Source organism: Pseudoalteromonas sp. MMG033 (genome assembly GCF_057197785.1).
Genome location: NZ_CM170070.1, coordinates 3,013,090 through 3,128,432, shown reverse-complemented (window position 1 = coordinate 3,128,432; position 115,343 = coordinate 3,013,090). Strand labels below are relative to the sequence as shown.

The window sequence follows — 115,343 nt, the reverse complement described above, 5'->3', positions numbered from 1 at the left end:
CAGTACCACATTTACGCGATAGCAATATTGCCCAGGCGTTATTACCTGTTCATCAAAGTGAAAGTCTGGAAATTCAGGTTGATGATGTACCGTGCTCACAGTGTGATATTGACCACCAAAATCTGCGCGCTGAAGCTGATATTGCTGTGCTTCTGTTACTGCATTCCAAGATACCCGAAATCCCTCATCCGCAGGGACATATTGAGGTAAATAGATAAATAAAGCGTTTGTCCCAACACCGCTGACTTGCGCACTAAGTTCATTACCGTAGTCGTCGCATTGTGTGGCCGTTTGACAACCCACCACCTTAAACGATGTCGGTTGCTCCACCAGCGTACTTAAGTCAAAGGAGTTACTCTGTACGTGTGTTTCAATCCACTCCCCTGACGCCAATTGATAGGCCACTTTATACTGAGACATGCCAACCTGTGCATGCCAGCGTAGCTGTATGGTACCTTGCGCACTTTGTGATAGCGTGAGGTTGTAATCATCCCACGCCGCGCGGCTATTTTGCGCGCGTGCGGGTAAATCAGGCTCTGGATCTAGCAAATCAAAACTGGTCAGCCCCAATATCGATGCACTTGCACTGGCGCACATCAACAAAGCGGCACTTACAATCGCTGAGCTAGATATTAAAAAATTAGTTAACTTCATTATTGATAACGCGCTCATAAACTATGAGCACGTGCGCTCCCTATTCAGTATAATAAAAATTCCGCTTTTACTGTTATTGATATATCAGCTCAATTGATTTAGGTGTGGCAATATTAAAAACTGCACTACACTGCGAGGTAGCTGCTACTTTAATTAATGCGTGTTGATTTTGTGCCACTAATAAGGCGCGATATAAATGGGCACCATCAGGGCTTGTTAATGAAAATGCCCATTTATTGATATTGTCGGCAGTCACGCAACTCGGCGCTTCCCCAGTTATCGGCGCATTAAAATAAACGATGCCTTCTGATATTTTTACCGCTAGCGTCTGCGCTGTGGCCACCACAGGCGCTATAAACAAAAAAAACAAGCTAAATAGTGTTAAACGTGCCATTTTAATCTACTCTCACTTGGCATAAACCAACACCGCATTGAGGATGAGTCAACTGATAATCATAAGACACTTCAGGGTAGACTCTTTCATTGCCAGACATCTGATAACAAATGCCCATCTCAGATTTTTGCGAACGAGGCCAAATCTGGCTTGCTGTATCTAATTTTAAAAACTTACCATTTTTATACCAAGGAGAGGCCATAAAGCCGGATGGATTATTAGCATAAAAACCCACTCTGCCTGTACAATCTGTACCCTCGTAATAAAGAGTACTAATAATAGATGGGTAGGGGTATGCCGACCAATTTCGAATAAGGTTTACACCATCGACGTCGACCAATAATTGATAACTAAATTTTCCCGGTTCATACTCAGTAGCCGTCAAGATTTCGCCTATTTTGGTTACTCCATCTCCTTGATATAAAGCCGCTCTTGCATTAGCACGCACGGGTGGCTGTGTAATTACATCACCCAACTCAACGCTGATTGCACGCTCATACCCTGATGCATCCAAACAATCGCCTGCGGATTTAACCGCTATTTGTCGCTTTTCACTTACCGCGGTCACCAGTAACGAATAACTGGCTTTGCCCGACGCAGTATTTAATGACAACGTCCAATAAGGATTATTATTTGCGCTAACGCAACTCGGTATACTGTGTGCTTTATCAATGTGTGTTTGAAAATAAACCACATCGTTTTCAATGCGAATAGATTTAACGCCTGCATTTTCTGCAGAAAATATTGAGGTTGAAAACCCTCCTACCGACATTAAAGCCAAAATTAATGAGTACTTCATAAAATCATTACCTACCTGTAAATCGCTATTTGAACCTATTTTGGGTATTTTCTACTTTATTGTGAAAAACTACAATGTATAATTTAAAAAAACCAAACGGAATGACTGATCTTTAAATACCTATACTTAATATTGATATTACTATCTTCACCCCCTTTAACTGCTTATGGTTATTCAAACGACATAAAAACCCTAAAAATACAACAAGACCTAATTTATATTACTTTAGATAATCACAATGAAGTCCCAAAACCTAATTGCGTATTACCAAATAATATGAATACATGGACATTGTCTCTGTCATCAGCAACAGGTAAGGCAAGCTATGCACTGCTGGTTAACGCATTTGAAGATAAAAAACCAATTTCAATTGAAGGGGCAAGTGACTGCTTAGATGCACCAGGATATGAGCGAGTGAAGGCGATCAGTGTAGAGCAGTCACATAAAGACGATGCGACTTTATATTTGTATAAAGGAGACGGACAGACCCGAATTGGCCGTATTTACGATATTCAAGGTCATAGTGATAATTCAAAGGTATACTATTTAAGTAATGAATATGGCAGAAGTATGCGTTATATGATGCCTAATTACTACAATCACTTAGGGGATATCGAGATTGGATATACAGATTTCAACTGTACCGGCCAGGTTGCATATCGCAAAGAGCCTAATAAATTTTACACTCATCTACAATTTAATGAAGGTAAAGTATTTCAACTTACTTCAACAAGAAGCAATGTACGTTTATATTCGCAAAAGAAGTTTAATACTGGAGAATGTGTAGACTTAAGGAATTACCATATTTATGGGCACATGGGGACAATTAACACTTATAATCACCCTGATTGCGGCGAAAAGCCGTGCCAAATAAAACCATAAAAGATAAAACAGAGAGCGTGTTACACACACTCTCTGGCTACTTCAAATAAGATTGTACTCACCGCAGTTTTTAAATCACTCGCGCTCAACAAGGTTTCAGGAAGCAGCTTGGCAGAAATAGACTCTGTGTAGGATTGCAATACAGGGCTAAGTTTACATGGGCTAATGCGGCCTTCTTTGATTCCACCAAAGGTATTCATCAGGACTTGCCGGTTTTTTTGCAGCTCCAAAATGACCGCACTGCGGATCGGGCTATTTTGGCAAAGGTGCTTTTTGCATGCACGAATTGCTATTTCCATAAACGCAGAAATTTCTTCATTACTGTGAGTTGGCTTATTTAAGCTTGTGCGCTTACCCTGTTCACTCGAGATAGGGGTAATGCTGTTTTTAAAACCAAGGGCTCTTTCACCAATTAGTTCCATTTCATCACTCGTCAACATCAGCTCGCCAAATCGCGCAAAGTACATCGCTTTATCCGTTTCGTTTTTTAGGATAATTATGCGGGTAATTTTTCCGGTGTACATTACACTTTATTACACGCCCTGTTATAAAATTTAAATTTGTTGCGCCATATACAAAGCGATACAATACGGCTTTTAATCCACAGAGCCTGCTATCGTGCAATTTGAAGTTGAAGCCATTGGCCATATAGAATCTCCTTATAAGCAAAAATTTGCCATTCCAAGACAACCAAGACTGGTACCAGAGGCCACCGCAAAGCTGATATTCAGCGATGCATTTAACCGTAAAGAATTTGTGCGAGGCATTGAAGAGTTCACCCACCTTTGGCTGCTATTTAGATTCCACGAAACCGCTGACAAAGGCTATTCGGCGCTAGTTCGCCCACCAAGACTGGGCGGTAATGAACGCAAAGGCGTATTTGCCACCCGCGCAACCTTTAGACCAAATGGCATTGGCATGAGCGCAGTCAAGTTAGAAGGTGTTGAATATAAAAATGGCCAATTGGCACTGCTACTTTCTGGCATAGATTTACTCGACGGCACGCCAATTGTGGATATCAAACCTTACCTGCCCTATTCAGATGCACTGCAAGGTGCCTCGGCGGGGTTTGCCGATACGCGCCCAGAAACCGAGATGACGGTGTCATTTAGTGAGCAAGCCCAAGACTTTATCGAAAAGCAGCGTCAATACCCCGAGCTAATGAGTTTTATCAGCAACGTCTTAAAGCAAGATCCAAGGCCTGCCTATAAAAAGAAAAAACAACAAACACAAAGCTATGGCATGAGTCTGTACGAATTCAATATTCGCTGGCAAGTTGAAGATGAGCATAACCATGTCATCGAAGTGAGCACTGAGAAACCGCAAACAACCAAAAAACCACAAGATTAAATATCTTTACAGCGAAAATAACTCTTTTTTAGCACCTTAGGCACTGTTAAACTACGTGCCTAATTAAAAACACATAACATTGAACGGAACAAGCATGCGTACCAGTCAATATATTTTAGCGACTCTTAAAGAGACGCCTTCTGATGCCGAGGTGGTCAGCCACCAGCTAATGCTACGTGCGGGTATGATCCGCAAACTCGCTTCAGGTTTATACACTTGGTTGCCGTCAGGTTTAAAAGTACTTCGTAACGTAGAAACTATTGTACGCGAGGAAATGGAAAAAGCTGGCGCAATCGAAATGTTGATGCCTGTCATTCAGCCTGCTGATCTGTGGGAAGAATCTGGCCGCTGGGAACAGTTTGGTCCTGAACTACTAAGAATTACCGATCGCCACAATCGTCCATTTGCACTTGGCCCAACGCACGAAGAAGTGATCACTGACTTTGTACGTAAAGAAGTAAGCAGCTACAAGCAATTGCCTTTAACACTTTATCAAGTACAAACTAAAGTACGTGATGAAGTTCGTCCGCGTTTTGGTGTAATGCGTGCACGTGAATTCACCATGAAAGATGCTTACTCTTTCCACCTAGATGACGCTTGTCTTGAAAAGACATATCAAGTGATGCACCAAGCATACTGCAATATTTTTGAGCGCCTAGGTCTAGATTACCGTCCAGTTATTGCTGACACTGGATCAATTGGTGGTAGCGTATCACACGAATTCCACGTACTTGCTGAGTCTGGTGAAGATGCGATTGCATTTAGCACTGAAAGTGATTACGCAGCAAACATCGAAAAAGCTGAAGCACTGGCGCCAGCAACTGAGCGCGCAGAGCCAAGCAAAGAGCTGAATACATTCGATACACCAAACGCAAAAACCATCGCAGAGCTTGCTGAGCAACACGGTGTTAAAGCCCACAAAGGCGTTAAAACACTGATTGTATACGGCGCTGAAAACGAAGACGGTGAGCGTGGTCTGGTTGCATTAATTGTTCGTGGCGATCACGAATTAAACGAGCTAAAAGCTGAAAAGCTACCGCTTGTTGACTCTCCGCTTGAAATGGCAAAAGAAGAAGACATCGTTGCTGCAATTGGTGCAAAGCCTGGTTCACTTGGTCCAGTTGGCCTTGATATGCCAGTGATTGTTGACCACAGCGCTGCTGTTATGTCTGACTTTGTTGCCGGTGCAAACAAAGACGGTGTGCACTACAGTGGTATTAACTGGGGCCGCGATGTCGCTGAGTTCACAACTGCTGACATTCGTAACGTGGTTGAAGGCGATCCAAGCCCGTGTGGTCAAGGTACTTTACAAATCAAACGCGGTATTGAAGTAGGCCATATCTTCCAGCTTGGTAGCAAGTATTCAGAAGCAATGAATGCAGGCGTACTAGGCGAAAGTGGTAAAAACCAAGTCATGACCATGGGTTGTTACGGTATTGGTGTATCACGTATCGTGGCTGCGGCGATTGAACAAAACCACGATAAGTTTGGTATTAAGTGGCCTCAAGCCCTTGCACCATTCGACATCGCAATCGTTCCGATGAACATGCACAAGTCTCACCGTATTCCTGATATCGCAGAAAAGTTCTATGCGGACTTAAAAGCAGCAGGTCTTGAAGTATTGTTTGACGATCGTAAAGAGCGCCCAGGTGTCATGTTCAACGATATGGAGCTAGTGGGTGTACCATTCACCTTAGTCATTGGTGAGCGTAACCTTGATAACAATCAGGTAGAGCTGAAAAACCGCCGTACTGGTGAAAAAGTCATGTTAGACATTGATTCAGCAGTTGCTGAAATCACTAAGCTAATGGCTTAACTCTCCCCTACTTTTAAAAACGCGCCTAAATGGCGCGTTTTTTGTTTCTACCTGCTGCCTTTGCAGAAAATGTCATCTTAGCGTCTCAATACTGATAAAAGTTTGTCATCTCGTGCCTTTACCGTAGACATTATTACGCTTGAGAGTAAACAAGATGGAGCAAACTTACTACCCCAGCATATGGATTTCAGATGTGCACCTTGGCTACAAAGACTGTAAGGCTGAATTCTTATTAGACTTCTTAAATTGCACGCGCTGCGATACCCTGTATTTAGTGGGTGATATCGTGGATCTTTGGTCTTTAAAAAGGCAGTTTTACTGGCACCCGAGCCACTATCAAGTTTTAGAATGTATTCAGAAAAAAGCAGAGTCCGGTACGCGTGTTATTTATATTCCAGGTAACCACGACGAGACGTTTCGCAATTATGTGGATATGACACTGTTTAATGTTGAAGTGCACCATACTTATGTCCATACCACCTCAGCAGGTAAGCGTTTTTTATTGCTACACGGCGATGACTTTGATTCAGCCACCCGCTACAACAAATTAATCAGTATTATTGGCGATCAAGCCTATGACTTTTTGCTGTTTTTAAATCGTTGGACCAACCGTGTGCGTAAGCTCTATGGCGGACACTATTGGTCGCTGGCCTCTTGGCTTAAAAACCGAGTGCATAAAGCGCGCGCAGCGATTGCGGCATTTGAGCAAGCCGCTGTGCACGAAGCAAAAAAACAAGGCATGGATGGCATTATCTGTGGCCACATTCACCAACCCAGAATTAATGTCACCGACGGCATTGTGTATTGCAATGATGGCGACTGGATAGAAAACTGCACGGCACTTGTTGAAAACGAGCAAGGCCGCATTGAGTTACTGCACTGGTCTGATATACAAAAAGTATTGAACGTCGTTGAGTTAGACACGCAAAATATAGACGGCGTTAAAGCCGCCTAATTGCTATCTGAATAACACGGACTCTTTACTAAACCAGCGTATACAAAACATCAGCAATGCCCCAGCCAGCAGTGCTGAGGCAACAAAAATCATCACCACGGCACTGTAGTCAACAGTGCCTTTGATGATCTCTTTAATCGCTAAGGATACATTGGTAATGGGGATCCAAGCCGTAGTGGTATTAAGCGACATATTCGGCATCACCGATACAACAATGGGCACGAACACCAGCATGCTTAGCGGCCCCATATAGTTTTGTGCCTCTTTAAACGAGCGCGCATAGATTGAGATTGCCAACACCAAGGATGAGAGCATCACAGCCACAGGCAGTAACAGCGCAAAGATCAGCATAAAGTCCGCAATGCTCACGCTAGAAAATGCGTCTTTAATGGTGTCTAACACCCCTATTCCGCTCGCAATACTTATCCAAATAGCCATGCTAGAGACGGTCACTAAGGCACAGGCAATGGAGCTGGCCAATATTGTTAAAAACTTGCCCAGTACCAGTTGCGTACGCGTCACAGGGGTCAACAGCAAGGTTTCAAGAGTACCCCGCTCTTTTTCCCCGGCACCCAAATCAATCGCTGGGTAACTTGCGCCCATTAAAACAAGCGGGATCAACATATAAGGAATTAATGCTCCGAGCTTTTCACCGTAATTTTCACGTTTATCTGCGGTATCGACTTTGGTAATGGTGATCGGTTTTAGAATTGCACTATGATGCGCTTTAGGCGACCCTAAAGCTTCTAACGTCGCAGCGCGAATACCTGCGGCGTATTTATTAATCAGTTTTTCCAGTCGCTTATATACAAAGTTAATCGATTGGGCATCATTAAATACCACATGCCAAGTAGCTTGCTCTGGTGTGACACTCACTTGTTTATCTTGCGACTTAGGGATCTCAATACCCACGTCTATTTCCCCCGCCTTTACAGCGGCTTTTAATGCCTCGATGCTGTCAAACTGTTCATCCCCTTCATACGGTTTAAAGCTTTTATGATAAAACAGCATTTGGGCAAACTCTGGAGAAAGATCTGCATTAGCAAGGTAGTAAGTATGCACCTTTTGCTCTGCTTCAAAGGTGGTCTTTGACGCTAAAAACCCAAGTAAAGCAAATAAAATAGGAAAGATAACGATGGGCAGGGCAATGACAAAAAACAGGGTTTTTCTATCACGCAGTAGCTCTTTTACTTCCTTTAAAAACACTTCAAACATCTGCACATCCGTGATTAACAATATTCAAAAATGCATCGTTTAGCTCAGTACTCTGCCCTGCTGTTTTAAACGCCTCTATGCTGCCAGAAAAACGACTTTGCCCCTTATCTATCAAGCACACGCTATCACATAATAAAGCGATTTCATCAAGGTGATGCGTAGAAAACACCACTGGGGTATGCGCAGATTTGAGTTCACGAATAAACTGAATAATGGTTTGCTTGGTCATAATATCTAAGCCTGTGGTTGGCTCATCCAACACAACGACATCAGGTTGGTGTACCACTGCTCGGGCAATATTGGTTTTTTGTTTCATGCCCGTTGATAAATGCTCAGCGCGTTTATCTAAAAAGTCGTCCATCGCTAATTGGCTAAACAATTCATCGCAGCGCACTTTAAGGGCTTTGCCTTTTAAACCATGCAATTTGGCAAAGTACTCGACATTCTCTTTTGCCGTTAAACGACCATATAACCCCGTTGTACCAGACAAAAAGCCAATGGCTTTTCGACCTTTCAAGGGATGCTTGACAATGTTATACCCCGATATTTCAATGCTGCCTGCATCAGGCTTGAGCGCGGTTGATAACATGCGTAACGTGGTGGTTTTCCCCGCGCCATTGGGGCCTAGCAGCCCCAATACTTCACCTCTATCACAGCGAAAAGACACATCTTCCACAGAATGAAAGAAACCATCACGCTGCCTTGTGTCGCCACGACTGGTGGTATTTTCTAACTCTTTGGCGAGTTTAAAGCGTTTTTTCAGTCCGTTTACTACTATCACTTATCTTCCTTCTCTTAGGCCTAAAGTAGCCTTCATCCGCATAAAATGCTTCACCTTGCGTGTCATAGTGCCAATCAGGTATGCCCAGTAGAGGGATGGGTGACATCTGTTTATTGTCATCCAGCACCTTACCCGTTGTGATCAACTCAACCAAGCGGCTATCCAAGTGCGCGTATTGCTCAAGTAGAGGGAGTGCGGTAAAAGACTCGTCAACTTGAATACATAGTAACTTGCCCGTTAGGCCGATGAACGGGTTAGTCAGCATTTCGTAATTGGCATGACCAAAAACGAAAGGCAGGGCTTCTGTATGCCACTTATCCTTTTGCACAAAAAACGTGTCATGCCATAAATGCGAACGCAAATCTTCTTGCCATTGCATATGAGGCACCGCGAGTACTAATCCGCATTCATCAAACAAAGTTAACGCATTGCGTTTGCGACTGCGCTCTTTTAAGCCGTGCAGTGCTATTTCTTCAATGTGGAGTTTATTAAGTAGACTTTTCGTTTTTGGAAATAAGCACCAGATCATCGCCCCAAAAAAGTCATGCCAGTTATGCTCTCGTGTCGGCACCTGACCGGTTTGCGCAATGATCTCCTCATAGTAACGTGTTTCTTCTTCCAGCTTACTGTTTTCAGTAAAAACAATGTGTTTACCCTGTGCGTTTTGCTGGTTGGTCTGCTCATTTAACCACTCAAAGCTTGGCCAGGTATCAAAGGCTTGTAAATTAAATATCGCCTGCAAATGCGCAAAAGGAGCTTGCGCAAACAATTGATTTTGCCAATTTTCAGGGGGAGTAAACTTTTTCATGCTATCTATGCGTGCTCATTTCGCAAATTGTACTATTGCGCGCATTTTACCAAATACACGCGACGGCGCAAAAAGATAAATAACGTCTGCGTACTTTTCCATCTACCTAGCACCATACATCGGCTAAAGTCGAATTTACTTTGCAATTATGGTATTAATTAGCCCGGAAGTAATCTCATAAAAAAGAAAGGTCATGAAACTAAAATTAACACTGAGTGCTCTGTCGCTTGCCATTTTAGCAGGCTGTGCAACGACAAAAAGCAACACACCTGAAGATATTGTCACGGCATATAATAGTATTAATGCCGAGCAACTAGGTGAACACATCAAAACGCTTGCCTCTGACGAATTTGAAGGCCGCGCGCCATCAAGCAAAGGCGAAGAACTAACGCTTGCTTATTTAACTAAACATTTCAAAGCATTGGGTTATGAGCCGGGCAACGGTAATAGCTTTTTGCAAGAAGTACCGCTGGTATCAATCGAAGCCGATCCAAACATGACGCTAAAAATCGGTGAGCGCAGCTACCCGTACAAAAAAGGCATGGTCATGGGCACAAGCCGCATCAGCCCAGCACAGTCTCTAAACAACTCAGAGTTAGTTTTCGTCGGTTATGGCGTCAATGCGCCAGAATATGGCTGGAATGACTACGAAGGTCTGGATGTAAAAGGCAAAACGGTTGTTATGCTGGTAAACGATCCGGGCTACGCAACAAAAGACCCTAAAGTGTTTAACGGTAATACCATGACTTACTATGGACGTTGGACATACAAATATGAAGAAGCCAGCCGTCAAGGTGCAGCTGGTGCGATCATCATTCATGAAACAGCGCCTGCATCATATCCATGGGAAGTAGTTGAAAATTCTTGGAGCGGTGAGCAGTTTGGCTTCCAAAAAGAAAACAACAACATGGACCGCGTTGCAGTGGAAGGTTGGATCAGTGTTGATGTTGCAAAAGAGCTTTTTGCAGATGCTGGCCTAAACTTTGAAGATGCCAAAAAGAAAGCTGCTGAAGGTGCATATCATGTGGACATGGGCGACTTAACTGCGTCTGTCGATGTGAAAAGTACTATCAAAAAGTCAGTATCATATAACTTCATCGCCACGTTACCGGGCGCTAAAAAGTCAGATGAGCACATCATTTACTCTGCGCACTGGGATCACCTAGGTGTCGATCCTAACCGTAAAGGCGATAAAATTTATAACGGTGCACACGATAACGCGACAGGCACAGGCGGCATCATTGAAGTGGCTGAAGCATTTGCTAAATTACCACAGCGCCCAGATCGTTCGATCACCTTCTTAGCGGTCACCGCTGAAGAGCAAGGTTTATTAGGCTCTAAATTCTACGCTGAAACACCGGTCATTCCAGCAAACCAGACTGTTGCAAATATCAACCTAGATGCCCTAAACTTACTTGGTAAAGTAAAAGACATCAGCGTTGTTGGCCTTGGTAAATCATCACTTGATGGCGTACTTAAAGAAGTGGCTGATGAGCAAAACCGTTCAATCTCAAATGAGTCAAACCCATCAGCGGGTATTTACTACCGTTCAGATCACTTCGCTTTTGCTAACATGGGGATCCCAGCTATGTATGCGGGTGGTGGTCATGAACCATTCGACGATGCCACAGCCAAATACCGTAAGCGTATGAGCCTTGTGCTACGTGGTTGTTACCATCAGCCATGCGATCGCTACAGAAAAGAGTGGGATCTCAGTGGCGCAGTTCAAGATCTTCAACTATTTTTCAAAGCTGGTTACTTAATTTCTCAAGAAGAAGCGTGGCCTACTTGGAGTGCAACATCTGAGTTCCAAAGAAAATAAATGGAAATGATATTGATTTTCATTTAATTTAACACTAAAGTGCAACTGTTATTAGGTTACCGGTTGCACTATATGCTCTCATATTCTCGTTCTTATCCGTTCAAGGCGGCTTCTCAATTTGCCTATCTGGCAGCAAATAAGCGGTTGATACTCCCGTTATTATTGATAGCAACTCTATTTTATGCACCTATCCGTGACATCGCGTTAGGCACGTTAGCAGACGCGTTTTTCCAAGTCAGTGTATTTGTTGCAGGTACCTTGGCAATTTACTACTATCTCGTTGAAAAACTTCCCCAATTAGAACTCAGTTACTTAAATAAAAAATCTCCTGCGCTTGAAGTCACCATGGCAGCCGTGCTTGGGGCATTACCCGGCTGTGGCGGCGCCATCATCGTTGTAACCCAATTTACCAAAGGACAAGCCAGTTTTGCCTCCGTTGTTGCCGTATTGACAGCAACCATGGGCGATGCTGCATTTTTACTTTTAGCAAAAAAACCGCTTGAAGGCATGGCCATCATCTTACTAGGCATCGCAGTCGGTACCATCAGCGGCCTAGCCGTAAACCTGTTTCACAAAGCCGATTATTGCAGGCCAAAAGCCAATGACACACAAGTAGAAGACTGCGACCCACCCACTTTTGCAGTACGCATGAGTGAACCTGTATGGAAAATAGTCCTGTTCCCGTGTATCGCGATTTCACTTGTTATGGCTTTTAACATGGACTTAGGACAGTTTGAGCAACCTATCGAATTACTCGGTGCGGGCATGGCTATTTTCGCGGTTGTTATTTGGGCTTTGTCCTCTAAGGGAAAAACCTATAAGCAAATTACGGCAGAAGAAGAAGAAGTCAAACCCCCTTCTCGATTAGCAAAAATCCTTCAAGACACGCATTTTGTCACCGCTTGGGTAGTAGCAAGCTTTATGATTTACGAACTGTCGGTTGCTTTATTTGGCTTAGACTTAGCAGCTTGGTTCACAGAGTATGCGATTTACGCACCGCTTATTGCGATCATGATTGGATTACTGCCAGGCTGTGGCCCGCAAATCGTGGTGACCAGCTTATATATTCAGGGCGTATTACCATTTAGTGCATTAGCTGCAAACGCTGTCGCAAATGATGGCGATGCGTTGTTTCCAGCGATTGCCCTTGCGCCAAAAGCAGCACTGTTAGCAACAGCCTATTCAGCAATACCCGCCTTGTTTGTCGGGTACAGTATTTACTACTGGAACCTACCCTAACCTATTTCAATTCGCATATTCACAACCAGAACAAAAAAGCGACCTCATGGTCGCTTTTTCATATCTGTTATTTATCGAACTGGTCTGGTTATTTTTCTATCCACGGTTTAACACTGACCAAGTTAGCAAGTACGTTAAATCGAGTATTATCATTTTCCCAGCTGTCATTGACATGAAATCGACAGCGATTCAATTCACAGCTAATGCCCTCACCACTCAAGACGATATTGTTTGCAAACTCCACCGTAACACCTTTTTGGTCAGGTAACATGAAAGATAATAGCTTACCCACAAAGACACCTGACAGATCGCTCAATAGCGTCTCAAACTCAGTGTGTAACTGGTATAACTTGTGTTTAGTAAGGTGTTGATTAGAGAAGTATGCAGATTCAATTTGGATCTTAATCTCACAATAAGCCGCTGTTTCAGGTTTTACCACTACCACTGCTTTGTCTTTATCAAGCTTTTCGTCAATGGGTAACATTAACTGTGCATGTTCAGTGTAATGCAGCGGCATTGAAGTTTGCTCAGTAACTATGTTTCCCTCTGCAATGGTGCATGGCTTTTTACTTTCACCTTCAACCAAATAGAAATTCACTCGAGCAAACTCGAAATCACCTTTTTTGACCACCTTAAGACGGTCATAAAAGCCTTCATAAGAGGCCACAAACTCTTCTGCGAAACAACCAAAGCTGCTAGACAACAGCAGCAGTGGTAAGATCCTATTCTTCATCAAAATAAGCCTTATTATGTCTGATCATATCATTGAGTTCTTCAATGTAATCTTGTCCACGTTCAGAGTATGACATTAAACCCGGCGTCAGAGCCGTCGCGGTGATCTCTTTTTTATCCGCTCTAAGCTGCGCACGAACTGTGCGAAGTTCACGATAAGCATCATGGGTATTTATATTTCTAAAATACGAGGTAACCGATGCCCTAACCGACTTAAATGCCGCCACTTCATGTGCGGCCTCATCAGCACGACGCTTCGGGATCATCCCACACCCTGTACGGTAACACCACTGACCGAAAAAGTTTAAACCGATCCGTGCAAATCGAGACGTCCCCCAAGCGGACTCATTGGCCGCCTGCATTAATGCTAACTCTTTCGGGATAATATCAACTCTATCAAGGGCCAATTTTAAACTCTGAACAGTGATCTCTTCTTGATCTATCTTATAAAGTTGAAAGATAGTCTCTACACGTTCAATCTGCACATCACTGAGCGACTCATCAAACTGCAACATCATCAAGGCAATTTCAATACTCGCTCTTTGTTGCAAAATGACCTTATTTTCAGCCTCTACATGAGGTTTAATGAAATCAAAAAAAGTCTTTTTCTTAGTCGCAATGTCTTTAATAGACGCAAAGTCAGGTAGCTGCACATCATGTAACGGCTGCTCAGGTAATTCGACTTCAGGGATCTCAACGATAACTTCTGGTACTTCTATGGGCTCTGGCTTTTCCGGTGGTTCGGTTATAAATGGATAAATAATTGCGTACAAAGAAACTGCAATTAATAAAATCTTGATCAAATTAGAACGCATGATTCTCCTCTCACTAGTACCTACCAAACGAGCTATCTGAACTTCCTTTGTCAGAGAAAGACTCGTTGTACTTAGTTCATCTCATAAAACGGCGACCGATTATAGCAACAATCGCAGTTAAACGCGAATTTACGCCAATCCGTCGCTAAAATAAGCTTTTTTCCAGTCACACCAAGTAATTACATTTTTAACTTTGCATCGCTATACTTAGCTTACAAAGATGGAATAAAACAATAACCAGCCACGTAGAGTACCTTATGACCCAGCCCGTATGGCAACAAAGATTGCTAGATCAAGTAAAGAATCGCCCCAATGATAATCGCTCCGCATGGCAAGTAGACCGCTCTCGGATCATCCATGCAGCTGCTTTTAGGCGCCTGCAATCAAAGACGCAAATCATGAGCATTGGCGTAAATGACTTTTACAGGACACGGCTAACACATTCACTGGAAGTATCTCAGATAGGCACTGGCCTATTGCGTCACCTTAAGCTGCAAAACCCTGACTTTGAGCACTTCCCTTCTGCAAGCCTCATTGAAACCATCTGTCTCGCTCACGATATTGGTCATCCGCCTTTTGGTCACGGCGGAGAGATCGCGCTCAATTATTTGATGCGTGATTACGGAGGCTTTGAAGGCAATGCGCAAACACTGCGGATCGTCACAAAGCTAGAGCCCTATTCAAATGGCTATGGTATGAACTTGACCAGGCGTACGCTGCTCGGCTTTATAAAATATCCAGCGCACATCTCGGCATTACAGCTTAAACCACAAAGTATTAACCCGCATCAGCGCTTTATCTACACGCAAAAGTGGTTCCCCGCTAAGGGCATTTACGATTGTGATAAAGACGTTTTTGATTGGATATTGTCGCCTTTGTCCGACAAAGATAAAGCCCTTTTCACGACACACAATCCCATTGATGAATTTAAATCTAAGACTATCTACAAATCTCTTGATGCGGCCATCATGGAATATGCAGACGATATTGCTTATGCAGTGCATGATTTAGAAGATGCGATTGCCACTGGCACACTCAGTGAGCGCGATTGGTATAACTATGCGATGCCTGAATTTAAAAAAATTAACTCCCCCTGGCTTGAGCAAAACCTGTCGAGTTTAACCCATCGCCTTTTCTCTGATGATGAACCGCTTCGAAAAGACGCCATTGGTGAACTCGTCAACATCTTCATCGTTCACTGTGCTTTAGTACAACATGATGCAGAGTTTGACGACCCCTTGCTCAAAAATACAGTTAAGCTCGGCGATGAATTTGAAGCTATCCTAAAGGTTCTTAAACAATTTGTTTATCAACGGCTCATTCGTGAACCGACTATGCAGCAAATTGAGTTTAGTGGTCAGAATATGTTGATTGATTTATTCGATGCATTTTCCAGCGATCCAATGCGTTTACTACCATATACAGCTCAATCTCAGTACCAGCATGCTGAAAGTGACACGGCAAAAATGCGAGTGCTTGCAGATTATTTATCTGGCATGACTGATGAATACGCAAGACGCTGTCATGCACGTTTGTTTGGCAATAGCATGGCGAGATTATAGGGTGCGTTCTGTGATATTTTCATGCCTACAAATGGAGATAAAAGATAAGTGTTTTGAGCGAGCTGCATTAAACACTGCCAAGTAGTATTGTCACTAATTTATAGTTTGTTTTTCATACAGTCGTGTTAGTTTATTTTTGGTGTTAACAAAATCAAAAAAGGAATAACAATGAAATTAAAACTACAAAAAGGCAATTTAAAGAACTTGTCGAATGATAATGTAACTTTAAACAAGCAAGCAACTAAGCAGATCAATGGTGGTATTAGATGGTACGCAACATGGGAATGTACAACTGGCTGGCACCGTTGTGAGCCATAAATCATCATATAAACATGGGGTCAGCTAACCTCATGTTTTTCATATCCTTTCTAAGCTCATTTCCCACCTCCCCTTTCAACAAATAACATCAATCCAAATTTTCATAAAAAATCATTTGAGTAAATACAAAATGCGAGCTCTGAATAATCAGAAAGATAACAGCATAGCTTTGCCGTTTTTTGGGGCGAGATCAAAAATAGTGAGTGTGAAGGTAAATGGGTGGTAGCGTCTACCACCCATCAAAAAGGTTGGTTATTTTAGTTTGTCACTGACGATTGGGTAATGATCCCAGACATTTTTATCTGCAAGTGAACGGACCAATTTAACGTACTCTGCATGCGTCCAAGCCAGCGGTGTTGCCGAATTTGTACCTTCTCCCAGCTGATAACCAAACGGGTTAACACCGACGCCATCCCAAACTTGCTCTGGTAGCATCAAACCTTCGTTGGCAAAGTGCTCCATGCCACGTACATAGGTATGCTTAATACGCGTCACAGCCTCTTTGTTTAAGCCCTTAGTCGCAGCGGCAGCTGCTATTTCATAATGGCCTTTTTCACCTGTAAAGAATGGCCATACACGACCACGCTGCCCCGGTGTATTTTGACCGCCCTCAGCATAATTAGTCCCTTTTACTTCATCTTCGCCATAGCCATCGTTACCGTAACGACGGTAGCCTGGGTAAGTATTTGGGTCACCTGCAAAGGTAAAGCTGTATTTTACACGCAAGTTTTCAGGTAACGTTTCATCTTCGTACTCTGGCAGTGTTTTCAAAATGCTTGGTGCATCTGCATCTCTGACACCATAACGTACCAACTCTAAGAAACCACCATCAATGATCTGACGCTTATCAAGTCCTGCACGGCCATTGTTATCACCTAATTTTGTGGCGATGTTTGGGTTCTCGTCTCGTGCGATACGGAAGAAGTACTCACCATCTGTGTTTTGGCCTTTCAAGTTACCTTCGGTGGTAAACATCAGCTTTTCAACAGTATCGTTATACTGTTTAGCAGTATCTAGATACCTTTGTTCACCGGCTTTATCACCTGCTATCTTGGCGATGTCACTTGCCGTCACTAAGCCCGCAATCACCGCCGCGGTTGTCGAAGGAGAATACCCGTCTTGCTCTTCCCAGCGCTCTTGCTGGGTCGCAGGTGGTGTAATTTGCGTGTCATTCCACAAAATCTTTGCCAAACCGCCGTCTACTAGGAACTCTGCCGCAGGCTTGAGCATGCGCTCATACCAGTAAACTAGCTTTTCATCACTTAACACACCCGCTTGCCACAATTTCCAAGCAAGCATGATCGGCATTGCTGTTTGGTCAAGTTGAACGCCTACCCACTCTAACTCACCATCAACATGTGTTTTTTGTAAAAACCAGCCAGTATCACCTTGGTTACCCGGCGTGCCATCCATCACTTGAACCTTTTCAAGGTATTCAAATGAGGTTAGCGCTGTATCTGGGTCGCCCATCGCCATGAACGCCATAGCGACTTGATAGAAGTCACGCACCCAAACCGCTTTATACCCTGTGTGACCTTGCTCAGCAGCAACTGTATCACCCCATGGGTTAGACAGTGATGCAATGAGCGCACCGGCGTGCGTTTTATCTTCTTGTGCTTTTAAGACTAATGCACTGACATTTAATAATTTACCGCTGTCAGTGGTGTAGTTAGCAAGACGTTGCATAGGCTCAAGGCTGGCTAAATAATCTTCCCACCCTATGTGCTCGCCTTGGCCATTGTAGTGTGCAAGAACTTTGTCATAGCCTTTATTTAGCGCAGCGGCACCTTGAGCAAAGCTTTCTGCTTGTGACTTGCCAAAGCTCAACGCAAGGTCAAAGGTCGCAGACCCATTAACTTCACCTAGTTCTGCAAGCCAGTTTACATTGCCTTTTGTATCACCTGTGCTTTGGTAAGTACGCGTCAATGCATGATTTTTCTTAAGTTCATTCAGATTGTCACTACTACCTGTAAAACCGACCGATGCTTGCTCAAACCCTGTACTACTTTGCAAGGTTAAAAAGTTATCCGCTTCCCAAGCAACCAAACCTTTGTCTGTCACGGTTGCTGAGTCATTGAGGCCGTTGTTATTCACATATGGGTTGACGTTTACAAACGCTTTTACACCGCTCAGCTGCGTATCCACTTTTGCTCTGACAAATAAAGTCTGGCCATCAGGGTCCGTGAAAATGTGTTTTTCTAGTGTAAAGCGACCTTGCTTGTCTTTGCTGACAACTTTATAAGCCAGTGATAAAGGGCGACCTTGTGCATCTTTATAAAGATAATCAATCGACACATCTAACTCATCGCGCTCAGTCACAGTAAAGTCTTTACCTGTCACCACAAACTGCATATCACGAATTTGCGCTTGGTGAATAAGACCGAACATGGTCTCAGTGATCATGCCTTTGGCAATTGAAAACCAAACTTTAGATACTTCACCTGTTTGTGCATCATTTGCATACTGGCCATTTTTATAGGCTTCATAAGACGTGCCAATGCCCGTTTTATCTGAATAAGTCCAAAACGGCTTATCGCCCGGCGCACCGGGTGCGGTCTCAATCTGCTGCGAATTCGTTGCACTACCACATCCAATAAGGCCTGCAGCAATCAGTGCCAACGACAAACATGACAATTTTTTCATTTTTACTCCTCAGTGGCTGTTTTATTGCGCGCTTGTTTTTACACGTGCAACAGACAGCGCCGCTAAAATAAACGACACACCACCAATAACTAATGCATAAATAGGTTGATTCTCGAAAACGTTTCTTAAGATAAGGCCAAGTACACTGGCTGCCAGCAATTGAGGGATAACAATAAAGAAGTTAAAAATCCCCATAAACACGCCCATTTTGTGCGCTGGCACAGCATCGCTTAACATGGCATAAGGCAGAGATAAAATAGATGCCCACGCAAAGCCGATACCTATCATTGGTACCCACAGTAAACTTGGATCTGAAATAAACAAAAAGCTCAAAAGCGCACCGGCACCTAAAAGCAGATTTAAACTATGCGCCCACTTGAGGCCAACACGTTTAACCACAAATGGGATACATACGGCTGCAAGCGCTGCAAAACCATTGTATGCAGCGAATAGAATACCGACCCAATCAGCGCCATCGTTATAAGCTTTAGAAGTCACATCCGTCGCGCCATAGTGAAAACTGGTTACCGCCGATGTGGTATAGATCCACATTGCAAATAACGAGAACCAGCTGAAAAATTGCACCACTGCCAGTTGCTTCATGGTTTCTGGCATAGTGAATACGTCGTAAATGACTTCGTAAAAACCACCGCTTGTACGTTGCTTGTTTTGCAGATAGCCCGCAATAAGAATGATCGCTGAGAATGACAGTAATAGCGCACTTAACAAGTAAAGCTCTTTTTCTAGCTTCAACACAGTGACACCCGCCAAAATAAGCCCACCAATCACACCACTCACAAGTGCAAACTTGGCAAACTGAATACGTTGTTTTGGCTGTGATGATGCTTGTTTCAGCTCCGGTGATTCAAATTCGGCTAACTGCTCAGGTGTGTATTCTCTGGTTTTAAGAATGGTCCAGCCAACCGCCAAAAATAAAATCACACCACCAAAATAAAAGGCATATTTAACAGACTCAGGAATTTCCCCAGGCGCTGCCGTGTTGCTGATCCCAAACCAGTTGGTCATCATCCAAGGCAATGCAGAGGCGATAATGGCACCAATACCAATGAAAAAGCTTTGCATTGCATAGCCTGTTGCGCGCTGCTTTTTATTAAGATTATCACCCACTAATGCACGAAACGGTTCCATCGTGACATTGATTGACGCATCCATGATCCACAGCATACCGGCTGCAATCCAAAGTGTTGGCGAGTTTGGCATGATAAAGAGTGACAGGGTCGTCAATATCGCACCATACAAAAAGAAAGGACGACGACGGCCAAGGCCCGTCCAAGTTCTATCACTCCAGTAGCCAATTATCGGCTGTACAATCAATCCTGTGAGTGGCGCTGCCACCCACAAAATTGGAATATCATCAACTGATGCGCCTAGCGTTTGGAAAATTCGGCTCACATTACCGTTTTGTAACGCAAAGCCAAATTGAATGCCCATAAAACCAAAGCACATATTCCAAATTTGCCAGAAACTCAGTTGTGGTTTTTGTTTTTGCATAATTAGTTCTCTAGCTCATACACAACACTGGCAAGCGGTGCCAAGGTGATGTTGAGTTGATTATTTTTAATGACAAGTGTTGGGTAAGACTCCAACTTATCGACGACTTTGCCTTGCCACCCCTCAGGTAATTCAATCGTAACCTGCTGCGCGTTATCAGCATCAAAGTTACTTGCCACAATGACTTGCTGAGCGCCATTATCACGTGCAAATGCCATCACTTTTTCAGCTGGCTTGTTAGCACTATCTAATGTGTTCAGTTGCACCAGTGCGCCATGTTGAATAGCAGGCATTGAGCTTAAGTTCATGAGTTTTTTATAATATTGGCGTAATGCCTTTTGCTCATCACTTAGCTGACCACCGTCAAATTTGCCCTTATTCATCCAAGCCTGATGTGCAGGTACACCGATGTAATCAAAAATGCTGGTGCGGCTCGGTTTACCAAAGCCAGCCATCTCTGAGCCGTCTTCACCGACTGATTGACCGAAATACAACATAGTTGGTGCTTTACTGATTAAATGGCTCACTACCATAGCTGGCTTGCCTTTTTCAGCACTGCCTGCAAATTCAGGACTGGCGATACGTTGCTCGTCATGGTTTTCTAAAAAGTGCAGCATGTGTGGTGCTATATCTGACACGCTTAAGTGTGCATCCATTACACTTTGTGCATTGCCAGTGCCTTGCATCAACAGCTTCAAGCTGTCATAAAAGCCCACTTTGTCGTATAAGAAGTCCATTTTTCCTTGGTGAATATAAGGGCGGTAAAGGGTTGGGTTGTAAACCTCAGCCAACAAAAAGGCGTCAGGGTTTTGCATCTTGATGGAAGAGTTTAAAAAGCTCCAAAATTCAACTGGCACCATTTCAGCCATATCATAACGGAAACCATCTACCCCTTTATCGAGCCAATATAAGGTGATGTCTCTAAACTTATACCAACTATCCGGTAGGTCTTTATCTTGCCAAAATGCATAGTGTGCACGGTAGTCTTGCTTTGCCATCTCAGCAGGCAGCGTTGGGAAATCATAGCTGCCGTCAGGGCGCACACCGTAATTCACTTTAACAGTTTCATACCAATCATGAATATGCGGCTGTGCAGCTCGTGCGCCATTTCCCGTCCATTTCGCAGGTGATTCTGTAAATTGACCATCCGCAAGTGGATGAGGCTTACCGCCTAGTACTTGGTAATCCGCAGATGTGGGAACTTTAAAGTCCTGACCTGTCACATAATAAAAGTTATTATCACGGGCATAAGTCAGCGATGTATTGTCTTGCGCGCCAAAATTTTTAATCCCTTGCGGCGCACTCAAAGATTGGTAATTTCTTGCAACATGGTTGGGTACAATGTCTATCACTACTTTCATGTCTGCATCATGAGTACGTTCAATCAGCGCTTCAAACTCTGCCAGTCGCTTTGCAGGATCTTTTGCTAAGTCAGGGTTAACATTGTAATAGTCTTTAATTGCATAAGGTGAACCTGCACGGCCTTTCACCACATCGGGATCGTCTATACCAATGCCATACGCACTGTAATCGGCAACCAAAGCATGATGTAGCACACCCGTATACCATACATGGGTCACGCCCATGGCTTTAATTTCCGATAACGCCTTTGGCGTGAAGTCTTCGAATTTGCCCACGCCATTTTGTGCCAACGTACCCCAAGGCACATTGTTAGTGTTTGTATTGCCAAATAGTCGCGTGAATACTTGGTAAACGACAGGCTTTTGCTCTTGTTGTTCGGCTTGCTTACTTTGCTCAGCTTGTTGAGAAGACTGACATGCTGTCAGCAAAACACTGCCTGATATTAAGCTCAGTGCAAGCACCAAAGGTTTTATTGTCATTATCTTGTTGTCATATTGGTATTTTAATTGAGTCTACTGACTTGCAGCCCAGTGTTGAACCACTTGCATACGTATTCAAAGTCGCGATTAATTTGTTATTCATATAAAAAAACGCGAAGTATGGTAGATACTTCGCGCCATGGCAATATTGCTAAAATACACCGCATTATTTTGTCATTTTATCGATAAATGCTTGGTGGCTTGGCAGCTTATTTACTGTGCTCTGCAATAACACTTTTAAGCTATCCAATAAGCTTTTTAAATGCTCGTCATCAAACTGCTCAGCCAGTGGATGATAAGTCTTTGGCATCAGCCCCTGCCCAACCATCACTTGTTGCCATGCTACGTTTTGAAATAAATCATCGGTTTTCGCTGCAAAGTGGCCTGTTTCCTCAAAGAGCGCCATTTTTCTTTGAAGACTTCGGGGGATAGACATATTTTTACACCACTGCCAAAATCGCGAATCGTCTCTTTCAGTCAGTTTATAATGAAGGATTATGAAGTCTCTCACTTGTTCCATTTCATTTGCAAACTCCATATTGACGTTTTCAATGGCACTGTCCTTTATCGCATCAAATGGAAAGTGTCTGATCAAACGTAAAATAGATGTTTGGATTAAATGAATACTGGTTGACTCTAGCGGCTCTAAAAACCCACTCGCCAAGCCTACCGCAAAAACATTACCTTGCCATTGCTTACGACGCATGCCCGTTTTGAACTTAATCAATTTAGGCTCAGCCAAAGGGCGGCTTGGCAAACTTTGCAATAACGCTTCTTTGGCATCTTGCTCTGATATAAATTTGCTTGAAAACACGTAACCATTGCCAACTCTATGTTGCAACGGTATTTGCCATTGCCAGCCAGCTTGCTTTGCAATCGCGCGAGTATATGGCTTAATCTCATCATCAAGTTGTTCACTGGGCAATGCCCACGCGCTATCACAAGGCAACCAATGAGACCAATCTTCAAATCCAACATTCATCGTTTGGTCAATTAACAGGCCTTTTAATCCGCTGCAATCTAAATATAAATCAGCGCTATATTGCTCACCATTTGCTAAAAGGACAGCTGCGATATGCCCTGTGTTAGGATCAGTCTTTACCTCAGTGATTTTCCCTTCAACTCGCCTAACACCTTGAGTTTGAGACTTTATGCTCAGTAACTTAGCATAAAGTCCTGCATCAAAATGATAAGCATAGGTAAGGCCTTGCAATTGTGTATTGGGGATATGCTGCAAGTGCGCAAATCGGTTTGCTTTTGCCGCTTGAGTATTTAAAGAATACTCAGCCAAACTGTCCGTTAACCCCTGTTGCTTTGCCTTGAGCCAAACTTGAAAAAAGTCACAAAAAGGAAAGCTTTTACCCACTTCACCAAACGCATGCATATAGCGGCTACCCTGGTGACCCCACCCTTCAAACTCAATGCCTAGCTTATACGTCGCTTGCGTTTGCTCAATGAATGTGCGCTCATCGAGCCCAAGTGCGGCATTAAAATTAACCATCGGCGGAATGCTGGCTTCGCCAACGCCGACTGTGCCAATGTCATCTGACTCAATCAAGGTGATGTTAACCTGATCTTTTAGTACTCGCTTTAGCAATGACGCACTTAACCAGCCCGCTGTTCCACCACCGACAATTAAGACACTTTGAATTCGTTCAGTCATGCTCACCTCTTTAGCAATAAAAAAGCCTTATCGCAGTACGATAAGGCTTTTTCTATATTCTCAAGTAGAAATGCTCTACTTAAAACTTGTAGCTTGCGCCTAACAAGAATACGCGTCCATAATCTTGATAATCTCTAACTTGCAAGTGATTGTCACCAGATAAAGACGTAAATGGCTCTTCAGTGATATTCTGTGCCTGTAACGTCACAGCTAACCCTTCAAGGGATTTAATACCTGCTTCACCAAAGTCATAACCAATCTGAGCATCCCAAATTGTTTCACCCAGGATATCCACTTGCTCTGTTTTAAAGCCTGTACCGTATACATCACCTTTAAAGTCAGAACGTTTACGCATGCTGGTTCTGAACTGGAAGCCGTTATTTTCATAGAAGAAAGTTAAGCTTTGCACTTTTTCTGACAAACCTGGTAACTTGTATTCTTCACCGTTGTGATCTTCAACATCTTGATGAATACGCGTATGGCTCGCAATTAAACCAAAGCCTTCTAAGCTGCTGTGGATCAAAGTGAACGGGAATGTGACTGCCGCTTCGTAGCCCCATAGGTTACCACCGCCACCATTGACTTTCAGTTTACGTGTTGCAGTTGGATTTGCTGGAACCAGACCCGTCTTAGGGTTAATAACACCCGTTAAATCTTCTTCTGTGTTTGAATCAAAGATCCAGTTTTTAAGGTCTTTGTAGAAAGCCCCAACAGAGAAGTATCCTTCTGAGTGGTAATAGTTTTCATAAGTTAAATCAAAGCCATCAGCTTCTTTTGGCTCAAGCTGCGGGTTACCGCCAGTGATTTCCCAAAAGTTTCCACTGTCATCCGGCACATCTCTGTACGACCTGATAATAGACGAGTTCATCTCAGACATTTTTGGACGTGAAATCGTTTTAGCGTAACCAAAACGTAGCATTTGCTCGTCATCAATAGATAAAGACAAGTTCAAACTTGGTAGCACATGGCTGTAATCATGGTTTTCTCGGCTGTCTTCTAGTACAACTTGACCACTGCCATCAATCCCCGCTTTTGCACCTTTAGTATCGACTTCAGTTTTGACATAACGCAGACCTGCATTACCTTTTAGCGGCATGTCAGCCACTTCCATATCAATATTTGCTTGTACAAATGCAGCGGTGACTTCTTCACTCACTGACCAAGTTCTTGCTGCGTGGCTCGCATCCGTCAGGCTTTCCGCAAGTAGCGAGAAATAACCATCCGCGACCATCGCACGCGAGTCATAGGCAATCATATCGCCCATACCAATAAAGTCTAAATTCGCCGTACCCAAGCGATATTGATCAGGTACTGTCAATAAGTCGGTATTATTAGGGTAAGAGAAATCTTTTAAAGTCATAAAGTAACCTTCAGATACTTTTGACTTTTCACGCTCTTTATATGACAAACCCGCTTCCACTGAGCTGATATAATCATTATCTAGTGCATGCTTTGCAGCCAACTTGAGTGCGTTAATTTCGTCTTCTAAGACTGGCGCATTAATAAAGCCATCTTGCAACGTATTTTGGAATGGGTGATCCTCAACGTTTGTGCCGTACTTTTCATTAAGCGCTGTGCTGCTGCCCCAAGACAACGGACCGCCCACCTTGATTAAGTCATAATCACTATAATCCAGCTCATGAGTAAATTGTGCCCCAGTGTTGCCATCATTAAAGGTATAACCGATATTGTCAGCCGCACCACGCAAATCACCACGGCCAGTGCCTGAGTAGCTCTCTAAGCTCCAGATTTTGTTCTCAACGCTCGAGTGACTTAAATCAACCTCAATGGTTGTCGCATCAGTTAGCTCATAAGTAGCATTGAAGCCAAATGCCTGCATTTGCGCATCTTTAGACTCATAGTCATTACGTACAACGACTCTTTGGCCTTCTGTTACTGCACTAGTAATAAAACCAGACGCTTCGTCTATCGACACACTTTGCGGGTTCAGTTGACCTTGGCCCCAACCAAATGGAATTTCGATACCACGTAAGATTTTGTCTTCAGTAAAATCAATATAAAGCGCATCAAAGACCATAGATAGCTTGTCATTTGGTGCAGCTTCAAAGACAAACATCACGGAATCACGCTCAAGCGTTGTAGAGCGTACAAATGGTTTAGCTCCACCTAGAATTGAGTACTGCTTACCATTTTCTTCAAACTCTGGGTAACCCCAAGTGTTCCAACGCTTTTCTTGGTTAGGTGATGAGCTTGTTGTTAAAGCCAGTGCAACACCATATTTGTCATCTGCAAACTGATCAATGTATGAAAAAGTGCCACGTAAACCAGCATCATCAGCATCTGGGTTTAGCTTACCGATATCTGACTTTTCATAAAGTGCATTAACCTGTAAAACACGCTCATCCATACTTAAAGGACGTACAGTCTGCATATCAATAACACCCGCGATCCCTTCAGCTTCTAGGTTCGCGCTTGGCGTTTTATATACAGTAACACCACTCATAATCTCTGAAGGGTATAAATCAAACTCTACACCGCGGTTATCATTAATTGATACTTGTTCACGGCCATTGAGCGTCGTTGCCCCTTCATTTTCACTAAATCCACGTACCGTTACTTTATTTGAACGACCGTCTAATCGTTGCGATGTAAGACCTGGTAGGCGTGCGATTGACTCTGCAATTGAAGAATCTGGCAATTTACCAATATCTTCTGCGGAAATAGACTCTACAACCTCAGATGAAAAGCGTTTAGTATTGATTGACTTTACAACACTTGCACGGAAGCCGCGTACTTCTACAACTTCCACTTTCTTTTGATCATTTTTTACAGACTCTTCATTTTGCGCTGCAATTGCGTGATTGCTTAAGCCCGCAGTAACGAGTGCCAAGGTCAACATACTTGGTTTGAACGTAGACATAATGTTTTATCCCAATTAGCTTTTTGTACGTCGCTTTGTTGTTATTTACTTAATGCAGAGATTGATAGCAAAACTGCAAAAATAAATTCATTTGACGTTAATTTTGTTGTCACCCGCCATATTAGCGCTGTGACTTGGCTAGTCACAACTTTATGCATACGTATTCAAAGAAAGGTGAGCAGGCATGAACTTCAAAAAAGTCGTCTTTAAATACTTGTAACTTCATGCTTTTATTAACTTTATTTAATTTGCAAGCAAAATTAACAATTTAAGCAATGCATTTAAGTATATTTTACAAGCAAGTAACTCAATCGCTTAACAAGCAGATTATTACATAAAAATCGGCATATAGATGTGTGTTGAATATGTTTCCATGAAATTGGTATTACCAATTTAAATATTCCAAGCGCTTATAAAACCTGAGCGATGATCTATTTCACTATAAATTGGTAAAGATGATTTAGTAAACCTCCAATAGGCAGAGAACTGTCAAAATTTCATAATATTTTAAATGCATACGTATGCAGTTTTTTTACTCAAATGCATGCATGCCGTATGCTTTTCGACAATATTAACGACCAGAACCACTTTATACTTTTAGCTGGCTTAGTTCGCTTTAAGAAGTGGCTTCACTGCACAAAGCTGGAGAATCGTGCATGGCGCAAAATGAATGGTGGAAAGGTGCGGTAATCTATCAGGTTTACCCACGCAGTTTTAAAGACACCAAAGGTGATGGTATTGGTGACCTTAATGGCATCATTGAACGTCTTGACTACATAAAGTCATTAGGCGTTGATGCGATTTGGATATCCCCATTTTTTAAATCGCCGATGAAAGACTTTGGATACGATATCAGTGACTATCGAGATATTGATCCCATGTTTGGTAATATTGAAGACTTTGATAACTTGATTGCTCAAGCACATCAGCGTGATATCAAAATTATTATTGATCAGGTTCTCAGTCACACTTCCAATGAGCACCCATGGTTTGTAGAAAGCCGTCAAGATAAAAACAACGAAAAATCTGACTGGTACGTGTGGGCTGATGCTAAACCTGATGGCAGTCCTCCAAATAACTGGTTATCTATTTTTGGCGGCGTTGCGTGGCAATGGGAACCGAGAAGATGTCAGTACTATTTACACAACTTCTTAACTGAACAACCTGATTTAAACTTCCACAACCCGCAAGTTCGTCAAGCGGTATTAGACAACGTCAAATTCTGGCTAGACAAAGGTGTGGACGGTTTCCGCTTGGATGCGATTAACTTCTGCTTCCATGATAGTGAACTGAAGGACAACCCTGCTAAGCCAAAAGAGTTGAGACAAGGTCGAGGGTTTAGCGAAGACAACCCTTACGCGTTCCAGTACCACTATTACAATAACACGCAACCGGAAAACTTGGATTTTATGGCTGAGATCCGTGCCCTGCTTAACGAGTACCCGGGTACGGTCAGTTTAGGGGAAATTTCATCAGAAGACTCTCTTAAAACCATGGCAGAGTACACATCCGGTGGTGACAAACTGCATATGGGATACAGCTTTGAGCTACTAACCAATGATTACAGCGCTGAATATATTCGCGAAACGGTATCACGCCTAGAGGCTGTGATGACCGAAGGCTGGCCATGTTGGGCATTTAGCAATCATGACGTTGAACGCGTAGCCAGTCGCTGGTCTAAAGACGGCCAAACTGTGAATCCTCAGCAAGTGAAAATGCTCACCGCCTTACTTGGCTCACTGCGTGGCAGTGTTTGTATGTATCAAGGCGAAGAGCTTGGATTAGGTGAAGCACAGGTTGCATTTGAAGATCTTCAAGACCCTTACGGCATAACATTCTGGCCAAACTTTAAAGGCAGAGATGGCTGTCGTACACCCATGCCTTGGTCTATGGAACAAGCACATGCTGGCTTTACACAAGGTAAACCTTGGTTGCCTGTTGCTGATGCACACGCTCAAACTGCGGTAGATATTCAAGAGCAAGATGATGGCTCTATCTTGGCACAATATCGCGCATTTTTAGCTTGGCGAAAAACGCGCCCAGAGCTTGTCACAGGAGATATTGAATTTATAACGACCAAAGAGCCGATTTTAGCCTTTTATAGAACATTAGAAGACAAAAAATTGCTTTGTTTGTTTAATCTGACGGAACAAACTTCTGAATTTGTGGTCGAACAAGACATAAAGGTTTCCATGGATGAACTGGCCCACCATACCGGTGAGCTTAAAGCAGGCACAGTAACCCTGCCCGGTTACGGCTGCTATTTCGCATCTATCTAACACAGATGACCTCAAAAGCCCCATTTATGGGGCTTTTTCATTCCTGTATTAAATTTTTAAACGCGCTGATTTTCAATGCTTTACTGTAATACCAACCTTGGTGTACCACCACACCTCGTGCGCTGAGATAATCAGCCTGTAATTGTGTTTCAACCCCTTCGGCTATCAGCTTTTTCTCTAATTTATCAGCCATTTCAATCACTGCATTCAATACTGGGGATTGCAAGTTATCGAGTCCAATGGACGCCACAAAGCTTTGATCTATTTTCAACAAATCAATTGGGAAGCTCTGTAAATATTGTAATCCACAGTAACCCGTTCCAAAATCATCAATGGCAATCTCAACCCCTAACTCCACTAGCTGATAAAGTACCGACTTAATTTTAGCTTGGGATAACACATCTCGTTCAGTAAGCTCAATGGTCAAGTTATTAAACACACTCTTCGCTTCACACAGCTTTTTAATATAGCTTGGACAACTCAAGAGGTAGCCATTGACATTAAAAGAGACTTTAAAATCTGGCTTAACTGCTATTACTGGCGCCAGATCAGATATCGCTTTATCTATTTGGTAAAGAGACATCTCCAAAACGGTGCCGTCTCGCTCGGCCTCAGGTACAAAATAAGTCGGTCCAAGCTCTCCCTCCACAGGATGCATCCATCTTATCAATACTTCGGCACCAAGAATATTTTGCGTCTTTGCATCAATTAAGGGCTGATATACATTGAATAATTCTTGTCGGTTTAGTGCCCCTAGCAACAAGGCTCGGCTACTTAACACGCGTTTATCATAATGGTTGAGCAATATCACCAGACCTAGCCAAGATAATACGTACATCAAGCAAAGTGCAGTTAACCATACTGGACTTGGCAGACCTAAATAACGCGCATTTTTACTGACCACGACCGATAATTGCGGCACATTTTTAAATGGTCTTATATGTATAAACTTACGAGTTTGATCATCAAATACTTTTTCAAGCTCAATGTTTTGCACTATGGGGAAAATCGAGTGCCCTAGCGGTAAGCTGTAGTCGCCTTGTAAAAAGACCGGCACCCCGGTTTCACTATCCACAATGGCGATGTAATCAAGTTCACTGTATTTACTCAAGTGCAGCATATCCTTTATCCACTCGGTAGGCAGCAAGGCATTGACCTCGTAGCCGTCATGCCGAGTGCGTGCCAATACAAATGCGGACACTTGCAAAAACTCAGAAATAATGGGGCCATGATATCTAAGCCCTCGTTTCTTAGGTGGCTCGCTAATGAACATAGGGGTAGGAAGTAAGCCAAAAGAATTGCATACGAGCTCGCCACTGGGGTTAACAATGCCAATTTCGCTCACAGCAGGGTGTTTAAAGACAAATTGCCTCATCTGCTGAATGGTTGCAGCAGAGCATTGCACATCAATGCTATCGGATTGATGTAAAAAAGTATCAACATTATTTAGCTGAGACCCAAAATCGAGTATGACGCGCTCAGCCATCGCCCTAACATCAGCTCGATTAGATTCTGCATGCTGGATGTAAGTAAACGTGGATATAAGGCCAAAAAGAAACGAGCAGATCAGCCAAGAAACTACAACATTTTTAGAATGATTAGCCCAAACTGACAGCCTCTGACCCAAGTTAAAACCTCAATATAAAAGAAGTTACGAAAGTGTAGAGAGTAGATATTACCAATATATGACAAAGGGTTTACCCTTGCGAGTAAACCCTTTGATGTAAAGCCTTACAAATAAAGGGTAGAAACTACCCCGTTATTTGGCTTACAGGTTCTTGCTTGTGCCTACTTCAACACGAGTTTTTAACTTCTGACCTGGTCGAAAAGTTACTACACGCCTTGCAGAAATAGGTATATCTTCTCCAGTTTTAGGATTTCTACCTGGGCGTTGTTTTTTATCACGCAGGTCGAAATTGCCAAAGCCAGAGAGTTTAACCTGCTCTCCGTTTTCAAGCGCTGAGCGGATTTCTTCAAAAAACGCTTCAACTAAGTCTTTGGCATCCTTTTTATTTATCCCCAGTTTTTCAAATAGGTGTTCAGCTATGTCGGCTTTAGTAAGCGCCATATCTAGTCCCTCAACGATGCATTAAATTGTTTGGCCAATTCGGCCACGACTCTGTCTACAACTTCGTTGATATCTTTCTCTTCGAGCGTTTTATCAACGTTTTGTAGGGTTAGGGCGATGGCTAAACTCTTATAATCGGGTTCAATACCTTTGCCCTTATACACATCGAATAAGTTTAGGTCAACTAATTGATTTCCGCCAACTTTCTCAATGCTTTCTAAAATATCGCCTATTTTTACATCATCTGCAACTAAAATAGCAATATCTCTGCGATTTGATGGAAATTTTGAGATACTAACCGCTTCTGGCAGCTTTCTTTGTGAAATTGCATCCACTTCTACCTCAAATACAAACGCTGTGTCGTTCAATTCTAACGACTTTTGTAATTGAGGGTGTATCGCACCAATAAATCCAACTTTTACGCCATCAGCATAAATCGCTGCTGATTGACCAGGATGTAAACCATCACTTGCTTCGGCTTTAAAAGTAAATCTAGCAGGGTCGTTGCAAACTGCAAGTAATGCTTCAACATCGCCTTTAATATCAAAGAAATCAACTTTGCGACTTTCAATACCCCAGTGTTCGTTGTGCGTATTACCATAGACAATACCACCAATCACTGCGCTTTGACGTACACCGTTTTCTGCGCTTTCGTCTTTAATGAACTTTAAACCATGCTCAAAGAAACGAATACGTGATTGCTGACGGTTTTGGTTATATACCAAGGCGTTCACAAGACCCGGCATTAAACTCACACGCATTGCTGACATTTCAACAGAAATTGGGTGAGGTAACACAAGCGCATCGCTTTGTGGATGAAGCAGTGCTTGCTTCTTAGGATCTACGAAGCTGTACGTAATAGCTTCTTGGTAACCGCGAGCAACAAGTTCATTGCGGAAACGTGAAACTGGTACAGATGCCTCTTGGTGATCTGTCATTTTAAGTGCTGCAGTTGGCGCAACATTTGGAATGTTGTTGTAGCCAAATACGCGTGCAACTTCTTCGATAAGATCTTCTTCAATACTGATATCAAAACGGTAACTTGGCACTTGTGCTTGCCACTGACCCGCTTCAACCGATACCTCAAGGCCAAGACGTGTCAAAATATCAGTTACTTTAGCATCTTCAATGTGATAACCGATAACACGGTCTAAACGCTCACGACGAAGTGTGACTGATTTAGCCGCAGGTAAGTCTGCATCAGAAACCGCTTCAACAACCGGACCTGCTTCACCACCCACAATTTCAAGTAGCAACGCTGTCGCACGCTCCATAGCATCACGCTGTAGCTGGTGATCAACACCACGCTCGTAACGGTGAGATGCATCAGTATGTAAACCATAACTACGTGCTTGACCAGCAATCGCTAATGGGTTGAAGAATGCACTTTCAAGTAGGATATCTTGAGTACCCTCTTTAACACCAGATGCTTCACCACCAAAAATACCCGCCATTGCTAACGCTTTTTCATGGTCAGCAATCAGTAATGTTGATGTATTAAGCTTAGCGGTATTGCCATCTAGCAATACTAACTCTTCATCTTGCTGTGCTTTACGTACCTTGATGCCACCAGAGATAGCGGCAAGGTCGAATGCGTGCATCGGATGACCTAGCTCAAGTAATACATAGTTAGTCACATCAACAACAGGGTCGATTGAACGAATACCTGAACGACGTAGTTTTTCTACCATCCAAAGTGGTGACTCAGCGTCAAGGTTAATACCCTTGATAACACGACCTAAATAACGAGGACATGCGTCGCTATCTACTAGCTCAATATCAATCTTGTCATCAATGGTTGGCTCAACTGTGTCGATAGTAACTTCGGTTACATCTAGACCGTTTAAAACACCCACTTCACGTGCAAGACCTTTAATGCCTAAACAATCACTGCGGTTTGCTGTTAAATCAACATCGATGGTTACATCATCAAGTGCGAAATATTCACGAATATTTTGACCAATTGTCGCATCAGCCGGTAATTCTAAAATACCATCAGAGCTTTCTGCCATGCCAAGCTCTTCAAACGCACAAAGCATACCGTGAGACGGCTGACCGCGTAGCTTCGCTTTTTTAATTTTAAAGCCGCCAGGTAAAACCGCGCCAACTTTAGCTACCGCTACTTTTAAGCCTGCACGGCAGTTTGCTGCGCCACATACGATGTCTAGTAGTTCTTCTTCGCCAACATTTACTTTGGTGACGCGAAGCTTATCTGCATCTGGGTGCTGGCCACACTCAACGACTTCACCAATGACTACACCATCAAAATCACCAGCAACTGGATCTACACCATCTACTTCTAAACCTGCCATAGAAAGCTGTTCAGAAAGAGCATCCGTATCAATCGCAGGATTTACCCACTCTCTTAGCCACTTTTCACTAAATTTCATTTTTGGTTCGCTCTTATCTGAATTGGTTTAGGAATTTTAAATCGTTTTCGAAGAATGCACGTAAGTCGTTCACGCCGTAACGTAACATCGTCAAGCGCTCAACACCCATACCGAAGGCAAAACCAGTGTATTTTTCAGGGTCAATTCCGACTGAACGTAGAACATTTGGATGCACCATACCGCAACCAAGTACTTCTAACCATTTCCCATTTTTGCCTTTTACATCTACTTCAGCAGACGGCTCAGTGAATGGGAAGTATGAAGGACGGAAACGAATTTCCATGTCTTCTTCAAAAAAATTACGTAAGAAGTCGTGCAAAATACCTTTAAGCTCAGTAAAGCTCACGTTCTCATCTACCATAAGGCCTTCAACCTGATGGAACATTGGCGTATGTGTTTGGTCGTAATCATTACGGTACACACGTCCAGGAGAGATAATACGAAGTGGAGGCTGCTCAGCTTCCATGGTACGGATCTGTACGCCACTTGTTTGAGTACGTAAAACAAGCTTTGGATTAAAGTAGAACGTATCGTGGTCAGCACGCGCAGGGTGATGCTCAGGAATATTCAAAGCATCAAAGTTATGAAAATCATCCTCAATTTCAGGACCTGATTTTACTGCAAACCCGAGCTCACCAAAAAATGATTCAATACGCTCAATAGTGCGCGTTACAGGGTGTAAACCACCTGTAGGCGCTGTACGTCCAGGTAAAGTCACATCAATTGTTTCTGCTGCTAGTTTTTGCTCTAGTGCAGCATTTGCAAGTGCTTCACGTTTTTCGTTAATTGCAGTTTGTACCTGGTTTTTTGCTTGGTTGATTACTTGACCAGCTTCTTTACGCTCTTCTGGCGCTAGCTTGCCTAGGGTTTTTAATAGCCCAGTAATCTCACCTTTTTTACCAAGGTAGTTAACTCTGACTTCCTCAAGTTGCGCAATCTCACTGGCACTTGAAACGGCTTCAAGCGCTTGCGCTAAAATATTCTCTAAGTTCATTCTATACCTGATCTGGTTGAGGTAATTTGCCTTTTCTGAATCAGTTATGATAACTGAAAGGTGGGGCTAGATTCTAGCCCAAATTCACAGCTTTAGTGTTGCTTTTATAAAAGGAATGGTAAGTTTTCGCTGTGCGGCCATGGATGCGTGGTCCAACTTGTCCAAAACATCCAATAATGCTCGCATATCTCGGCTTAATCTGGTCAATAAAAATCGCGCACATTCATCACTTAATTCAAGCCCACGCATATGCGCACGCTTAACCAACGCCTCAGCTTTATCATCATCACTCATGGAACGGATCTGAAAGGTGGTACCCCACGCCAATCGAGATTCTAAGTCAGGCAATTCGATGTTAAGCATATTTGGCAACAGATCCGCGGTCATCACCAAGCACTTCCCCGCTTCGTTAAAGCGATTAAAAAAGTTAAAGAGTGCTTTTTCCATCGCTTCATCGCCCGCCACTAAATGCACGTCATCAATACAGACTACATCGAGTGCATCTAGGCCTTCCAATACATCAGGGCCAAATTTAATGACCTCTCTCAGTGACAGTAAAATGGTTGAAAGGCCAAGTTCTTGAGCGTGAATACACGTCGCATACAACAAGTGGGATTTACCAGAGTCGGCCAGCCCACATAAATAAGTAAATTGAAAACTCGCCTGAATGTCGCTCAGCGCTTTCTTTAAATGCGTGACTTCCAGTGATTCTTCACCACCGAAATAAGACGTAAATGTCTCATCATCCGGCAATGTTACAGGTAAAGCTAACTGCATAGGATCTAACATGATTACTGCCCTACCCAGCTGTACCTTAAGTTTTCAGCGCTGACGACTTGGTGAAATGCTCTGGGATCGACGTACACTTCAAACGATTGCTCAAGTTTAAGTGATTTTTGTAAATCCGACACAGAAGATAAATGCTCAACTTCAAATTGAACTTGTTGCCTGTTGCGATAGATGACATCGACATTATTGACAGTACTGATAGTTAATAGCTCTCTTTTCGCTCGCTCGATTTTATCAAACGTTCTTAATCCGTCCACCGTGATCACGGTGCTATTGGTTGCGTATGACTTGGTAGGGTCAATGATATACTCGCTCGCTAACGCTGCTGACATATCATTTATCATTGAAATCAATAACTGCTGCTTGTCGCCCACAAGTTGTACAGACTCAAACATATCCGCGTCAGTATAACGCCAATCTAATTGCCAGCTACTTGAATTGGCCTGCTTAAACAAACGTCCTGTAATCACTCGCTCAGCATTATAACGGGCCGATGCTGCTTCAACTGGCTCTGAGAAGTTTCCCCATACCTCTGCAATACCAACCTGAGCGCGGTCAGTTAAGTCCATCAAGGGCACGACAACGGGGATCCCCCACTCAGCTGCCGTGTCATAAATTAATCGCTCTAATTGTGGGTAACTCTCTTGCGTGACAAAGTCGCGTCTTAAATTGTCTTCAATCACCAACCAAATAGCGATTAAAGGCCGTCTGTTGCCCCACAAACCAAAGCCACTTTCCCTAACTAGGCTTTCAACTTTCTCTGCTTCAAAGCGCACTTTTATTTTCAGCTCTTGGTTAGCATGCTCGATATACTCATACTTGAGCATATAATCTGAAATGCGCCTTTTACTTTTTTTAATTAAAGGGTGGTTGCTATGACCGGCCTTGCCAGTGAGCTTTTTAATCACTTGGTCAAGTGCATCTTGACTCGCCTTGGCCCGAGTGGCTCGCGTTTTATCGTCAACCACTAACGTCGCTTCATATAGATCAGTTACCTCTATCGCAAACGCTGAGCTGCACATCCAAAAAAGACAAATAAAGAAGAGTTTTTGTGCCATTCGCAACCATCTAAACAAAAATAAAGTTTGATCCTAATGCAATCATACACGCTGGTAAAGCCATGGCGATACATTTAGGTCGCAAAATAAATTTGATTTTTTCCTTTACCTTTTGCTTCGTACAATGCCAAGTCCGCATCATGGATTAAAGCTTGCGCATCAAATGATTGGTTGATCACCGAGGCAATACCAATACTGCAGCCGCATTGCACTTCAATACCAGATTCTAAAGTAATGGGAGATGACAGTGACTTCAGCATCCGCTCGGCTAACTGAGTTAATGATTGTTTGTCTATTTTTTCAGTTAACATCACGACAAATTCATCGCCGCCTAAGCGACATACAAAGTCGTAACTGCGTAATGTTTGATTGAGTCGTTCACTGACCGTTTTTAACACTAAATCACCGCTTTGGTGGCCATGGTTATCATTGATGGGTTTAAAATCATCGAGATCTAAATATAAAACATAGACAAGAATATCCCCACGTTGAGAGCGCGCTGATAATCGCTCTAGCTCTTTAAACAGATATTTTCGATTGGCAAGTCCGGTCAAACTATCATGTAAAGAGTCATGTTCTAGTTGCTGTTGTAAGGACTCTCTCACTTCTATTTCATGCTCAAGCTTTGTTAAGCTCTCTTTAAGTTCAGAAGTCCTTTCTTGCACCTTGATTTCAAGCTCTGTTTGATAACTTTGCAATGCCCTATTGGCTTCTATCAAGGCTTGCTGATTATTGAATGCATCCAGTGCCGAAGAGATCACATGGCTGATGGTATACAGTACATCCACTATCATGCCTGAATATTCATTCTCTTTTCGATAAGATTGAATAATGAACGCACCTAAATGCTGACTGCGATTAACAAGCGGAAAGCATAGCCACTGCATAGGTACTGAGCCCAAGATGTTGACTTCGCCCGTCTCAATTAACTGTTCAATATCATGCTGATTGAAATTACACACCTTATGTGATTTCAGCGCAAAGGCGGTCAATGAATGTGAGATATCGTCTAAAGACAAATTTTCTAACTCTTCAGCCTCTATATCGTCTTTAACATCATGAAAGTACGGGAAAGATAAATTCCCATTTTCTTGGTACAGGACAACGTAAAAATTGTCTGCATAAGTTACTTTTTGCAATATACAATGAATGTCTAACAAGAAGCGTTGAATTGAATCTGATGTATTCAAACACGCTACTATATCCGTCATGCTATCGATCACATAGCCGCTGTCTACTGCCTCTACAGCTATTTTTTCCATCGCGTATCCCTCTGTAACTATTAACGCTGCGCACTAAGCCTAACTGCTCAAAGTTTAGACAAAACTTTAACCTTTTGCAGTATTTGAAAAATGACATATTTATGTAAATATAACAATTTACACTATATTTACAAAAATAATAATTAATATGAAAACCTTTATGCAAAGACAAACTTTTATTGTCTTACATGTAATTGCCATTGTGATAACTATCGGCAGCGTGTTAACAGGCTTTAGAATTGCCATCATTAGCCAAGACTGGTTAGCGCCTATCTCATCGCTTGTACCACAAGGTGCGGTACATAGCTGGCACCTTGGTTTCTCTATCGGGCTGACCTTACTCGTAGCAGTATTTATTGGTTACACTATCTGGGCACCCTTTCGCAGTTACCCATCAATTTATCACAAGTTAATTAACTACTTAGGGTATGTCAGCATTTCTCTAATTGTCTTATCTGGCTGGGCTGTTTGGGCTAATTTTTACAGTCACGAGGCGCGCAGTGTCCACCAAATCGCTATGTGGCTAATGGTCAGTTACTTTATTCTTCATGCTTGGGTTTATATCTTGCAAAAAGGCCGTGGGGTATTTGCCGCAATATTGCCAAAACGACTCAAAGTGGCACATATCGGTGCTGTACTATGCCTAGTTGTCATAGGTGGGTTTGTTCACACTCTTACTCTAAATGCCAGCCACCAGCTTGATGTGCACACCATTGCCGATACCACTTTTATAGAAATTGATGGCCAAGGCAATGAACCTCAATGGCAAGATGCAGATACATTTACTGTCACCACCATAGGTGGAGCTAACTTTGAAAATGGCAGTACCGATGTCTCTATTAAAGCACTGGCAAATCAATACGAAAGCTACTTTCTTATTTCTTGGCAAGACAACTCAAAAAGCACCAATCATTTACCATTATTAAAAACCCCCACTGGCTGGCAAGTACAAGAAAATGGCTTTTATCGATTTGACGAACGTACATTTTACGAAGATAAATTTGCGGTTATGCTTTCCGATGGCTGTGAGGTTGCTGGTGATAACACTTATTACTCCGGTGATAAGCCACTCAAAAACAAACCTAAAAATTGGCATGGCAAAGGGTATCATGCCAGCTTAGATGGCAAGGTTCGAGATTTATGGCATTGGAAAGCCGTGCGAACCAATGACATGTACCTCGCTGATGATAATTTTATCGGACCGCCTAGCAAACACCTGAAAGGCAAACGTCGTTACTCTGCGGGTTACCAAGCGGATGGAAAAGAGAGCGGTGCTTATGTCATGAACTGGCAATGGTACAGCGCCAAAGGCATATCACCTAAGCGCTTACCTGAAAAAATGCAGTCACACCAAGCAGTGCTACCCTGGTTCGGTTCAACTCCTTATCAAAGTGCGCAAGATACCTACCCAATAGGTACATTTTTACCCTCGGTTTTGTATCGTTCTAACCGTTTTGAAGGAGATAGAGCTGACGTGCGGGCTCGAGGGCAATGGCACGATGGGCGTTGGACTTTAGAGCTCGTTCGCAAACACAACACCCACTCCAAATATGACGTACCACTGCAAACAGGAACCTGTATGTGGGTCTCTGCTTTTGATCACGCACAAATTGCCCACACCCGCCATATTCAAGCAATAAAACTGAGGTATTCACTGTGATACAGCGACTAATTATATCAGCCCTGATCCTAGCTGCTTTCATCGGCATTTGTTTGTTGCCACAAGCTCAGCCTAAATTGAGCCAACATAAACGCTTCACCAAAATTACCCAAGGAGGTGACAAGCTCTCTCCATGGCAAGGCCCATGGGCATGCGTGCACGACAAGCAAAATCATATCTTGTGGGAAATCAAAACCGACAACGAAAGCATTCATGATGGTTATTGGACTTACTCTTGGTTTGATGGTGAAAAAGGTAAGCAAAACTTTGGCGACTGTTATTTTGAGCCAAACCGCTGTGATACCCATGATCTTATTCGTCAAACCAATCAACAAGGGCTGTGTGGCGTGTCAAAATGGCGATTGCCCACAGCCAAAGAACTGCATAGTCTCATTCAAGCGCCGACATCTCCGGCATTACCGCATATCGCCAATGACTTTTTCATACATATCAAACAAGGAGATTATTGGAGCTCCGAACACAGTCAGCCTTTGGCTAAGCAATATCGCCAAGGCGGCCAAGGTGCAACCGCCATTAATTTTCATTTTGGTAAAAGTTACACACTACCCTACCGAAATGCCGCATTTGTAATGTTGGTAGCTGATCTACCAAATGCAAATATCCAACCGCAGTTAAGTCGTCGCGAAATAAATACACATCAGAAACAGGAATGAAAACTATGAGAGCCCTCCACTTTGGCCTCGCTTCAACGTTAATCATGACAGGAAGCTGCTATGCAGGCAGTGATTATCACCGCATAGTTTGGGATGCTAACCCAAGCAGTCAAGCAACTATCGGCTTCACACCAGCCGGTGGCTCAAATCACGTCGTTAAATATGGTACCAGTACAGACGAGTCGAGCTGGACAACAAAAGCTGTGACCGCAAGCCACACTTTTGCAGGCAGCCTAAGCAACCAATTTGTGAAACTAACCGGACTGCCTGCTGACTCAGCGATTTACTACCGTGTGTGTGATAGCACTGGATGTGGTCAGCATTTATGGTTTAAAACGGCACCAACATCGACAACAACAGGCTTTGTTGCCATCGCCGGTGGTGATACCCGTACAGGCTGGACCACACGCCGTTCAGGCAACCAAATGGTCGCCAAAATCAGACCTTTGTTTATCATGCACGGTGGGGATTATACCAATGCCAACTCAGCCTCTGAGATGAAGGAATATCTTAAAGATTGGCAGCTGACCTTTTCAAGCGATCTGATTGGCGGACAAAACTATAAACGTGTGTATCCATTTGTCGCAACGCATGGCAACCATGAAGATGATAACTACAAAACCCTGTGCCAAGTGTTTGGGGTTGATTATAACAATGACGGCCAATGCACCAATGCTGATACCTACGGCGCTTTCAACGTGTCTAACTTGCTTCGTGTCTATACACTAAATAGTCAATATAAAAACAGCGGCTGGTCAAGCTACGCAATAGCGATGAATAACTGGCTAAAGCAAGACTTACAGAGTCAAGGTAACAGCGCAAAATGGCGCGTAGCTCAGTACCATAAGCCTATGTATCCTCACTACTCTGGCAAGTCTGACAATACAATCTTGCATACATGGTGGGCAAATAACTTTTACGACCACAGTATGAACTTGGTAGTCGAGTCCGACACTCATATCAATAAAATCACTGAAGCGCTCAAACCTTCAGGTAGCAACTTTGCTAAAACCACGACAGGCGGAACAGTATACGTGGGTGAAGGAAGTTGGGGTGCACCAGCACGTTCAGCAAATGACCCTAAATCTTGGACCATTGACTTAGCCAGTATCCAACAGTTTAAGGTGCTCTCTGTAACACCCAATAAACTTGAGGTAAGAACGGCGCAGTTTTCATCTTCAACCAATAGCCTATCTCGTGAGCAACGTGCGGCAGACCCACTGGCATTACCGGGCAATGTAAACTGGTGGTATGCAAGCAGTTTAGGTGATGTGTTACCACTTGTACAAAGCACATCTGGCCGTTCAATTATTGATACGCCTGATTTACCAAATCCGAATGTTCTTGAAAATGACGTACCAGCGACAGGTTTGACTGGCGCAAAAGGCAGTAAAACCATTTACACCATGGAAGTACCTGCAAGCACCAATCAGCTATCGTTTACTTCAAGCGGTGGTACCGGTGATGTAGATATGTATGTGAAGTTTGGGTCTGAGCCAACAACATCCAGCTATGATTGCCGCCCATACAAAGATGGTAATAATGAGTCGTGCTCTATCACAAATATTCAAGCGGGTACGTACTATGTCATGCTAAATGGGTATGCGACCTACAGTGGTGTTTCACTGGTTGGCTCATACAGCACAGTTGCCGATCCGGGTAACAAACAACAATGGACAGGCCTGTCGGCAAGTAAGTCAAACTGGACTTATAAAACCTTTGAAGTGCCTGCTGGCCAAGCTAAATTAACGGTAAAAATAAGCGGCGGCACTGGTGATGCTGATCTGTATATTCGTTCAGGCAGCCAGCCGACAACCTCATCGTATGATTGTCGCCCTTATGAAAATGGCAACACTGAAACGTGCACCATTACCAACCCGACTGCGGGCACATGGCACCTTGGTGTTAGGGCTTATGAAACTTATAGCGGCGTGACTTTAAGCGCAGAATATTAAGCTATACGTCGATTGCCCCTTGCGAAGTGAGCGTTTGCCCATATTATGTTGGGCATATTCAAAAGGGGCAAGTTATGAACTTTTTACATACTATGGTGCGCGTAAAAGACTTAGACGCATCTCTTAAATTTTATTGTGACCTACTAGGGCTGGTTGAAATTAAGCGCAAGGACAGTGAAAAAGGTCGCTTTACACTCGTTTTTTTGGCTGCACCTGGCCAATTAGAACAAGCACAAGACACCTTTTCACCTACGATTGAGCTCACCTATAACTGGGATACGGAAGAGTACACTGGTGGCAGAAACTTTGGACACTTAGCATTTGCTGTGGATGACATTTACGCACTATGTGACAAAATTCAACAAGCTGGTGTGACAATCAATCGCCCGCCAAGATGCGGACATATGGCGTTTATCAAATCACCTGACGGTATTTCAATTGAACTACTGCAAAAAGACAAACCACTAGAGCCGCAAGAGCCTTGGTTATCTATGCCAAACACAGGGTCTTGGTAAGCAACTGAATAAAGCGGATCTTGAATCCGCTTTATTAAATCAGCTTTTTTATTCAGGGATGTGATACGAGCTCACTAATTCCTTCATGTATTTTTTAAATGGAAGCGATCCCGTTATCTTTTGTAAAGGTCCAAACTGGTACTTATTATCTTTTGGGATCAGTATCGCCCGATAATATTTTTGATGGGATTGATGTGACAAAGACAAGCTGGTCCACCAGCCGTTTTTCTTAGCAAAGTAAAAAAAGGTGGGACGGCTTACCACGGCAAAGTCGAGCTTTTGCTGTAAAATCAGCTCAAGTAACTCTTTCTCACTCTTAGCATCCACCCTTGTCAGCTTCTCCCTTCGCTCAGCTTCTGCCAACTTGGGGTAATAATAGCCTTCGACGCCGCCATATTTTTTTCCATGCAGCGACGCTTGGCTTTGATAATCAAACGGTTTTTTTATGCTGGAGACAAATTCATCTGTGTCATAAAAAAGCGGGTCACTCCAGACAAACTTTTGCTGTTCAACGTCGTCAAACCATAAAGGGTTCACGCCCAATACGGCACCTGCTAACGTGTTCCGTTCAAGTTGCTGCCGGATCTGCTCTTTGCTCATAAACACCAGCTCATATTGCAGCTTAGGCTGAAACTCGTTTAACAGATTGACAATGTCAAAGTACAAGCCCTTTTTATCCGCCAAACTCTCGATATAAGGCGGTTTGTTATGGTAAGTAAACAAGCTTAAGCGCTCTAGCTGCTCACTTTTCACACTCATTGATAAAAGGGCAAAGACACCCAGTACAAATAACTTTAGCAACATACACCCTGACAATGACTAAACAGCTCTAGTTATAATTTATCCTGTCGCTGTTTAGTCATCAAGTTTTACACAATAAAGTTAGTTGCAATAACCTTCATTGTACCGAACTAACACTGTTGCCCCTTGGTGCATACCAGATACTTTAAGGTAACCCCAATATTGGCTTTGTCCGGTCAGATTAATACACTCGCTGTTTCCTTCCAATGCAGAACGCGCCTCAACATTGGTGTCATTCGGCCAGCCTTGGTTACTGTATTCTAAAGTTAAGTCACCACTGCCATGTGCTGTTTGAATACTAATACTACCCTGCTCTTGCACATTCTCTAGGCTAAACCACATAGGTGCTTGACTCGCTGCCAAACAAACAGGCGCGCCCGCGTTTAACCTGCCGCCAGATAAACCACCTTGGGTAGCACACAGATCCGGTAAAGTAGAAGCTGGCGGTGTAAAGTCAGCAACCAAGGTTACATTGTCAAAGTGGTTATATCCGCGCAACATGATGAAATAGTCACCGGTTAATGGCTGCGCGATATCACATCTTTCGGCATTGCCGCCAACATACGGACGACAATCATAACGATCCAGTGTCGGTAATTGTCCTTGTTTAACATAAAGGTCAGCATCGCCTGAACCACCTGACGTCGCGATCACTAAATTAGTGGCGCCTGACGGTAAAGTGAGTTTAAAATACTTAAATGCATCTTGCTCAGCAGCCACTGTGACAGGCAGCCCTTTAAGCAGTGTCACCACGTTATTGGCCGTTTCTGATACTTCTACCGAGGTCGACACACTGGCTTGCGCACCTTGCGGGTCGCTCACGGTTAGCGAAACTGTATAAGTCCCCTGTGCACTGTAGATATGAGTCGGGTTTGCACTGGTACTTTGCGCACCATCACCAAATTGCCATAAATAAGTCAGTACTTGCCCTTCCGGATCTGAACTACCTTGACTACTAAACTGGATGTCATTGCCAATCGTGCCTGAGTAGGGCCCGTTGATAAATGCAAGGGGTGCTTTATTGTCGTCACTTCCTGCAAGTGCTAATGTCCATTGCGTAAACTCCTGATCATAGCGCTGTGCCCAACCATCGACTGTTGTCTTGTACCCCGACCAGTTTCCTTCTCTGGTGTGGTTAAGCATGACTTTCAACTCTTCAAAGTGGCGTTCAAACATAAAGCGCACCGCTAAGTAACCCCAACGATAAATTCGGTCTTGATCAAAGCCTGCATACGTCGTCGCAAATATCTCATTCAAACGATAGGTACTGCCATCTTTAATCGTATCGATGGCTGCCTGATTATCATTTAAGTTAGCGACATACTCGGCAACCCCTTCACTCCACCAAACAATCGCTTCAGTTGGCGCATTGAAATCACCATACAAATCAAATCGGCCATCAAGGTAATGTACATATTCATGCTCTAGGTTCCAAACAAAGTGGTCCGCTTTGGCATAGCTTGCCTCATAGGCAATAAAATTAGCCTGATTACCGACTTTACTGGGGTCACCCTCCAAGTACATGCCGCCATTATTGGTATCAATCTTAAAAATCGCTTTAGCATATTTGCCATAGTCATTGCTGCTATCAAAAATATTCACCTGTAACATGGTGTTGTTGTCATCAGCCACGGGAGTTTGGTTGGTTGCGAGCATTTGATGAAAGCGCGTTTCTTCAAGCGCCATCGTCTGACACGCCGAGAGGTGCTGCTGCGCAGTCATATTTTGTGAACGGATCCGAATTGTTGGACTACATTGATGTGTTTGAGACAATGCTTTTTGTGTCAGGGTTTGTTCAAAATTACAAATGCCAAAGGTGTCACAATCAGCATAATACGTTGCCACATCTGCCGCAGCGAGCCAGATCCCATCTCCATAACCAAAGCTTTCAAAACGGCTAAATAAGTCTTTCAACGCCGTATCAACCATCGGCTGAATTGGGGCGTTTTTATAGGTTTTTAATCTCGCTAACTCACTGGCTGAGTTGATGATCAGGTATTCGGCATCTGAGCCAATCATCCAGTTTTGCTTTGTAAATTCAGCAAGCATGTTTACCAGCTCACTGTCTGATTGCACCTTTGCCACAAACTCCGCATTCCACTGCCCACGATACAGTATGGTAAAAATGCCATTTACCGCACTGCGCATATACCATTTATCCGCGTAAGACTGCTGCCACTTTAATAGCCATGCTTTAACAACTGGCAAATAGACATCTTGCATTTCAGAAGAGTCCATTGACGTGATCACTTCTTTCAATACTTTGCCATGAGCATCTGAATTGGTGTAAAAATGCGGACTTTTTACAAACTCGTCTAGGGCCGCACGAACCTCAGGTTTTAGACTCGAACCAAAGCTCACCGAATCATTATAAAACTCCACATAATAACCTGCACGGATAAATAGAAATAAGGCCTCTAAAGCCGCACTGCCATTGCCGTCATAACTCGTCGCCAATGACTTTGCACGAATTGCTGCTGCACGCATTTTTTCTGTCGTAAATACGGATATTTGAAGGTTACTCGATGCACTAAATAATTCATTAACACAACTTGCGCCTTGCTGCACAACCAGATCAGCAATGCTCGCATCATTCGCTTGCGCCAACAAATTAATGTCACACTGCACGACAGCAGCCTGTGTCTTCATTGTCATAAGGGCAGAATTAAGAGCACTCTCCGTGTGATTGAGCAGAGTATTTTGTGCAGTTGGCGCGTTATCATGCACTACTTGACCATGCTCATCACCGTGATTTAGGTGTTGTAGTTGAGATGTTTGCAAAGGTTTAAAAGCTCGTTCATTAACTTGATGAGCAAAAGACTGTAAACTACACGCTACCAAGGATAGCGCTAAAGCAAGTGATTGTATTTTCATAATATTACCTTTTAAAATGTGTATCCAAACCCACTAACCGGGCACACTTTTTTAACATAATAGCAATATTGCATACAATATATTTTATATAATATTATTTCATAAATAGCAGGATAAATTCTTTATCTTGATATTTTAAATACTGGATTATTCCTATTGGAATGGCATTGCTTTAACACTTAAAAACGAGATAAAGCAAATAAAAACAGGTGGTTATAGAGGTTTTTGGACGAAATATGTCAAAGAGGCAAAGCGGCCATTAAGCTGTGGTCGTTTTGTAAGGTTAGTCAGAGGTATTTTTATTTACATATTGAATATTCACCACCCCTTGATTGCGCATAGTCACTAACAGTGTTTGCTTTTCCAATCTCAATGGGTATTCGCCATCTGGTAAATTCTTGCTCGCTAAGTTATTTAGCCCTGTAATTAAACCGAGAGTTTGTGCCTCATCATGGGAAGGTATATGGACTTTTCCACGGGCCTTAAAATAATCAACGCCTTTATCAACTGCGCCTTCCACGACAGACTTAGCAATTTTTCTGCTTGCTTCATTTTTCAGCGCTTTAAAAAATAATGATTTAAATATAGTTGCGATCATGTCAGTGCCTTAATGCTGAAACTTAACTTTATTGTGACATATGAAATTATTACACTCCATTACACTCACTGATTAAAGCAGCTTTTAGATTTAAGATCCGTCACGAATTAGATACAAATCGTTTCTAAATGTTTCCTATATGTACACTTTAAATTGATGTTCATAGCAAGGCTGCTTTTATATCTCGCCAACGTGTATTGTCGATAAGCGGGTCATGATCTAACTTCATATAATGCGCTGCACCACCAAGTTCGTTAAAGCTCGCTACTTTTGCATGGCGTGCAGCACCGTGCGTGATCGCTGCCAATGCCTGTAAACGCGTGAGGCATTGTCCTGGGTCTAATGTGCGCTCATCGCAAGAATAGTTTTCTGGCATAGCTTCAATATCGCGCTCAGTAGCAATTTCGGCTAATCGAAGTGGACACAAAGGCTCTCGCGGAAAATCACTATGCAGGCATAAATTACTGCCGTTGTGTAAAATGCGATTGCAAGGCACAAATAATTCATCATAGTGATAGTCGTGCACCCATTTATAGCCGCATGATGCCAATCGGCCGATAGCGATGGCAACTGACACCTTTTCATCAAGGCGCTCTAATTGAGATGTTTTCATCACCTCGCAATGATCTACCCGCGCAAGCTCGTCAATATGAGTTTGATAGGTGTAATAAGTGGAAAAACGATGTTTGTCAGAATTACTTTGAATAAGGTTATCAAGCAATAATTCTACAAAGTGGCTTTGTAACGCGACCTCAAAGTGGCTGATCCCACGCTTTTTACCCTGATCTACAATCGTATTAAATGTACTAGGAAGCTTACCTAGCTGCCCCAATAGCTCCTTATCACTAAACGCCCAAGGCAAAATAGACATGCCCTCTGCATCAACATAACCCAAAGTCTTAATCGATTCGATAAATCCACTAAACGCAGGCGATCTGCCAATGACACTTTGTTCTATTCTTTCTAACAGCGCACTATTCACAAACGCCATCGAAAAGTTATTACTTACAATGCAAACGGGACGGGCTAAGGCCAACTCATCCAGTGCAGCAACATTTAAAGCACTTAGGGGTTTGCCCCAATTAAGTAGATAGGGATCTAACCCAAAACAAAAAAGACAATCACCTTTATCCAAGCTGCTGTTCAAATAATCCAATGTATTGAACACATAGGATAAATTGTAATCATGCATTACACGTTTAGCACTGCCACATAAGCCAAATAAACCAACATCTGCGTAACCACGACACAATGCGGACTCTACAAGGTAGCTGTGCACAGTAACACAGCTCGGCGTGATCACTTCTCCCCCTTGCAAGCTATGAACTCTTAACATGGTTGGACGCCTTTTCGCCTCCTGATAGACCGCGTCAAAAGTACCTACCCTGAGTAGTTGACCATTGCAAATTGATAGCGCCTGCACTTTAGAATCTGAGTGTAAGAAGTCTCGATAGATTGCACCTTCATAACGGCTATCGTACACATCGATAAACATTTCAGTATTCGCACAGGCCGAGCCACTGCTGAAGTTTGAAAATACATTAGAGCTATATTTATCTGCCAGTCGATTAAGCCAAGTTTGAATAAACGCGCTTTCCATTGGGTGATTTTGCAGCATGGGATTAAGAAAGTGCATAAAAAGATCACTCCTAAGCCAGTCAAGGGCAGCTCAACGAAACAGATTCGTTTGTCGTGTTAACTGTCTAAGGCTAGCCAACTGGTTAAATAAAGAACATTACACCATATTACAGCTGCACTTATTCTCCATAAATAACGGGCTTAACATCTAGCAATGTGCGCGTCTTGGTTTTTCATGTACACTAGCAACCAAGTGTATTAATCCAGTATTACTTAATTTATTCAGCTACTTGGAAGTACTATGGCGAATTTCTCTACACATTTAAAAGCGTCCACCATTGTTAGCGCGACGCTCAGTTCACTGCTATTGAGCATCACAGAGGTAAATGGCTTTCAAGCGCTTGGGTTATTCATCGTTGGCGCACTAGCTGGGTTATTACCTGATCTTGACTCAGATAAGTCTAAATCGCTCAATAGCCTGTTTAGTATTTTTGCTATTCTGGTGGCGGGTATTTTACTGCTGAATTACCAATTTAATTCAGTCATCGAGACCTGGCTCATAGGCGCACTGATCTATGCAGGCTTTATGTATGTGATTAAGCCTATTTTTGAGCACTTTACAGTACATCGCGCCACCTTACACTCCATCTCGGCAGTCATCATGTTTTGCTTGCTCACATTTCATGGCACCATTTTGCTTGGCATGAGCTTGCACATCGTTCTACTTTGCTGCTTATTTGTGTTTGTCGGTGCAATGACGCATTTAACCTAGATGAATGTTACAGCGTCGATATAGACAACAAAGAGCTCAAAGCTTCCTTTGGCACAGCGATGAAGCTCATTGATTTAAGATATCCTTTAACTTCTATATCCCAACTTGGGATAACAGCTGTGTGCCTATATTTCGCAATGCCTTACTTTGACGATATCTCTTATTTAGTAATGAATTGGCACGACAAATTACAGTCTCTGAACTTTTTGCCAGATTTAGACAACCTCACTTGGCAAAGCTTAATTTCATAAGGTGAATTGACGCCTAAGCTTTGTAAACACACGCTATGCAAACAATACTGTACAATTGAATTCGACGCAGTAATTTCGTATAGATGATAAGTTGTGGTAAGTTACGCGCTCAAAATTATTCGTTACCTTAAATTAAAGGATATCCGATGGCTGAGTTTTTTAATCAAATCAGCGGCCTGTTGTGGGGACATATTCTTATATACCTCCTGATCGCAGCCGGTGTTTTCTTTACAATCCGACTTGGGTTTATTCAATTTGCTCAATTCCCGCATATGATCAAAGTCATGGCCAACAGCCGAAGCGGTGCAGATGAAGGTATCTCTTCATTTCAGGCATTTTGTACCTCCCTCGCAGCACGTGTTGGCACTGGTAATATGGCCGGTGTGGCGGTCGCCCTTTATTTAGGCGGCGCAGGTGCTATTTTCTGGATGTGGCTTATCGCCTTAATTGGTATGGCTACCAGCTTTGCAGAAAGCGCGCTCGCTCAGCTTTATAAAGTGAAAGATGAAGACGGCAACTACCGAGGCGGGCCAGCATATTATATGGAGTATGGATTAAACAAACGTTGGATGGGGATATTATTCTCACTCTGCCTGATCCTTGCTTTTGGCTTAGTATTCAATGCAGTACAATCAAATTCCATTGCTGCAGCATTTGAAGTGGCATTTGATGTACCTAAATATGTAATGGGCATTGTGCTTGTTATTGGTTCTGCGTTCATCATTTTTGGTGGCCTAAAAACCATCGCACGCTTTGCAGAGCTCGTTGTACCTTTCATGGCATTAGCTTATTTGTTAGTTGCACTGTATGTGTGTTTTAGCAACTTAGAGCTACTACCAGATGTATTCATGCAGGTGATTAACAGCGCATTCGGTTTAGAGCAAGCAGCTGGCGGTGCAGTAGGTTATGCCGTTATGCAGGCGATGATCCAAGGTATTAAGCGCGGCTTGTTCTCTAACGAAGCCGGTATGGGTAGTGCGGCAAACGCTGCAGCAAGTGCAACACCCAACCCAAATCACCCAGCATCACAGGGCTACGTGCAAATGCTCGGCGTATTTGTCGATACCATTGTGATCTGTAGTGCAACTGCAGCCCTTGTTTTACTGTCAAACCAGCTGGTGCCTGAATCAGGCGTGACAGGCATTGCGTTAACACAGGCAGCCCTTGTAGAACACGTTGGTCAATGGGGTGCAGTCTTCATTGCTATTGCTATTTTCCTTTTTGCCTTTACGTCAATTGTGGCAAATTACAGCTACGCCGAGACTAACCTAATGTTCTTGCAGAAAAACAAGACGGCCATGATGGTCTTCCGTCTATGTGTATTAGGTATGGTGATGTTTGGTGCTGTGGGTGAGCTTGGTCTGATTTGGACACTGGCTGACATCTCAATGGGTATGATGGCCATTGTGAACGTTGCTGCGTTATTCATGTTGTCGGGTATTGTGATCTGGCTTGCAAAAGACTACAAAGCCCAGCTTAAAGAAGGTAAAACACCTAAGTTTGACCCAAGCAGCCGACCTGAAATAGCAAAAACGCTTCCTAAAGGTATTTGGCGCAAGTAAATTACCCCTCACCTTAATCTAAAAAAGCGGCAGTTAATCTGCCGCTTTTTTTGTTCTCCTTGCCATTCAAAGCCATTAAATCCACTAACTTATATTAAGAGACCATTAACAATAGGATGAACACCATTCTTCGAAAGACAATAATTGTTATAGTATAACATTTCAAATATAATGCGCGGCAACCGTCACACAAGTGTGAAAAATTGGAGTATGTAATGCAAAGTGATAATCAGTCGATATCGGCTATTCCAACTAACATCATCACCGGATTTTTAGGGGTTGGTAAGACCTCCGCAATTAAGCACCTACTTGCGCAAAAGCCTGAGGATGAAAGATGGGCTATCTTGGTCAATGAGTTTGGTGAGATTGGCATTGATGGTAATTTACTCAGCGGGAAAAAAGACGAACAAGTATATATTCGCGAAGTACCCGGTGGGTGTATGTGCTGTGCATCTGGCTTGCCAATGCAAATTGCACTCAATCAACTACTCAGTGAAGCTAAGCCGCATCGCTTACTCATTGAACCCACAGGGCTTGGACACCCCTTAGAAGTACTGCAATTATTATCAAATCAATATTACCAGCAATTGCTTAGCCTCGAAAAAGTCATCACCCTAGTCGATGCACGAAGCCTCACTGATACCCGCTACACAGAGCATGCCACGTTTAATCAGCAAATCGCCATCGCTGATGTTGTTGTTGGCAATAAACTAGATTTATATCAGGGCACTCAAAAAACACAGCTTGAGCTATTTTTGGCCGAAAAAGGCTTTGAGAGTAAGCAATTAGAGTTTTGTTCACACGGGCAACTCAACCCCCAGTGGCTTAGCGGCAAAACCATCAATAACGCTAAACCGCCTTGTCATCACCACCATCACCATGATGCCGATCCTGCAAGAGACATTAACGCAGAGCCCTTCCCTGAAGATGGCTTCCTAAAAGCTCAAAATGAAGGAGAAGGCTTTGTCAGTGTGGGCTGGCGTTTCGCCCCTGATCAAGTATTTGACCGCGATAAGCTGAGGGTATTTGTCACAAGTGTCGACGCGGAGCGTTTAAAAGCAGTGTTTATCACCATGGATGGCATTTTTGGCTATAACAAAACAGCCGATGGCACAACAGAGGTAGAGCTAGACGAATGCCTTGAAAGCCGCATTGAGATCATTGGTGAAAACCTAAGTCCAGATCTTGAAGCTACTCTGCTTACTTGTTTGGTAGCCCATCAATAAACACTTACTGACAATAATTTATTAGATTATTTTCAACAAAACTTTAAACAAAGGAGGGGATTACAAGTATCCATAAAAACCAGCTGTAAAACAGCTTTAATAAGCGAATCAAAGAAAGAAAATAAAATGAAAACAAACACATCAATACTCATTGCCGCATTTGCAACGCTGGTATTTTCAAGCGTTACCAATGCATCCGCAATAAATCAAACGAAAGGGAACTTTGAAGACAAGTTCCGACAATTAGACGAAGTGTTGCCAACACCAAACGTGTATCGCAATGCTGCGGGGGAGCCAGGACAACAATACTGGCAACAAAAGGTAGATTATAAGATCAAGGTCTCACTTGATGAGCAAAAACGTCGATTGACAGGTCATGAAAAAATCACCTACCACAACAACTCCCCTTATCGTTTAAAGTACCTTTGGGTGCAACTCGATCAGAATATCTTTAAAGATGACTCCATTGCCAATATGGCAAATAACTTTGGTGGCGTTGGTCGCCGAGGCCCTTACACCAAGCACGGTGATGAAAATAAGCCAGCAAAAATCAGCTTAGGTGAACTCAGACGCCAACAGTTTATGACGGACAATGAACTGGGCTATGAAATAAGCGCAGTGACTGACCATCGTGGCAAGAAACTCAGCTTTACCATCGTCGGTACGCAAATGCGAATAGACTTACCCAAACCACTTAAATCAGGTGACTCGGTTAAATTTGCCATTGATTTTGCATTTAACATCGTAGAAGAAGACGCTGTATCTGCCCGCTCAGGATATGAGCACTTTGCTGATGATCCGCGTCCAGGCGGTAACGATATATTCTTGTTAGCGCAGTGGTTCCCAAGACTCCATGCTTACACAGACTATGAAGCATGGACTAACAAAGAGTTTTTGGGCCGTGGTGAATTCACATTAGAGTTCGGCGATTATGAAGTGGAAATCGATGTGCCTGCCGACCACATTGTCAGTGCCACGGGTGTATTAACCAACCCAAAAGACGTGTTAAGCAAAATCCAGCGTAATCGTTTAAAAGCTGCCAAAACGGCCAAACGCCCAGTCTTTATCGTTACCGAAGAAGAAGCGCTTGAAAACGAAAAAGCGGGCACAAACAAGCGTAAAACTTGGAAGTTTAAAGCAGAAAATGTCCGTGACTTCGCATGGGCGTCATCGCGCAAGTTCATGTGGGATGCACGCGGCTACGAGCAAGGCGGTGAAGAGATGCCTTTGGTTATGGCCATGTCATTCTATCCCAAAGAAGGCGGCGACCTGTGGAAAAAGTACTCAACTGAGTCTGTGATCCACACCATGGAAGTCTATTCACGCTTTTCTTTCGATTACCCTTACCCAACTGCACAATCAGTCAATGGCCCTGTCGGCGGCATGGAATATCCCATGATCACCTTCAATGGTCCACGCACCGAGCTGCAAGACGATGGTACCCGTACCTATTCTCAAGCAGAAAAACGCTTTTTAATTGGCGTGGTGATCCATGAGATCGGGCATATTTACTTTCCAATGATAGTTAACTCTGATGAGCGCCAGTGGACATGGATGGATGAGGGCTTAAACAGCTTTTTAGATGGCGTAGCAGGACGCGAATGGGATCCAAACATTCCTTGGGGTGTTGAGCCAAGAGACATTGTCGGCTACATGAAATCTGAAAATCAGGTACCAATCATGACGCAATCTGATAGCGTTTTGAATTTAGGCCCCAATGCCTACACTAAGCCCGCTGCCGCATTGAACATTTTGCGTGAGGTGATCCTCGGTCGTGAACTGTTTGATTTTGCATTTAAAGAGTTCTCAGAGCGGTGGCGATTTAAACGTCCTACCCCGTCTGACTTTTTCCGTACCATGGAAGAAGCTTCAGGTGTTGACCTAGACTGGTTCTGGCGCGGTTGGTTCTACTCAACCGATCATGTCGATATCTCCATCGATAAAATTTATCAGATGCGCTTAGACACTTATGATCCTGACATCGATTTTTCGCGTCAGCGTCAGTTTGAACAAGATAAGCCTTCTTCATTATTTGTTGAACGCAACAAAGCCGAAGGCAAAAAGTTGTGGGTAGAGCTCAACCCAGATATTACAGACTTTTATGATGACAATGACAGATTCACCGTCACCAATAAAGAGCGCAACGAGTACAAAGAGTTCTTAGACTCCCTTAAGCCTTGGGAGCGTAAAACACTTGCCCGCGCACTAGAAGAAGACAAAAACTATTATGTACTGGAGTTTTCGAATATTGGCGGTTTAGTGATGCCGATTTTGCTCGAGCTAACCTATGAAGATGGTAGTAAAGAGAGCCAATATATCCCTGCTGAGATCTGGCGCAGAACGCCTAAGCACGTTCGCAAGCTAATCGTCACCGACAAAGATAAAGTACTGACCAACGTGGTTGTCGACCCTGGTTGGGAAACGGCCGATGTGGATGTAGAAAACAACCACTATCCACGCCGTATCATTCCTTCTCGTGTTGAAGCGTATAAAAAAGCCAAGAGTAAAATCAAGGTCAAACGCGACATCATGCAAGATATCAAAACAGAGCTTAAAAGTGATAAAAAGGAAGTAAGTAATGACTAACTACCTACATTGTTTCATCATTACACTGACTTTATTGCTCAGCGCTGTGGTTTTTGCACATCAACAAAAAGCAGCTGAAACCACGGTTTTATTCAATAAAAACTCAGGCCAATTAGAGATCATGCATCGCTTTTATCTGCACGATACTGAGCATGCGGTCCAGTCTTTATTTGATAAAAAAGCCGATATCCTTAATTCAAAAGCAACCCAACAACAGTTTGCAGATTACGTCGCGAAGCACTTTCAGTTGAAAGCGCTGAATGACCAGTCAGTCGAATTAACCAATGTAGGTTTTGAAGTTGAAGGTAAGTTTTTTTGGGTTTATCAAGAAACAACTCTACCCAAGGAAGTACAAGGCTTAAAAATGTATAACGGCTCACTGAGAGACCTTTGGCCTGCACAGGTCAATATGGTCAACGTGGAAGGCAAAGGCAAGGTACGCACCTTGTACTTTAGCCGCAATGATAAGTGGCTCGTGACCAAGTTTTAGGCTTGAAAACGCCTAATTAAAATCAGGGAGCTTCCTAATAGAAAGCTCCCTTTTTATTTTATCTTACAAAGATGTATGTTGTGCCACCGACTATTTTCGAACCAATATTGGTCGATTTAAAGTACGTCCCACCATAAATATTCGCATAGTTAAGCATGGAGAAATTACCACCTTTGCCATCACATACCCCATCTTCAAACCAATAAAGTCTGAATATGCTTTCCCCTGTTAAACCGTGATTTAAACCAAGCGTGTCTTGCAGTGGAATACAGTTTGCGCTTTCAAATTTAGAGATATCAGCAATGCCGTAATAGCCTGCATCACGCATAGTCAGCATCATTTCTTGGCTATTATTCTTGAAATGGAACCACTGAGGATCAGTCAAATGGAAATTATCCACAAACGAAGTGATATTTTGCGTCTCAGTATAATGTGACGCGTAATTGTTTGCGCTGCTGTACTCTTTACCCGGCACATAACGAATGGCCATTAATGTCCAGCCGCCACCTTGATTTTCCATATCACAGAAAGTAGTAAATTCAGCCAGACCGCCTACCCCGTCAGGATCCAACGTATAATAACCAGACAATGCATCTGGGTTTTTCTCTAGGATCATTTTACAGCTTGTGCTACCTGACGCCGGTTGAATATTTTTGTTTGCACGAATAGTTACCGTATCACCACCAGTAGTCGTAATATCTTGAGCAAATAAATGACCGTCGATATCTAGCATGTTGATCACTTCATGCATATGAGTGAGTTCAGCATCTTTTGACTGTTCTTCTTGTAAAAACAGCTCATGGTTTTCAAACTTAATTGTCTGCTCGTTAACTTTAGCTTGGTTTAAGTTGTAAGTTTGTCCTGAGTCCAACTGACCCGTTTTGTTAGGCGCATACACAGCCAAATAAGCAACTTTTTGTGAAACCCGAGTATTTCCAGTTGTTTGTAATTCTTGATATTGAATTTTAGCGTTAAAACCGATCTGGTTAACATTATTGGCTCTGGCAACGTATGCAAAACCACTGTTATCTGATTGCGGACTTAGAAATAAATAGGGTACTTGATCATACTGCTGAGAAAATTCAAACGTTTGGCTAGCAATACTCATATCAAGTACGCCCACTTCCCAGATTGACCCATCGGCCATAGTGTGGATACCAGCCCCTAATGTAAGCGTCGAGATGGTTTCGTTGGTATGCGTACCATCTAAATACTCCCACTCTTTATAACTTAAGCCAAACGAGCCGTCAGGGTTCTTTTTCAGTGAAACAGCACCTGGATCTGCATGTAAATTGCTGGCAACACCTGTTACAACCACCTCATGAGATGTTGCTGGCACCAGCACACCATTATGGCTGACTGTATTTTCAACCAAAACAACAGCGTTTGCAGAACTTGCAGCAAATACTGCAGCTGACAATAGAGCGAGTTTAAACATTTACTTTTCCTTATGTTTTACTAGGTATGAGGTCGCATCATTGCAACCATCGCGATTATGCTAACAAACCACGTCCCTATTTGATATACGAAAAAGTTATTTTATTAAGTTAAATCAATATATTAATAATATAATATTTAAAAAATGCGATACAGTTAAAGTACTGATAAATACGACAAACGCTAAGCAAAAAACACCTAATTAGCCTAATTTAACAGGGTAAAACGCAGCACTCAGCATGCAAAAACTGCTTTATGACCATTTAATGTCCAAACAAACCAATTAGTTATTGCCTTTTAAAATAAAATCATTATAGTGACAACCAAGTCGGCATATAGCGCAGCTTGGTAGCGCACTGTCATGGGGTGTCAGGGGTCGCAGGTTCAAATCCTGCTATGCCGACCAGCTTTCCTCTCCCTATTCAATTACTTACCCCACTTTTATTCATTAATTTTTTACCCGTCAACCTTATACAGTAGTTAGAGACGACAGTTAAACCACTTCATGATTTTTGTGAATACTTCATCGCTAATGTTCTCCCCATTACCATTTGCTAGATATAAAAATGTAGTTACGCTAAGTTTAAGATCTCTGAAAAGCTCGTTTCCATATCCTTCTAAGTCCTCTCGATTAATTAACCTTGCTGATTCATCCATTGCACAGCCCTTCAAAACAGCTAGCCTTACTCTGGTTGCACGATCTAAGTCTCCACCAAGAATTACATATGACATTGCCATTTTTTTCTCCTCAGTTTAAAAGGCCAACTTAGCGCTAGATTAAAGCTCGGAGAACCCCTCTAACACGAAATAATTAACTTTATTGCACTTAGTAGAACTCAATATTATACTGTGCATATATACAGTATCTATTTTTGCTATATGAAAGTTATCCCAATTAAAGCGCAAGCCGGTATTACAGGCTTTGAATCACCAGCCTCTGAGTACAAAGAATTAGGCTTATCTCTAGATCAATTAATAATTAGCCATCCAAACGCTACATTCATCGGCCTTGCTGCAGGTGACTCCATGCAAGGCATAGGAATATTTGACGGGGACGTTTTAATTGTTGACCGCTCTGTAGAGCCCAAAAACTTTGATGTGATCGTTGCAAACTACAATAGTGAATTTGTGTGTAAAATAATTGATATGCAAAGCAAGAAACTACTCTCGGCTTCCCACTTATTTGCGCCAGTCTCAATTCACGAAGCGGATACATTTCAATTGGAAGGCGTTGTGATTAGCGCAGTTCGTCTGTTCAAGAAGAATATAGAGCTTTCAAAATGTATGCGTTAGTTGATGCCACTTCATTTTACGCTTCTGCAGAGAAAGTATTTGACCCCACTATTAGAAATAAACCTGTTGTTGTGCTTTCAAACAACGATGGTTGTATTGTTGCAGCTTCGCCCGAAGCTAAAAAGCTTGGTGTGCCAAAATTTGAGCCCTACTTCAAACTTAAACATCATCTCGAAAAAGCTGGTGTAGTGATCCGATCATCTAATTATGAGCTGTACGCAGACCTTTCAGACAAGATGATGAACACCATCAATCAATTTAGTGATCAACATTATGTATATTCAATCGATGAGGCTTTTCTAAAATTTGATGGGTATTCGTCAATAGTTGATAGCTGGTATGAGTACGGCCAATTGATCCGCCGATCTGTTTGGCGGAAGACCAAGCTCCCTGTAGGTGTCGGCTTTGGGCCAAGACCAACCCTTGCAAAAGCTGCAAATCATGCGGCTAAAAAGTTCCATGGTGCGTCTGGCGTTGCCGTAATTCACGATGAAGCGTTCTCGTAAAGAAATATTAGCTAGAATGGATTTAGGCAATGCCTGGGGCGTGGGTCGCCGCCTCACTAAAAAACTCTCACTTATGGGAATCAATACAGCCCTAGACCTCGCAAACCAAAACCCAAAGTATATACGTAAGCAGTTCAGTGTCGTATTAGAGCGAACTGTGGAAGAGCTCAATGGCAATACCTGCTTATCATGGGATGACGTTAAACAGAGGAAAAAAGAGATATATAGCACTCGCAGCTTTGGAGAGCGCGTAACGAATCCTGCAGCACTAAAGGCCGCGCTAGCAACTCATTGCTCAATAGTCACCAAAAAGCTCAGACAGCAGAGCTCACTGGCGAAACGCATCGTTATTTTTGCACATTCCTCCCCGCATGAAGACCTTTACTATAAAAAGTCCTTCATTCAATCTCTTCCTGTTGCATCGTGTGATAGCACCGTATTTGCAGAGGCCGTCAGTAATGTGTTTGATGAACTGTTTAAACCAGGTGTACGCTATTACAAAGCAGGTATCGGAGCGATTGAACTAGAAGATGACAACTTTCAGCAGACTGATATGTTTAGCCAGTCACAAGACAACCCAGAGCTTATGAATATATTGGACCAAATCAACAAAAGATATGGCGTCACTGCCGCTAGGTTGGGCAGTGAAGTACAAAATAGTGATTGGGCTATGAAGCGAGAGTTTTTATCTCCTAAATACACAACTCAATGGAGAGATATACCAAAAATAAAATGCTAGTATAAGTAGTCTAATGATTTTCTAAAAATAATCAAAAGGAGCTATGATTGGCCAAATCATTATCATCTAAGCCAATAACAATAAAAGAAGCAAATCTATTTATAAAATCATTCCATCGACATCATAGACCGACTATTAGGAATAGTGGAAAGTGGGCTCTGGCCGCAGTAGATCGAAATGATGAAATTGTAGGTGTTGTGATTGCTGGTAACCCAGTGTCACCAAATTATATGGATGGTTATACAATTGAACTCACTCGGCTTTGTGTATTAGAAAGTGCTCCAAAAGGCACTTGTAGCTTTCTTTTGAGCAAATGCTGCAAAATTTGGCGTACTATGGGAGGTAGAAAGTTATTGACCTATACACTAGATAGTGAATCTGGAGCGTCATTGAAAGGAGCTGGTTGGTCTCTCGCTGCTACTGTTATGCCACACAATCGCTGGGTTCAAAGATCTAAGGTTGACGGAATTAAAAGGGACCATCTTCAAATCTATGAAGTTAAAAAAAACCGGTGGGAAATGAAAGTAACGGAGTAGTTATAAATGAATTCAATACTATGTGCCTTCAGCTCTGATAGAAGAGAAATATATAAAGCAGATATTTATAGAGTTTTAGCCTTACCTGCAGGTCACATCATTCACTTCAGATACGATCAGGAATATGTTGCAAGCGACATAAAAAACAATAGTGAAAAATATAAAGAAGAAAAAGTAGCAATTTTTTTCACTTCTGGAAATAAAGTAAGCGGTCCAAAAGGTGGTATGAAAAGCCACTCTATACGCTGGGCAAAATTAATGAACACTGAGCTTAGCAGTGAGACTGGTGTTTTTCATGCTTATTTAAAATTGGAGGGTTTTTGTGATATAGATTTGATGAGTGAAATTGATTCATCATCTATTTTTTTTGGTCACCGCTCAGTAAATGTTAATAATGTCAATGCAAGTTGGAAAACCAGAGTAGAGCTAATACACAGTCACTTTCAAGATATGATTTTCTTTAACTTGAAAAACATTAAAAAAGGAAAAGATGAAGTTAAGATAAAATATACAAATAATTATAAATTCTGCCATTATGGTTTAAACCATGGTCAAAAGTATAGCCTCGAAATGGCGGTTGCTAACCCTAGTCACAATACTGGAAAAATCGAAGTATCTGATAGCAGTGAAGAAATTATAATCAACTGCATAAATCCACTTGAAACAACAACTAGGTTTGACGATTTTGATATACCTTTCCTAATTAAATCACTTCAACTTTACGAGCAATCTTCACTTCTTCAATTTAAACCAATAAATTCGAGCGGAGATAATGATAAACACTTTGGTGAGTACACTACAAACATCGAACTATCCTTAAAGCTAAATTTATTAAGGCCAGCTTTTTTTGGCTTAGCAAGCACGGTAGCAATGTGGGCATTCTTATTAGTTAGACCAGTATCAATAAAAGCGGAATGGCCAGAATGGCCAATTATAGTTTTTGCAACACTGGCATTTTTTATATCGACCGCAGCGTTATTTAGATGGTTTGACAAGAAGTAGTAGAAACACCAATTAACTTATTATTATAGGGTGTGGTTAATTATAACCATTTATAGAAAAGTTAAAATATATATGGTTGTAGCATCACATCCGTAAAAAACAATCATAGCAGTATTTAAAAATAAGATACCTGATACCCACATTAATTTATACCACAACTACACCTGAACATGTTTCAAAGCAGAAACACACCGCTAAAAATTGCCACATTCAGTTTTATCATCTGATTAATCACTGAAATTTATAACTTTTTTTGATTTCAGACATGACTGACCACATAGCTTTTACAAGCTACATTGAAGTTGGAATGTTAGGATGTCTTAAAGGTTATGCGAGCAATTCACTGCATTGCGTCAAGTTGCTTCGTCGTTTTAGCTTTAAGTGCTCACAGTATTTTTGCTTGGCATCGGGCCTACCCACTGAGCCTTTAAACACCTTGGTAAATTTAGTAGTTAACTTTAACCAATTCTCTGGCTGGATGTTAAGTCTTGCTAAAATGGGTTGAGCGTCTGTGATAAACCCGCGCTTATCTTCGCGCAGACACCGACCTGTTAAATCAACAAGCTCTACATAATATTTGAATTCAAATGGTAGCCCTTTTGGCATGTGTTTTCTTGGGTTACCTACAAAACGCAGTAAAGACGTGGGTTGTTTACCCGCTTTTGCTGTTTCAATACGCTTTTTAATGCTGGTATGGTCTGACTCTTCTGGGGTTTCAGCCATTTTAGCTCTGACTGGATTCAAGTCCACATACGCTAAACATGCTGCTAAAGCCGCTTCATCTAACAAGGCTTGTGATTTAAATCGCCCTTCCCAAAAACGGCCTGTGCAACCATCCTCCTTATTGGCTTTACGCGCGATATCTTCGTTAAGCGTTCGCATAAACCAGCTGATATCCGCTAGGCGTTTTCTGTATTCATCTATCAACTCTGACAGTAAATAACGCTCTGAAGTGGTTAGCGACTCGCCATTGACAAACTTATGAGTCAGCCAAGTTCCTTTAAACTGTTTATGCCAGCGAATAAGAATGGCTTTATCATTTAGTCGTTTTGCTTTTTTATCATCAACATGCAGAACAATATGCGTATGGTTACTCATCACCGCATAAGCACAAACATCAATGCAAAACACCTTAGCAAGTTGCAATAACTTCTCTTCAACCCACCCTCTTCTATGCTCAAATGACTTACCCGTTGCTTTATCTTCTCCGCATAAAAACGCCCGTCTTACGCAGCGTGATATACAGTGATAGTACTTGGTATCCACCAAACTAACCTGTCTCTTCCTTGCTAATGCCATAATCCATACTTTACCATTCAATAAAGCATAGACGGCTTCTTACACTATTCCCAAATTAAGATGGGTGTCATGTTTATTTTCATTGGATTTATATCTGTTTGAATCACTTCAGCAAGTTCGTGACATTACAGATGAATGCTTAGATATTTATAATTATGAACGGCCTCACGATGCACTAGGAGATCAAACTCCAATGAGCTATCTTAAGGCAGCATAATTCTACTAATGAACTGTACTAAAGCTGAGGTTTCGAGACCCACAATTAAATGTAGTTGAGGTGTAACTAGTTGGAACACCTCAGTTAAATCATTTAAGCTTAACTATCTGCATCATCTATAAACCCTACAGGAAGACCGTTTAATCGCTCTGAGCTATAGTGTGCAACTATATGTCCTTGGAGATCTTTTACAATGTGATCTGGTACATCATTATCCACCAATATAAACTGACACACTCTATTTTTTTCTTCATATTTTTCAGCTAAATCAAGAATAAAATCATATATATTTTTATATTTCGCAGGGTCAGACACTGCTTCGCTAATATCAGCTCCATAGTTACTAACTTCTATATAATTTTGCTCCTTCGTCTTGCCTAAATATTTACCAACTGTATCGATCATGAGAAACGATGGATAATTTATTGAAGACTTTAACGCAGCTTCCATCAAAGAGCATAAATAGCCAATACCAACTATTGTCCTCAAGCCACCTGATGTAATATCTGAATATTCAATATCTCTAACTTTAGGGTAAAAAGACTTTTCGTCAAAACAGATACCCTTTGGAGATTTAATCCGAATAAAATTAAGATAAGTTTTTAAAGTGTCAGCTAAGCCTTCTAGAACTTCATTCATTGTCGGCGTGTGCTTTCGTAATTCCTCAAGCTGCTTTTGCAAAGCTTCAATACTTATCTCCAAAGACTCTTTACTTTTAGATAGATTATTGTGTTTATTCCTTATCTTGAGCCTAGAAACTAACTCCTTTCTTCTTTGCTTAAGTTCACCAAGCTTACTAACAAATAAGTCTCTTTCTGCTACTTTCGGCGATGTTAAAGTATTATTCTCTTGTAACTTTTGAGCCTCAACTTCAGATGCCTCAATTTGCTTTAGCTTTGCTTGGCTTTTTTCCCAATCACATTTTGCATTGTTAGCAATAGTCTCTGTTTCTTTTACCCTTCTCTTAAGAATATTTATTTCACTAGCTATTCTTTCTTGTTCAGTAATCTCAAATTTTTCTTTCGCAGCCGAGACTTCTAGAGTGTTATCACACACAGGGCAAAGCTCTATCGCGGTATCAACTTCCCCAATAACTTGTTTGGCAGAGATTGAAGCTTTGTATTTGTTAATGTCATTTAAATAATCATTTTTAAGCCGCGTAAATCGCTCAATTTTTAACTGCTTGTCTTGCAAATCCTCAATAACAGCCCTTCGCTCTACAGCAAGATTGGAAAGCTCTAATTTTATGGCCTGATAAATTTCAGGGTCTTCGGCTTGGGCTTGATTTAGCTTCATAATTTGTTTTTCAATTTTTGAAATTTCACTATCTACCAAATCAATCTCATCATCCAATCCCGTCAAAGTACCAAACTCAGACTCTCGCAAAAACGTAGAGACAGTTTTAAAGGTTTTATCTAGTTTGTTCCTTTCATTTACCTTATCAGATATGAGACCTTCTAAATTACTTACATTGCTATCAAGTGCATTGAATATATATTTAAAGACTTCTTTATTTTTAGTTTGTAAAGCCCAATTATCAGACTTAAGAAACTTCTCACTTCCTAAAACATCTTGGTTAATATAGCTGTACTTGAACAAGTCTCTAAAACTTAATCGTACCTGCTTAGAAGAGACCTTAGTTGGAGCTTCTTTCAGTTTAATTTTACTTAAATTCAAGGAATCTAAAAGGAAGTCAGAAAAGAAGCCAGCATCAGGAAAAGCACTGTTCTGCTGGAAGCTTGGTAGATAATGCGTAACCGCATGTTCACCAATTTTTTCAAAAGAACAGGGGTAAACCTCTATTATCCGATTAGGGTCAAATAGATCACGCTTGATAGTGTATCGGTCGTCATTCAAAGTTACATCTAGCGCCGCATACCTGGCTGCTGATTCTATTTCTGGATATGATTTAAATTTCTTACCACCTAATAGGTAGTCTATTAAGTTAAGTATGCTAGATTTCCCTGTAGCTGAGTCACCATAAATAATATTCACACCAGGATTAAAGTTAATTGCATAGTTTTTGTTTCTTCCAACAACTATCAATTGATTAATTAAGATATTACTAGCCATTAAAAAGCATCCATTCTCATTATTTGTCCAAGAGCTGTATTTAACTTACTTTGAGTGATACTCAATGTGGATTGCAACCTTTTACAATTCAACTTTATTTCAGAGTAATACTCCCCCTCCAATGAATCCGCGAACTGAGAGCCACTATTAGTTAGTTTGTAAAGAAAACCGTCATTCTTTTTGTACTCTACTTCAATAATTTCTTTAGCAATAAGAATTGTTAGTAGTGATTTAAGATTCTCTCTATCAAACAGAGTATCGATGTTTGGCGAAATAGAAGCAATAGAATATATATCTTTATCACTCAGCAAAATATTGCCTTGCCCTAATATATTCATGACATTATTCAGCTTAACCGGATTACTTACCAAAAAATGGTAACTATGCAGACGTTCATTATTTAACTTCAATGTCCCGCGCTTGGTTTTACTAAGGAAACGAATAATTAAAATTATAACTCCTAGATTTAAATGCAAATCTTCATCTGGATTTAGAAATGGAAGCTTCATCATGGATGCCCCACATCTTTAATTAAGCTCTGTTTTTCAGTCCACCATATATCAAGTTTTTCATCATTAGCCATCTGATGTAGCATACCTTTTTTATGATAGACTCTGAGCGCAGGGATAAAGCTTTTCAGCAAAGCGGAGTCCTGTTCAGTGATCCTTTTATGTACTTCAGACAGTAGCTTACCCGAATTTATGTTGTCATCTGAGAGGTATTCATCATAGCAATCCTTGTAAAGTTGGCGTATATTTTCAACTAACTCTTCAAGGTGCTTTTTGTCATATTTAGAGCTAAGCAACTTTCTCATATACTCAGCATTAAAAAACAATTCCTTTGCATTGCTTCGAGACTGCTCTGCAATATCTGCAACAATCATTTTTAAAACAAAAATTTCCTCTTCATATTGCTGATGATCGGACAGCACTTGACGACCCGCATCATATAATTGGGTATGTTTATACTCATCTAGAATAAAGCTCCTCACAACTTCACAAACCATTGATAAGGCACTTTCAGGTTTCGAAATTGAATTATGATCGTGAGGAACCCCAACTATGTCTTTCTTAATCTTGTCTGTTGCTACCGCACTGTCTTTAGTGACAATTTCGTCATATGAACCATATAAATATTTAGTTGTCGGCTTTTCATCCAAATTAACCCAAGATTGATTTAAAGAAATAATGAATTTTTGGACAGGATTTAAGTTTTCTATCTGAAGGTTGCTACTTATTAATTTTCCAAAAACGGTAAGCTCCGCCCCGTGATGAGGAACGGCCAGTGATATGAATAGTTTCACTCTCGAAGAGCCATTATTAATGATATCTTTAACAACGTAGTTTTTCGTTATCAGCCCTCCCATACTGTGGGCAACAATATATATGTTGTCATATTGTTTTAAAGGAAACCTGATAGTAGTAGAGAAGTTTTCAGTTAATTCATCTATATCAAGGTTTTTTTCTTTCTTATGCGTCAACCCTCGAATCATCGCTTTTAAACGACGAAACTTTTCTTTGGTGTCAGCAAATAGGTTGAATAATGTAGAAAAATAACTATATGACGCGACATCAAAATTTGCTTTAATATCGCTATCCTCTAACAATAATGAAGCAAATGATTTTCCATTTTTATTTGTCCAAGTTTTTTCTGCATCACCTGTAAAACCATGCACAAATAAAATTAAGTTTTTGCACGACTCTTTTGACTCATGAAAGATAAAGCTCTCATCTTGCATATACAACTCCCTCTCTTAAGATCCTTTAATTTTTTTCCAATTAAACATTTAAGTCAATTAGAAAAATCATAAGGCACCTGACACCCATATTAATTTATACCACAACTACACCTGAACATTTTTCAAAGCAGAAACACACCGCTAAAAATTGCTACATTCAGTTTTATCGTCTGATTAATTGCTGAAATTTATAACTTTTTTTGGATTTCAGACATGACTGACCACATAGCTTTTACAAGCTACATTGAAGTTGGAATGTTAGGACGTCTTAAAGGTTAAGCAAGCAATTCACTGCATTGCGTCAAATTGCTTCGTCGCTTTAATTTTAAGTGCTCACAGTATTTTTTCTTGGCATCGGGACTACCTACTGACCCCTTGAACACCTTGGTAAATCTGGTAGTAAGCTTTAGCCAATTCTCAGGCTGTATATTAAGCCTTGCTAAAATTGGTTGTGAGTCGTTAATAAATCCGCGTTTATCTTCGCGCATACAACGCCCTGTTAAATCGACAAGCTCAACATAATATTTAAATTCAAAAGGTAATCCTTTTGGCATGTTTTTTCTTGGATTGCCTACAAATCGCATGAGTGACTTAGGCTGTTTACCTACTTTTGCTGTATCAATACGTTTTTTGATACTGGTGTGGTCTGACTCTTCTGGTGTCTTTGCCATTTTTGCTCTGACCGGGTTCAAATCAACATACGCTAAACACGCTGCCAACGCAGCTTCATCTAACAAGGCTTGTGATTTAAAACGACCTTCCCAAAAACGACCCGTGCAACCGTCTTCTTTATTGGCTTTACGCGCAATATCTTCGTTGAGCGTTCGCATAAACCAGCTGATATCAGCCAGACGCTTTCTATATTCGTCTATCAGCTCTGACAACAAACAACACTCTGAATTGCTCAGTGACTCACCACTGACAAACTTATGAGTCAGCCAAGTCCCTTTAAATTGTTTATGCCAACGAATAAGAATGGCTTTATCATTTAGCCGTTTTGCTTTTTTATCATCTACATATAAAACAATATGCGTATGGTTACTCATCACCGCATAAGCACATACATCTATACAAAACACCTTGGCTAGCTGCAATAACTTCTCTTCAACCCACCCTCTTCGGTGTTCATATGACTTACCTGTTACCTCATCTTCTCCACACAAAAACGCGCGCCTTACGCATCGTGATATGCAGTGATAGTACTTGGTATCTACCAAGCTAACTTGCCTCTTCCTTGCAATTGCCATTAAAAAAGCCATCCATACTTTAACATTCATTAAAGCATAGACGGCTTCTTAAGCTAACCCAAGATTAGAGTGGGTGTCAGCCTTACATGGAGACTGCTTATTGAGCTATCCCAAGATTTGAGTTGGTGCCAGCTATATAGCTAATTTGGCTTGCCTGCTAAGTATTAAGAAGCAATTAATTTGACCCCTTTGCTTTTTCTTAAGCTATGCAAGCTGTGGTTTACAGCATTACCTAGAATTTTTCGACTCTACAATTGCGTCCCTTATACGGTGGTGCTATGAATAATTGATTACTATTTAACAGGTGTTACAAAATGAAGGTTAGCGTAGTTGTTCCGGCTCATAACGAAGAAAAATATATTGGTCGATGCCTAAAATCAATCCGAACTCAATTGATACCGAGTGATCTGCAAGTCGACATCATCGTTGTTTTGAACAGATGTACTGATAAAACACAGGAAGTAGCTGAGATATACGGCGCTAAGGTAGTTAACAATGATTCAAAAAATCTGTCATCAATCAGAAATACCGGCGTTTCGCACGCAAAAACTGAATGGGTTGTCACCATAGATGCTGATAGTTGGATGTCTGATGGCGTTTTAGCTGAAATATATAGGCATGCAAAACGTTCAAACGTGTTGGGTGGAGGAATACGGATTAAACCCGAAAGACTATCTCCTGGTATTGCCGTTGGGTATAGCATGATGCTCGTCCCTGCATTTTTCCTTGGGCTATCTTTTGGCATGTATTGGTTCAAAAAATCTGATTTTGACGCAATCGGCGGATTCGATGAAAAACGCCATATTGCGGAAGACGTCGACTTTATGCGCAGACTAAAGTCCCATGGTCGTAAATCAGGCAGGCAACATACAATAATTACCTCTGAGTCTGTAATAACATCTTGCAGAAAGTTTGACGAATTTGGAGATTGGCATTTTGTTCGTATTTTCGCGAATCCATGTCAGGTTCGAAGAGCCATGCTTGGAAAAGATCGCGAGTATCTGGATAAAAACTGGTACGATGTTGATCGCTAGCGGCTTTGTAAGTTAGCTGAATATGGACTCACAAGGCAGTATTAGTGATACGACTAACTTCTGAAACAAGTTATTTTTTAGGCATAATTGATAAACCAGAAGAATCTGTGATAAATCCGCGTTTATCTGTGCTAACTTATCGCTTCCTTGCAATTACCACTAAGAAAAGCAATCCATATTTTAGCGATCATTAAAGCATAGGTAGTTTCTTAAACTAGCCCAAAATTTGGCTGGCTGTCATGTTTATTCCTCCTTTTTCTTTTTATTACATTGTTGAACTTCCACCAATCTCCCGAGAGGATCGCTTTTTAATGCTTATAGTGCCAAAAACAGCCGATATGTGACTATTTCAATCTTAAATAATCAGTCGGCCATAAGAGCTCTCCTCTAACTTAATTAAAATAACTATAAAATACTGTTAAATTTATTCTCTTTGTAACCGATATAGTAAGAACAAAATCGTGTAATAAGGATTATGACATGAAGATTGACGCAAATGCGGGGCCACGCCTGCATGCAAAAAATAATCAAGTTAGTGATGAAATAAGAGATCTCGCCCCAAGCAGTCAAGAGGGCCTCAAAGTAGATCCAACCAAACAATTTATAAATTCAGAACCGACACACCCTGCTGAGCAAATGAGAGCTAAGTCTGATAATGGAAAGCTGACAGTGATCACGTATAAGGCTAACGGCAAACTCGATCTACCTCCCAGATACGAAGAGCACCGTGAATTACTTGAACGTGTCATTATCTCCACCAGCAAGCTGTATTTGCACGAAACCCCAGCCGCAGCGAACAGAATCGCAGAAGAATATGAAAAAGTGTCTGCAGATTTATATGAACAACACCCACAACTTAAGCATAAAAGCTGGGGCTTTTCAGTTGATGAAACAGGCAAACTGGTTGCTACAGGCCACTTGAGCCAAGCAGACAAGCAACTTGTTGAAGAGGCTTTGAATAGCAATGACGAACTAGTCAGCGCCGCCAAGGACTTTAAAACCAGCTTTTTGGAAGGGCTGAAAATTGAGCGAGGCAGTGCCGGTACAAGTCAGTATTGGGGCAAATATGATGTGAACGAGGGCAACTTTGCGGAGATCATCGATTTTAAAGAGATGATCGAACAAGGTAGCAATGACGAGATCGAAAGGGAGAAAAGAGGCTATTTGCTCAACAAATGGGAGTGGACGATCAATATAGCCGACCAGTTACAAGCAAGAGCGGAACCTACTTTTGCTAAATAATTATAAGAATAAACTGTGGTACCTTACTCAATTTTGAGGCTGCCTTCTTAAACTGCTCCAAATTTGAGAGGGCGTCAGTCATATTGAATCATATTTATGCTAAGACATTATTAGTTTATGAAATTAAAAGACTTTTCTGACTCAGTTCTTCAAAAATAGTACTGGAAATAAACCTACGAATACAAATGAAACCTCTAGCAACTCTAAACTTATATCAACATGACCTGTCAAATTTAATACAGGTTAGAAGCGCTAAATATGAAACTAAATTGATATATTTTGGCTAGCACACGTAATAGCGACTAGATCAAAATTACCGTTCTTAAAAAGCGCAGCTTTATAAAATATAAACCTGCGCTTATATGCTTTTGCAATTAGAACAAATTGTTCACTAACCTATTATCAAGGTAGTTGAGCATATTTTACTTTAAGCTTCGCACTGGTAATCGTGGCAAAATAGCTTCGCTCATAAGGTGAAGCAGTTAAAATAATACCGTGATTATTATTTTCACCTTCCACCCATTTTTGTACTAATTGGCTTAGCTGTTCAGACTCTACGGCATAGCTATTATTAGCCATTGCAGTGGGGATCGAGCCTAAACGTTGATCCCAAGCAGGACACACATTAAAGCTTTGGCAAAAATCATCATAGCTCACCGCTTGACCATCTAGTGTACGCTTGTTTTGATTAAAAACTTCTATCGAATTAAATGGCGTCATTAGGCTGGACTCACCCACTTCGATGATCAGTTTCGCCTCCAAAACATGGCTACCTGAGATCTCTGGGCTGAAAGTTAATAATGTCTCATAGTCATAAGGAATTGAAGCACCTGACCGTAAGTAACCGCCCACTCTAGTATTATTAGAGGGTGTCACTGGTGATGTTTGCCAGTTGCTGCGCTCTAGTGCATATTGCAGTGCATCGAGAACCACCGTATACACAGGCATAAACTGCTCTTTTTTATACGCTCTGGTTTCACCCAATAAATTCAGCCTGGCGGATACTCTGCCCTTGGTAACCAGCAGTCCGACAAAGCGATATGGTCCATCCGCTTTAACAAGTGCCTTATTGCTTACATTAAACGTCACCTCATTATCACCCGCAGCTAAGTTTGCTGAAAATGTAATAAGGCCCAAATCTGTGTTATCTGCAGCAAAGGCTTTTAAAGACACTTGATAACGACCAGATTGCTTTACATACACAAGAAAGCTGACATCAATACCAGAGTAATATCCGTCAGCTAACACGGGGTCTTCGGTGATTTCAGGCATGATCTCTATATCATCTCGACATAAATCAGTATAAGAAGTCTCTGTCGATAAAGCATGATCAGGTAACAATGCAGCTAAATGAATACCCTCAGAGTCTACTTTATTCACCCAGAATTTAGTGAGCTGATATTGCGACGTTTTATTTAAATTGGCTTTAAGCTCATCCCGTGAATAACTTAAATTAATGACTGATGCACCTACTGGCAAAGACACATTTTTATTGCTGAGTAATTTGCGCTCACTGTCAGAAATATCTAGATTCACGACGTACTGACCCGCTTCCAGCACTTCTAAATTAACTTTTGCATTGATTGCTTCAACACAGCCTGTGCTGTCTAGCACTTTGTCATAGGTGATGTCATTAATATCAATAAAAGGGCTCTTCACATCAAGCATCATACCGTCTGTACGGCGAACAACTCCATTGCTGGTGTTAATATCAGCCACCACACTAACTTTATATTGACCGGGTTTACTGAGCAAAAAGTCAATACTGTAGATCCCATCCGCTTTTTGTCCGTCAGCTTCTTCCCCATTATCTTGCGCAGTCAAAACGGTGTTCAGGCCATCTGGGTCTGTTATGGTGAACTCGGGTGAAACGCCTGCGATCGGTAAGCCCTTATCTAAGATAATCACAGCTAAAGGTGCCACCTCGTCTACCAAGTACTCGGTGCGCGCAATGGCCATCCCAACTTGCAGGTTAGATCGCATAAATACCGTACTCATCACCACCGTATCATAGGTCGCGGTAGGAAAACGAACCACGGCTTGCCATTGGCCTGATTGCGGTTGCAGCTGCTCAGGGAGCAAGAAAATACCGCCGGGTAATGGATTCTCTGCATCTAGTTCCGCGCCTGCGATAAACTGCATTTTAGGATCATTGGCATCAACAACCAGGTTACCCTGTGGATCAAACAGTTGAACACTGGCTCCCTCTACAGGCACAACTAACTCGACCCGAAAACTCTGTGCGCCTTGTACGTCAAATTGCAATGTCGCGCTTTCATCTCCTGTTTTAATCGCCACTGACGGGGTAGTCGGCGAGTTTGCGACAATTTGTCCTTGAATACTTGCCCAAGCGGACGATGCCAAAAACATCACCACCAGCATTAAACCTTTAGCAACTATGTTATCTATCCAGTATTTAAACGTTTTAAATCTCTTTATCATCTTTCAAATCCTTTTATTTAAGATGTATTGTGTTGTTAACTATGCGAGTAATGTTTTGTGCATTTTTTAACGTTGAATGATTCGCCATTACATTGCCTATCGCTTGGCCATAGTTGGGGTTTGCACTGTTTAACGTCACAACAATATCATTGTTTTGCGGTTGAATAGATGAGGTCGCAGCATATTTCAAAATAGTGATGGTACGGCTCCGTTTCTTTGGCCGCGCAGGCAGTCTTTTAGTGACAATTTCTACTGTATGTGCAGAAGAAAAGTCTCTTAACACTCGCCATGCGCGCTCAGCACCATAGTGCGCTATACCGGGGAACAGCCCTGCGGACTCATTGGTAGTCAGATCGTTATCGCCATTTAAATCTGCATCAGCGCCAATGGTAAAGGTTTTACTGATATTACCACGCACCCCAGAGGCAATTGCTTGCAATGCTCGTTGGGTGGTTAAATCTCCAAGGCCCGGGTTTTGAGGTCCCTGTCCAAACGTCCACGTATTGACATATTTCGCGGCGTAACCGTTCGGATCATCGCCAATGTTTTGATACCGGTTAGCCGATGTTTTTTGAATGATGGATAGATCCGCAGCCACAGATCCCAAATGCGGAGTCGATAGTGTCGACAAACTTAAAATATCGAACGGAGGGGCGAGTGCTTGTAAAGCTTGACTATCCAAACCTCCTTTACTGTGCGCAATAATATGTACTTTATCGGCTTTAAGCGGCTCCAAAAAGTCGCGAATGTGGCCTTGTAACAATGCAGCATTACCCGCACTTGTCCCATTAGCAACTAAGCTAAATCTATCGTATAAAATACCTTGCTCGTCTAAATACGCCAGAACACCTGTTGCAGCATCTTCATCCCAAGTGGATGAGTCTGCGCTGATCCCGTGGGCAAGTACATACGGTGCTGCTACCTCAAATTCAATTGCCACCCAATCAACCGACATACACCAGTTGTCACCGGCATTAGCAATATCTATATCTATTTTTATTTCGTTGATTTGGCCAAATTTAATCTCTTCTATAGGGATAGAGATGACATCATCAGTCCATTGACTGTCCTGCCCAATTAAGGTTTTTTTAAAACGACCATTAAAATATAAGTCATCAACCTCAGGATTAACTCCAGGTATATTGGCACTACTGTCGATATCATACACAGGTAAGCTCAAGGTTGCCGTTGCCCCCAACATGCCATTGCCAACCAATTTACCTGGGTCTAATAAATAACCTTGGTTGTCTAGTACTGCACTGTTCACAACCTGAGGGACTTCGAGCTGAATAACAAGCGGACCACCACTGCTAAACGTGCACCCAGTGTCTAGGCCTTGACCTTGGTCAACGACATACACACCCAGCTTTTCTTCTGGAGGCGCGATTGGTGAAGAAGAGGTACTGACCGATAATACGTGGGGTAACTCACTATCTAGCTTATCCAATTGGTGTTGCTGTGCATCGGAGTGTCCTTCACCGCCCACAGAAGTAAAACTCACCCCAGCCAAAGCAAGGGCAAACAATCCATGTTTGGAGGCACTTTTTAAAAAATGCCCCGCCGTGTCTTTAAATTCCATATACGCATCCTTTTTTCCATATTTTACGTGTGCTTGTCTTTGCTGTAATTAACCAAATAGCGAGGTGATTTACTTCACGGCCTCTTACCAATAAATTCATAATTAGAAAGTTATATTCAACAGACTGAGCACGTAATGTTCCATCACTACTGTGATCAATTCAGTCATGCAAGCCGCGACATGCTCACACACCCAAACGAGGAACTCAAGTAAGCGGCACTACCCTGTTAGCTGAATAAACACCGTATCTATCGAGCTGAATTGGCACTTGCTATACCTAATAGATAAAAGTCTTATTTATCTTATAAATTGATTTATAAAAGAAAAGTACACATGGTCATGCCAATGGAGGCCCCACTTTACTTGCTCTTGTTAATTGCAAAGCTCTGGCTTAAAAATGAAACGTATAAGACTAAAGTTTGATGAAAAAGCGCTCATATTGAAAAGGTGAAAATATGTGGTGTAATTTCAAGCTATCTCAACACCCTTGCGGATCAACACGTGGATTTACTAAGCCTGATTTATCGGTCAATTCAGTCTGCTGCCAACGGCGGTTTAAAATGACAGCGTACTAAGTTAGAGATTCGTACCATTTAAGGTAGAACATACAGAATAACAGTTCCAATGAGATAATAAGCTGACAAGTATTAGGCCGCCCGTCACTCCTTAAATATGACTATAAGATATTAATTTGTGCGCTTATCAAGCGTCAAAGTTAAAACATCATTATTTTAATAACTAAAATAAATTTAAACCTTTTGTGATTGTGATGCGTCAAACTAATCATTAATAAGAATAAAAGGAATAACGCCTCAATGATGAAAGTTTTAAAAATAATGTGCGCGCTTACCGTCGCTTCATGTATCAGTATTTTTTCGGCAAATTCCCTAGCAAGCAGTAATACTACACACGCTCTACAACATACCATTTCGCCAAAGCAAGCCAGTGAAGATTTTGACCAATGGTTCAATTGGTTGCACCAAACTCATCCCGATTTATCTCACAGTGTGCAGGATGTAGATAAGTTCTACGACACCGTAACGCGAATAAAAACCGAGTTAGATACGCCGATGACTGCAATGGCATTTTGGCAAAAAATAGCGCCGCTTAATTCAATGCTAGCTGATGGGCATTTAAAAGTAGGCCATGGCTCATCTTCTCAGTGGAGAGAGTGGATAGCCCAAGGTGTAAAACTATTCCCTTTCGAAGTGAACATTAAAGATGATGGTCTCTACATAGCCCGCGATCTAGGCAAGCAAAGTAGCCAGTATCGAGGCGCAAAAATACAATCTATTAATGGCACAGACGCAGAAACACTGTTAAAGCAATTACTTGTAAATACTCATGGAGATACACTCGCATTTCGCAAAGATGTATTACAAAGCCAGTTTAACCGTTTGTTTTATATGACCTTTGGTCCACAAACATCATTTAAAATCGAGTATCAGCAGAACAATAAAACAAAACATGTGACGCTCGATGCAAAAGCTGCCATCCCAACCGCGCTGGCCAAATCGTCGTTCTCAGATGAATTTAATGTTTCTTACCACAATAAAACAGCGGTTCTCCAGGTAAACACGTTTGCTTGGGATGACTTCAAACAATTTTTAAACTACATGGACTCAGTATTTACGGAGATAAAAGAGAGAAAAATTAATCATTTAATTATTGATATTAGCCGCAATGGCGGTGGTAATGATGATATGTGGATGGCGGGTATTATGCGCTACATCGCGGATAAGCCGTATCGTCACTTTTCTACTTACCGTTCAAAAGTGCTACTAAAATACAGAGATCCAGGCCAACTCGTTGGTGCGATTGAGCAAGGCGAAAACACCCGTTTAATCGAGCCGGAAACGCACCTAACTAATTTCTATCGTGGCAAAACATCACTTCTGATTGGTACGGGCACTTATTCGTCGTCTATTGTGTTTGCCAATACAGTGCAAGATCACCAGTTTGCTCAGCTAATTGGTCAACCAACTGGTGGCCGAAGCACACAAAGTGGCGGTATTCAATTTATGCATTTAACTCACAGTCAGCTTCAGATGATCTCGCCACGATTTATTCTCACTCGCCCAAGCGGTAATCAACAAATGACACCTGTTCAGCCGGAGCTGTCTATTGAGCAGCTTGCGCTGCCAGAGCAAGTAAAGGCGATGCTTTAACATCGCCTCTAAGCAAACGTCATGTGCCACAACATGGCGCTTGCTTTCATATTATCGCACCGCCCTATTCAAGGTATTTGAATGTAACCAAGCCACTGTTTCAGCCACGTGTATGGATACACGACATCCAACTAAAACTCTTCACACGCATTCTTAGCAGCCTCAAAATTGAATTGATGACAGCTATAATTTCCTGAGCATTTAGATGTAAAACCTCGAAGTTAATCCGTTTAAAATCGTATGAAAAGCCAGCTTAGTCTGGTTTTTAATTTTTCGATAGTACCTGCTCGGACATGGCTAAAGTATGAATTGAGCGGATGCAGTGTATTTGCAATTTACCAGCACTGTCGGACTTACATTAACTGTGCCATTGTAAATGCTAGAACAGTCACTTGTTACGACCCTAACACTTTTAATCCCAAATTACTTGTGCGTAATTGACAGCGCATTCTGATACCTTTTATACCCAGTTTGATAATAATCAAATCAACAAAAAGAATAGAAGGAAACGCAAATGCAGAAGGCAAAAAATAGTTTGGTGAGTGATGTTGTTCACTCTGATCATCAGACAGTGTACGGGCTGATACACTGTCAATCAAAACAGATGCCTCATCGTACCGCAATAATAGATGGGATAGAGGAGATCAGTTATGAAAAGCTGATGCTTGCAGCTTGGACAATTGCAGCTGAAATTGAAGCACAGAATATTCCCAGAGGCTCGCTGATAGCTGTGTGTATGGCAAGAAAGTGGCAACTGATCGCGGCGATGATTGGCATACACAAAGCAGGTTGTGCTTATATACCTCTTGACCCGAACTACCCAACAAGTCGTGTGGAGTACATGCTATCTCATTCCGGGGCTCAGGCTGCGATTGTTGATAGTGATGACACAGCGGCGTTGTGTGCAAAAGTCGAAACGCGTATTCGTTTAGATACTCTCGACTTATCTCAACAGTGCATAGAACCAAAAACAGATATTAACCGCGATGATTTGGCGTATGTGATCTATACCTCTGGTTCAACAGGCAATCCTAAAGGTGTTGCTGTTGAACATCACAGCTTGGTCGCAATGAGTAAAGCGCTTAGTTGTGTATTTGGTTCAACAGAATTGCAAGGTGTGCTCGCTGCTGCGTCAGTGTGTTTTGATACATCAGTGATGGAAACGTTGGGCACATTATCACTGGGTGGAACCATTTTACTGGCTGAAAATGCGCTCGGATTGATGACTTTACCACATGCAAATCGAGTTAAAGCCTGCGTCATGGTACCCTCATCAATGCATACCATACTCAACTCAGGAGCTTTGCCTGAGAATATCGAATGTCTTGTTTTTGGGGGTGAAACGCTCAAGCTCTCATTAGTTAATAAAGTGCATGCGCTTACTCCTAGACCTCGTGTAGTTAATGCCTATGGCCCGACAGAAGACACTGTATTTTCAACACTTAAAGACATTGATGTGGGAGCGCAAACCATCACTATCGGAAAGCCTGTCGAAAATTCAATTGCCTATATTCTAGATGACGCCCTCAAGCCTGTAAGTCAGGGCATGGCTGGAGAGCTTTTTTTGGGTGGCGATAAGTTAGCCAGAGGCTATTTAAATGATGATCAGCAGACGCTTGAAAGATTTGTAGAGCTTAACATCGATCATCTAACACCTAAACAAAGGTTATACAGAACAGGTGATTTGTGCCGCTGGACCGACACCGGAGAAATAGAGTTTTTAGGGCGAATAGATCAACAGGTTAAGATCAGAGGATTTAGGATCGAACTGGGTGAAATTGAGTCGGCTTTAGAATCGATACCATTTATACATGCAGCCGCGGTGAGTGCGCTAGAAAGTGATACTGGGCAACAGTTACTTGTGGCGTATATTGTAGAAAAGCCTGAAGCACCAGATCATGAGGCGTTAAAGTCATTGCTGCTAGCGCGGTTACCAAAATACATGGTACCACACTTGTTTATGTCTCTAGACTGCTTACCACTTTTACCAAATGATAAGTTAGATCGCAGCAAGCTGCCCAGCTTGGCGCAAGTCCGATCGGCAAATCTAACCCAACCTCTGGCTAAGAATGAGCGCGAAATACAAAGCCAGAGTGCTGAAATGATGGCACGCATTCAACAAGTTGTTGCAACGCTTTTAGGTATTAAAGATGGCCTGCTTATCGATGATAATGCAAGCTTTGAAAGCCTTGGCGTGGACTCATTGAATTTGCTGGAACTTGCAAGCAGGCTAAACAAAGCATTTGGCACATCTTTAACCCCTGCATTGATATTAACGTTTCCAACAACCGCTTTGCTGGCTAGCCACTTATTGGCTGAACAAGCCAACTCTCCCAAAGAAAAAATGCCACATACCAGCGAAACTCTGAGCCAGTTTCAAATGCTATTGCAGTCTAGTCATCCAACATTTGGCTGTGCAAGCGCACAAGCTTGGAGCATAGACGATAAAAGTCTATTTGTTGAGGCAATATTGAGTATGGTAAATCGCTTAGGGATCAATCCATACGGAAAAATTTTGCGTACAGGGAGCGCGTCCAAAGGTCTCATTGGAGATAGTTATAACGATGAGCAACGTGAATCAATAATTTGGTCTACGAACTTGTACTTTGGACTTAACCGTGACCCTCAGGTCATTGAACATGCGACTGATGCACTGCACAATTACGGCACGGGGATGGGGATCTCAGCCGCCGCTACAGGGATGACGGATCAACACGTTGAATTTGAGAAAGAGTTTGCAAAATTGGTTGGTAAAGACAGTGCCTGTCTTTTTCCGACCGGATATACGGCAAACCTGGGTGCCATATCTGGTATATTGAGTGCTAATGACATCGTGGTTATTGATCAGCTTTGTCACGCCTCAATTGTTGACGGAGCAAGACTCAGCGGGGCCACTATTCGCACTTTTAAACACAATGATAAAGACGATTTAGCAAATGTACTAGCGCAAGAACAGTCGGCATATCGTACAACATTAGTGGTATTAGAAAGCGTATATAGTATGGGTGAGGGAACCGCCCCTGTTGCAGATATCGTAAAAACGGCTAAGCAATATGATGCATTGGTATTGGTAGATGAAGCTCATTCTTTTGGCTTTTATGGCGACAAAGGAGCCGGTGTATGTGCAGAGCAAGGTGTTAGCGACCAAGTTGATTTTATCATGACGACTTTAAGTAAAGCGATGGGGAGCATTGGCGGTGTGATTGCTGCCAGTGAACAGCACGTCAATTTACTAAAGTCGGCATCGAGAGCTTATATTTTCCAAGCATCTATTAGTCCAGCGGATATCGCTGCGGCACTGGCGTCTTTGCGCATCTTGCAAAGCGATGATTCAATGCGGGCCCAGCTGTGGGATAGAACGCGTTATATGCGCCAAAAGCTATTGCAAGCAGGTTTTGACTTGGGCACTGGTGATGGACCGATAATAACCCCGCATTTTGGAGACAAAGACAAGTTATATGCGATTGTCCGGAGCTTATATCAACGCGGAGTGCAGACCTTAGCTGTGACTTACCCAATTGTTGAAAAAGGGCGTGGACGGCTACGCTTTATATGTTCAGCATCCCATACCTACGAAGACATTGATTATACGGTTAATGCATTAATTGAATCCGAAAAAGAAGTAAATAACCAATTAAGCCAAGCTTCACAACAAAAAATGAGTGATTTGTGTGCTGTTCTAGACACCGAATTACCAAGTTTGAAAAGCTGGCGAGAAGGGTTTGTCCGTTATCTCAATGGTTATTTACCTAGTGAAACAAAGCCACAGCCAGACCTTGCTATATCTATCTACCTCAAACCCACTAATACCGCTGTCACTTTGGTCGTTAAAGATGGCCAAGCGTATACTCAGTGCGAACAGGTAAGTGGCATAGCTGATTGTGAATTGCATATGACCAGTAGCGAAGCTTTAAAAGCCTTATTATCTGGTAATGTACAAGCGTTACTTGAAGCTATCTGTGATGCTGGTTGCATATTAAAAGGGCAAACAGAGGTGCTTGTATGGTTTGTCGCAAGGTTAATTGAGCGAAGTGTCAGCCGAGCTCAAAAAGGCGCTCTAGAGGATACATACGTAGATATATAGGTAAACTTGGACTGCCAGTGGGCTTATCAAACGAGTGAAAATAATTGAGCGCCAAGTGCGCTTAATTACTTTTTAAAAAGTAATTTATTTCCGTGCTTTATAGATCTTGTAGTTGGTTAAATTGGCCATGTTGTGATTGCCGACATGTTTGATACGAACCACTAATGCAGTGTACTCGAATGTTGATATGGATTACCACCAGCAGCTATTGCAACGAACAGTGAATAAAAACATACATAGACACGCCATTTATGCCGCTCATATTTACCCACTACCGGAACAACTTAACCGCTAACCCTTCTATAAAGACCGTTTAAGAAAGTGACTCGGTGTAACAATTGCCTTATGCACAATAGTTGGGCATAGTCTGTGCAGGTTACAAAGTTATAATGGACGCACTCACCTTTCAGGACAAAGGCCCACATAAATAAAAATTATGTGTCATTTCTTTGTGTCATTTTATTAATTTAGGATATGTATTAGGGTTCTAATTATGCTTAAGATGCCACACACTTTACTTTCTATTTTTGCTCTTTCTACAACAACAGTTTCAACCTTTAGCAATGCAAATAGTTGTGAGGGCGAACTATTTTCAATTAACTCTGGTCGCGGAGCACCAGGCGTATTATTTAGCTTGCAAGAGCAAGACAAAACCGCCAAAGCATTGTCTATGGCTGAGTTTAGCTCAGCGGCGATGGCTTATGACTCAACGCTTAAACGTATGTACTATACCTCTTCACCAATGCCATTTGAATATAAAGTGGATTTAAGCGAGCTAGATGCGCCCGCTGAGGTGCTTGCGCAGATCCCTGTTCAGGGTGACCGCTTTAAGTACAATCGCTTAGCGTACTACGATTTTGAAACCAAAACACATCACAGAGTGGACGGTATTACCAAGTCTTTGATTGGTATGACATATGATGCGCAAAACGACCAACTGTTAGCCAATAGTTACACCAAGCTATACAGCATTGACAAGTCAAACGGCAATACAACAACCCTAATGCACTTTGACGGAGTTGAAGGTGAGTATCGCGGTGACCTTGTGATTAAAAATGAAGAACTATATTTGGTCACTTCAAGTGCTGTGTACTTGATTGATCGTAGCGATCCGCAAAACTACAGTATGAGCAAGCTGTCTGACCATAATTTAATTGCTGTAACAGGCGCGACCCTTGCGCAAAATGGCGACATGCTCATTAGCCGTACCGTCATAAATGATCATGGCCATCAAAATCAATCTGAGCTTTATAAGCTCAACCCAAACACGGGGGGTACGTGTTTAGTGGCGACTTTACCATTGCGTATCAACGATTTGGCGACCAATACCGACAGCTCAGTTGCTTGCTATACCCAAGACCCGTGCGCGTTAGACAATAAAATTACTTTGCTTTCTAACACCATTGTGAACGACTTGGATCACACGTGGCGCACCTATGGCCTTGGCAGTACAAACTTTTATGCGCCCGCTGTATTCACTTCAGCGCCTACCTTTAATGGTGGCCATGGTGGTGTAAACCGCTTACAAAATGTGTCTCCAACTTCATTCGAAGTGGCATTTAAAGAATGGAATTATCTAGATCAAGTGCATCCTAATAAAGAGTCATTTGACTATATGGCACTGGAACAAGGCCGCTATACGATGGCCGATGGCACCGTATTAGAAGTAGGCAGTTTTGAGTTAAATGGCACTAAAAACTTTAACAGCATTAGCTTTGAACAAGCGTTTTCTGCTAACCCCTATGTATTTTTACAAGTGCAAACCTATGAAGGTGGCCACACTATTGCAACGCGTGTAAAAGACATTTCAACAACTGGCTTTAAAGCAGCATTCTTTGAGCAAGATACACTAAATGAAGGCCATACCACCGAAGTGGTATCTTACATTGCGATTGTTCCAAGCACGGGCTCTGCCGGTACACTCGACACCCAAGCCGGCGCAAAAGGTTACAGTTTATTCAGTGCCGATATTGATCATAATGGTGGCCAAATTGGCGAGCACTTTTACGTGTTAGCTGAAGAAACCTCTAAAGATGCAGAAACGGCACATACACTTGAAACCTTACACGTGCTCGATGTTGCAGGTGTAAGCCTAGTTCAGCAAGTGAGCAGTAATGGTGGCGATAACTTAAGTATTCGCCGTATTCAGCAGTAAATATCTTATCTTAAGCAATAAAAAAAGCCTGTACAGCTATGCACTGTACAGGCTTTTTATTTTCCGCTCATCGTTTGCATTATTATGCGTCCTGAATTGCCTTTCAGATCACAATGCTAAACGAGGTGCCCTGCCCTATTGGCGATTGTTTTTAATGGCTTACATGATGCAATCAGTACGTGATTTATTTGCGCACTTTAAACTTAACAGGAATTATCGATGTCGCTACGGAACGCGGCAATAAAATGAGCATACGATGGCAAGACTGGCAAATGTTTGCCTGTTTGGTCTGAGCTTATACGCACCTACATGGCTGCTGGAACGATAAAACCCGAGTGGCCCGAAATTTGCTACTTTTCTCTGTTCGTTTTATCTGCTTTTGGTTGAGAGGAACAACTTCGCAGTCAAAACACGCTAGACAGAATCTCAAAAGGAGCTGAATTATGCAAATTTCCCATTACGCAGGTGCGAGAGAACCCTATTACAATCGCACTCAGTCTATTAAACATGATCAATCAGTCAAAGAGTCGAGTACGCCATCGGATGAGGCGTCTTTTTCTACTCGCCTTGAAGGCAAAGCAAATTTGACTTACCTAATTAAGCCGGAGCACGTCAAAGTAGCCGATAAAGATCAGTTCGCTATGTTAAATCAAGACATGAGCCCGCTGTCTTCCAAACATACAGACTTGGCCGACTATTATAAACAACAAGGTGAGCAGCAGGATGTTGTTGGCATGATCAAGGTTGATGGTCAGGTCATGGCCTACTTGCGCGGAGATGGCTCTTACGCAGGTCGAAGTGGGGTACAGGATTTGTTCCGTCAGGCTGGCGGTGATATAGAGAAATTGAAGTCGTTGGTTGAACAGCATTACCCTGGAAGTGGTGAAGTCGAGTTTTTTGAACAAGGCGAAGGGCCAACAAACGCAGAGGTCTTTGAACTGTTTAATGGCAGCTCATACCAAGACTACGCTCAAAAGCAGGTCGCCATTCATAAGGAAACTGAGTTCAACGAAATGTTGGCACAAGATCAAGCATATCGAAGAAAGCTGATGTTCGATCAAACACCTCAAACATCCGTATTTCGTGTCAGTGGTCAAGTGGTCGGTAGTATGGATGATCAGGGGTTTGCTGATGTGGGTCAAGCGTTGACAGCCATGGCTGATCAGCGAGGCATTCAACGAGAACAACTCAAATCTCTGTTTACATTAGACTTTGATAGATCACCAGAAGACTTTAAAGCGATGCTCAATGACGTGTTTGGTGATGATGTGCAACTGGAAACCTTCAGCTCACAGCAAGCCCCAAGCCGCGCTGAAGTCCGAAGCATGGGTATATAAAAACCATTAAAAGTGTTGCGAGGGCTGCCAAATCAATACAAGCCCAGTAGACGTGAAGCCTCGAACGTTGACCCGCTTAAATCATATAAAAAGCCAGCCTCGTCTGGTTTTTTATTTTTCGATAGCGCCTGCTTGGCCATAGCTGAAGTCTAAATTAAGGCTAAGCATTAAACTTGGCACTTAAATCAACGACTCTGATCCTATGATTACTTTTGATCCCCCTGCCCTATAAATTAACTTTTTAATTACAACACCACTCTCTTCGGATACTATCGGTGCCGGATATTCCCTCCTATTGGATGGCAGGATATTTTATTGAAAGGTTAATTTAATACATAGATCAAAAGGAAAGTTGCAAATGATTTTAGCTAGGTTTCTAACTATGCTCTTTGCTGTTTTCACTTGCATTTCATATGCAAGTGAAAGTAGTAGCGATACATTTACGTCCCAAACGCTGGGTAATTTAATTCAACATGGTGACTTTGAAAATGAAAACTTATTTAAGTTTCCATCTAATAGCAGCAGCATTGCCTATTTAACAGATCAATCTCCGATCAGCGGAAAGCGAAGTGTAGAAGTTAATTTTACGGACTTTGATACCTATAGTCCTTACTTTCACAGGTATGTTTTCCCTGAAAATACTCAACTTTCAAGCTTACACTTCAGTGGCTTAATAAAAATGGTGTCAGGATTTAATACAGAGTCCATTATTGCCGAAGCGCATTTGACTTATCATAGCGATGGGATATACCCGTATACTTATGAGCGAGTAACACTCTCACCAGGTCATAACTCAAACACATCATTCAAAGTTAATCTCCCATTGGATGAAACCCGAAAGATAAAGCATGTGTATTTAAAGTTTATGCACAATCGAAATCAGCAAGATCTGACCGTATTGCTTGATGATTTGGCGCTTCATGTTATTCCAAAAGGGACTAATAACCTGATCCCGCATGGCGATTTTGAAAGAGAAAACTTATTCAAATTCCCTTCAAATAGTAATAGCACCGCGGGTATAACAAGACAGTCTCCTATCGTCGGCGAACAAAGCGCAGAAGTGCACTTTACTGACCCTAACGTATATAGCCCTTACCACCACACGTATACTTTCCCAGAAAACACGCAGCTTTCTAGTTTACACTTTAGCGGGCTATTACAAATTACTGCTGGCTTTGACACTGAATCAGTCGTTGCTGAGGCACATGTCACCTATCATAGGGACGGCAAGTACCCTTATACTTATGAACGAGTGACACTCTCTGGCAATGCAGTCACGCCTTTTCATGTGAACTTACCCTTAGATGAAACCAGAAAGATAAAGTTGGTACATTTAAAGTTTATGCATTATCAAAACAGCCAAGACATGTCTGTACTTCTTGACGACCTTGCCCTTCACGTCGTTCACACAGAGCGTCCTAATTTAATTCCTCACGGCGATTTCGAGCACGAAAATTTATTTATATTTCCATCAAATAGTAGCGGCGTTGCCCACTTAACAAATCAATCTCCAATTCGTGGAGAGCAAAGTGTCCAAGTCCAATTTACCAATTTTAGTGTATACAGCCCTTACTACCATACTTATGTATTTCCTGAAAATACCCATTTGAAGAGTTTAAATTTTAGTGGGCTGTTGCAAATGTTGACCGGTTTTGACACTGAATCTGTAATTGCAGAAGCACATGTCACTTATCAACGTGACGGTCAGTATCCCTACACTTATTCGCGAGTAACTTTATCGGGTAACGGTAATTCCGTGACACCGTTTGATGTCCATTTACCATTAGACGAGGCCAGAGCGATCAAGTTGGTGAATTTAAAGTTTATTTATAATAAAAATCAGCAAGATACGACCGTTCTACTGGATGATTTAGCTTTGAAAGTAGAAACTAAATAACACATTGATATGCAATATTTTTAGTGTTCTATTATACAGGCAGCCATCGCTGCCTTTTCATCTTAATGTGAATAAAACCTATATTCCAAAATACATCTAAGACATCAACTAACATCGCATTTATAATAAAAAAAGCATTAACCAACCTTTAATCACCCCAACACTAGTTAAATATTATTTTCTATAACAACCCTAGATTCCTGTATTAAAAAACAGACACCTTATTTAATTAACATTTAAAAAATTAATTTTTTATAATGAAAACCATTGTTAATTATTTTAATTTATCGTAACTTAAATACTAGATTAACAACGTAAAGGAAATAGATATGAAATTAAATCTAAACAAAAAGAACTTAAAATCCCTTTCTTCTGACAGTAATGCATTTCCTGCAGATCTAACACCTCGCGTCGGTGGTGGCAGAGGTAAACCGGTAGATTCTAAATATACTTGCTATATAGACTACACAGACGGAGACGTTTGCAACACAGTCACTATTCCAATTTTTACAGGATATAAAGTGTGTATAGTAACAGAGCAGTAAATCAAGCAATGAGCTCACTTTAAAATAAAGTGGGCTTTTTTCAAAAGTAAGAAGTCATCTGAGGCCATTGCAGATAGACTGATTCATATATTTATCTATAAGTTGTTATAGGATATAGTTTTACTCAGTGTCAGGGATAATTATTCGTCATGCTATATTAATTTATAATACCAGAGAAGCGTAAGCCGCATCATTGATATGGTACGATGTACTTATGCTACCCTATGTCATGTATTCATTTGACGGAGCAGAACTTCTCATTTCAAGCAACGAGTTAAGCTCGCCCGAGAACAGGGCTGGCAGATGATGCTTCGGTCTAGTATTTATTTACTAAAGATCCACAAATTCGCGGTTAAATGCTAAAAAATCATCAAATGAGCGAGTATTAAGGTGTTTAAGATAGTAATCTCTGTGCTGCGCTATTTCAGACGCTGATTGCGATAGCATCTGCATGACACAATCATTTCCTGCCTCTAATACTGAGCCTGCCAAAATAGCGTCAATATGTTGTTGTGCCTGAGCTTCCGGTTGCAAAACAGCGGCAATATATAATTGATTGTACAAGTTCAACGCAGGAGTGAATTCATAAGGACAGGATTCACGATATACGTGGCCAACCGCCAGATCAGGGATCAACGCACATCGTCCCCCAGCCATAAACGCCTTGGCACTCAAAAACTGCTCATCACCTCCCCACTCCAGCAGTCCAACTAGACCGCCAATTTCTTCATAAAATGTTCTGCAAAAACAATAGAACGCACCATAAATACACGGAATAGTAAGATCTGATGTTGGTTCCAGTAACCAATTTATGTGCTGGAAATCCTTCGGCTCTTTAACTGGAATATAAACGCCACACCCCAGTGGTGCTGCTTCAACCTTTTCCCAGTCAGTATTAAGATGTAACGACTTACTACAAAATAGTGTTCTGGGCTCACTTTGGATCAGGTGTGCAACCTGGCTGTCCCAGCCAGAATCATAAAACTGCATGTGTGCATCTAGTAATACAATATTGTCGTATGAGGCAATTTTAATACCTAATTCACGACAAGCCGCTACACCGATCCTGAAAGAGTTACGTATATATTCAGCTTCAAATGTCTTTGCATGCTTTTCATAATCATAACCATCATCACTGGCATCATTTATCAGTATGATTTCTATGTCGTTCGTAATAGTTGCTTTGATGCTTTCTAGCGTCTTCTTGACATTATCGCCTTCATTCAAAAATGGGATAACCACACTAATACACACTGGCAAACCTCACAATTAGTAAACTAATTGACTCAATGTACCTGTAGTGGTACGTTAAATCAAGATTTACAAAAAACAAACAAAGGAGTGACAAATGAAACCATACTTAAACAAAAAGAACATTAAGAAGTTATCAAGTGACAACAAAGATATGTTGCAGGCTGTAACACCTCAGGTTGCCGGTGGAATACGTTCATTACCGCCAACAAACCCAATGCAGGACTGCCCTATGACAAAAGACAAAACACGTTGTGTTGAGTGCTTACCTACAGGTCCAGTGACATGCCCTTGCCCACCTGTGGGCTAAACAGCCTATAGGAGCATTGGCTCGAACCTTTTAATTCACGCAGCTCTGAGTATTCACTTCGCATACACCACAACTGAGCTGCGTTATATTATGAGGTAACTAGCGGCGGTTACCACTGAACAGACAAATCAAAAACTCTGTGACTTGTTAAGAACATAGGCGCAAGTATAGTTACTCCATTTATGCCATCCACTATAAGACACAATCTGATAAAGGGCCGTTAGCTACTTTAGGTCAGGTGCGCAGCCAGCCTGTCCCAGCCAAAATCTTTTGCAACTCATTACAACCCACAATTTAAAAACCAATCTCTAACATAAAAACAAAGAAAAGCTCAATAATCACACGTTAGCTATCAAAATAAGTTCTATCTACTCAATAAATATAAATAATTGACATTTTGTAAACAAACATTACTATGCTCCCATTATTTACACAATTCAAATTTACAAAACTCAACATTAAAAATCAGCAATTTGGAAAGCTGAAATAAGTGAAAAAATAATGAAACTAAAAAATATACTCTTGGCGCTTTGCGCTACCGGGATGGTCGCATCGTGTGGAGGTGGCAGCAGTTCATCTCAAGACTCACCAACAAGTACACTTGCTAATACGCAGCCAACAAGTACACTTGCTAATACGCAGCCAACAAGTACTACAGCCAATTCGAACACTCAGACAGATTCCGCGAATAACAGCCAAACTGATAATATTGATAACAGCGGAAGCGCCTCAGAAGACGCAACATTAGTCGCTCCTAAAGAAGTCGTTTCAGAGCACTTAAAATATTGTATAGAAAGAACAGCCAAAGAATCCGGCTGGAAGACGCTAGAAGACATTGAGGTTTTGAATTGTGACTTTGATAATAAATCAACCATTGTGAATAATATCAGTGGTTTGGATAAGTTACCTAATTTAAAAGAGCTCCAAATAACGGGGGGCTATTGGGACTATGATACCGAGCAACTCTCTGATTTATCGCCACTCTCTACTTTGAAATATCTAGAAGTTCTGCATATTGACTTTGGTAACGATATTCAATCGATTGAACCTTTAAGAGGCATGGAGTCACTTAAAAGTTTACATATCTGGCCAATGCTTTTTGAAGACTTAGACCCTATCTCTACACTCACAAATTTAGAGTCGCTTAGCATACAAGGCGCGCCCAGCTCAGGTGCAGAAGGCGGTAAAATATACCAAAGAAAAGTAACTGATTTTTCTGCACTAGAGAGTCTTCATAAGCTACAGCACTTGAATTTATCTAGACTAGATTTCGCCTTTGTGGATTACATCGGTAAACTTTCTTTCCTTGAAAATATGCCCAGCCTTAAATCTCTTTATTTGACTGGCACACCAATCAGTGATTTTAATGGTATACAACACTTAACCGAGCTGGAAAAGCTCTCCCTCACTTCAAGGTTTATAAACGACGACCCTCTGATAAAAGCAGAACTTGAAGCCAGTTACCAACATTTATATTCATTATCTAAATTAAAGTCTTTTCGCTGGGACCGCGTGCAGGAAAGCCCACTCGATGTACTAAAGACATTTAAACAGCTTGAGTATTTAAACTTACGAAATTTTACCATTTCCGAAAATGATAATAGAGCTGAGATTATCGGTTCACTGAGCACCCTGAAAGAGCTGCGCCTTGTATTAGTTAATAACTTTCCGCTTTCAAAGTTACAACAACTTGAAAACTTAGAGAGGCTAAATTTCTCTTCTGGTTCTTTTGACCCAACTCACTTTAACTTCCCAGTTGCTCTTTCTAATTTAAATCATATTGTCCTACAGCGAGTTTCAAGCTCTACAGATACACCATTAACCTATGGAGCATTTGCACCCTTACCTAACTTACAACTAATATCCATCGAAAATTCTGACTTAGAGAACATCGCACTTATTAATCAAGCCGCTAATCTTAATTGGGTTAGTTTATCAATTAATGAGTCTGAAGATTTATCCTTCTTTTCAACAATGGATAAAGTAGAAAATCTAGCACTCACTTCAAATGGTGCACTAAACATTGACCCCTTATTACAAATGAAAAGCTTAACAAACCTATTTTTATACCAACATGATATGTCTGATTTATCTCAGTGCGACAGTATCGCTAAGTTCAAGGAATTAAGACCTAATGTACAACTGAGTATAAATTATCTATGTAGCTCATAAAATTAAGTAATGGCTTTGATTGTGGCTAAGACAGGTTATCGCTACTAAATCACCATTACCTTTTTATTTAATCAGAAAACAACCTACTCTACCCCCTTAAAAGTGGGTAATTAACCCTATAACTAATTAAATTCACTATACTCAACGTTGGTATTGACGGCAATTTGGGCTAACCCACTACATATTAAGATTTTAAAACGCCTGAAATTCTGATGACAAAAATAAAGCGATTCACATTACATAAAACCCTCCCAAAGAATCATTAAATAAGTTTAATGTTTAAAGCTGGATAATTTAATTTTTGATAATTATTATGAAGTTTAAGTAGACTAAAAATAATAAATATTATGGCCTATCTAATACATTTTTTAAGTATCTCTCTTGTAACACTTGCACTGGCATTTCCAACTGACGTGGAAGGGAGTAACCACACCGATCGCATTGAATATTGCGAAGACTGCACTAACGGAGCGATTAAGTTTCATTTTTTATCTGAGGTATTAGAGAACCGCCAAAGGGTCGATGTTTATTTGCCTAAAGATTATGATCTAGGGGCTGATAATATCCGCTATCCAGTGATATATACCCTAGACGGCTGGACACTTTCTGAGTTGGTGGGAGGTGTAGTTAAGCACCTTAGCCAAACTGCTTCAATGCCAGAAGCAATCGTTGTTTCCATTGACCAACACTATGCCAAAGGTATAACACCACAATTGTACAACAATCAAAGTGGCTGGTCTGATGATCCAAAAGCTAAGGCATTCTGGTCTGATAAAAACGGCGCAGATGATTACCTTAATTTTCTACAAAACGAACTGATACCATTTATTGACAAACACTATAGAACCAATTCTTTTAAAGCGTTAATAGGTATGTCGCCCACAGCAAGCTTTGCCATGCACAGCTTGATCTCCGAACCCGAATTATTTAATGCGCATTTTCTGTTTGCGGCAACAGATGTCATTGGCATGGGATATACACCTGAACAAACCTTGATAGATAGTTTGGTGGAAACATTAAGTAAAAAACCTGAACATAAGGGCATTTTATACGTTGCATCATCAATGCGAGAGGCTGACAAACAACCCGCCCAACAAAAAAATGTAGAGAAATTAACTAACGCCCTAAAACCATTTAAAAACTTTAAAGTAAAAGCTGAACACATAGAAAACTATGGTCATTACCCTATGGCTGTAACTGGGCTGCTATCCGCGCTTGATTTAGTTTTCCCTCGAGCAAAGTTCGACTCAAGCAGCATACTTAATAACATGCGTGAAAACCCGCAGAATGGCACTGTTACGCAGCAATTAATGCGCCATTATAAAACCCTAAGTGATTATGTTGGCTTCGAAGTAAAGCCGTATTCCAACCTCACAAGAAACGCCAACAGCCTGCGCTCAGTAACGAGAATGTTGCGAAAAGAAGGTCGCTTTGATGAAGCGATTGAACTAGGACAGCTATGGGTACAACAGCAACCTAAATCAGCCTATGCATACTATAAACTCAGCGAAAGCTATCTAGCCGCCAGTTTATATAAGGCCGCAAAAAAGCAAAATTCAAAAGGTTTAGATATTGCTAAAGCGAATAAAGATCCTAATATAGCCCATTATATAAATCAAAAAGTAAACATTGAGAAGCAACTCAAAGCTCAAACTCAAGAAATAAATAATGATTAAGGTTTATGCTTAAATAATAATGGGCTCATGGTTTTAATCACCATTTAACTTAAATCTAGAAAATATATAAAAATATATAGCATGAATATTTTATTAATTGAAGACGATAAACAAATAGCACAATATATATCCAAAGGGTTTAAAGAAGCAGGCCACCATGTTGAATGGGTAGATAACGGGAGAACCGGATTTACACTCGCAATAGAACACCCGTATGATGTGTGTATTGTCGACAGAATGCTGCCAGAACTCGATGGTATTGCGATTATTAAGGGGCTTAGAGCAACCAATAACTCAGTCCCAATTATCATTTTATCAGCCCTGTCGGATGTGGATGAGCGGGTAACAGGCCTAACCTCAGGTGCAGACGATTATTTGGTTAAGCCATTTGCATTCAGCGAGCTAGAAGCCAGAGTAAATATCTTAGCGAGCCGCCATAAAACTTCGCAGACAAACGACACATCTACAATTCAGTTTCAAGACATAACACTAAACCTCATCACTCGCGAAGTAAGCGCTAATGACTCGATTATCGAATTAAAAAATAAAGAATTTGGTTTATTAGAAGTTATTATTCGTCAACCTAATAGAGCTTTCTCACGCACCATGTTGATGGAAAAAGTATGGGGCTATAACTTTGATACGAATACCAACATAATTGACGTGCACATAAGCAACCTCAGGAAGAAAATAGAATCAGTAAGCACAAAGTGTGTGATCAAAACATTACGAGGTGTTGGCTACACATTGGAAAAAATTAATCATGAGTAGTTATATCGGTAGACTTGCTTTAATTTATGCCGGTATCTGCGTTGTAACACTCGTGATGCTTTTTCCGATTTATAAAGAAATTGAATCACAGCAGAAAGAAAATATTCGCAGTATGTTGGCCCCCGATTGTCCTTACTGTAAGTTGCGCAAACTATATATTAAAGACGGTCCTTTTGCGTTGAAGCAATATCTCGATCAAAACCCCAAATGGATTAGTGTTAAGTTTTTAACGCTCAATAAGTTAAAATGCTTTTCATCGTCTGTTTGGTTACAACAAGAGGTGAGTAAAGCCGCAGAACTCATAAGTTCAGACAAGTTATATGTCACATTCAATATTAACCCGTCCGCAGGTAAGAAGCTGACTCTCGTCTATTTAGAGCTTGGTAATTATGTCGTGGTAGAAGAAAAGCTTTTTAAGCCCGCAAATAAAGCAACTGAAGTCGCAGATCAAGCAAATAATTACTTAGCACTTAGCCTATTAATAACGCTAGTTATCATATGTGCTTTTTTGTTGTCGACACTGTACATAGCACGAAAAATCTATAAAAAAATAAACAATATCAGCCTTATCTCCGAGTCCATTAGCAAAACAGGAGATTTATCCAAAAGGATACCGGTCAACGAGGACAACAACGAGTTTAATCGTCTTGCAAAGCAATTGAATCAGACTTTTGCAACCATTGAAGCAAAAGTCAGCGACATAACTAATATGTCCAACACCCTAGCACATGAGCTAAAAACCCCTTTGACCCAACTCGCACATCAGATAGAAGCATTAAATATTCCTCATGACGAATATATCACTTTAAAAAGTAGTGCTGACAACGCGACCGAAGTATTTAACTCCATACTGCGGATCTCGCGCTTAGAATCAGGCAATGCACGACTAATAAAAGAGCTATCTAATATAGAAGAAATTATCACGGATTCTGTTGATTTGTTGTCGCCACTGGCCGATTTAAAGCAGCAAAACTTGCAGATGAACCTCAAACAGATAAAGGCCTTTGTAGACAAAAACTTAATTTTCCAAGCCGTGCTGAATCTTTTAGATAATGCAATCAAGTATGCACCTGATGAGTCTGATATTACGATTTCAACAATTATCAAAGACCACAAATTGATGATTTCAATCCAAAATGCTTGCGGGCCTATAGAGCAGAAGGAGCTTGATAATTTGACAAGCCGATTTGTAAGAGGCTCAAATGCCAACAATAATGATGGGCTTGGACTTGGCTTAACATTGGTAAATGCCATTGTCGCTGCGCACCAAGGAGACTTAAAGCTTGAAACTACAGCTGATGGGTTTAAAGCTTCATTATTAATTGCTTTTAAAACTGAATAAAAAGCTACAGTAAATGCTCACTTATCAAGAGCCTTAATTATCCGAATTAAGGCCTCTCCCCCTCATATAAATCATAAAAATATAAATAAATTAATACCACCCACATTATATAACACACAACTAAACTTTAAATTTATTTAAGCAACATATGATCCACATAAATGCAACTGTCGTAAAAAGGTTTGCCAATCGAAATCTATAGTTCATTGGTAATTAAAATAAAACAAGGATATTAAAAATGATAAAAATAAAGAGCAATTTACTAAAAGCACTATCACTCTCAGGATTAGCTGTACTTGCCACTCCATCTTTTGCGGCAGTTGATGTATTCGCTGCAAACTCTGCCTGTAACACCCTAGTAGGCACCACAGAAACGGCTGGAAGCGGCGGGATTTCAAATGGTTCAGGCGGACTTAGAGCGACCTCTGACCTAACTATTATCTCTTGCGTATTACCAACTAACACACCAACACCCGGTGTAGAAGCATTTATTTTAGATAAAGAAGTAGGCCTCAGCTTTGGTAGCACAAATAGCCAAATACCGAGTTTTAATGGTACTACAGCCTGCAGTTTAACGGCTTATGACCTGTTTGGTAATGTGAGGTTTTCAGACACAGACTTTTCAAGTCAAACGGGTAAACGTACTTTATACGTGAGATCAACTCGTTCAAACACCAATGGGTATTATGGATTTGCTTGTCGTTTAAGCCGCGGCGATGAGCTATATATGTATCAACTTTACCCGAAAGGACTTGAGCCAGGTACATTCTAAGCATTAAAAACTAAGCTTATTGTATATACAGTGTGAGTGTACTCAAAGGTGCACTCACTCTTAAGCGAGCTTTATATTCTGTTCGCTTTAAAAATTTAACCTTAATAATAACCATCTAATAAAAACGTTTAAGGTAAGCTCACAATGAAAATAATTGTCAGTATTTTTTTCACGGCAATCATCACAGCTTTTTTCACCATTAGCTATTTAAAAATAGATAGTCAATCAAGCGCATCACACAGTGTTAGAAAAAATAACGCAGAACATAAATTAGAGTCAGACTTAAACAGTGAGCAAACACTTACAAACAATATTAATAGCCAAGCTTCGACACGCGGTGATATAGATTCACTAATTGAAACACAAAACGCATTACTCAATACCTTAAACAATATGAATAATCGACTCACTGAGTTAGAAAGCAGGTTAAACCTAATTGAACCTCAAGCCATGCCATCTACTCAGCCATTAGCTCGACCTATTACACAGGCACAGCTTCAAGCTGCAATCTCAGATAGCAATGCGCGACAGGACTTTGTGCAAGCAGAAAACTCGTTTTACAGCCAAGGCCATGATCCTGCTTGGGATGCGCAAATGACCTCAGCTCTTGAAGACGTCGAAACCGTCTTGCGTGGCACGTTTGATGATTCCGTACAGATCAGTGCCCAAGAATGTCGCAGTGATAGTTGTCGAGTAGAGTTTTCATTAGAGCAAGACGACATCAGCCTGCATCCACTGATGCTAGCTACGCAGGGTAGTAGCAAGATGTTTTTTGATGAGCAAGTTATCAACGGCCAGAAAAAAACCATTGTTATTTACCAGCGCTAAAGCATCTATAAATGACACACCAAAATGTGAGTGCCCAATTATCAAAATGGTATAGGGCAACTTACATCAAGCTAAAAACGGATAAGTAAACAAGCAAAAGTGCATGAGATTAAACACAAAGTGAATATAAATAGGCACTAGAATATTATTGGTTTTTTGATAGCCATAAGCACAACCGACGCCCAACAGCGTCGCGATTAAGGTATATGCAACCCCTGCTGGAAAATGCACAATACCGAATAAAGCACCTGAGCACACTATAGTAAGCGCTTGCTGATATCTTTGATTTTGAAAGGCCTTGTGCATTTGGGTTTGTATAAACCCTCTAAAAAACGCTTCTTCTGCATAACACGTGATAAATAAGTTAGTGACTACCCAGCCTATTAATATGGGGCTCAGTTTTGGGCCCCACTCAACTAAGCCAGACACAACACCACCCGCTAATCCACACAAAATTACCACGGTTGATACTGCCAAAACCTGACTCATATCTTTGTTATTGCTAGCGCGCATACGTGGTACCACAAGCGACATTAGCGCAATAGCCGCCATGAGTTTGTCAAAGTTTAAATGTTTAGAAAATGGCACTGCGTTTTCGCTGACCAAATAGGATTCAATCACTAATGGGTTATTAAACCCGGGGAATGCATGAATAAAAAATAAGATAGAAACGACAAATATGCCTATGCCAAGGAGCCAACGAACTCCCGGTTGTTTACAGTAGTTAAACCCAAAGCACATTAAAAACAAACTTAGCACTCCAATCGCGCCATATGTCTCAACGACGCCAAAATTATAAGCGCACAGAAGCGAAATAAAGGCCAAAACGAGTGCTGTACGTTGCATCGCAAAGGTCACAGCACAAATCGCTAACAAGGCCGGAAGAAAAGATAAGATTATGTTTGCACTCAGGGTTAAGCCAAACAGTTCAAAAAGTGAATTCATCTCAATAACTACTTAAATTTTCACTCATCTGGGAGAAAAAATGCTGTTTTTACAAAGTGGTGCGTGAGAGTGTACGATGGTTCAAGTCAATTGAATAGTAAAATATAGCCCAGTGAAACTGGGCTCAGCTCAATTAGCAAATTTGCGCTGTTGGGCAAAATACAGGGGCAGTATGGCAAGCACCAAAGTCTCGACTATACGCTGATGCACCACCGCCAATTTGGCGTGTTTGCTTATCGTTTAAATTTTTAGTGCTGCTTAATTGTTTTAAGTTTACTTTGTTCAGCTTCATAATAAGTCCTGTTGTTAAGTTAGATTGTTTTTATGTGGATACGCAGTGAGTACACCGCTTATCCAAACAAGACTGTGTTCAATTAATGTACACAATGCAAGCTTAAAATGTTTCGATTATGTATCTAACTTTTTAGGTAACTGTTTTATAAGTTATTTATAATATTGAAATTTTATCATATTAGGCAAAATTGACAGCGCGATACAAATAACACTCTTCAAAATAATTCATTGCACTCAGAGCATAAAAACACGCTAGCCAATGCAAAAACAATCGATGCCGCTAACTTCGTAACTATTCCCCTAAACAAAATATTCCGTTATGTATGCCATCAGCTGGTCACACGCTGGTATTTTCATAAGCTGCAGATTTACATCTCTAGCTCAAACTGAGTATCGGCAACCACTTTACCATTTATCTGTAATTCAACTTTGTGTACACCAGGGTAATAAACGCGAGTCGTGATGGGCTTAATTGTATGACGCTTTTTAAGCGAAATTTGGCTTTTAGGCGCTAACTCTAGCGTTTTCCATTTAAACACTTTTGGTGATGTCGAGCCATTGGCTTTTTGATGGTGCACAATATAATCAATCATGAGTGGTTGCGTTTTATTATCGTCACTGTCAATGTTTGCCATCAATTCGATGTAAGAACCAAATTTAAGTTTGGGTGCAGAGGTACTCAGTTTTACATTAGATAACTGAGCTACGCTATAACCTAGCGCCTCTAAAGTACCAACATGACCATTTTTAACCAATGTTCGACAGCCATGCTTTATCAATGCAGTTCGCTCATAACTTGCATTTTGCAACCACTCAATGGCCACTTCACATACTCTATCAGGGTGATCCTTCGCGATGTCATTCAAGTTATTTGCAACAGAACGCCTTACATATTCACTGGGATCATCTTTGAGCAATGACAGCAACTCAATGACGGGCTCTGGATCATGAACAAACTTTTTTAAGCGTAAGCCCCAAGGGAGCCTTGGGCGACACCCTTCGCTTGCAAGCCTTCTTACGTCAATATTATCGTCCAGTGCCCATGTCTTCATCACTTCTAAAGTACGCTCAGGCTCTGCATCCAAAAAGTATCTTATCGCAAATTCAGCTGTATTTCGTTTTGTCAGTGCTTTTAGTAAATGCATAGAGCGCTTAAAATCTGCCCTGCCCCTTTTAGCCACATAGTCAGCCATAGGCAAAACTGCCCAACCAGAAATACCATTTTTATCGCTTACCGCAGAGCTCCATTGCCCTTCGATTTGATCTCCCAACGACAGCTCAATAATACGTGCTGCTTGTTCAAAATCTTGCGGTAGATACACCTCCAAGGCTTCACAAATTCGGTTACTGCGCTGCTTAAACTCAAGGCTATCAAAGTCAAGACTAATCTCTTTTATAAACGCATCATAAGAAAAGTCAGGGTAAATACGTTGAAAGTGACGTGCCATGTTGTGCACTAGGTCTAAGTCAAATACATTTTTGAAAGGTTCTGGCATGATATTTAAACACTCTAAGGCGCATTAGTTCTGTTATTGAGTAAACATACATGCAAAGCAACACAAACAAAAGTGCCTTATTTTGCTGCTTTAAATTCAAGCTTAGTGCATAGGAGCGCATTGATTGGTAGATCGAGCCTGTCGCGAGCTTATTTACTAAAATAAATAATTTACTTAATTTTTAAATTCTACCCATTAATAATACTATTCAAACCTAAGCTGTAAGATACACCTGAAAAAATTGTATTCACCATTTTTGTATTATATAAAACATATAGAACGCATTAGATGCGTATCTAAAATATGCCAATCTATAAAAATTCAAAGGCATTATTAAATCATCAAAAGGAAATTCCAATGAAATTAAAAATACAAAAAAAAAGTTTAAAAGCACTTTCAAATGATAAAGGCTTAGAAAATGGAGTCACGCCTCAAGTCGCAGGTGCACACTTCACACAAGCCTATGGCTGCCAGCAAACTGTAAGATGTGCAACGAACAACTCACAATGTTGTCATGAGTCTGATGAAGCGAGTTGCAGAATCGGTTGGTCTTGTCTGTGCTAATTGAGCTGCAATGCGAGTGTGTCAGCTAAATGACATACTCGTTTTAAGCTATTTAGTGATACCTAAGTCAGCAGTAAATAACTCGCCCCGCAAACGATATTTTACGCTATCAATCCATTCCAAAAAAGTAAAATAGAGTGAATGCATTCCCATAATGATAAGCAATAGAGGAGCAAAGATAACTCTGTTCAAGATCAATACCTACTCATATTTCACACTTGATGCCTTGAACATACGGGCTTTTGAGATGTAAACTAAGTGTAAAATACTATGAGGCAAAAAGGAGCTTCACATGGGAAAATCCAAACCTGCTAATATGGCAAATGTTGGGCAATGCAATGTTGAAGATGCGATAGAACAATTGACTCAACAAAATCATGAAATCATATCTGAAAAGCCGATCACCAGCGGTAAATTCTTTGAAGCCTTGCGCGATATCTATGTTCGATATTGTGATATTGCGTCTCAATTACAGAGCGCAGATAAAAAGATAGTCGCTTTTAGTGTTGACTATGAAACTCGTAAAACAAATGGCTTATGGAGTACTCACCCGTGTTACAAAGTGCATTTTTCAGATAAAGAGATCCTGCCTTTCTCAACTAAGCATACTAGCGCTTTTAGCCAGTAATACACAGACGGCAACACGATGCCTAAATGGGCATCGTGATCAATAACAGTATACTTTAAAAGCACAATACAACAGAATTACGAAGCAATTAAGCTATGTTACCTAAGCAGCTAACACTCAAAATTTATAGCCAATATTGAAAATCAATGTCGGCTCAGTCGTGCTTTCTTCAATCTCTATATTTGATAAGAAAGTGGATTCGTCCCTATGGTATACACCTAGGCCAGTGCCTATTTCAAAACCTGAATTATGAAACCCTGTCAAATGATAGTTATAGGTTAATGCAACATAATCGGTGTCATCACGCAAAATACCCAATAACCTACCGAAATTAACGCCCATGGTATGACGTGAGTTATCAGAAATTTGATATTGTGCGCCTGCAGATGCCCCCAAAAAGCCAATTGCTACAAAATACTTGCTTTCATCTAAACGAATAGCCAACTGCTGACCACCTATCCCGCCATATTGTGTACCCACCCCAGTTGATAGCTCAATTGCAGCTGAGTGCGTAAAAAATGACATGAATAATAACTTAAACAATAATACCGCTTTATACATCTTTACTCATCCAAACTTGCCTATAGCATTTATTCTTAATTTAAATAGGCTTGTAAAAGAGCAGAACTTTAAATGGAGATTGTTAATAATGCAATAAAATAAAATATTATAAACCTTTACGAATTCATTTAGATTCAATTCAAATTTGTCTAACCTTCATTAAACTGATACTTTAGGATGCGCTTTATTATTTAATCAGATTTCAAGGATGTCAAACTATGAAGGCTCATAAAACAGAGCGATTTTTAAAGCTGTTTTTACCTCTTTTACTAGCTAAATACCTTGCCAGATCTCCAAAACTCCTTATTGGTATAACACTATTTATTGTTTTACTTATCGTGTTTATTGTCAAAATAGCTACATTTGCAATTTATTCTTTTCTATTTGGCGGACTCTTATTTATCGGCTGGCAAAGCTGGAATGCGACAAAGCGGCTTTTTAGAAAACAAAAAAAGTCATAATCGACTCATGTTCGTCACCTCGCGCAGTGGCGAGGTAACTAGGGCTATTACTGTACCAACTGGTAGCTATTGCCCAATTCATCTTGCAGTACATACGCTGTACCGTTAACAGCTGTGACGTTCAATGGCTCAGTCAGTATACGACTTGAATAGTGCCAGCCCTCAGGCAAATTTAGTCGCTCTCCTAAATTCATTAAGTCATCCATTTGCAATGACGCATCCGAAATACGGCTAAACGACTGCATTACATAAACTTGGCCAGTATTATCGGTAATTTCATAAACCCGTCTACCTTCATAAAAATGCCAAGTATTACTTCTAGCTACTTCACCAGCAACATATGGTGCTTGCTCACCACCTGCAGCGCTTATATCAGCTGTGGTTAGCAGGCGCATTTTGATGTCGCCAAATTGACGAAATTCAGTATCTGTATCCAGTGTAATTGTGTCACCACCTCGGCTTTCATCCACCACAAAAAAGCGCGGACCATTTGGTATTGCACTCAGCGCATCGTATTGCTGTGCAACTGCATCAAAATCAATGGCATCCCACGGTGCTTGACGGCACATATCAACCCCTGGGGTACCCCACACTTGCGCAACGACTTTGTCATCTTGCTGATAAGGCAATAAAATTTCACAGTAGCGCATGTTGTAGCTTGGCCCACCTGTGACAAGCGGCTCTTGCACTTTGGTGGATTGCATAAACGCTAAAAAATGCAGCGCCAAGTCTTCCCCCACATCATCTTGAATAAAATGCCCGGCAGGAAAACGGCGATGTTCAGCGCCATCAGCCCCCGGAACATGGTTAACCCATTTTTGTTGGTTAGATTCGCTCCCAAGCCCCGTATCATATTCACCAGCGTTAAACATAAATGGATTATGATAAGCCCCTAATGTTTGCCAAGCAGGTAACGTTTGCATCTCAATACCTGATAGCATGGACGGAAATGCGCGAATTGCCGCTTTGTATTGCACATTTGGATACGGCGCGTTATATGCTGTGACTTCCGCATCGCTTAACTCAATTGCAGAGAGCTTTTGAACCACATCACCCGCCATTAACTCAGGCACACTAGCTGCATAATTGATCCACTGCTGAAACCCTTCAACACGATCACGCGAGCGAGAATCAAAAAACGTACTGGCATCTGCAGTGATTGATTCATCAATCTCAAAGCTGGGCAACTGATAAGGGTTACTGCCTGTTGGGGTAATTGGCATATCGCCATTAGCGACCACAATTCTGGCAAAGCGCTCAGACATATTACCCGCTATTCTCAGCCCGATAAGGCTGCCCCAGTCTTGCACAAACAAATTGATATCTGAGAGCTGTAACTGTTCAATAAATGCCTTAGTCCAAGCCACATGATGCTCATATCGATGTACTGCCGTATTTAATGGTTTGTCCGACTTACCCATTCCCATATTATCTAAAGCAATCACCCGATAACCTGCATCCGCTAAAATAGGGATCATTTTACGATATAGATATGACCAACTCGGCTGACCATGAAGCATCAATACAACTTCCCCATCTTTTGGCCCTTCGTCAACATAATGTAATCTCAACCCTTCTAGCTCTAGATAGTTAGCTGAAAAGTCATAGCCGGGTAAGCCATCAAAACAGGTATCTGGTGTTCTAATAAACTCCACGCCTTTGTCTGTAGTCAACGTATTAATCTCTACCTCTAAACACGCTTCACTTAATGGGCCTGTGGCAGGTCTCGTCTCAACGGGTGTTTGAGCGGCGGTTTCTCCAATTGTGATAACTTCATCATCGTTATCACTGCATGCCACTAATAAGCCACTTAGCAAGCACACCCCAAGTACTTTTTGCAAAGCTGCCGCAGAGTGCTTCAACTTAAACTGTTTTTCTTGAATACTATAAATCATGTTTGTTTTTCCTTATGCCTTTGCAGGCAATTGCTTGTCGTGTCAGGCATAGGAATATCACCGTAAAAAACTGTCGCGTAGTCAGTTGTGTGCGGATGGTGTAAAAGTCTGTATCAATGGTGTTTTCGCGGCATATCATCAAATCGAGTTTGCTTGTACTATGCAATATATCGAGAACTGCTGGAATACTAAGTGAATAAATTCGATATGCCACCGAGTCAAATTGGGCTGTATAACAAAAGAAAAACACAAGCTTGGATATTTTTACTCATTTGGCCTTGGTTCAATATCTTGCTGCTATCGTGTGTACTACTTGCCCTTGATGCCTTCACACTCCACTTATTTGCACAGGCCACATTCAAGGTTTGGAGCGGGTTTTGCGCAGGTTATCTTTTATTTAATATTTTAGAACCTGTTTTAGCGCGGCTTTTTACTGTAAATCTGCGCCATAATGTTTGGCTATTTAGACCGTTTGTCATCATTGTATTCTATGCGCTGATTGGCCCTATTGTGAACTTGCCCATCAACAGCGCTGCCCCTCAAGTGACTTTTTTACCTATTGTCATTATGTTACTTGAAACCTTGGTTTACATTGCGGTGATGCTCATGTTTAAACAGCAAACATATCACTTTCAATCACAATTACAGGCACAAAAAGCAGAACTACAGATACTGAAAATGCAATCTAACCCGCATTTTTTATTTAATACTCTGAACCTCATTGCCAGCGAAGTAGCACATCACCCACAAAAAGCCAAAGCGCTAATTTACGATTTGAGTGACCTATTGCGAGAAGCCATGCAGCAGGCAAAACAGCAATTTATTCCCCTTGAACATGAGCTAAAACTGGCTGAATTGTATCTAGTTTTGCAACAAAAACGCTTTGCCGATAGGCTTACCTTTGATATAGATTGTCACAGCGAGTTAGAACAACTGCCTGTCCCCTCTTTGCTTTTATTACCGATTGTCGAAAACGCGGTGAAATATGGCATTGCGCCCTACGCTAAGGCGGGCCACATCAGTATCATTATTGAAAAAAAGCATTCTAATCTACAGATTGAAGTGCAAGATACCGGTGCTCAATTTGATGACAGCCAAGTTGCACAAGGTGAAGGACTGAGGATCACAACTGAAACCCTCAAATTACACTATCAAGACCAAGCCACATTTGCGTTACAATCCAGTCATGAAGGCACCAGTGCGTTTATTCAAATACCAGCATTACATTGAGCAACTATGAATACAAAAACCGTGATCATTGTCGACGACGAGCCCGCTGCAAGACAAAATTTAAAGGATGTGATCGAGGGTTTTGATGACCTCACAATGATTGGCGAAGCATCAGATGGTAAATCCGCCATAGAGCAAATCATGATTAAACGCCCTGATATCGTCTTTCTGGATATTGAAATGCCTGAATTAAATGGCTTTGATGTTGCCAAAGCGACCCAAGATATAAACTATCAGCTGATTTTTATGACCGCATACGAACACTATGCCCTCAAAGCCTTTGATACCAAGGCCATTGACTATTTAGTCAAACCTGCAAGGCCAGAGCTCATCATAAGAAGTATCAATAAAATGCTTAATCAACATGCACACTATCATACGCATATATCCACAGAACGCCTTATCCTCAGCGAGCATGCAGAGCAAAAAATCATTGAATTGAGCCATATCAATTATATTGAAAGCATTGGCCGCTATCGTCGAGTGCATTTAACTCAGTCGGGCACACACATACACAACACAGACACCATCATCTCAGAAAAAACCCTAGATGGGTTTGAAGCGCAGCTACCAAACTCGCAATTTTATCGACTGCACCGAAGTTACATCATCAATGCCACACGGCTCGTAGAACTTAAATATCAAGCGCGCAAACATTTCGTTCGACTTGCAGGCACAGATGAAGACATTCCGGTTTCACGGGGTTTTGTCAGCACATTAAAAACCCGTATCGCACACCATGACTGACAAGTTAAATTAAAAACGAGGTTTATCGACTTTGCCCAATCGCTGACACCAATATCTGACTACCTGGTAACCAACTATGCATGATAGACAGCACCTGCCCTTTTGCTGTTTGTACCTTATACACACCGGACATCACGTTCTGTTCAAACTCCAGTTCCTGCGGACCATACTGGGTAACCGCTCCTTTGTTATAAAAACTAATTTTATTATTTTTTATAACAAAATGTGCGTTGTAGTACTTTAAGCATTTTATGTTCATAAACACAGTAAACACCAGATATGAGTAAAAAAGTGCCTTAAGTGCTTCAGTAAAAGTAAGCTTAAGATCACTCAAGATCCCCATATACAAAGCGGTGGCGAGTAAAATAGAGATAATGCACATGGCACTCAAATGCAAAATTTTAAACCAACCTGGTGTATCTATCTTAATCTCATCATTTAGCATCTACACAGCTCTCCCATATTTATTACTTTGAATGACAACCAGCCAATTAACGTAATAAACAACCATACAGTTGCACAATTCACAATAAAAATCTTTATTATGAGAAGAACTTTAACTTTGAATATCTTATATTTTTATTGATAATCATAGATATAAATTCAAAACTACCAATTTAAACGATTCGATTTAAATGCAAACGAGAGTAAACAAAAATAAAGTTAACCTACACTAATAGCGAAGGCACTCCTTTGCTGACCTTATTAATAAAAATATGTGGCTCGTGCTTAGCGAATAACGATGTACTAATTCATTGAATTACACTTGGCAATACCCTCATTTCTCAACATCTCATTCAGCTGTGATGTGTGGAATTCTTGACTCAAAAATAGAGCATATTTACTTCACTATTGATACTTACCCCCCCTAAATTTTTTATAAATACTTTTATAAAGTGCTAATTTAAAAGGGTTTTTGTTAAGTTTTAGTTGCAAACAAGAATACCAACTGATAATTTACGACAATCGATTAAGGAGGAGGTACAAGGGTGTGGTGGTGAGTAGCACAAGAAGGATCAAGACAGAAAACTTTAGAGCGTATGTCCAACGCTCAATGCGGCAGCTGCGCAAAGAAAGAAAATGGACACAAGAACAATTAGGGAAAAAGCTCGGTGTCGACCAAGCATCAATTAGTAACTATGAGTCTGGCAAAACTGATATGACATGCACTCAACTGTTTGAGTTGTTTCTTATATTTGGTAAGGATTTGAGTGGTATTTTTGATTTTAAATCTTCAGTAATAGCTGAGGAAAAGCAAAAAGAAGAAAAGGAGTAGTAGTTATGGATAATATTTACAATATTTTAGACCATATATTTCCACTAGTTGTTTTTATCGGTTTATTACTTAGCTGGAAAGTTGCGACTGCGAGATGGTTTCTGATCTCATATGTAGTTGTTGTCACTACTAGTTTATTAACAATGCATCTGACCATCCAATGGAACACTCATTACTATATTTTTGAGTCTTTAGTGAATCTTGCCTTTTTCATACCAATATTTTATCGTAGAAGCCTAGCATTAATGCTATACCAAAAGACAGGAACTAAGTTTTACCTGTACGTTTACCAAAAACAAACGCTATCCACACAAGAGTGCACTATTGCGATTGTAGTCGCATTGTCGATTATTGTGAACGCTATCACATGGCTTGAGGTATTGGCATATAAATACTATTTAATTGATAACGCCTTTTTTAAGCTTTATTTAAGAGACAATATAATTCTATTAATCCAGGTAATTCTTTGTGGGTGCTTTTTAACTTATGCCAGTACTGCAAAGTCGAAGGAGCTGAATTATGAAAATACTGAATACTAATGAATTAAAATCAATTTTAGGTGGAATGAACGGTAGCTCACCAGGTTTACCACACAGAGCACAAGCAATTAAGCTAACCAATAATAAACCTGCGAGTAACTCTTAAAAATTAACTAGAAACGGATTCATTTTAAATGTGAACTGAATCGATGGACTCGAGATATGATAGTTCTAAATGAAAAAATACTAAACTCTATTTATGGTAGCTATGCAAAGTCACCAGACTTGCCACGAAAAAATCAAGCTACATTGAAAAGTAATACTGCTGGTAACTCTCACCAAAAGAATTGCCTCCTCAATATCAAGTAATTAAGTTGTATGAAACAAGGAAAATGCTATGAAGCAACTAACTGAAGAACTTTTGATGGTCATTGTGGGGGGGAGCGCTAATGCGCCGAAGTTACCGTATAGACCAACGTCTATTCACTTACCAAATACTAAACGCCAAAAGTAATGTAACACCTAGCTCTTGTAGCAAAGCGCTTTAAAGAAAGGAATTGAATAATGAAAACATTGAATATAAAGACATTAAAATATATTTATGGAGGACTGAAACCTCAAGCTCCTGATTTACCAGAAAGAAAGCAAACATTAGAATTTCCAATTAGTAAGATTTAATAGTGGAACTGTTAAGCCTTAGCACATGCGAATGTATCTATGGCGGAGTTCATTGAAGTTCTCCTAGCACTCCACCTAGAGCCAAAGCAATTGAGCTGTTTGGCATAAACCAATACAGCAATAGTTAGAGAGATAAATAACTTTTCTCTTAAAGAGTAAGCCATCACAGATGCGCTTACTCTTATGAATATTTACATATTTTATCCACTATAAAACTCTTCTGACGACTCGACACACCTAACGGCCTGAGCAATAAAGCGCTATTCGCCCCCGCAATTCTTTACACCTTATAATTTAAATTCTGCTTTTTTCCCTTCGCCAATCAGCTGCTGTTTTAGTTGCACTAAGCTGGTATACACACGGCCAAGCGACTTTGGCAGTACCAAAGAGACTACACTTAATTGCTTATGGGGCGATGCGCAGCCAAGTCTGAAATAAGCGCGGCGGTGGTGCCCTTTGTGAAGTTGAGTAAGCTGTGCTGGAAATTGATTCAGCTGACAGCTCAGTAATGCACCATTGGCCTGTACTTTTGTGTGTGTAAGTACAAGTTCCTGTAGCTGTTTACGCTTTACTTGCTCTGTTTGCTCAGCTTGTAATACCAACTCTGTATCTCCAAGCAACCACGCCTCATTATTATGTAATAAATTCAGCCAATGACTAAAGTCAGTATTGACGAGCACATCTATTTGACCGTTTAAACGCCTCTATTATCTAATTTGTACAAGCTAACAGTATTCACATGCCGGTTATAAATAAGCACACCGAGCTCACCCACAGCAGAGTAGCCATACGCGGCTACTCCATTAATGGTTACACCACTTGCTGCATAATCAAACGAAGGAGCAAAATTATACTCAATCAACTTAAAACCCAACCTATCCCCCAAGACAGAGACATGGTAAACATAACTGCCCACGCAACTTGTCTTAGCACCATTTTAGATGCAAAGCGCCACTGCATTTCCCGAATAATGGTGAGCAGCGATACAATACAAGGCAACATCACCCCCGCCAAATACACGGCACATAACAATTGAACGTCTGTAATTTCAGCGATTTTTAGCCCTTGCGTACTACTATCAATCAACCCAATCGCCAAACCATCTTTACGAATGGCTCCTAAGATCACCGCAATTGCTGCGCTCTCTGGTAAATTAACCACACTCATCAGTGGCGCTATCACACCAATTAATGCATCGAAAAAGCCAAGCCATGCTAAAAAACCAGCCGCTAAGCAGATCCCCACGAAAAGCGGAAATGCCGTCATGAAAAATGACTTGAGTACATCGGTCATTTCATTAAATGCAAAACGCCAATTAGGCGGTTGTAAAAAGCCTCGATTAAGTAAGTTATGAGAGGCAGCCGCTTTTCGTTGCGCCGCAGAGGTTGTCGCAATCAAATAAATACAGGTTGTAACAGCCAAAATGATCAAATATGGCAAGGTTAAATAGGGCTTACCCGCTGCGGAGAACACCGCAACAGTGGCTGGCAATTGATATGAGCAAGCAGAGCCAAACGATATCGCCGATACACAGCTGCCACGAGTGCAGCAAGAACAATTACGAGTTTGAATTATCGCAGGTACATTGCAGCCAAATCCCATGATCACACGCACCAAATCACGACCACTTAATCCGAGTTTGTGCATAACTGGATCTAAACGATAAGACAGTCTATCTATCAGCCCTGTGGTTTTATACAAAGAGATAATAATCGAAAAAATAACCACCGTTGGCAATGCGTACAAGATTAAAAACGGCAACATAGAGACCAAGCCATAATCACCCACCAGCATATGATTAAATGGCTCAGGCAAATGAGAGAGCTTTGATTTAATTAAGTCGACCGGCTGCTCAATCGTTGGATACAGCCAATCGGCAAATGTATTTGCATTGGTCACCGCCAGCCAAGCGGGCAGCACCAATAATAAAAAAGATAAGAGCGGGGCAAGTCCTGTTTTTTCGAAAAACAATAACTTGGGCTTTACTGACCAATTGGCTGACAGCTTCGGCGCACTTTTTGGAAAACGAGATGGACGCGCTAACGCCTGCTCTATTTCCATAAGTTGCGCATCTGAAATATGGCGGTTATCCACTGTCACCCAAGCCAGATTAGTGCTTTCTCGAAGTCTCGCCAGCTCCTCCTTAACGCCTACCTTGTCTTTTACCAAATCCCAATAAGTTAAGATAACAATACCTGTTTGGCCTTTCGCCAAATGCCACAAATCAGATAAGTCACTTTTTAAATCAGACGCCTTTAGCGTCAAAATAATATGCTCACTGGTTTTTAATCGGCTCAAGACTTGAGAGGTCACAACACTATCCATACTGGTTTGTATGCCAGGCGTGTCTGTGATTGTTTGGCCATTCCAAGTGTATTCTTTACAAAATAACGAACTACCTTGGAAGTTGCTTTTACCTGACTTTTTACCTATCAAGTTTTCCGTGAACGCGGTTTTCCCCACGCTCTCTTTACCAATCAATAACCAATTGTTTTTTTGCTTTTGCTCTGGGTAAAAAGTCTGTACATCAATAAACTGCGTCATTAGCAGAAGCACTCCTGCTGCTTGCAACAGTCCATATCTTCAAGCACCATACCCGCTTGGCGGTAGTGCTTCATCACTGACATATCAAGCTCTAGCTCTGAACCAATAACCCTACATGGCGCGGCAAAACGGCCTCTAAACTTATAGATGAAACAAAGCAGAGTTGGGTCATGATAGAGTCTCGGCCCTGCTAAGAATAAATTTCTGCGTTTAGTCGACTCGTCAAATGCACTGACCCACGGATAACCGTTATCTTGGTAGACAAACAAATCAGACACAGGGCCAAGGTCCATCTCAAAGCCAGTGCAATTAATCGGTGGAAATGGCGTACGCACCTCGTTGCCATCAGTAGATTGCACAACATACTCATTGCCTTCTTTGTACACTGAACTGACTTCAAACTCGCCGTCGTAGTCAATGTCCTTATTGTCTGCAATCGACTTCATGCGCTCCATGGTATATGGAGATAAAACTTGGCTAGGGTCGTAGGTATCAGTGTCATTTGACTTACAATCGAGCAGCGTGACTTTATTTGCTGATTTTGCCAAATTAAACGTGGCATCTACACCACTCTCATAGCCGCCAATGACCACATAATGGCCTTGTTCTAATGATTGCCAATCACGGATATGGGTATTGTGCTGACAGAGCTCTGCGCCACTAAACGCATTCATACTGGGTGATTGAAACTCACCTCCTGCCCATATTAAAAATTTGCATTGGATCTCAGAGTCGCTCGTTTGCAAATAAAACCCGTCATTTGGCCCTATTGATGATACTTCTAATAGCTCAGTTTGTGTCGTCACTGGGATTTTGTAATGGTTAACCACCATATTTAAATACTTTGCATACTCTTTGCCGCTCAGGTGTTCTTTACCCGCATTAAAAGCAGGTGAAGTATCTGGGGTGATGGCGTTTAAATCTGTTTGGTGATAGCCATTACAAGGAAAGGAAGGGGTAATAAAGCGCATGCTTTCTGGCCATCTTAAAAAGCTCTCCCCCACTTCGCCTCGCTCAAGCACAATGAGTTCTTCATCCTCAATGCCCATTTGCTTTAATAAAGCTGCACACCCGAGTCCCGCAGGACCCGCGCCAACGATTACGACTTCCGTTTTGATCATGTGAGGTTCACCTATCTCGTTAAAACTTAATTTTGATACGATATAACACATCAATATACACAAATGTAAATGAGAATTCATTGCATTAATGAATTAATCTTGCTGGTCGTACCCTTAAACATAAAAGCCTGAAGCAATTCCAATGGTGAAACCACCAAAATATGTTATAACATAACAAACAAGCAAAACTAGTGGTATATCAATTATGACCTCCGCGATTGAAGAAAAAATTATTAATGCTCCAGAATCAGACTATATGAATGACGAGCAATTGGCATTTTTTAAAGACCTACTCATTGAGTTACACGATACAACCCGAGCACGAATAAAAGAAGCCAAAGAAGAAATGCTCAACCAGCCAGATTTACCAGACTTTAACGATAGAGCATCTTGGGAGGAACAATGTGAACTCCTTATGCGCATTGTAGATAGAGAGCAAAAACTACTGCCTAAAATTCAACTCTCCCTTGAGCGCATTCGTTTAGGCACCTATGGGTATTGCCTTGAAACTGGCGAACCTATTGGGGTCCAACGACTGATGGCAAGGCCGACCGCAGAATACTGCATTGACGTCAAAGCATGCCAAGAAATGAAGGAGCATTTAATTCGATCTTGATTGACACATTCATCCAACTATCCAAGTAACAATAAGGTAGCAAGTTATGTTACAAACACCGTCAAAATTACCTGTTACAGTACTTTCCGGCTTTCTTGGTGCGGGAAAAACCACCCTATTAAACCACATACTCAATAATCGAGATGGGCTGAAAATTGCGGTTATTGTGAATGATATGAGTGAAATTAATATCGACGCCGCCACCGTTAAAAATGAAATCGGCGTCAATCGTGCAGAAGAAAAACTCGTCGAAATGAGTAATGGCTGTATCTGCTGCACGCTACGAGAAGACTTACTCGAAGAAATCACCCAGCTCGCCAAAGAAGGTAAGTATGACTACCTCGTTATTGAATCCACAGGCATATCAGAGCCACTCCCAGTGGCTGAAACCTTCACCTTTACCGATGAAAATGGCCAAAGCTTATCTAACGTTGCCACTTTAGATACCATGGTCACCGTTGTCGATGCTCTTAACTTTTTAAAAGACTACGGCCAAGCCCAGTACTTACAAGAAGTGGGAGAAAGCTTAGGTGACGACGACCACCGCAATGTCGCCGACTTGTTAGTCGACCAAATTGAGTTTGCTGATGTGATTGTTATCAGTAAGACCGGCCTTGTTACTGAGACAGAGCTGCGCCGTTTACAGAGCATTTTAAGTACGCTTAATACTGAAGCATTGCAAATACCGGTATTAAACGGCCAAGTGCCAATCAAACAGATCCTTGCAACGGGTAAGTTCAGTTTTGAAAAAGCCCAGCTGGCTCCAGGCTGGTTAAAAGAGCTCCGTGGTGAGCATGTGCCAGAAACGGAAGAGTTTGGTATCAGCAGTTTTGTATATGCCGCACGCAAGCCTTTTCACCCGCAACGATTTTATGACTTTTTACACAGTAAAGACAAAAAAGGTAAGCTCATTCGATCCAAGGGCTTCTTTTGGCTTGCATCACGCCCTCAGTATGCAGGGAGCTGGAATCAAGCTGGCGGTATGGCCCAATATGACGTCGCTGGCCTTTTTTGGAAAGCCGTTCCCCAAGAACAGTGGCCGACAGATCCAGAGTACATTGATGCGATACAAGATATGTGGGAAGAACCCTATGGAGACATGCGTCAAGAGTTGGTGTTTATCGGCCAAAAGCTCGATAAACAAGCGATTATCGAAGCACTGAATGACTGCCTGTTAAGCGAAGAAGAAATGGCACTTGGTATGCAGCTTTGGAGCACGCTGCCTGATCCATTCCCTGAGTGGGAAACTAGATAGACGTAGAATTTAACGAGGCAGCCCTAATCAAGACGCTGCCGCTATTTTGCCTTATCGGCCTATCAAAGCTCCGCCTCTAACACTGCAAGGGCGCGCTTTTCCGCTTCGTCGACCACACCGTCAGCCTCGATGACTTTAATGACAAGTTCTTTGACAAATTTACGCATTGGCTCGTCAACAATGTGGTGCATCCTGTGCTGAATAAAGGACTCAATGTCATTTTGCTGCACAGCTAAAATAGCTTTACTCAAGCTATCCTCAAAATAGTCTTCTAACGCGATTGTCGAGTTCCACTGCAGCTGATTAGCCCACTCATAGACAACCTGCCTTTCGCTATCGTCTATTTTCCCATCAACACCAATAAATAATAAAGCAAGGTCTAATAATGACTCTTTCTGCAATTGGTCAATGCAGATCCCTGTATCAAAATGACTTAATAGTTGTTCAAATTTCATTATTCCTCCTTACGAATTGATAAGTTACATTCGCTGAACTAGCAATATTACATTTGCTCTTTTACAAACATAATCTACTTATGTACGTCCATCAAAACAATATAGAGCAAATCAGATAAAATACCCTTTTATTGGGACAGATAAATATATACAATAATCTCGCAAACAATATTTACCAAAAATCAACAATAATAAACAACGCTCTGAAAAAGAGTAAGCTTCAAATTATGGGAATTAATATGCTCGGAAAGATTCAAGGGATCCTACTTCTTACCTCAGTAACCACGCCTCTAGTTAGTTATGCTATAGACAAACAACAACCAAAGCAGGAAGCTTATCAAAAAAGTCTATCTATGCAAGCTACAGAGTCGACTCCTCGTATTGTAGGGGGAGAAGAGGTAACACCATTCTCATATCCATTTATGGGAAGCTTACACCTAAACGATAGACACCATTGCGGACTTTCTTTCATAGGTGATAATAAAGCACTCACTGCATCACACTGTGTAGAGAACTTTCCAAGATCAGGGTTTACAGTTAAGTTTGAAGGGCACGATTTAGATGCTCCTGAACAATGGCAAACTTATCAAGTGACTAATATTTTGATGCACGAAAACTATAACTTCGGATATCAATATAATAATGACATTGCGGTTTTAGAACTTGATCGTAATGTCGAAAATATTTCACCTATTAAGCTTGCTGACCAAGAACTTAGGGATAGTCTTACCGCTGGAGAACCTCTTAAAGTAATGGGTTGGGGGCGCTTAAGTTCAGGAGGCGAAGCACCTAAAAAGCTAAGGGAAGTAGATGTCCCTTATGTTCCCAATGAAATATGTAACGATGTAAATCACTATAATGGCTCTATTTCAGACACCATGATATGCGCAGGCTTTGAAGAAGGTGGTAAAGATTCATGTCAAGGTGATAGCGGCGGCCCACTTATTATCCAAAATAATAATGAATGGGTACAAGTAGGGGTTGTTAGTTGGGGCAACGGATGTGCTGCACCAAACAACCCAGGCGTCTATGCTGATGTTGCGCCTCTACGACTGTGGACATATGCAAATGCTTTCGGTTTTGGTTTCGATGAACAAGCTCGAAATGCTTACATTACAGACCAACCTTCAGCAACAATCACCAGACCGTTTAAGAATAATTTAGATGAATTAGTAACAATCTGGAAATTCGAGCTTGCCGACACATCACCCCTTAATAGTGTGACTGAATTAAATGAGCAAAATTGCACTACTTCCCCTCTTGAATCTGAACAAGAGTGTACTTTTACAGTGCAGACCAATGATGACTATCAATATGGCCAATACACCCTCAATATTGGCGTTGCCCACCCTTTCTATTCACAGTTACCGGCTAACCTCACTTTCCGAAAAACAACTGATTTTTCTGAAAATATCAGTGAATATTTAGCAACTTCAGACAGTATTACTTGGAGCACTGGTGGTGACCAAAAGTGGTATACTGGTGAACTCGTCTCAGGAGAAAAAGCCCTATTTAGCGGTGATATCAGTGACCGAAATGAGGACAACACCATAGAGCAATTTGAGCAGAAGTCATACTTACTGATACAGATTGATGATGACCCGCACATTGGTGCAATAAACTTCGATTACTCGTTATCAAGTGAGCCAAACTATGACTTTATCTATGTCACTCACAATGGTGTGAAGATACATTCTGATAGCGGTGAAAAAAATGCCCCTATCAATGTAGAGATCACGCTTGAGGAAGGAACCAATCAAATTCTTGTTGAGTATCATAAAGATGCTAGCGTATCCAATGGTACTGATGATGTTGCGATTCATAATTTTAGTACGACATTTGTGAATGAAGCCCCTACGGCGGTCATCACGCAGTCAGAGTTAGAAGTGCGAAGCGAATTAGAGTTTGTCATGGATGCTAGTCAATCGGCAGATGAAGATGGCGACAACATCACCTATCAGTGGGTTGATACAAGCAACCCTGAAGTAGTACTAGGTAATGAAGCGAATATCACGCTCTCAGCTGAAAAAGTATCCTTTGACACGACAAAAACTTATCAGGTTACTGTCACGGATGAGTTCGAAGCAACTGATACCGCTATTATTACTGTAAATATCAAAGCAAACAAAGCACCAATCATTGAACTGAGCGAAAAAACCATCGACGTTAGAAGTGAACTTGAGTATGTGCTTGATGCCAGCGCCACAGTTGATCCTGAAAATGATGCACTCACATATACTTGGATCAAACTTTCAGCAGAAAATGAAATAATCAGTGACCAAGCTCTTGTTACAACAAAAGCTGACAAGATAATCGAAGACACCACGGTCATTTATCAACTAATCGTAACTGATAGCTTTGGTGCTACTGATACCGCACTTGTTAGTGTAAACATCAAAGCAAATCAAGCACCCGTTATTGAACTTAAAGAAAAAGTTATCGACGTTAGAAGTGAGCTTGAATTTGTACTTGATGCCAGCACCTCACTAGATCCTGAAAATGATGCGCTAACATATACGTGGGTCAAGCTTGCGGCTGAAGACAAAACTATCAGTGACCAAGCTGTTGTTACAGCGAAAGCTGACAAAATAATCGAAGACACTACTGTCATTTATCAACTTACCATAACTGACAGTTTCGGAGCTGCTTCAACAGACCTAGTAAAAGTAAATATCGCCAAGAATAATGCACCTGAATTTACTCTAGAAAGCGAAACACAAAGTGTTTCTGTTGGCGAAGAAGTAGTGATTACTGCAACAGCTAATGACCCAGATGGCGACGAATTCACTTACGCTTGGTCTCAAACTTCAGGCTCAGATATCACATTACCTGAAAATAGCAGTGAACTGAAGTTTACGGCACCATCTGTTACTCAAGATAAAACATTCACCTTTACACTGACTGTAACAGACTCATTTGGTCTATCCCAGTCACAAGAAGTAAGTATTGACGTGAAAGCTCCAGTAACTGAGACTGCGAAAGCTGAGGAAAAAGATGATAGTGGCTCATTAGGTTCTTTCAGTTTATTGTTAATTGCATTTGCAGCTGTGTTTAGACGATTCGCATCCAAATAAGTAATAACTTAAAAATGCCTCCTTTAATGGAGGCATTTTTTCAAAATGACTACCTGTTCACATCAAAACACATTTTACATTAGTATCGAATAAATCAGAAATTGACATAGTAACTTTAAAATAAGCACAAACTAATTCCCCCCTTTAGATGCACAGAAAGACCCCCTTATATTTAAATTATCGCTCTCTGAGTCTCTTGAATTAATCAGTAGATCATCAACTTATATTTTATTTGGCAATCCAATTAAGCAAACTATATCTGGTAATT

The 115,343-nt window shown here is 41.4% G+C and carries 94 protein-coding genes, 1 tRNA gene and 1 pseudogene (1 of these 96 running past the window's edge); 50 read left to right on the top strand and 46 right to left on the bottom strand.

Translation table 11 applies throughout. From position 1 onward, the window contains the following. The 3 genes from AC2CZC_RS13725 to AC2CZC_RS13715 form a co-directional block, all read right to left on the bottom strand. A protein-coding gene (locus AC2CZC_RS13725) for a hypothetical protein (protein WP_484582206.1) crosses the window boundary here: on the bottom strand, positions 1–654 show its 5' end (the start). The gene continues 3,021 nt to the left of window position 1, outside the view; 654 of the gene's 3,675 nt are visible here — the first part of the coding sequence; its start codon is at positions 652–654; its stop codon lies off the left edge, out of view. A 73-nt stretch (positions 655–727) separates the two neighbouring features. Beyond that, complete coding sequence (locus tag AC2CZC_RS13720; protein ID WP_484582205.1) at positions 728–1,048, bottom strand: hypothetical protein; 321 nt, start codon at positions 1,046–1,048, stop codon at positions 728–730. 1 nt (position 1,049) lies between these two features. Beyond that, positions 1,050–1,847 (bottom strand): hypothetical protein, encoded by a 798-nt coding sequence (locus AC2CZC_RS13715; protein WP_484582204.1) that lies wholly within the window; start codon positions 1,845–1,847, stop codon positions 1,050–1,052. Positions 1,848–2,123: 276 nt separating this feature from the next. Between AC2CZC_RS13715 and AC2CZC_RS13710 the strand changes: the two genes are divergently transcribed. Beyond that, positions 2,124–2,729, top strand: a complete 606-nt coding sequence (locus AC2CZC_RS13710) for a hypothetical protein (protein WP_484582203.1) — start codon at positions 2,124–2,126, stop codon at positions 2,727–2,729. 20 nt (positions 2,730–2,749) lie between these two features. Here AC2CZC_RS13710 and AC2CZC_RS13705 read toward each other — a convergent pair whose 3' ends face one another. After that, on the bottom strand, positions 2,750–3,196 hold the full coding sequence (locus AC2CZC_RS13705; protein WP_484582202.1) for a hypothetical protein: 447 nt from the start codon (positions 3,194–3,196) through the stop codon (positions 2,750–2,752). 151 nt (positions 3,197–3,347) lie between these two features. On the opposite strand from AC2CZC_RS13705, the gene tsaA reads away from it, so the two are divergent. From tsaA to AC2CZC_RS13690, 3 genes are all read left to right on the top strand, one after another. Beyond that, positions 3,348–4,079, top strand: a complete 732-nt coding sequence (gene tsaA / locus AC2CZC_RS13700) for a tRNA (N6-threonylcarbamoyladenosine(37)-N6)-methyltransferase TrmO (protein WP_484582201.1) — start codon at positions 3,348–3,350, stop codon at positions 4,077–4,079. A gap of 94 nt (positions 4,080–4,173) precedes the next feature. Next, positions 4,174–5,895: a proline--tRNA ligase gene (locus tag AC2CZC_RS13695; RefSeq protein ID WP_063366332.1), complete on the top strand. Its 1,722-nt coding sequence runs from the start codon at positions 4,174–4,176 to the stop codon at positions 5,893–5,895. 154 nt (positions 5,896–6,049) lie between these two features. After that, positions 6,050–6,850 (top strand): UDP-2,3-diacylglucosamine diphosphatase, encoded by an 801-nt coding sequence (locus AC2CZC_RS13690; protein WP_484582200.1) that lies wholly within the window; start codon positions 6,050–6,052, stop codon positions 6,848–6,850. 3 nt (positions 6,851–6,853) lie between these two features. Here AC2CZC_RS13690 and AC2CZC_RS13685 read toward each other — a convergent pair whose 3' ends face one another. From AC2CZC_RS13685 to AC2CZC_RS13675, 3 genes are read right to left on the bottom strand one after another with little or no spacing between them, the layout of a single operon-like run. After that, on the bottom strand, positions 6,854–8,065 hold the full coding sequence (locus AC2CZC_RS13685) for an ABC transporter permease (RefSeq protein WP_484582199.1): 1,212 nt from the start codon (positions 8,063–8,065) through the stop codon (positions 6,854–6,856). Further along, positions 8,058–8,846 (bottom strand): ATP-binding cassette domain-containing protein, encoded by a 789-nt coding sequence (locus tag AC2CZC_RS13680; RefSeq protein WP_484582198.1) that lies wholly within the window; start codon positions 8,844–8,846, stop codon positions 8,058–8,060. Before AC2CZC_RS13680 ends, AC2CZC_RS13685 begins: the two co-directional genes overlap by 8 nt. Then, positions 8,812–9,654, bottom strand: a complete 843-nt coding sequence (locus AC2CZC_RS13675; protein WP_484582197.1) for a DUF3025 domain-containing protein — start codon at positions 9,652–9,654, stop codon at positions 8,812–8,814. Before AC2CZC_RS13675 ends, AC2CZC_RS13680 begins: the two co-directional genes overlap by 35 nt. A gap of 193 nt (positions 9,655–9,847) precedes the next feature. Between AC2CZC_RS13675 and AC2CZC_RS13670 the strand changes: the two genes are divergently transcribed. Continuing rightward, positions 9,848–11,476 (top strand): M28 family peptidase, encoded by a 1,629-nt coding sequence (locus AC2CZC_RS13670; protein WP_484582196.1) that lies wholly within the window; start codon positions 9,848–9,850, stop codon positions 11,474–11,476. Between the two features lie 72 nt (positions 11,477–11,548). Then, the gene (locus tag AC2CZC_RS13665) at positions 11,549–12,715 is read left to right on the top strand and encodes a putative manganese transporter (protein ID WP_484582195.1); all 1,167 of its coding nucleotides are present in this window, start codon (positions 11,549–11,551) and stop codon (positions 12,713–12,715) included. An 88-nt stretch (positions 12,716–12,803) separates the two neighbouring features. On the opposite strand, the gene AC2CZC_RS13660 is transcribed toward AC2CZC_RS13665, so the two are convergent. Together AC2CZC_RS13660 and AC2CZC_RS13655 are read right to left on the bottom strand one after the other, a co-directional pair. Next, positions 12,804–13,448: a DUF2987 domain-containing protein gene (locus AC2CZC_RS13660; RefSeq protein WP_484582194.1), complete on the bottom strand. Its 645-nt coding sequence runs from the start codon at positions 13,446–13,448 to the stop codon at positions 12,804–12,806. Beyond that, the gene (locus tag AC2CZC_RS13655) at positions 13,438–14,262 is read right to left on the bottom strand and encodes a glucosaminidase domain-containing protein (protein WP_484582193.1); all 825 of its coding nucleotides are present in this window, start codon (positions 14,260–14,262) and stop codon (positions 13,438–13,440) included. The genes AC2CZC_RS13660 and AC2CZC_RS13655 overlap by 11 nt, the downstream gene beginning before the upstream one ends. Positions 14,263–14,519: 257 nt before the next feature. On the opposite strand from AC2CZC_RS13655, the gene AC2CZC_RS13650 reads away from it, so the two are divergent. Next, entirely contained in the window at positions 14,520–15,824 is a 1,305-nt protein-coding gene (locus tag AC2CZC_RS13650; protein WP_484582192.1) for an anti-phage deoxyguanosine triphosphatase, read from the top strand. 168 nt (positions 15,825–15,992) lie between these two features. Further along, positions 15,993–16,142 (top strand): hypothetical protein, encoded by a 150-nt coding sequence (locus AC2CZC_RS13645; protein WP_155735498.1) that lies wholly within the window; start codon positions 15,993–15,995, stop codon positions 16,140–16,142. A 252-nt stretch (positions 16,143–16,394) separates the two neighbouring features. Here the strand turns inward: AC2CZC_RS13645 and AC2CZC_RS13640 are convergent, their stop codons facing one another. From AC2CZC_RS13640 to AC2CZC_RS13620, 5 genes are all read right to left on the bottom strand, one after another. After that, complete coding sequence (locus tag AC2CZC_RS13640) at positions 16,395–18,785, bottom strand: glycoside hydrolase family 15 protein (protein WP_484582191.1); 2,391 nt, start codon at positions 18,783–18,785, stop codon at positions 16,395–16,397. Between the two features lie 21 nt (positions 18,786–18,806). Beyond that, positions 18,807–20,297 carry an MFS transporter gene (locus tag AC2CZC_RS13635; RefSeq protein ID WP_237135761.1) on the bottom strand — a complete coding sequence of 497 codons (1,491 nt, stop codon included), beginning with the start codon at positions 20,295–20,297 and terminating at the stop codon, positions 18,807–18,809. Between the two features lie 2 nt (positions 20,298–20,299). After that, positions 20,300–22,138, bottom strand: a complete 1,839-nt coding sequence (locus AC2CZC_RS13630; protein ID WP_484582190.1) for an alpha-amylase family protein — start codon at positions 22,136–22,138, stop codon at positions 20,300–20,302. Between the two features lie 166 nt (positions 22,139–22,304). Continuing rightward, on the bottom strand, positions 22,305–23,801 hold the full coding sequence (locus AC2CZC_RS13625) for a tryptophan halogenase family protein (RefSeq protein ID WP_484582189.1): 1,497 nt from the start codon (positions 23,799–23,801) through the stop codon (positions 22,305–22,307). 79 nt (positions 23,802–23,880) lie between these two features. After that, on the bottom strand, positions 23,881–26,682 hold the full coding sequence (locus AC2CZC_RS13620; protein WP_484582188.1) for a TonB-dependent receptor: 2,802 nt from the start codon (positions 26,680–26,682) through the stop codon (positions 23,881–23,883). Positions 26,683–27,338: 656 nt separating this feature from the next. Here AC2CZC_RS13620 and AC2CZC_RS13615 point away from each other — a divergent pair. Next, on the top strand, positions 27,339–28,961 hold the full coding sequence (locus AC2CZC_RS13615) for an alpha-glucosidase family protein (RefSeq protein ID WP_484582187.1): 1,623 nt from the start codon (positions 27,339–27,341) through the stop codon (positions 28,959–28,961). Between the two features lie 37 nt (positions 28,962–28,998). On the opposite strand, the gene AC2CZC_RS13610 is transcribed toward AC2CZC_RS13615, so the two are convergent. The 7 genes from AC2CZC_RS13610 to AC2CZC_RS13580 form a co-directional block, all read right to left on the bottom strand. Continuing rightward, complete coding sequence (locus AC2CZC_RS13610; RefSeq protein ID WP_484582186.1) at positions 28,999–30,447, bottom strand: EAL domain-containing protein; 1,449 nt, start codon at positions 30,445–30,447, stop codon at positions 28,999–29,001. Positions 30,448–30,729: 282 nt separating this feature from the next. Next, the gene (ihfA, locus tag AC2CZC_RS13605) at positions 30,730–31,029 is read right to left on the bottom strand and encodes an integration host factor subunit alpha (protein ID WP_023400419.1); all 300 of its coding nucleotides are present in this window, start codon (positions 31,027–31,029) and stop codon (positions 30,730–30,732) included. 2 nt (positions 31,030–31,031) lie between these two features. Next, on the bottom strand, positions 31,032–33,419 hold the full coding sequence (gene pheT, locus AC2CZC_RS13600) for a phenylalanine--tRNA ligase subunit beta (RefSeq protein ID WP_484582185.1): 2,388 nt from the start codon (positions 33,417–33,419) through the stop codon (positions 31,032–31,034). 13 nt (positions 33,420–33,432) lie between these two features. Continuing rightward, entirely contained in the window at positions 33,433–34,413 is a 981-nt protein-coding gene (gene pheS, locus AC2CZC_RS13595) for a phenylalanine--tRNA ligase subunit alpha (protein WP_039609339.1), read from the bottom strand. Positions 34,414–34,497: 84 nt separating this feature from the next. Then, a complete protein-coding gene (gene hda / locus AC2CZC_RS13590) occupies positions 34,498–35,202 on the bottom strand; it encodes a DnaA regulatory inactivator Hda (protein WP_237135754.1) in 705 nt (234 codons plus the stop codon). 2 nt (positions 35,203–35,204) lie between these two features. Then, positions 35,205–36,260, bottom strand: coding sequence for a DUF2066 domain-containing protein (locus AC2CZC_RS13585; RefSeq protein WP_484582184.1), 1,056 nt, complete (start codon positions 36,258–36,260; stop codon positions 35,205–35,207). Positions 36,261–36,334: 74 nt separating this feature from the next. Continuing rightward, positions 36,335–37,522 (bottom strand): GAF domain-containing protein, encoded by a 1,188-nt coding sequence (locus tag AC2CZC_RS13580; protein WP_484582183.1) that lies wholly within the window; start codon positions 37,520–37,522, stop codon positions 36,335–36,337. A gap of 160 nt (positions 37,523–37,682) precedes the next feature. Here AC2CZC_RS13580 and AC2CZC_RS13575 point away from each other — a divergent pair, with 160 nt between their 5' ends. The 4 genes from AC2CZC_RS13575 to gloA all read left to right on the top strand — a co-directional run bounded on the left by AC2CZC_RS13575 (position 37,683) and on the right by gloA (position 42,326). Then, complete coding sequence (locus AC2CZC_RS13575) at positions 37,683–39,182, top strand: ethylbenzene dehydrogenase-related protein (RefSeq protein WP_484582182.1); 1,500 nt, start codon at positions 37,683–37,685, stop codon at positions 39,180–39,182. Beyond that, positions 39,179–39,856, top strand: coding sequence for an Lcl C-terminal domain-containing protein (locus tag AC2CZC_RS13570; protein ID WP_484582181.1), 678 nt, complete (start codon positions 39,179–39,181; stop codon positions 39,854–39,856). Before AC2CZC_RS13575 ends, AC2CZC_RS13570 begins: the two co-directional genes overlap by 4 nt. A gap of 5 nt (positions 39,857–39,861) precedes the next feature. After that, positions 39,862–41,811 (top strand): pre-peptidase C-terminal domain-containing protein, encoded by a 1,950-nt coding sequence (locus AC2CZC_RS13565; protein WP_484582180.1) that lies wholly within the window; start codon positions 39,862–39,864, stop codon positions 41,809–41,811. A gap of 74 nt (positions 41,812–41,885) precedes the next feature. Then, a complete protein-coding gene (gene gloA, locus AC2CZC_RS13560) occupies positions 41,886–42,326 on the top strand; it encodes a lactoylglutathione lyase (RefSeq protein ID WP_063362084.1) in 441 nt (146 codons plus the stop codon). A gap of 48 nt (positions 42,327–42,374) precedes the next feature. Here the strand turns inward: gloA and AC2CZC_RS13555 are convergent, their stop codons facing one another. From AC2CZC_RS13555 to AC2CZC_RS13540, 4 genes are all read right to left on the bottom strand, one after another. Continuing rightward, on the bottom strand, positions 42,375–43,130 hold the full coding sequence (locus AC2CZC_RS13555; RefSeq protein ID WP_484582179.1) for a substrate-binding periplasmic protein: 756 nt from the start codon (positions 43,128–43,130) through the stop codon (positions 42,375–42,377). Positions 43,131–43,208: 78 nt separating this feature from the next. Then, entirely contained in the window at positions 43,209–46,001 is a 2,793-nt protein-coding gene (locus tag AC2CZC_RS13550; protein WP_484582178.1) for a collagenase, read from the bottom strand. Between the two features lie 283 nt (positions 46,002–46,284). Continuing rightward, positions 46,285–46,599 carry a hypothetical protein gene (locus AC2CZC_RS13545; protein WP_484582177.1) on the bottom strand — a complete coding sequence of 105 codons (315 nt, stop codon included), beginning with the start codon at positions 46,597–46,599 and terminating at the stop codon, positions 46,285–46,287. Positions 46,600–46,759: 160 nt separating this feature from the next. Next, positions 46,760–48,235 carry an amidohydrolase family protein gene (locus AC2CZC_RS13540; protein WP_484582176.1) on the bottom strand — a complete coding sequence of 492 codons (1,476 nt, stop codon included), beginning with the start codon at positions 48,233–48,235 and terminating at the stop codon, positions 46,760–46,762. Positions 48,236–48,478: 243 nt separating this feature from the next. Here AC2CZC_RS13540 and AC2CZC_RS13535 point away from each other — a divergent pair, with 243 nt between their 5' ends. The 5 genes from AC2CZC_RS13535 to AC2CZC_RS13515 all read left to right on the top strand — a co-directional run bounded on the left by AC2CZC_RS13535 (position 48,479) and on the right by AC2CZC_RS13515 (position 55,064). Next, a complete protein-coding gene (locus AC2CZC_RS13535; RefSeq protein WP_484582175.1) occupies positions 48,479–48,949 on the top strand; it encodes a hypothetical protein in 471 nt (156 codons plus the stop codon). A 397-nt stretch (positions 48,950–49,346) separates the two neighbouring features. Continuing rightward, positions 49,347–50,762: an alanine/glycine:cation symporter family protein gene (locus AC2CZC_RS13530; RefSeq protein ID WP_484582174.1), complete on the top strand. Its 1,416-nt coding sequence runs from the start codon at positions 49,347–49,349 to the stop codon at positions 50,760–50,762. Positions 50,763–50,977: 215 nt separating this feature from the next. Further along, positions 50,978–51,988: a CobW family GTP-binding protein gene (locus AC2CZC_RS13525; protein ID WP_484582173.1), complete on the top strand. Its 1,011-nt coding sequence runs from the start codon at positions 50,978–50,980 to the stop codon at positions 51,986–51,988. A gap of 126 nt (positions 51,989–52,114) precedes the next feature. Continuing rightward, complete coding sequence (locus AC2CZC_RS13520) at positions 52,115–54,574, top strand: M1 family metallopeptidase (RefSeq protein ID WP_484582172.1); 2,460 nt, start codon at positions 52,115–52,117, stop codon at positions 54,572–54,574. Beyond that, positions 54,567–55,064 (top strand): DUF6702 family protein, encoded by a 498-nt coding sequence (locus tag AC2CZC_RS13515; RefSeq protein ID WP_484582171.1) that lies wholly within the window; start codon positions 54,567–54,569, stop codon positions 55,062–55,064. The genes AC2CZC_RS13520 and AC2CZC_RS13515 overlap by 8 nt, the downstream gene beginning before the upstream one ends. Positions 55,065–55,122: 58 nt before the next feature. On the opposite strand, the gene AC2CZC_RS13510 is transcribed toward AC2CZC_RS13515, so the two are convergent. Beyond that, entirely contained in the window at positions 55,123–56,502 is a 1,380-nt protein-coding gene (locus tag AC2CZC_RS13510; RefSeq protein WP_484582170.1) for a fibrinogen-like YCDxxxxGGGW domain-containing protein, read from the bottom strand. A 328-nt stretch (positions 56,503–56,830) separates the two neighbouring features. Here AC2CZC_RS13510 and AC2CZC_RS13505 point away from each other — a divergent pair. Continuing rightward, a tRNA-Pro gene (locus AC2CZC_RS13505) sits at positions 56,831–56,907 on the top strand. Positions 56,908–56,981: 74 nt separating this feature from the next. Here AC2CZC_RS13505 and AC2CZC_RS13500 read toward each other — a convergent pair. Continuing rightward, positions 56,982–57,239 carry a hypothetical protein gene (locus AC2CZC_RS13500; protein ID WP_484582169.1) on the bottom strand — a complete coding sequence of 86 codons (258 nt, stop codon included), beginning with the start codon at positions 57,237–57,239 and terminating at the stop codon, positions 56,982–56,984. Between the two features lie 141 nt (positions 57,240–57,380). Here AC2CZC_RS13500 and AC2CZC_RS13495 point away from each other — a divergent pair, with 141 nt between their 5' ends. From AC2CZC_RS13495 to AC2CZC_RS13480, 4 genes and pseudogenes are all read left to right on the top strand, one after another. After that, on the top strand, positions 57,381–57,794 hold the full coding sequence (locus tag AC2CZC_RS13495) for a LexA family protein (protein ID WP_484582168.1): 414 nt from the start codon (positions 57,381–57,383) through the stop codon (positions 57,792–57,794). Further along, a pseudogene (locus AC2CZC_RS13490) lies at positions 57,782–59,039 on the top strand (Y-family DNA polymerase). The gene AC2CZC_RS13495 and the pseudogene AC2CZC_RS13490 overlap by 13 nt, the downstream one beginning before the upstream one ends. A 47-nt stretch (positions 59,040–59,086) precedes the next feature. After that, positions 59,087–59,575 (top strand): XF1762 family protein, encoded by a 489-nt coding sequence (locus AC2CZC_RS13485; protein ID WP_484582167.1) that lies wholly within the window; start codon positions 59,087–59,089, stop codon positions 59,573–59,575. Positions 59,576–59,581: 6 nt separating this feature from the next. Beyond that, on the top strand, positions 59,582–60,577 hold the full coding sequence (locus tag AC2CZC_RS13480; protein ID WP_484582166.1) for a hypothetical protein: 996 nt from the start codon (positions 59,582–59,584) through the stop codon (positions 60,575–60,577). A 327-nt stretch (positions 60,578–60,904) separates the two neighbouring features. Here the strand turns inward: AC2CZC_RS13480 and AC2CZC_RS13475 are convergent, their stop codons facing one another. Continuing rightward, positions 60,905–61,876 carry a transposase gene (locus tag AC2CZC_RS13475; protein ID WP_484582165.1) on the bottom strand — a complete coding sequence of 324 codons (972 nt, stop codon included), beginning with the start codon at positions 61,874–61,876 and terminating at the stop codon, positions 60,905–60,907. Positions 61,877–61,940: 64 nt separating this feature from the next. On the opposite strand from AC2CZC_RS13475, the gene AC2CZC_RS13470 reads away from it, so the two are divergent. Beyond that, the gene (locus AC2CZC_RS13470; protein ID WP_484582164.1) at positions 61,941–62,093 is read left to right on the top strand and encodes an integrase core domain-containing protein; all 153 of its coding nucleotides are present in this window, start codon (positions 61,941–61,943) and stop codon (positions 62,091–62,093) included. 99 nt (positions 62,094–62,192) lie between these two features. Here the strand turns inward: AC2CZC_RS13470 and AC2CZC_RS13465 are convergent, their stop codons facing one another. From AC2CZC_RS13465 to AC2CZC_RS13450, 4 genes are all read right to left on the bottom strand, one after another. Further along, a complete protein-coding gene (locus AC2CZC_RS13465; protein WP_484582163.1) occupies positions 62,193–64,166 on the bottom strand; it encodes an AAA family ATPase in 1,974 nt (657 codons plus the stop codon). Further along, complete coding sequence (locus tag AC2CZC_RS13460) at positions 64,166–64,678, bottom strand: ABC-three component system middle component 4 (protein WP_484582162.1); 513 nt, start codon at positions 64,676–64,678, stop codon at positions 64,166–64,168. Before AC2CZC_RS13460 ends, AC2CZC_RS13465 begins: the two co-directional genes overlap by 1 nt. After that, positions 64,675–65,904, bottom strand: coding sequence for an ABC-three component system protein (locus AC2CZC_RS13455; protein ID WP_484582161.1), 1,230 nt, complete (start codon positions 65,902–65,904; stop codon positions 64,675–64,677). The genes AC2CZC_RS13460 and AC2CZC_RS13455 overlap by 4 nt, the downstream gene beginning before the upstream one ends. A gap of 275 nt (positions 65,905–66,179) precedes the next feature. Further along, positions 66,180–67,151 carry a transposase gene (locus AC2CZC_RS13450; RefSeq protein ID WP_484582160.1) on the bottom strand — a complete coding sequence of 324 codons (972 nt, stop codon included), beginning with the start codon at positions 67,149–67,151 and terminating at the stop codon, positions 66,180–66,182. Between the two features lie 314 nt (positions 67,152–67,465). On the opposite strand from AC2CZC_RS13450, the gene AC2CZC_RS13445 reads away from it, so the two are divergent. Next, positions 67,466–68,185, top strand: a complete 720-nt coding sequence (locus AC2CZC_RS13445; protein ID WP_484582159.1) for a glycosyltransferase family 2 protein — start codon at positions 67,466–67,468, stop codon at positions 68,183–68,185. Positions 68,186–68,665: 480 nt separating this feature from the next. Next, positions 68,666–69,427, top strand: a complete 762-nt coding sequence (locus tag AC2CZC_RS13440) for a hypothetical protein (RefSeq protein WP_484582158.1) — start codon at positions 68,666–68,668, stop codon at positions 69,425–69,427. 402 nt (positions 69,428–69,829) lie between these two features. Here AC2CZC_RS13440 and AC2CZC_RS13435 read toward each other — a convergent pair whose 3' ends face one another. Together AC2CZC_RS13435 and AC2CZC_RS13430 are read right to left on the bottom strand one after the other, a co-directional pair. Next, positions 69,830–71,869: a choice-of-anchor X domain-containing protein gene (locus AC2CZC_RS13435; RefSeq protein ID WP_484582157.1), complete on the bottom strand. Its 2,040-nt coding sequence runs from the start codon at positions 71,867–71,869 to the stop codon at positions 69,830–69,832. Positions 71,870–71,882: 13 nt separating this feature from the next. Next, the gene (locus AC2CZC_RS13430) at positions 71,883–73,448 is read right to left on the bottom strand and encodes an esterase/lipase family protein (RefSeq protein WP_484582156.1); all 1,566 of its coding nucleotides are present in this window, start codon (positions 73,446–73,448) and stop codon (positions 71,883–71,885) included. Positions 73,449–74,263: 815 nt separating this feature from the next. Between AC2CZC_RS13430 and AC2CZC_RS13425 the strand changes: the two genes are divergently transcribed. The 6 genes from AC2CZC_RS13425 (at position 74,264) to AC2CZC_RS13400 (ending at position 85,634) form a co-directional block, all read left to right on the top strand. Further along, positions 74,264–75,616, top strand: coding sequence for a S41 family peptidase (locus tag AC2CZC_RS13425; protein ID WP_484582155.1), 1,353 nt, complete (start codon positions 74,264–74,266; stop codon positions 75,614–75,616). Between the two features lie 514 nt (positions 75,617–76,130). Further along, on the top strand, positions 76,131–79,700 hold the full coding sequence (locus AC2CZC_RS13420) for an amino acid adenylation domain-containing protein (RefSeq protein WP_484582154.1): 3,570 nt from the start codon (positions 76,131–76,133) through the stop codon (positions 79,698–79,700). 493 nt (positions 79,701–80,193) lie between these two features. Further along, the gene (locus AC2CZC_RS13415) at positions 80,194–81,855 is read left to right on the top strand and encodes an H-type lectin domain-containing protein (RefSeq protein ID WP_484582153.1); all 1,662 of its coding nucleotides are present in this window, start codon (positions 80,194–80,196) and stop codon (positions 81,853–81,855) included. Positions 81,856–82,298: 443 nt separating this feature from the next. Then, positions 82,299–83,192: a hypothetical protein gene (locus AC2CZC_RS13410; protein WP_484582152.1), complete on the top strand. Its 894-nt coding sequence runs from the start codon at positions 82,299–82,301 to the stop codon at positions 83,190–83,192. Positions 83,193–83,550: 358 nt separating this feature from the next. Further along, on the top strand, positions 83,551–85,089 hold the full coding sequence (locus tag AC2CZC_RS13405; RefSeq protein WP_484582151.1) for a hypothetical protein: 1,539 nt from the start codon (positions 83,551–83,553) through the stop codon (positions 85,087–85,089). A gap of 329 nt (positions 85,090–85,418) precedes the next feature. After that, positions 85,419–85,634 (top strand): hypothetical protein, encoded by a 216-nt coding sequence (locus AC2CZC_RS13400; protein ID WP_484582150.1) that lies wholly within the window; start codon positions 85,419–85,421, stop codon positions 85,632–85,634. A 330-nt stretch (positions 85,635–85,964) separates the two neighbouring features. Here the strand turns inward: AC2CZC_RS13400 and AC2CZC_RS13395 are convergent, their stop codons facing one another. Then, positions 85,965–86,888, bottom strand: coding sequence for a glycosyltransferase (locus AC2CZC_RS13395; protein WP_484582149.1), 924 nt, complete (start codon positions 86,886–86,888; stop codon positions 85,965–85,967). 94 nt (positions 86,889–86,982) lie between these two features. Here AC2CZC_RS13395 and AC2CZC_RS13390 point away from each other — a divergent pair, with 94 nt between their 5' ends. The 7 genes from AC2CZC_RS13390 to AC2CZC_RS13360 all read left to right on the top strand — a co-directional run bounded on the left by AC2CZC_RS13390 (position 86,983) and on the right by AC2CZC_RS13360 (position 94,756). Then, entirely contained in the window at positions 86,983–87,195 is a 213-nt protein-coding gene (locus tag AC2CZC_RS13390; RefSeq protein ID WP_063362110.1) for a hypothetical protein, read from the top strand. A 501-nt stretch (positions 87,196–87,696) separates the two neighbouring features. Further along, complete coding sequence (locus AC2CZC_RS13385) at positions 87,697–89,367, top strand: leucine-rich repeat domain-containing protein (RefSeq protein ID WP_484582148.1); 1,671 nt, start codon at positions 87,697–87,699, stop codon at positions 89,365–89,367. Between the two features lie 347 nt (positions 89,368–89,714). Continuing rightward, complete coding sequence (locus AC2CZC_RS13380) at positions 89,715–91,043, top strand: alpha/beta hydrolase-fold protein (RefSeq protein ID WP_484582147.1); 1,329 nt, start codon at positions 89,715–89,717, stop codon at positions 91,041–91,043. A gap of 81 nt (positions 91,044–91,124) precedes the next feature. Beyond that, positions 91,125–91,814, top strand: coding sequence for a response regulator transcription factor (locus AC2CZC_RS13375; RefSeq protein ID WP_484582146.1), 690 nt, complete (start codon positions 91,125–91,127; stop codon positions 91,812–91,814). After that, positions 91,807–93,156 (top strand): sensor histidine kinase, encoded by a 1,350-nt coding sequence (locus tag AC2CZC_RS13370; RefSeq protein WP_484582145.1) that lies wholly within the window; start codon positions 91,807–91,809, stop codon positions 93,154–93,156. Before AC2CZC_RS13375 ends, AC2CZC_RS13370 begins: the two co-directional genes overlap by 8 nt. 238 nt (positions 93,157–93,394) lie before the next feature. Beyond that, the gene (locus tag AC2CZC_RS13365; protein WP_484582144.1) at positions 93,395–93,928 is read left to right on the top strand and encodes a hypothetical protein; all 534 of its coding nucleotides are present in this window, start codon (positions 93,395–93,397) and stop codon (positions 93,926–93,928) included. Positions 93,929–94,072: 144 nt separating this feature from the next. Beyond that, positions 94,073–94,756: a hypothetical protein gene (locus tag AC2CZC_RS13360; protein ID WP_484582143.1), complete on the top strand. Its 684-nt coding sequence runs from the start codon at positions 94,073–94,075 to the stop codon at positions 94,754–94,756. A gap of 66 nt (positions 94,757–94,822) precedes the next feature. Here the strand turns inward: AC2CZC_RS13360 and AC2CZC_RS13355 are convergent, their stop codons facing one another. From AC2CZC_RS13355 to AC2CZC_RS13345, 3 genes are all read right to left on the bottom strand, one after another. Continuing rightward, a complete protein-coding gene (locus tag AC2CZC_RS13355; protein ID WP_484582142.1) occupies positions 94,823–95,701 on the bottom strand; it encodes a CPBP family intramembrane glutamic endopeptidase in 879 nt (292 codons plus the stop codon). Positions 95,702–95,834: 133 nt separating this feature from the next. Continuing rightward, positions 95,835–95,993, bottom strand: a complete 159-nt coding sequence (locus tag AC2CZC_RS13350) for a hypothetical protein (RefSeq protein WP_155731878.1) — start codon at positions 95,991–95,993, stop codon at positions 95,835–95,837. Between the two features lie 370 nt (positions 95,994–96,363). Then, positions 96,364–97,491 carry a DNA alkylation repair protein gene (locus tag AC2CZC_RS13345; RefSeq protein WP_484582141.1) on the bottom strand — a complete coding sequence of 376 codons (1,128 nt, stop codon included), beginning with the start codon at positions 97,489–97,491 and terminating at the stop codon, positions 96,364–96,366. Positions 97,492–97,848: 357 nt separating this feature from the next. Between AC2CZC_RS13345 and AC2CZC_RS13340 the strand changes: the two genes are divergently transcribed. After that, positions 97,849–98,055, top strand: a complete 207-nt coding sequence (locus AC2CZC_RS13340) for a hypothetical protein (RefSeq protein WP_484582140.1) — start codon at positions 97,849–97,851, stop codon at positions 98,053–98,055. A gap of 292 nt (positions 98,056–98,347) precedes the next feature. After that, on the top strand, positions 98,348–98,683 hold the full coding sequence (locus AC2CZC_RS13335) for a hypothetical protein (protein WP_484582139.1): 336 nt from the start codon (positions 98,348–98,350) through the stop codon (positions 98,681–98,683). Between the two features lie 117 nt (positions 98,684–98,800). Here AC2CZC_RS13335 and AC2CZC_RS13330 read toward each other — a convergent pair whose 3' ends face one another. Next, positions 98,801–99,244 carry a hypothetical protein gene (locus AC2CZC_RS13330; RefSeq protein ID WP_484582138.1) on the bottom strand — a complete coding sequence of 148 codons (444 nt, stop codon included), beginning with the start codon at positions 99,242–99,244 and terminating at the stop codon, positions 98,801–98,803. A 218-nt stretch (positions 99,245–99,462) separates the two neighbouring features. Between AC2CZC_RS13330 and AC2CZC_RS13325 the strand changes: the two genes are divergently transcribed. Then, entirely contained in the window at positions 99,463–99,705 is a 243-nt protein-coding gene (locus AC2CZC_RS13325) for a hypothetical protein (RefSeq protein ID WP_484582137.1), read from the top strand. A 47-nt stretch (positions 99,706–99,752) separates the two neighbouring features. On the opposite strand, the gene AC2CZC_RS13320 is transcribed toward AC2CZC_RS13325, so the two are convergent. Next, positions 99,753–101,600: a haloalkane dehalogenase gene (locus AC2CZC_RS13320; RefSeq protein WP_484582136.1), complete on the bottom strand. Its 1,848-nt coding sequence runs from the start codon at positions 101,598–101,600 to the stop codon at positions 99,753–99,755. A 192-nt stretch (positions 101,601–101,792) separates the two neighbouring features. On the opposite strand from AC2CZC_RS13320, the gene AC2CZC_RS13315 reads away from it, so the two are divergent. Both AC2CZC_RS13315 and AC2CZC_RS13310 read left to right on the top strand, forming a co-directional pair. After that, complete coding sequence (locus AC2CZC_RS13315) at positions 101,793–102,830, top strand: sensor histidine kinase (protein ID WP_484582135.1); 1,038 nt, start codon at positions 101,793–101,795, stop codon at positions 102,828–102,830. 6 nt (positions 102,831–102,836) lie between these two features. Then, a complete protein-coding gene (locus AC2CZC_RS13310; RefSeq protein ID WP_484582134.1) occupies positions 102,837–103,577 on the top strand; it encodes a LytR/AlgR family response regulator transcription factor in 741 nt (246 codons plus the stop codon). Positions 103,578–103,599: 22 nt separating this feature from the next. On the opposite strand, the gene AC2CZC_RS13305 is transcribed toward AC2CZC_RS13310, so the two are convergent. After that, positions 103,600–104,022 carry a hypothetical protein gene (locus tag AC2CZC_RS13305; RefSeq protein ID WP_484582133.1) on the bottom strand — a complete coding sequence of 141 codons (423 nt, stop codon included), beginning with the start codon at positions 104,020–104,022 and terminating at the stop codon, positions 103,600–103,602. A gap of 552 nt (positions 104,023–104,574) precedes the next feature. Between AC2CZC_RS13305 and AC2CZC_RS13300 the strand changes: the two genes are divergently transcribed. The 3 genes from AC2CZC_RS13300 to AC2CZC_RS13290 are packed head-to-tail and all read left to right on the top strand — an operon-like array spanning position 104,575 to position 105,498. After that, positions 104,575–104,853: a helix-turn-helix transcriptional regulator gene (locus AC2CZC_RS13300; RefSeq protein ID WP_237138227.1), complete on the top strand. Its 279-nt coding sequence runs from the start codon at positions 104,575–104,577 to the stop codon at positions 104,851–104,853. Between the two features lie 5 nt (positions 104,854–104,858). Next, positions 104,859–105,392, top strand: a complete 534-nt coding sequence (locus tag AC2CZC_RS13295; RefSeq protein ID WP_237138226.1) for a hypothetical protein — start codon at positions 104,859–104,861, stop codon at positions 105,390–105,392. Beyond that, positions 105,373–105,498: a bacteriocin gene (locus AC2CZC_RS13290; RefSeq protein WP_484582132.1), complete on the top strand. Its 126-nt coding sequence runs from the start codon at positions 105,373–105,375 to the stop codon at positions 105,496–105,498. The genes AC2CZC_RS13295 and AC2CZC_RS13290 overlap by 20 nt, the downstream gene beginning before the upstream one ends. Positions 105,499–106,297: 799 nt before the next feature. Here AC2CZC_RS13290 and AC2CZC_RS13285 read toward each other — a convergent pair. The 4 genes from AC2CZC_RS13285 to AC2CZC_RS13270 are packed head-to-tail and all read right to left on the bottom strand — an operon-like array spanning position 106,298 to position 109,675. Then, a complete protein-coding gene (locus AC2CZC_RS13285; protein WP_484582131.1) occupies positions 106,298–106,690 on the bottom strand; it encodes a hypothetical protein in 393 nt (130 codons plus the stop codon). 14 nt (positions 106,691–106,704) lie between these two features. Further along, on the bottom strand, positions 106,705–106,872 hold the full coding sequence (locus tag AC2CZC_RS13280) for a hypothetical protein (protein WP_484582130.1): 168 nt from the start codon (positions 106,870–106,872) through the stop codon (positions 106,705–106,707). Further along, complete coding sequence (locus AC2CZC_RS13275) at positions 106,869–108,554, bottom strand: nucleoside recognition domain-containing protein (protein WP_484582129.1); 1,686 nt, start codon at positions 108,552–108,554, stop codon at positions 106,869–106,871. Before AC2CZC_RS13275 ends, AC2CZC_RS13280 begins: the two co-directional genes overlap by 4 nt. After that, complete coding sequence (locus tag AC2CZC_RS13270; protein WP_484582128.1) at positions 108,554–109,675, bottom strand: NAD(P)/FAD-dependent oxidoreductase; 1,122 nt, start codon at positions 109,673–109,675, stop codon at positions 108,554–108,556. The genes AC2CZC_RS13275 and AC2CZC_RS13270 overlap by 1 nt, the downstream gene beginning before the upstream one ends. A gap of 205 nt (positions 109,676–109,880) precedes the next feature. Here AC2CZC_RS13270 and AC2CZC_RS13265 point away from each other — a divergent pair, with 205 nt between their 5' ends. Beyond that, positions 109,881–110,291: a TraR/DksA family transcriptional regulator gene (locus AC2CZC_RS13265; RefSeq protein WP_284022417.1), complete on the top strand. Its 411-nt coding sequence runs from the start codon at positions 109,881–109,883 to the stop codon at positions 110,289–110,291. Between the two features lie 46 nt (positions 110,292–110,337). Continuing rightward, positions 110,338–111,546 carry a zinc metallochaperone GTPase ZigA gene (zigA, locus tag AC2CZC_RS13260; protein ID WP_484582127.1) on the top strand — a complete coding sequence of 403 codons (1,209 nt, stop codon included), beginning with the start codon at positions 110,338–110,340 and terminating at the stop codon, positions 111,544–111,546. A gap of 62 nt (positions 111,547–111,608) precedes the next feature. On the opposite strand, the gene AC2CZC_RS13255 is transcribed toward zigA, so the two are convergent. Then, complete coding sequence (locus AC2CZC_RS13255) at positions 111,609–112,001, bottom strand: tellurite resistance TerB family protein (protein ID WP_484582126.1); 393 nt, start codon at positions 111,999–112,001, stop codon at positions 111,609–111,611. A gap of 239 nt (positions 112,002–112,240) precedes the next feature. Here AC2CZC_RS13255 and AC2CZC_RS13250 point away from each other — a divergent pair, with 239 nt between their 5' ends. Beyond that, the gene (locus AC2CZC_RS13250) at positions 112,241–115,075 is read left to right on the top strand and encodes a serine protease (RefSeq protein ID WP_484582125.1); all 2,835 of its coding nucleotides are present in this window, start codon (positions 112,241–112,243) and stop codon (positions 115,073–115,075) included. The last annotated feature ends 268 nt before the right edge of the window (positions 115,076–115,343 follow it).

Bases quoted from the DNA above. Each gene is read 5' to 3' on its own strand.
- AC2CZC_RS13720 (WP_484582205.1), bottom strand. From the start codon at position 1,048: ATGGCACGTTTAACACTATTTAGCTTGTTTTTTTTGTTTATAGCGCCT.
- AC2CZC_RS13715 (WP_484582204.1), bottom strand. From the start codon at position 1,847: ATGAAGTACTCATTAATTTTGGCTTTAATGTCGGTAGGAGGGTTTTCA.
- AC2CZC_RS13710 (WP_484582203.1), top strand. From the start codon at position 2,124: ATGAATACATGGACATTGTCTCTGTCATCAGCAACAGGTAAGGCAAGC.
- AC2CZC_RS13705 (WP_484582202.1), bottom strand. From the start codon at position 3,196: ATGTACTTTGCGCGATTTGGCGAGCTGATGTTGACGAGTGATGAAATG.
- AC2CZC_RS13695 (WP_063366332.1), top strand. From the start codon at position 4,174: ATGCGTACCAGTCAATATATTTTAGCGACTCTTAAAGAGACGCCTTCT.
- AC2CZC_RS13690 (WP_484582200.1), top strand. From the start codon at position 6,050: ATGGAGCAAACTTACTACCCCAGCATATGGATTTCAGATGTGCACCTT.
- AC2CZC_RS13685 (WP_484582199.1), bottom strand. From the start codon at position 8,065: ATGTTTGAAGTGTTTTTAAAGGAAGTAAAAGAGCTACTGCGTGATAGA.
- AC2CZC_RS13675 (WP_484582197.1), bottom strand. From the start codon at position 9,654: ATGAAAAAGTTTACTCCCCCTGAAAATTGGCAAAATCAATTGTTTGCG.
- AC2CZC_RS13670 (WP_484582196.1), top strand. From the start codon at position 9,848: ATGAAACTAAAATTAACACTGAGTGCTCTGTCGCTTGCCATTTTAGCA.
- AC2CZC_RS13665 (WP_484582195.1), top strand. From the start codon at position 11,549: ATGCTCTCATATTCTCGTTCTTATCCGTTCAAGGCGGCTTCTCAATTT.
- AC2CZC_RS13660 (WP_484582194.1), bottom strand. From the start codon at position 13,448: ATGAAGAATAGGATCTTACCACTGCTGCTGTTGTCTAGCAGCTTTGGT.
- AC2CZC_RS13655 (WP_484582193.1), bottom strand. From the start codon at position 14,262: ATGCGTTCTAATTTGATCAAGATTTTATTAATTGCAGTTTCTTTGTAC.
- AC2CZC_RS13650 (WP_484582192.1), top strand. From the start codon at position 14,520: ATGACCCAGCCCGTATGGCAACAAAGATTGCTAGATCAAGTAAAGAAT.
- AC2CZC_RS13645 (WP_155735498.1), top strand. From the start codon at position 15,993: ATGAAATTAAAACTACAAAAAGGCAATTTAAAGAACTTGTCGAATGAT.
- AC2CZC_RS13640 (WP_484582191.1), bottom strand. From the start codon at position 18,785: ATGAAAAAATTGTCATGTTTGTCGTTGGCACTGATTGCTGCAGGCCTT.
- AC2CZC_RS13635 (WP_237135761.1), bottom strand. From the start codon at position 20,297: ATGCAAAAACAAAAACCACAACTGAGTTTCTGGCAAATTTGGAATATG.
- AC2CZC_RS13630 (WP_484582190.1), bottom strand. From the start codon at position 22,138: ATGACAATAAAACCTTTGGTGCTTGCACTGAGCTTAATATCAGGCAGT.
- AC2CZC_RS13625 (WP_484582189.1), bottom strand. From the start codon at position 23,801: ATGACTGAACGAATTCAAAGTGTCTTAATTGTCGGTGGTGGAACAGCG.
- AC2CZC_RS13620 (WP_484582188.1), bottom strand. From the start codon at position 26,682: ATGTCTACGTTCAAACCAAGTATGTTGACCTTGGCACTCGTTACTGCG.
- AC2CZC_RS13615 (WP_484582187.1), top strand. From the start codon at position 27,339: ATGGCGCAAAATGAATGGTGGAAAGGTGCGGTAATCTATCAGGTTTAC.
- AC2CZC_RS13610 (WP_484582186.1), bottom strand. From the start codon at position 30,447: ATGGCTGAGCGCGTCATACTCGATTTTGGGTCTCAGCTAAATAATGTT.
- ihfA (WP_023400419.1), bottom strand. From the start codon at position 31,029: ATGGCGCTTACTAAAGCCGACATAGCTGAACACCTATTTGAAAAACTG.
- pheT (WP_484582185.1), bottom strand. From the start codon at position 33,419: ATGAAATTTAGTGAAAAGTGGCTAAGAGAGTGGGTAAATCCTGCGATT.
- pheS (WP_039609339.1), bottom strand. From the start codon at position 34,413: ATGAACTTAGAGAATATTTTAGCGCAAGCGCTTGAAGCCGTTTCAAGT.
- hda (WP_237135754.1), bottom strand. From the start codon at position 35,202: ATGTTAGATCCTATGCAGTTAGCTTTACCTGTAACATTGCCGGATGAT.
- AC2CZC_RS13585 (WP_484582184.1), bottom strand. From the start codon at position 36,260: ATGGCACAAAAACTCTTCTTTATTTGTCTTTTTTGGATGTGCAGCTCA.
- AC2CZC_RS13580 (WP_484582183.1), bottom strand. From the start codon at position 37,522: ATGGAAAAAATAGCTGTAGAGGCAGTAGACAGCGGCTATGTGATCGAT.
- AC2CZC_RS13575 (WP_484582182.1), top strand. From the start codon at position 37,683: ATGCAAAGACAAACTTTTATTGTCTTACATGTAATTGCCATTGTGATA.
- AC2CZC_RS13565 (WP_484582180.1), top strand. From the start codon at position 39,862: ATGAGAGCCCTCCACTTTGGCCTCGCTTCAACGTTAATCATGACAGGA.
- gloA (WP_063362084.1), top strand. From the start codon at position 41,886: ATGAACTTTTTACATACTATGGTGCGCGTAAAAGACTTAGACGCATCT.
- AC2CZC_RS13555 (WP_484582179.1), bottom strand. From the start codon at position 43,130: ATGTTGCTAAAGTTATTTGTACTGGGTGTCTTTGCCCTTTTATCAATG.
- AC2CZC_RS13550 (WP_484582178.1), bottom strand. From the start codon at position 46,001: ATGAAAATACAATCACTTGCTTTAGCGCTATCCTTGGTAGCGTGTAGT.
- AC2CZC_RS13545 (WP_484582177.1), bottom strand. From the start codon at position 46,599: ATGATCGCAACTATATTTAAATCATTATTTTTTAAAGCGCTGAAAAAT.
- AC2CZC_RS13540 (WP_484582176.1), bottom strand. From the start codon at position 48,235: ATGCACTTTCTTAATCCCATGCTGCAAAATCACCCAATGGAAAGCGCG.
- AC2CZC_RS13535 (WP_484582175.1), top strand. From the start codon at position 48,479: ATGGCGAATTTCTCTACACATTTAAAAGCGTCCACCATTGTTAGCGCG.
- AC2CZC_RS13530 (WP_484582174.1), top strand. From the start codon at position 49,347: ATGGCTGAGTTTTTTAATCAAATCAGCGGCCTGTTGTGGGGACATATT.
- AC2CZC_RS13525 (WP_484582173.1), top strand. From the start codon at position 50,978: ATGCAAAGTGATAATCAGTCGATATCGGCTATTCCAACTAACATCATC.
- AC2CZC_RS13520 (WP_484582172.1), top strand. From the start codon at position 52,115: ATGAAAACAAACACATCAATACTCATTGCCGCATTTGCAACGCTGGTA.
- AC2CZC_RS13515 (WP_484582171.1), top strand. From the start codon at position 54,567: ATGACTAACTACCTACATTGTTTCATCATTACACTGACTTTATTGCTC.
- AC2CZC_RS13510 (WP_484582170.1), bottom strand. From the start codon at position 56,502: ATGTTTAAACTCGCTCTATTGTCAGCTGCAGTATTTGCTGCAAGTTCT.
- AC2CZC_RS13500 (WP_484582169.1), bottom strand. From the start codon at position 57,239: ATGGCAATGTCATATGTAATTCTTGGTGGAGACTTAGATCGTGCAACC.
- AC2CZC_RS13495 (WP_484582168.1), top strand. From the start codon at position 57,381: ATGAAAGTTATCCCAATTAAAGCGCAAGCCGGTATTACAGGCTTTGAA.
- AC2CZC_RS13480 (WP_484582166.1), top strand. From the start codon at position 59,582: ATGAATTCAATACTATGTGCCTTCAGCTCTGATAGAAGAGAAATATAT.
- AC2CZC_RS13475 (WP_484582165.1), bottom strand. From the start codon at position 61,876: ATGGCATTAGCAAGGAAGAGACAGGTTAGTTTGGTGGATACCAAGTAC.
- AC2CZC_RS13465 (WP_484582163.1), bottom strand. From the start codon at position 64,166: ATGGCTAGTAATATCTTAATTAATCAATTGATAGTTGTTGGAAGAAAC.
- AC2CZC_RS13460 (WP_484582162.1), bottom strand. From the start codon at position 64,678: ATGATGAAGCTTCCATTTCTAAATCCAGATGAAGATTTGCATTTAAAT.
- AC2CZC_RS13455 (WP_484582161.1), bottom strand. From the start codon at position 65,904: ATGCAAGATGAGAGCTTTATCTTTCATGAGTCAAAAGAGTCGTGCAAA.
- AC2CZC_RS13450 (WP_484582160.1), bottom strand. From the start codon at position 67,151: ATGGCAATTGCAAGGAAGAGGCAAGTTAGCTTGGTAGATACCAAGTAC.
- AC2CZC_RS13445 (WP_484582159.1), top strand. From the start codon at position 67,466: ATGAAGGTTAGCGTAGTTGTTCCGGCTCATAACGAAGAAAAATATATT.
- AC2CZC_RS13440 (WP_484582158.1), top strand. From the start codon at position 68,666: ATGAAGATTGACGCAAATGCGGGGCCACGCCTGCATGCAAAAAATAAT.
- AC2CZC_RS13435 (WP_484582157.1), bottom strand. From the start codon at position 71,869: ATGATAAAGAGATTTAAAACGTTTAAATACTGGATAGATAACATAGTT.
- AC2CZC_RS13430 (WP_484582156.1), bottom strand. From the start codon at position 73,448: ATGGAATTTAAAGACACGGCGGGGCATTTTTTAAAAAGTGCCTCCAAA.
- AC2CZC_RS13425 (WP_484582155.1), top strand. From the start codon at position 74,264: ATGATGAAAGTTTTAAAAATAATGTGCGCGCTTACCGTCGCTTCATGT.
- AC2CZC_RS13420 (WP_484582154.1), top strand. From the start codon at position 76,131: ATGCAGAAGGCAAAAAATAGTTTGGTGAGTGATGTTGTTCACTCTGAT.
- AC2CZC_RS13415 (WP_484582153.1), top strand. From the start codon at position 80,194: ATGCTTAAGATGCCACACACTTTACTTTCTATTTTTGCTCTTTCTACA.
- AC2CZC_RS13410 (WP_484582152.1), top strand. From the start codon at position 82,299: ATGCAAATTTCCCATTACGCAGGTGCGAGAGAACCCTATTACAATCGC.
- AC2CZC_RS13405 (WP_484582151.1), top strand. From the start codon at position 83,551: ATGATTTTAGCTAGGTTTCTAACTATGCTCTTTGCTGTTTTCACTTGC.
- AC2CZC_RS13400 (WP_484582150.1), top strand. From the start codon at position 85,419: ATGAAATTAAATCTAAACAAAAAGAACTTAAAATCCCTTTCTTCTGAC.
- AC2CZC_RS13390 (WP_063362110.1), top strand. From the start codon at position 86,983: ATGAAACCATACTTAAACAAAAAGAACATTAAGAAGTTATCAAGTGAC.
- AC2CZC_RS13385 (WP_484582148.1), top strand. From the start codon at position 87,697: ATGAAACTAAAAAATATACTCTTGGCGCTTTGCGCTACCGGGATGGTC.
- AC2CZC_RS13380 (WP_484582147.1), top strand. From the start codon at position 89,715: ATGGCCTATCTAATACATTTTTTAAGTATCTCTCTTGTAACACTTGCA.
- AC2CZC_RS13375 (WP_484582146.1), top strand. From the start codon at position 91,125: ATGAATATTTTATTAATTGAAGACGATAAACAAATAGCACAATATATA.
- AC2CZC_RS13370 (WP_484582145.1), top strand. From the start codon at position 91,807: ATGAGTAGTTATATCGGTAGACTTGCTTTAATTTATGCCGGTATCTGC.
- AC2CZC_RS13365 (WP_484582144.1), top strand. From the start codon at position 93,395: ATGATAAAAATAAAGAGCAATTTACTAAAAGCACTATCACTCTCAGGA.
- AC2CZC_RS13360 (WP_484582143.1), top strand. From the start codon at position 94,073: ATGAAAATAATTGTCAGTATTTTTTTCACGGCAATCATCACAGCTTTT.
- AC2CZC_RS13355 (WP_484582142.1), bottom strand. From the start codon at position 95,701: ATGAATTCACTTTTTGAACTGTTTGGCTTAACCCTGAGTGCAAACATA.
- AC2CZC_RS13350 (WP_155731878.1), bottom strand. From the start codon at position 95,993: ATGAAGCTGAACAAAGTAAACTTAAAACAATTAAGCAGCACTAAAAAT.
- AC2CZC_RS13345 (WP_484582141.1), bottom strand. From the start codon at position 97,491: ATGCCAGAACCTTTCAAAAATGTATTTGACTTAGACCTAGTGCACAAC.
- AC2CZC_RS13340 (WP_484582140.1), top strand. From the start codon at position 97,849: ATGAAATTAAAAATACAAAAAAAAAGTTTAAAAGCACTTTCAAATGAT.
- AC2CZC_RS13335 (WP_484582139.1), top strand. From the start codon at position 98,348: ATGGGAAAATCCAAACCTGCTAATATGGCAAATGTTGGGCAATGCAAT.
- AC2CZC_RS13330 (WP_484582138.1), bottom strand. From the start codon at position 99,244: ATGTATAAAGCGGTATTATTGTTTAAGTTATTATTCATGTCATTTTTT.
- AC2CZC_RS13325 (WP_484582137.1), top strand. From the start codon at position 99,463: ATGAAGGCTCATAAAACAGAGCGATTTTTAAAGCTGTTTTTACCTCTT.
- AC2CZC_RS13320 (WP_484582136.1), bottom strand. From the start codon at position 101,600: ATGATTTATAGTATTCAAGAAAAACAGTTTAAGTTGAAGCACTCTGCG.
- AC2CZC_RS13310 (WP_484582134.1), top strand. From the start codon at position 102,837: ATGAATACAAAAACCGTGATCATTGTCGACGACGAGCCCGCTGCAAGA.
- AC2CZC_RS13305 (WP_484582133.1), bottom strand. From the start codon at position 104,022: ATGCTAAATGATGAGATTAAGATAGATACACCAGGTTGGTTTAAAATT.
- AC2CZC_RS13295 (WP_237138226.1), top strand. From the start codon at position 104,859: ATGGATAATATTTACAATATTTTAGACCATATATTTCCACTAGTTGTT.
- AC2CZC_RS13290 (WP_484582132.1), top strand. From the start codon at position 105,373: ATGAAAATACTGAATACTAATGAATTAAAATCAATTTTAGGTGGAATG.
- AC2CZC_RS13275 (WP_484582129.1), bottom strand. From the start codon at position 108,554: ATGACGCAGTTTATTGATGTACAGACTTTTTACCCAGAGCAAAAGCAA.
- AC2CZC_RS13270 (WP_484582128.1), bottom strand. From the start codon at position 109,675: ATGATCAAAACGGAAGTCGTAATCGTTGGCGCGGGTCCTGCGGGACTC.
- AC2CZC_RS13265 (WP_284022417.1), top strand. From the start codon at position 109,881: ATGACCTCCGCGATTGAAGAAAAAATTATTAATGCTCCAGAATCAGAC.
- zigA (WP_484582127.1), top strand. From the start codon at position 110,338: ATGTTACAAACACCGTCAAAATTACCTGTTACAGTACTTTCCGGCTTT.
- AC2CZC_RS13255 (WP_484582126.1), bottom strand. From the start codon at position 112,001: ATGAAATTTGAACAACTATTAAGTCATTTTGATACAGGGATCTGCATT.
- AC2CZC_RS13250 (WP_484582125.1), top strand. From the start codon at position 112,241: ATGCTCGGAAAGATTCAAGGGATCCTACTTCTTACCTCAGTAACCACG.